Annotated in this window: 118 protein-coding genes, 1 other RNA gene and 14 pseudogenes (2 of these 133 only partly in view); 66 read left to right on the forward strand and 67 right to left on the reverse strand. The window is 44.0% G+C overall.

The window, feature by feature from the left end:
- Nucleotides 1–19, reverse strand: partial view of an IS630 transposase-related protein gene (locus tag PXH59_RS09990; protein WP_285808283.1) — the start only. 305 nt of this gene lie to the left of the window's left edge; the window shows 19 of its 324 coding nt (coding positions 1–19); its start codon is at nt 17–19; its stop codon lies beyond the left edge, outside the window.
- A 190-nt stretch (nt 20–209) separates the two neighbouring features.
- Between PXH59_RS09990 and PXH59_RS09995 the strand changes: the two genes are divergently transcribed.
- Both PXH59_RS09995 and PXH59_RS10000 read left to right on the forward strand, forming a co-directional pair.
- Nucleotides 210–617 carry a DUF2000 domain-containing protein gene (locus PXH59_RS09995; RefSeq protein WP_285811535.1) on the forward strand — a complete coding sequence of 136 codons (408 nt, stop codon included), beginning with the start codon at nt 210–212 and terminating at the stop codon, nt 615–617.
- Between the two features lie 193 nt (nt 618–810).
- Nucleotides 811–1,002: pseudogene (locus PXH59_RS10000) on the forward strand (zinc-binding dehydrogenase); the annotation flags it as partial.
- 87 nt (nt 1,003–1,089) lie between these two features.
- Here PXH59_RS10000 and PXH59_RS10005 read toward each other — a convergent pair.
- Nucleotides 1,090–1,242: pseudogene (locus tag PXH59_RS10005) on the reverse strand (IS630 family transposase); the annotation flags it as partial.
- A gap of 917 nt (nt 1,243–2,159) precedes the next feature.
- Between PXH59_RS10005 and PXH59_RS10010 the strand changes: the two are divergent.
- From PXH59_RS10010 to PXH59_RS20090, 3 genes are all read left to right on the forward strand, one after another.
- Entirely contained in the window at nt 2,160–2,771 is a 612-nt protein-coding gene (locus PXH59_RS10010; RefSeq protein ID WP_285811536.1) for a LysE family translocator, read from the forward strand.
- 12 nt (nt 2,772–2,783) lie between these two features.
- Nucleotides 2,784–2,951, forward strand: coding sequence for a cupin domain-containing protein (locus tag PXH59_RS10015; protein ID WP_285811537.1), 168 nt, complete (start codon nt 2,784–2,786; stop codon nt 2,949–2,951).
- 388 nt (nt 2,952–3,339) lie between these two features.
- Nucleotides 3,340–3,711, forward strand: a complete 372-nt coding sequence (locus PXH59_RS20090; protein ID WP_434223376.1) for a thioesterase II family protein — start codon at nt 3,340–3,342, stop codon at nt 3,709–3,711.
- Between the two features lie 193 nt (nt 3,712–3,904).
- Here the strand turns inward: PXH59_RS20090 and PXH59_RS10020 are convergent, their stop codons facing one another.
- Both PXH59_RS10020 and PXH59_RS10025 read right to left on the reverse strand, forming a co-directional pair.
- Nucleotides 3,905–4,726 (reverse strand): AraC family transcriptional regulator, encoded by an 822-nt coding sequence (locus tag PXH59_RS10020; RefSeq protein ID WP_285811538.1) that lies wholly within the window; start codon nt 4,724–4,726, stop codon nt 3,905–3,907.
- A 266-nt stretch (nt 4,727–4,992) separates the two neighbouring features.
- Nucleotides 4,993–5,881, reverse strand: a pseudogene (locus PXH59_RS10025) (IS982 family transposase).
- Nucleotides 5,882–5,944: 63 nt separating this feature from the next.
- Here PXH59_RS10025 and PXH59_RS10030 point away from each other — a divergent pair.
- Genes PXH59_RS10030 through PXH59_RS10040 form a run of 3 tightly spaced genes read left to right on the forward strand, consistent with a single transcriptional unit; the run spans nt 5,945 to nt 7,306 of the window.
- Nucleotides 5,945–6,250: a hypothetical protein gene (locus PXH59_RS10030; protein WP_285811734.1), complete on the forward strand. Its 306-nt coding sequence runs from the start codon at nt 5,945–5,947 to the stop codon at nt 6,248–6,250.
- Nucleotides 6,247–6,606: a crossover junction endodeoxyribonuclease RusA gene (rusA, locus tag PXH59_RS10035; protein ID WP_285811539.1), complete on the forward strand. Its 360-nt coding sequence runs from the start codon at nt 6,247–6,249 to the stop codon at nt 6,604–6,606. Before PXH59_RS10030 ends, rusA begins: the two co-directional genes overlap by 4 nt.
- Nucleotide 6,607: 1 nt before the next feature.
- Nucleotides 6,608–7,306 (forward strand): hypothetical protein, encoded by a 699-nt coding sequence (locus tag PXH59_RS10040; protein WP_285811540.1) that lies wholly within the window; start codon nt 6,608–6,610, stop codon nt 7,304–7,306.
- Nucleotides 7,307–7,476: 170 nt separating this feature from the next.
- On the opposite strand, the gene PXH59_RS10045 is transcribed toward PXH59_RS10040, so the two are convergent.
- On the reverse strand, nt 7,477–8,418 hold the full coding sequence (locus PXH59_RS10045) for a hypothetical protein (RefSeq protein ID WP_285811542.1): 942 nt from the start codon (nt 8,416–8,418) through the stop codon (nt 7,477–7,479).
- A gap of 190 nt (nt 8,419–8,608) precedes the next feature.
- On the opposite strand from PXH59_RS10045, the pseudogene PXH59_RS10050 reads away from it, so the two are divergent.
- Nucleotides 8,609–9,892 (forward strand): annotated as a pseudogene (locus PXH59_RS10050) (site-specific DNA-methyltransferase); the annotation flags it as partial.
- Between the two features lie 3 nt (nt 9,893–9,895).
- Nucleotides 9,896–10,090: a hypothetical protein gene (locus PXH59_RS10055; RefSeq protein ID WP_285811062.1), complete on the forward strand. Its 195-nt coding sequence runs from the start codon at nt 9,896–9,898 to the stop codon at nt 10,088–10,090.
- Here the strand turns inward: PXH59_RS10055 and PXH59_RS10060 are convergent.
- Nucleotides 10,079–10,294: a hypothetical protein gene (locus tag PXH59_RS10060; RefSeq protein WP_285811545.1), complete on the reverse strand. Its 216-nt coding sequence runs from the start codon at nt 10,292–10,294 to the stop codon at nt 10,079–10,081. The two genes, PXH59_RS10055 and PXH59_RS10060, sit on opposite strands and share 12 nt — an antisense overlap.
- A gap of 167 nt (nt 10,295–10,461) precedes the next feature.
- Between PXH59_RS10060 and PXH59_RS10065 the strand changes: the two genes are divergently transcribed.
- The 15 genes and pseudogenes from PXH59_RS10065 to PXH59_RS10135 form a co-directional block, all read left to right on the forward strand.
- On the forward strand, nt 10,462–10,785 hold the full coding sequence (locus PXH59_RS10065) for a phage holin, lambda family (RefSeq protein ID WP_285811547.1): 324 nt from the start codon (nt 10,462–10,464) through the stop codon (nt 10,783–10,785).
- Entirely contained in the window at nt 10,782–11,186 is a 405-nt protein-coding gene (locus PXH59_RS10070; protein WP_285811549.1) for a structural protein, read from the forward strand. The genes PXH59_RS10065 and PXH59_RS10070 overlap by 4 nt, the downstream gene beginning before the upstream one ends.
- A gap of 169 nt (nt 11,187–11,355) precedes the next feature.
- Nucleotides 11,356–12,045, forward strand: coding sequence for a Rha family transcriptional regulator (locus tag PXH59_RS10075; protein WP_285811550.1), 690 nt, complete (start codon nt 11,356–11,358; stop codon nt 12,043–12,045).
- A gap of 2 nt (nt 12,046–12,047) precedes the next feature.
- Complete coding sequence (locus PXH59_RS10080; protein ID WP_285811552.1) at nt 12,048–12,497, forward strand: lysis system i-spanin subunit Rz; 450 nt, start codon at nt 12,048–12,050, stop codon at nt 12,495–12,497.
- Nucleotides 12,498–12,546: 49 nt separating this feature from the next.
- Complete coding sequence (locus PXH59_RS10085; protein WP_285811553.1) at nt 12,547–12,936, forward strand: hypothetical protein; 390 nt, start codon at nt 12,547–12,549, stop codon at nt 12,934–12,936.
- A gap of 659 nt (nt 12,937–13,595) precedes the next feature.
- Complete coding sequence (locus PXH59_RS10090) at nt 13,596–14,165, forward strand: BRO family protein (RefSeq protein ID WP_285811554.1); 570 nt, start codon at nt 13,596–13,598, stop codon at nt 14,163–14,165.
- 106 nt (nt 14,166–14,271) lie between these two features.
- Nucleotides 14,272–14,463 carry a hypothetical protein gene (locus tag PXH59_RS10095; RefSeq protein WP_285811555.1) on the forward strand — a complete coding sequence of 64 codons (192 nt, stop codon included), beginning with the start codon at nt 14,272–14,274 and terminating at the stop codon, nt 14,461–14,463.
- 29 nt (nt 14,464–14,492) lie between these two features.
- Nucleotides 14,493–14,813 carry a hypothetical protein gene (locus PXH59_RS10100; RefSeq protein WP_285811557.1) on the forward strand — a complete coding sequence of 107 codons (321 nt, stop codon included), beginning with the start codon at nt 14,493–14,495 and terminating at the stop codon, nt 14,811–14,813.
- Between the two features lie 4 nt (nt 14,814–14,817).
- A complete protein-coding gene (locus tag PXH59_RS10105; RefSeq protein ID WP_285811559.1) occupies nt 14,818–15,168 on the forward strand; it encodes an HNH endonuclease in 351 nt (116 codons plus the stop codon).
- 185 nt (nt 15,169–15,353) lie between these two features.
- Complete coding sequence (locus PXH59_RS10110) at nt 15,354–15,815, forward strand: phage terminase small subunit P27 family (protein WP_047771471.1); 462 nt, start codon at nt 15,354–15,356, stop codon at nt 15,813–15,815.
- Nucleotide 15,816: 1 nt separating this feature from the next.
- Nucleotides 15,817–17,556, forward strand: coding sequence for a terminase large subunit (locus PXH59_RS10115; RefSeq protein WP_285811562.1), 1,740 nt, complete (start codon nt 15,817–15,819; stop codon nt 17,554–17,556).
- A 9-nt stretch (nt 17,557–17,565) separates the two neighbouring features.
- Nucleotides 17,566–17,733: a hypothetical protein gene (locus tag PXH59_RS10120; RefSeq protein WP_434223358.1), complete on the forward strand. Its 168-nt coding sequence runs from the start codon at nt 17,566–17,568 to the stop codon at nt 17,731–17,733.
- A gap of 12 nt (nt 17,734–17,745) precedes the next feature.
- Complete coding sequence (locus PXH59_RS10125; RefSeq protein WP_285811564.1) at nt 17,746–18,987, forward strand: phage portal protein; 1,242 nt, start codon at nt 17,746–17,748, stop codon at nt 18,985–18,987.
- Nucleotides 18,965–19,612: an HK97 family phage prohead protease gene (locus PXH59_RS10130; RefSeq protein WP_285811736.1), complete on the forward strand. Its 648-nt coding sequence runs from the start codon at nt 18,965–18,967 to the stop codon at nt 19,610–19,612. The genes PXH59_RS10125 and PXH59_RS10130 overlap by 23 nt, the downstream gene beginning before the upstream one ends.
- A 13-nt stretch (nt 19,613–19,625) precedes the next feature.
- Nucleotides 19,626–20,393 (forward strand): annotated as a pseudogene (locus PXH59_RS10135) (phage major capsid protein); the annotation flags it as partial.
- Here the strand turns inward: PXH59_RS10135 and PXH59_RS10140 are convergent.
- Nucleotides 20,386–21,554 (reverse strand): IS3 family transposase gene (locus PXH59_RS10140; protein WP_285811737.1). Its coding sequence is split into 2 segments (ribosomal slippage): nt 20,386–21,293 and nt 21,293–21,554, totalling 1,170 coding nucleotides; the frame shifts between segments, so codons are not numbered across the junction. The pseudogene PXH59_RS10135 and the gene PXH59_RS10140 sit on opposite strands and share 8 nt — an antisense overlap.
- Nucleotides 21,555–21,632: 78 nt before the next feature.
- Between PXH59_RS10140 and PXH59_RS10145 the strand changes: the two genes are divergently transcribed.
- Nucleotides 21,633–22,331: a phage tail fiber protein gene (locus PXH59_RS10145; RefSeq protein ID WP_285811566.1), complete on the forward strand. Its 699-nt coding sequence runs from the start codon at nt 21,633–21,635 to the stop codon at nt 22,329–22,331.
- 38 nt (nt 22,332–22,369) lie between these two features.
- Here PXH59_RS10145 and PXH59_RS10150 read toward each other — a convergent pair whose 3' ends face one another.
- From PXH59_RS10150 to smpB, 3 genes are all read right to left on the reverse strand, one after another.
- The gene (locus PXH59_RS10150; protein WP_285811568.1) at nt 22,370–22,873 is read right to left on the reverse strand and encodes a phage tail protein; all 504 of its coding nucleotides are present in this window, start codon (nt 22,871–22,873) and stop codon (nt 22,370–22,372) included.
- Between the two features lie 1,406 nt (nt 22,874–24,279).
- Nucleotides 24,280–24,643, reverse strand: a transfer-messenger RNA (tmRNA) gene (gene ssrA / locus PXH59_RS10155).
- A 51-nt stretch (nt 24,644–24,694) separates the two neighbouring features.
- A complete protein-coding gene (gene smpB, locus PXH59_RS10160; protein ID WP_047768254.1) occupies nt 24,695–25,177 on the reverse strand; it encodes an SsrA-binding protein SmpB in 483 nt (160 codons plus the stop codon).
- A 157-nt stretch (nt 25,178–25,334) separates the two neighbouring features.
- Between smpB and PXH59_RS10165 the strand changes: the two genes are divergently transcribed.
- Together PXH59_RS10165 and PXH59_RS10170 are read left to right on the forward strand one after the other, a co-directional pair.
- A complete protein-coding gene (locus tag PXH59_RS10165; protein ID WP_285811570.1) occupies nt 25,335–25,769 on the forward strand; it encodes a type II toxin-antitoxin system RatA family toxin in 435 nt (144 codons plus the stop codon).
- A complete protein-coding gene (locus PXH59_RS10170; protein ID WP_047768258.1) occupies nt 25,762–26,055 on the forward strand; it encodes an RnfH family protein in 294 nt (97 codons plus the stop codon). The genes PXH59_RS10165 and PXH59_RS10170 overlap by 8 nt, the downstream gene beginning before the upstream one ends.
- Nucleotides 26,056–26,106: 51 nt before the next feature.
- On the opposite strand, the gene bamE is transcribed toward PXH59_RS10170, so the two are convergent.
- The 3 genes from bamE to nadK form a co-directional block, all read right to left on the reverse strand.
- The gene (bamE, locus tag PXH59_RS10175; protein ID WP_047768259.1) at nt 26,107–26,451 is read right to left on the reverse strand and encodes an outer membrane protein assembly factor BamE; all 345 of its coding nucleotides are present in this window, start codon (nt 26,449–26,451) and stop codon (nt 26,107–26,109) included.
- A gap of 112 nt (nt 26,452–26,563) precedes the next feature.
- Complete coding sequence (recN, locus tag PXH59_RS10180) at nt 26,564–28,237, reverse strand: DNA repair protein RecN (protein ID WP_285811571.1); 1,674 nt, start codon at nt 28,235–28,237, stop codon at nt 26,564–26,566.
- 132 nt (nt 28,238–28,369) lie between these two features.
- Nucleotides 28,370–29,248, reverse strand: coding sequence for an NAD(+) kinase (gene nadK / locus PXH59_RS10185; protein ID WP_285811574.1), 879 nt, complete (start codon nt 29,246–29,248; stop codon nt 28,370–28,372).
- 124 nt (nt 29,249–29,372) lie between these two features.
- Here nadK and grpE point away from each other — a divergent pair, with 124 nt between their 5' ends.
- Complete coding sequence (gene grpE / locus PXH59_RS10190) at nt 29,373–29,954, forward strand: nucleotide exchange factor GrpE (RefSeq protein WP_285811575.1); 582 nt, start codon at nt 29,373–29,375, stop codon at nt 29,952–29,954.
- A 66-nt stretch (nt 29,955–30,020) separates the two neighbouring features.
- Here the strand turns inward: grpE and ung are convergent, their stop codons facing one another.
- Entirely contained in the window at nt 30,021–30,701 is a 681-nt protein-coding gene (gene ung, locus PXH59_RS10195) for a uracil-DNA glycosylase (protein ID WP_285811577.1), read from the reverse strand.
- 331 nt (nt 30,702–31,032) lie between these two features.
- Here ung and grcA point away from each other — a divergent pair, with 331 nt between their 5' ends.
- Both grcA and PXH59_RS10205 read left to right on the forward strand, forming a co-directional pair.
- A complete protein-coding gene (gene grcA / locus PXH59_RS10200; RefSeq protein WP_285811579.1) occupies nt 31,033–31,416 on the forward strand; it encodes an autonomous glycyl radical cofactor GrcA in 384 nt (127 codons plus the stop codon).
- 187 nt (nt 31,417–31,603) lie between these two features.
- On the forward strand, nt 31,604–32,641 hold the full coding sequence (locus tag PXH59_RS10205; protein WP_285811580.1) for a Tle-like phospholipase domain-containing protein: 1,038 nt from the start codon (nt 31,604–31,606) through the stop codon (nt 32,639–32,641).
- 76 nt (nt 32,642–32,717) lie between these two features.
- Here the strand turns inward: PXH59_RS10205 and srmB are convergent, their stop codons facing one another.
- Nucleotides 32,718–34,058, reverse strand: coding sequence for an ATP-dependent RNA helicase SrmB (gene srmB, locus PXH59_RS10210; RefSeq protein WP_285811582.1), 1,341 nt, complete (start codon nt 34,056–34,058; stop codon nt 32,718–32,720).
- Nucleotides 34,059–34,286: 228 nt separating this feature from the next.
- Between srmB and PXH59_RS10215 the strand changes: the two genes are divergently transcribed.
- Nucleotides 34,287–35,408, forward strand: a complete 1,122-nt coding sequence (locus PXH59_RS10215) for a site-specific integrase (protein WP_285811583.1) — start codon at nt 34,287–34,289, stop codon at nt 35,406–35,408.
- A gap of 1,015 nt (nt 35,409–36,423) precedes the next feature.
- On the opposite strand, the gene PXH59_RS10220 is transcribed toward PXH59_RS10215, so the two are convergent.
- The 4 genes from PXH59_RS10220 to PXH59_RS10235 form a co-directional block, all read right to left on the reverse strand.
- Entirely contained in the window at nt 36,424–36,855 is a 432-nt protein-coding gene (locus PXH59_RS10220; RefSeq protein WP_285811586.1) for a hypothetical protein, read from the reverse strand.
- A gap of 1 nt (nt 36,856) precedes the next feature.
- The gene (locus tag PXH59_RS10225) at nt 36,857–37,300 is read right to left on the reverse strand and encodes a Panacea domain-containing protein (RefSeq protein ID WP_285811588.1); all 444 of its coding nucleotides are present in this window, start codon (nt 37,298–37,300) and stop codon (nt 36,857–36,859) included.
- Between the two features lie 223 nt (nt 37,301–37,523).
- A complete protein-coding gene (locus PXH59_RS10230) occupies nt 37,524–38,816 on the reverse strand; it encodes a phage tail fiber protein (protein WP_285811590.1) in 1,293 nt (430 codons plus the stop codon).
- Between the two features lie 46 nt (nt 38,817–38,862).
- A complete protein-coding gene (locus tag PXH59_RS10235; protein WP_285811591.1) occupies nt 38,863–39,726 on the reverse strand; it encodes a phage tail tip fiber protein in 864 nt (287 codons plus the stop codon).
- Between the two features lie 58 nt (nt 39,727–39,784).
- On the opposite strand from PXH59_RS10235, the gene PXH59_RS10240 reads away from it, so the two are divergent.
- Together PXH59_RS10240 and PXH59_RS10245 are read left to right on the forward strand one after the other, a co-directional pair.
- A protein-coding gene (locus PXH59_RS10240) for an IS3 family transposase (RefSeq protein WP_285811737.1) occupies nt 39,785–40,953 on the forward strand; the annotation gives its coding sequence in 2 pieces (ribosomal slippage) (nt 39,785–40,046 and nt 40,046–40,953; 1,170 coding nt in all).
- A gap of 103 nt (nt 40,954–41,056) precedes the next feature.
- Nucleotides 41,057–42,394: an IS4 family transposase gene (locus tag PXH59_RS10245; RefSeq protein ID WP_285811593.1), complete on the forward strand. Its 1,338-nt coding sequence runs from the start codon at nt 41,057–41,059 to the stop codon at nt 42,392–42,394.
- Here PXH59_RS10245 and PXH59_RS10250 read toward each other — a convergent pair.
- Genes PXH59_RS10250 through PXH59_RS10265 form a run of 4 tightly spaced genes read right to left on the reverse strand, consistent with a single transcriptional unit; the run spans nt 42,377 to nt 43,707 of the window.
- Entirely contained in the window at nt 42,377–42,607 is a 231-nt protein-coding gene (locus tag PXH59_RS10250; protein ID WP_285811595.1) for a phage tail assembly chaperone, read from the reverse strand. The two genes, PXH59_RS10245 and PXH59_RS10250, sit on opposite strands and share 18 nt — an antisense overlap.
- 3 nt (nt 42,608–42,610) lie before the next feature.
- Nucleotides 42,611–43,084 carry a phage tail tube protein gene (locus tag PXH59_RS10255; protein WP_285811597.1) on the reverse strand — a complete coding sequence of 158 codons (474 nt, stop codon included), beginning with the start codon at nt 43,082–43,084 and terminating at the stop codon, nt 42,611–42,613.
- A 58-nt stretch (nt 43,085–43,142) separates the two neighbouring features.
- Nucleotides 43,143–43,415 carry a hypothetical protein gene (locus PXH59_RS10260; RefSeq protein ID WP_434223359.1) on the reverse strand — a complete coding sequence of 91 codons (273 nt, stop codon included), beginning with the start codon at nt 43,413–43,415 and terminating at the stop codon, nt 43,143–43,145.
- Between the two features lie 13 nt (nt 43,416–43,428).
- Entirely contained in the window at nt 43,429–43,707 is a 279-nt protein-coding gene (locus PXH59_RS10265) for a hypothetical protein (RefSeq protein ID WP_285811866.1), read from the reverse strand.
- Between the two features lie 292 nt (nt 43,708–43,999).
- Between PXH59_RS10265 and PXH59_RS10270 the strand changes: the two genes are divergently transcribed.
- A complete protein-coding gene (locus tag PXH59_RS10270; RefSeq protein WP_285811599.1) occupies nt 44,000–45,373 on the forward strand; it encodes an IS4 family transposase in 1,374 nt (457 codons plus the stop codon).
- 433 nt (nt 45,374–45,806) lie between these two features.
- Here the strand turns inward: PXH59_RS10270 and gshB are convergent, their stop codons facing one another.
- Complete coding sequence (gene gshB / locus PXH59_RS10275; RefSeq protein WP_047769719.1) at nt 45,807–46,766, reverse strand: glutathione synthase; 960 nt, start codon at nt 46,764–46,766, stop codon at nt 45,807–45,809.
- Between the two features lie 9 nt (nt 46,767–46,775).
- On the reverse strand, nt 46,776–47,507 hold the full coding sequence (rsmE, locus tag PXH59_RS10280) for a 16S rRNA (uracil(1498)-N(3))-methyltransferase (protein ID WP_047769717.1): 732 nt from the start codon (nt 47,505–47,507) through the stop codon (nt 46,776–46,778).
- Between the two features lie 361 nt (nt 47,508–47,868).
- Between rsmE and PXH59_RS10285 the strand changes: the two genes are divergently transcribed.
- Both PXH59_RS10285 and PXH59_RS10290 read left to right on the forward strand, forming a co-directional pair.
- Nucleotides 47,869–48,081: a prepilin peptidase gene (locus PXH59_RS10285; protein WP_285811739.1), complete on the forward strand. Its 213-nt coding sequence runs from the start codon at nt 47,869–47,871 to the stop codon at nt 48,079–48,081.
- Complete coding sequence (locus PXH59_RS10290; RefSeq protein ID WP_285811601.1) at nt 48,014–48,304, forward strand: prepilin peptidase; 291 nt, start codon at nt 48,014–48,016, stop codon at nt 48,302–48,304. Before PXH59_RS10285 ends, PXH59_RS10290 begins: the two co-directional genes overlap by 68 nt.
- A gap of 715 nt (nt 48,305–49,019) precedes the next feature.
- On the opposite strand, the pseudogene PXH59_RS10295 reads toward PXH59_RS10290, so the two are convergent.
- Nucleotides 49,020–49,903: pseudogene (locus PXH59_RS10295) on the reverse strand (MBL fold metallo-hydrolase).
- Between the two features lie 146 nt (nt 49,904–50,049).
- On the opposite strand from PXH59_RS10295, the gene PXH59_RS10300 reads away from it, so the two are divergent.
- Entirely contained in the window at nt 50,050–50,964 is a 915-nt protein-coding gene (locus tag PXH59_RS10300) for a LysR family transcriptional regulator (protein ID WP_047769714.1), read from the forward strand.
- On the opposite strand, the gene PXH59_RS10305 is transcribed toward PXH59_RS10300, so the two are convergent.
- Nucleotides 50,947–51,876, reverse strand: coding sequence for a LysR family transcriptional regulator (locus PXH59_RS10305; protein ID WP_285811603.1), 930 nt, complete (start codon nt 51,874–51,876; stop codon nt 50,947–50,949). The genes PXH59_RS10300 and PXH59_RS10305 overlap by 18 nt on opposite strands.
- A 131-nt stretch (nt 51,877–52,007) precedes the next feature.
- Here PXH59_RS10305 and lysA point away from each other — a divergent pair, with 131 nt between their 5' ends.
- Nucleotides 52,008–53,270: a diaminopimelate decarboxylase gene (gene lysA, locus PXH59_RS10310; protein ID WP_285811605.1), complete on the forward strand. Its 1,263-nt coding sequence runs from the start codon at nt 52,008–52,010 to the stop codon at nt 53,268–53,270.
- A gap of 34 nt (nt 53,271–53,304) precedes the next feature.
- Here the strand turns inward: lysA and PXH59_RS10315 are convergent, their stop codons facing one another.
- Together PXH59_RS10315 and fadE are read right to left on the reverse strand one after the other, a co-directional pair.
- Complete coding sequence (locus PXH59_RS10315) at nt 53,305–54,627, reverse strand: IS4 family transposase (RefSeq protein ID WP_285810434.1); 1,323 nt, start codon at nt 54,625–54,627, stop codon at nt 53,305–53,307.
- Nucleotides 54,628–54,758: 131 nt separating this feature from the next.
- Nucleotides 54,759–57,206 (reverse strand): acyl-CoA dehydrogenase FadE, encoded by a 2,448-nt coding sequence (gene fadE / locus PXH59_RS10320; RefSeq protein WP_285811607.1) that lies wholly within the window; start codon nt 57,204–57,206, stop codon nt 54,759–54,761.
- A gap of 253 nt (nt 57,207–57,459) precedes the next feature.
- Between fadE and lpcA the strand changes: the two genes are divergently transcribed.
- Together lpcA and PXH59_RS10330 are read left to right on the forward strand one after the other, a co-directional pair.
- Nucleotides 57,460–58,041, forward strand: a complete 582-nt coding sequence (gene lpcA / locus PXH59_RS10325) for a D-sedoheptulose 7-phosphate isomerase (RefSeq protein WP_285808275.1) — start codon at nt 57,460–57,462, stop codon at nt 58,039–58,041.
- Nucleotides 58,042–58,077: 36 nt separating this feature from the next.
- Entirely contained in the window at nt 58,078–58,845 is a 768-nt protein-coding gene (locus PXH59_RS10330; protein ID WP_285808276.1) for a class II glutamine amidotransferase, read from the forward strand.
- A gap of 144 nt (nt 58,846–58,989) precedes the next feature.
- Here PXH59_RS10330 and PXH59_RS10335 read toward each other — a convergent pair whose 3' ends face one another.
- Nucleotides 58,990–59,295: a hypothetical protein gene (locus tag PXH59_RS10335; RefSeq protein WP_285808277.1), complete on the reverse strand. Its 306-nt coding sequence runs from the start codon at nt 59,293–59,295 to the stop codon at nt 58,990–58,992.
- Nucleotides 59,296–59,402: 107 nt separating this feature from the next.
- Here PXH59_RS10335 and PXH59_RS10340 point away from each other — a divergent pair, with 107 nt between their 5' ends.
- From PXH59_RS10340 to nqrM, 8 genes and pseudogenes are all read left to right on the forward strand, one after another.
- Entirely contained in the window at nt 59,403–60,746 is a 1,344-nt protein-coding gene (locus PXH59_RS10340; RefSeq protein WP_047769700.1) for a Na(+)-translocating NADH-quinone reductase subunit A, read from the forward strand.
- Between the two features lie 3 nt (nt 60,747–60,749).
- Nucleotides 60,750–61,988 carry an NADH:ubiquinone reductase (Na(+)-transporting) subunit B gene (locus PXH59_RS10345; protein WP_047769698.1) on the forward strand — a complete coding sequence of 413 codons (1,239 nt, stop codon included), beginning with the start codon at nt 60,750–60,752 and terminating at the stop codon, nt 61,986–61,988.
- Nucleotides 61,981–62,774, forward strand: a pseudogene (locus PXH59_RS10350) (Na(+)-translocating NADH-quinone reductase subunit C). The gene PXH59_RS10345 and the pseudogene PXH59_RS10350 overlap by 8 nt, the downstream one beginning before the upstream one ends.
- A pseudogene (locus tag PXH59_RS10355) lies at nt 62,767–63,397 on the forward strand (NADH:ubiquinone reductase (Na(+)-transporting) subunit D). Before PXH59_RS10350 ends, PXH59_RS10355 begins: the two co-directional pseudogenes overlap by 8 nt.
- A gap of 8 nt (nt 63,398–63,405) precedes the next feature.
- Nucleotides 63,406–64,002: an NADH:ubiquinone reductase (Na(+)-transporting) subunit E gene (gene nqrE, locus PXH59_RS10360; protein WP_038235359.1), complete on the forward strand. Its 597-nt coding sequence runs from the start codon at nt 63,406–63,408 to the stop codon at nt 64,000–64,002.
- A 15-nt stretch (nt 64,003–64,017) separates the two neighbouring features.
- Nucleotides 64,018–65,244, forward strand: coding sequence for an NADH:ubiquinone reductase (Na(+)-transporting) subunit F (gene nqrF, locus PXH59_RS10365; RefSeq protein WP_285808278.1), 1,227 nt, complete (start codon nt 64,018–64,020; stop codon nt 65,242–65,244).
- A 153-nt stretch (nt 65,245–65,397) separates the two neighbouring features.
- A complete protein-coding gene (locus PXH59_RS10370; protein WP_285808279.1) occupies nt 65,398–66,426 on the forward strand; it encodes an FAD:protein FMN transferase in 1,029 nt (342 codons plus the stop codon).
- Between the two features lie 16 nt (nt 66,427–66,442).
- Nucleotides 66,443–66,667, forward strand: coding sequence for a (Na+)-NQR maturation NqrM (gene nqrM / locus PXH59_RS10375; RefSeq protein ID WP_285808280.1), 225 nt, complete (start codon nt 66,443–66,445; stop codon nt 66,665–66,667).
- A gap of 94 nt (nt 66,668–66,761) precedes the next feature.
- On the opposite strand, the gene PXH59_RS10380 is transcribed toward nqrM, so the two are convergent.
- The 5 genes from PXH59_RS10380 to PXH59_RS10400 all read right to left on the reverse strand — a co-directional run bounded on the left by PXH59_RS10380 (nt 66,762) and on the right by PXH59_RS10400 (nt 71,248).
- A complete protein-coding gene (locus tag PXH59_RS10380; protein ID WP_285808281.1) occupies nt 66,762–67,277 on the reverse strand; it encodes a sigma-70 family RNA polymerase sigma factor in 516 nt (171 codons plus the stop codon).
- 131 nt (nt 67,278–67,408) lie between these two features.
- Complete coding sequence (locus PXH59_RS10385; RefSeq protein ID WP_285808282.1) at nt 67,409–69,706, reverse strand: TonB-dependent hemoglobin/transferrin/lactoferrin family receptor; 2,298 nt, start codon at nt 69,704–69,706, stop codon at nt 67,409–67,411.
- Between the two features lie 126 nt (nt 69,707–69,832).
- On the reverse strand, nt 69,833–70,381 hold the full coding sequence (locus PXH59_RS10390; RefSeq protein ID WP_285811610.1) for an IS630 family transposase: 549 nt from the start codon (nt 70,379–70,381) through the stop codon (nt 69,833–69,835).
- Nucleotides 70,350–70,673 (reverse strand): IS630 transposase-related protein, encoded by a 324-nt coding sequence (locus PXH59_RS10395; RefSeq protein ID WP_285808283.1) that lies wholly within the window; start codon nt 70,671–70,673, stop codon nt 70,350–70,352. Before PXH59_RS10395 ends, PXH59_RS10390 begins: the two co-directional genes overlap by 32 nt.
- 152 nt (nt 70,674–70,825) lie before the next feature.
- Nucleotides 70,826–71,248 carry a hypothetical protein gene (locus PXH59_RS10400; RefSeq protein ID WP_285808284.1) on the reverse strand — a complete coding sequence of 141 codons (423 nt, stop codon included), beginning with the start codon at nt 71,246–71,248 and terminating at the stop codon, nt 70,826–70,828.
- 575 nt (nt 71,249–71,823) lie between these two features.
- Between PXH59_RS10400 and PXH59_RS10405 the strand changes: the two genes are divergently transcribed.
- Nucleotides 71,824–72,519 (forward strand): gp53-like domain-containing protein, encoded by a 696-nt coding sequence (locus PXH59_RS10405; protein WP_053014256.1) that lies wholly within the window; start codon nt 71,824–71,826, stop codon nt 72,517–72,519.
- 141 nt (nt 72,520–72,660) lie between these two features.
- Here PXH59_RS10405 and PXH59_RS10410 read toward each other — a convergent pair.
- Nucleotides 72,661–73,050, reverse strand: a pseudogene (locus tag PXH59_RS10410) (DUF1348 family protein); the annotation flags it as partial.
- A 69-nt stretch (nt 73,051–73,119) separates the two neighbouring features.
- Here PXH59_RS10410 and PXH59_RS10415 point away from each other — a divergent pair.
- Nucleotides 73,120–74,288 (forward strand): IS3 family transposase gene (locus tag PXH59_RS10415; protein WP_285811737.1). Its coding sequence is split into 2 segments (ribosomal slippage): nt 73,120–73,381 and nt 73,381–74,288, totalling 1,170 coding nucleotides; the frame shifts between segments, so codons are not numbered across the junction.
- On the opposite strand, the gene PXH59_RS10420 is transcribed toward PXH59_RS10415, so the two are convergent.
- Entirely contained in the window at nt 74,263–74,379 is a 117-nt protein-coding gene (locus tag PXH59_RS10420; RefSeq protein ID WP_352232055.1) for a DUF1348 family protein, read from the reverse strand. The genes PXH59_RS10415 and PXH59_RS10420 overlap by 26 nt on opposite strands.
- Before the next feature lie 102 nt (nt 74,380–74,481).
- Between PXH59_RS10420 and PXH59_RS10425 the strand changes: the two genes are divergently transcribed.
- The 3 genes from PXH59_RS10425 (at nt 74,482) to PXH59_RS10435 (ending at nt 76,580) form a co-directional block, all read left to right on the forward strand.
- On the forward strand, nt 74,482–75,045 hold the full coding sequence (locus tag PXH59_RS10425; protein ID WP_285808285.1) for a TetR/AcrR family transcriptional regulator: 564 nt from the start codon (nt 74,482–74,484) through the stop codon (nt 75,043–75,045).
- 108 nt (nt 75,046–75,153) lie between these two features.
- Nucleotides 75,154–75,501: an SH3 domain-containing protein gene (locus PXH59_RS10430; RefSeq protein WP_285808286.1), complete on the forward strand. Its 348-nt coding sequence runs from the start codon at nt 75,154–75,156 to the stop codon at nt 75,499–75,501.
- 110 nt (nt 75,502–75,611) lie between these two features.
- Nucleotides 75,612–76,580: a threo-3-hydroxy-L-aspartate ammonia-lyase gene (locus tag PXH59_RS10435; RefSeq protein WP_047769677.1), complete on the forward strand. Its 969-nt coding sequence runs from the start codon at nt 75,612–75,614 to the stop codon at nt 76,578–76,580.
- Nucleotides 76,581–76,643: 63 nt separating this feature from the next.
- Here PXH59_RS10435 and prpR read toward each other — a convergent pair whose 3' ends face one another.
- Nucleotides 76,644–78,314, reverse strand: coding sequence for a propionate catabolism operon regulatory protein PrpR (gene prpR / locus PXH59_RS10440; protein WP_285808287.1), 1,671 nt, complete (start codon nt 78,312–78,314; stop codon nt 76,644–76,646).
- Between the two features lie 293 nt (nt 78,315–78,607).
- Between prpR and prpB the strand changes: the two genes are divergently transcribed.
- From prpB to PXH59_RS10460, 4 genes are all read left to right on the forward strand, one after another.
- Nucleotides 78,608–79,513, forward strand: a complete 906-nt coding sequence (gene prpB / locus PXH59_RS10445; RefSeq protein WP_047769673.1) for a methylisocitrate lyase — start codon at nt 78,608–78,610, stop codon at nt 79,511–79,513.
- Nucleotides 79,506–80,678 carry a bifunctional 2-methylcitrate synthase/citrate synthase gene (gene prpC / locus PXH59_RS10450; protein WP_047769671.1) on the forward strand — a complete coding sequence of 391 codons (1,173 nt, stop codon included), beginning with the start codon at nt 79,506–79,508 and terminating at the stop codon, nt 80,676–80,678. Before prpB ends, prpC begins: the two co-directional genes overlap by 8 nt.
- A 22-nt stretch (nt 80,679–80,700) precedes the next feature.
- Nucleotides 80,701–82,152, forward strand: coding sequence for a bifunctional 2-methylcitrate dehydratase/aconitate hydratase (locus tag PXH59_RS10455; RefSeq protein ID WP_285808288.1), 1,452 nt, complete (start codon nt 80,701–80,703; stop codon nt 82,150–82,152).
- A 142-nt stretch (nt 82,153–82,294) separates the two neighbouring features.
- Nucleotides 82,295–84,187, forward strand: a complete 1,893-nt coding sequence (locus tag PXH59_RS10460) for a propionate--CoA ligase (protein WP_285808289.1) — start codon at nt 82,295–82,297, stop codon at nt 84,185–84,187.
- Nucleotides 84,188–84,439: 252 nt separating this feature from the next.
- On the opposite strand, the pseudogene PXH59_RS10465 reads toward PXH59_RS10460, so the two are convergent.
- Nucleotides 84,440–84,929 (reverse strand): annotated as a pseudogene (locus PXH59_RS10465) (glutathione S-transferase N-terminal domain-containing protein).
- A gap of 321 nt (nt 84,930–85,250) precedes the next feature.
- Between PXH59_RS10465 and PXH59_RS10470 the strand changes: the two are divergent.
- Nucleotides 85,251–85,805 carry a cytochrome b gene (locus PXH59_RS10470; protein ID WP_285808290.1) on the forward strand — a complete coding sequence of 185 codons (555 nt, stop codon included), beginning with the start codon at nt 85,251–85,253 and terminating at the stop codon, nt 85,803–85,805.
- Between the two features lie 21 nt (nt 85,806–85,826).
- The gene (locus PXH59_RS10475; RefSeq protein WP_285808291.1) at nt 85,827–86,408 is read left to right on the forward strand and encodes a YceI family protein; all 582 of its coding nucleotides are present in this window, start codon (nt 85,827–85,829) and stop codon (nt 86,406–86,408) included.
- A gap of 66 nt (nt 86,409–86,474) precedes the next feature.
- On the opposite strand, the gene PXH59_RS10480 is transcribed toward PXH59_RS10475, so the two are convergent.
- Genes PXH59_RS10480 through pvcA form a run of 3 tightly spaced genes read right to left on the reverse strand, consistent with a single transcriptional unit; the run spans nt 86,475 to nt 89,712 of the window.
- Entirely contained in the window at nt 86,475–87,755 is a 1,281-nt protein-coding gene (locus PXH59_RS10480; RefSeq protein WP_285808292.1) for a glycosyltransferase, read from the reverse strand.
- A 30-nt stretch (nt 87,756–87,785) separates the two neighbouring features.
- A complete protein-coding gene (pvcB, locus tag PXH59_RS10485; RefSeq protein WP_285808293.1) occupies nt 87,786–88,670 on the reverse strand; it encodes a tyrosine isonitrile desaturase/decarboxylase in 885 nt (294 codons plus the stop codon).
- 43 nt (nt 88,671–88,713) lie between these two features.
- A complete protein-coding gene (pvcA, locus tag PXH59_RS10490) occupies nt 88,714–89,712 on the reverse strand; it encodes an L-tyrosine isonitrile synthase (RefSeq protein WP_047769654.1) in 999 nt (332 codons plus the stop codon).
- Nucleotides 89,713–90,260: 548 nt separating this feature from the next.
- Here pvcA and PXH59_RS20260 point away from each other — a divergent pair.
- On the forward strand, nt 90,261–90,482 hold the full coding sequence (locus PXH59_RS20260) for an ATP-dependent Clp protease proteolytic subunit (protein WP_369813280.1): 222 nt from the start codon (nt 90,261–90,263) through the stop codon (nt 90,480–90,482).
- On the opposite strand, the gene PXH59_RS10500 is transcribed toward PXH59_RS20260, so the two are convergent.
- The gene (locus PXH59_RS10500) at nt 90,426–91,070 is read right to left on the reverse strand and encodes a TetR/AcrR family transcriptional regulator (RefSeq protein WP_285808294.1); all 645 of its coding nucleotides are present in this window, start codon (nt 91,068–91,070) and stop codon (nt 90,426–90,428) included. The genes PXH59_RS20260 and PXH59_RS10500 overlap by 57 nt on opposite strands.
- Nucleotides 91,071–91,132: 62 nt before the next feature.
- Here PXH59_RS10500 and PXH59_RS10505 point away from each other — a divergent pair, with 62 nt between their 5' ends.
- A complete protein-coding gene (locus tag PXH59_RS10505; protein WP_235428338.1) occupies nt 91,133–92,353 on the forward strand; it encodes an MFS transporter in 1,221 nt (406 codons plus the stop codon).
- A gap of 103 nt (nt 92,354–92,456) precedes the next feature.
- Here PXH59_RS10505 and PXH59_RS10510 read toward each other — a convergent pair whose 3' ends face one another.
- The 3 genes from PXH59_RS10510 to eco all read right to left on the reverse strand — a co-directional run bounded on the left by PXH59_RS10510 (nt 92,457) and on the right by eco (nt 94,520).
- The gene (locus tag PXH59_RS10510) at nt 92,457–92,912 is read right to left on the reverse strand and encodes a GNAT family N-acetyltransferase (RefSeq protein ID WP_352232056.1); all 456 of its coding nucleotides are present in this window, start codon (nt 92,910–92,912) and stop codon (nt 92,457–92,459) included.
- Between the two features lie 99 nt (nt 92,913–93,011).
- The gene (gene aqpZ / locus PXH59_RS10515; RefSeq protein ID WP_285808295.1) at nt 93,012–93,719 is read right to left on the reverse strand and encodes an aquaporin Z; all 708 of its coding nucleotides are present in this window, start codon (nt 93,717–93,719) and stop codon (nt 93,012–93,014) included.
- 324 nt (nt 93,720–94,043) lie between these two features.
- Nucleotides 94,044–94,520, reverse strand: a complete 477-nt coding sequence (gene eco / locus PXH59_RS10520) for a serine protease inhibitor ecotin (RefSeq protein WP_047769646.1) — start codon at nt 94,518–94,520, stop codon at nt 94,044–94,046.
- Nucleotides 94,521–94,789: 269 nt separating this feature from the next.
- Here eco and PXH59_RS10525 point away from each other — a divergent pair.
- A pseudogene (locus PXH59_RS10525) lies at nt 94,790–95,015 on the forward strand (HP1242/YdcH family protein).
- 143 nt (nt 95,016–95,158) lie between these two features.
- Here the strand turns inward: PXH59_RS10525 and PXH59_RS10530 are convergent.
- The 8 genes and pseudogenes from PXH59_RS10530 to PXH59_RS10565 all read right to left on the reverse strand — a co-directional run bounded on the left by PXH59_RS10530 (nt 95,159) and on the right by PXH59_RS10565 (nt 102,948).
- On the reverse strand, nt 95,159–95,395 hold the full coding sequence (locus PXH59_RS10530; protein ID WP_285808296.1) for an ogr/Delta-like zinc finger family protein: 237 nt from the start codon (nt 95,393–95,395) through the stop codon (nt 95,159–95,161).
- Between the two features lie 114 nt (nt 95,396–95,509).
- The gene (locus tag PXH59_RS10535) at nt 95,510–96,973 is read right to left on the reverse strand and encodes a phage late control D family protein (protein WP_285808297.1); all 1,464 of its coding nucleotides are present in this window, start codon (nt 96,971–96,973) and stop codon (nt 95,510–95,512) included.
- Nucleotides 96,970–97,476, reverse strand: coding sequence for a phage tail protein (locus tag PXH59_RS10540; protein ID WP_047769640.1), 507 nt, complete (start codon nt 97,474–97,476; stop codon nt 96,970–96,972). The genes PXH59_RS10535 and PXH59_RS10540 overlap by 4 nt, the downstream gene beginning before the upstream one ends.
- Nucleotides 97,473–100,694, reverse strand: a complete 3,222-nt coding sequence (locus PXH59_RS10545; protein WP_285808298.1) for a phage tail protein — start codon at nt 100,692–100,694, stop codon at nt 97,473–97,475. The genes PXH59_RS10540 and PXH59_RS10545 overlap by 4 nt, the downstream gene beginning before the upstream one ends.
- The gene (locus tag PXH59_RS10550; RefSeq protein ID WP_071827277.1) at nt 100,687–100,806 is read right to left on the reverse strand and encodes a GpE family phage tail protein; all 120 of its coding nucleotides are present in this window, start codon (nt 100,804–100,806) and stop codon (nt 100,687–100,689) included. The genes PXH59_RS10545 and PXH59_RS10550 overlap by 8 nt, the downstream gene beginning before the upstream one ends.
- Before the next feature lie 14 nt (nt 100,807–100,820).
- Nucleotides 100,821–101,138 carry a phage tail assembly protein gene (locus PXH59_RS10555; protein ID WP_047767823.1) on the reverse strand — a complete coding sequence of 106 codons (318 nt, stop codon included), beginning with the start codon at nt 101,136–101,138 and terminating at the stop codon, nt 100,821–100,823.
- Nucleotides 101,139–101,244: 106 nt separating this feature from the next.
- Nucleotides 101,245–101,763, reverse strand: a complete 519-nt coding sequence (locus PXH59_RS10560) for a phage major tail tube protein (protein WP_047767821.1) — start codon at nt 101,761–101,763, stop codon at nt 101,245–101,247.
- 11 nt (nt 101,764–101,774) lie between these two features.
- Nucleotides 101,775–102,948 (reverse strand): annotated as a pseudogene (locus PXH59_RS10565) (phage tail sheath protein).
- Nucleotides 102,949–103,307: 359 nt separating this feature from the next.
- On the opposite strand from PXH59_RS10565, the gene PXH59_RS10570 reads away from it, so the two are divergent.
- Together PXH59_RS10570 and PXH59_RS20305 are read left to right on the forward strand one after the other, a co-directional pair.
- The gene (locus tag PXH59_RS10570) at nt 103,308–104,396 is read left to right on the forward strand and encodes a phage tail fiber protein (protein WP_285808299.1); all 1,089 of its coding nucleotides are present in this window, start codon (nt 103,308–103,310) and stop codon (nt 104,394–104,396) included.
- Nucleotides 104,397–104,421: 25 nt separating this feature from the next.
- Nucleotides 104,422–104,589 (forward strand): phage tail fiber protein, encoded by a 168-nt coding sequence (locus PXH59_RS20305; protein ID WP_491630986.1) that lies wholly within the window; start codon nt 104,422–104,424, stop codon nt 104,587–104,589.
- Between the two features lie 1,259 nt (nt 104,590–105,848).
- Here PXH59_RS20305 and PXH59_RS10580 read toward each other — a convergent pair.
- The 11 genes and pseudogenes from PXH59_RS10580 to PXH59_RS10630 all read right to left on the reverse strand — a co-directional run.
- A pseudogene (locus PXH59_RS10580) lies at nt 105,849–106,461 on the reverse strand (phage tail protein); the annotation flags it as partial.
- Entirely contained in the window at nt 106,458–107,066 is a 609-nt protein-coding gene (locus tag PXH59_RS10585; protein ID WP_047767817.1) for a phage tail protein I, read from the reverse strand. The pseudogene PXH59_RS10580 and the gene PXH59_RS10585, both read right to left, overlap by 4 nt.
- On the reverse strand, nt 107,059–107,967 hold the full coding sequence (locus PXH59_RS10590; RefSeq protein ID WP_285808301.1) for a baseplate assembly protein: 909 nt from the start codon (nt 107,965–107,967) through the stop codon (nt 107,059–107,061). The genes PXH59_RS10585 and PXH59_RS10590 overlap by 8 nt, the downstream gene beginning before the upstream one ends.
- A gap of 11 nt (nt 107,968–107,978) precedes the next feature.
- Nucleotides 107,979–108,329 carry a GPW/gp25 family protein gene (locus tag PXH59_RS10595; protein WP_047767813.1) on the reverse strand — a complete coding sequence of 117 codons (351 nt, stop codon included), beginning with the start codon at nt 108,327–108,329 and terminating at the stop codon, nt 107,979–107,981.
- Nucleotides 108,326–108,961 carry a phage baseplate assembly protein V gene (locus tag PXH59_RS10600; protein ID WP_047767811.1) on the reverse strand — a complete coding sequence of 212 codons (636 nt, stop codon included), beginning with the start codon at nt 108,959–108,961 and terminating at the stop codon, nt 108,326–108,328. The genes PXH59_RS10595 and PXH59_RS10600 overlap by 4 nt, the downstream gene beginning before the upstream one ends.
- Nucleotides 108,962–109,118: 157 nt before the next feature.
- Nucleotides 109,119–109,604, reverse strand: coding sequence for a lysis system i-spanin subunit Rz (locus PXH59_RS10605; protein WP_285808302.1), 486 nt, complete (start codon nt 109,602–109,604; stop codon nt 109,119–109,121).
- Nucleotides 109,605–109,657: 53 nt separating this feature from the next.
- Nucleotides 109,658–109,861 carry a tail protein X gene (locus tag PXH59_RS10610; protein ID WP_047767809.1) on the reverse strand — a complete coding sequence of 68 codons (204 nt, stop codon included), beginning with the start codon at nt 109,859–109,861 and terminating at the stop codon, nt 109,658–109,660.
- 243 nt (nt 109,862–110,104) lie between these two features.
- A complete protein-coding gene (locus PXH59_RS10615) occupies nt 110,105–110,341 on the reverse strand; it encodes a DinI-like family protein (RefSeq protein WP_285808303.1) in 237 nt (78 codons plus the stop codon).
- Nucleotides 110,342–110,361: 20 nt separating this feature from the next.
- Nucleotides 110,362–110,574, reverse strand: a complete 213-nt coding sequence (locus PXH59_RS10620) for a hypothetical protein (protein ID WP_285808304.1) — start codon at nt 110,572–110,574, stop codon at nt 110,362–110,364.
- Between the two features lie 103 nt (nt 110,575–110,677).
- Nucleotides 110,678–112,618: a replication endonuclease gene (locus PXH59_RS10625; protein WP_285808305.1), complete on the reverse strand. Its 1,941-nt coding sequence runs from the start codon at nt 112,616–112,618 to the stop codon at nt 110,678–110,680.
- 192 nt (nt 112,619–112,810) lie between these two features.
- Nucleotides 112,811–113,149 carry a DUF5347 family protein gene (locus PXH59_RS10630; protein WP_047767849.1) on the reverse strand — a complete coding sequence of 113 codons (339 nt, stop codon included), beginning with the start codon at nt 113,147–113,149 and terminating at the stop codon, nt 112,811–112,813.
- A 248-nt stretch (nt 113,150–113,397) separates the two neighbouring features.
- On the opposite strand from PXH59_RS10630, the pseudogene PXH59_RS10635 reads away from it, so the two are divergent.
- Nucleotides 113,398–114,019: pseudogene (locus PXH59_RS10635) on the forward strand (phage repressor protein CI).
- A gap of 65 nt (nt 114,020–114,084) precedes the next feature.
- Here the strand turns inward: PXH59_RS10635 and PXH59_RS10640 are convergent.
- The gene (locus PXH59_RS10640) at nt 114,085–114,633 is read right to left on the reverse strand and encodes a GNAT family N-acetyltransferase (protein ID WP_285808306.1); all 549 of its coding nucleotides are present in this window, start codon (nt 114,631–114,633) and stop codon (nt 114,085–114,087) included.
- A 16-nt stretch (nt 114,634–114,649) separates the two neighbouring features.
- Nucleotides 114,650–114,681 carry the end of a bactofilin family protein gene (locus PXH59_RS10645; protein ID WP_285808307.1) on the reverse strand. 409 nt of this gene lie beyond the right edge of the window, so the window shows 32 of its 441 coding nt (coding positions 410–441); its start codon lies beyond the right edge, outside the window; the stop codon is at nt 114,650–114,652.

The raw sequence follows: 114,681 nt of genomic DNA on the forward strand, positions 1-114,681 counted from the left end.
AATCTAGACTGTAACCCATTTCACTTTATGCCTTGTCATTTTGGATTTGGATATTATGACATATTAGTATGATTTTGCTATACATACGCGTCTGGTGCCGTTGTTTTAACATGTCACTACACCTGCATCGATGCACAAACGTACAAGACAAGTATTCTATCGTTAATTAAATATACTGTCACATAACAACACGTAGAGAGATGTTTAAGATGTTTGATACGAAAATTGCTTTTATAGTGCGAGATGACTTACAAACGTGGCAAAAACTTAATGTCGTTGCATTCCTCGCAACGGGTGTTTCCTCATCTGCATCTGAGATTATAGGTACCCCATATATCGACTCTTCTGGTCATAAATATGGTTGTATGTCTGGGCAGCCTATGCTTATTTTTGGTGCTGATCTTAAGGCACTTCAAAGTGTTCACAGGAAAGGCTTGGAGCGGGATTTACTTCTAGTTCCTTACGTCTACACAATGTTTTCAACAGGTCATGATGAAGCGAATCGAGCGGTTTTTTTAGCAGAAGATGCTGATAATATGAATTTAGTTGGCCTCGCTGTGCATGGCCCAAAGAAATCTGTAGATAAAGCAATAAAAGGCTTATCTCTTCATAAGTGACTATCATGCTTCTGTCGCATTAATCCCTGTCTGGATAATATGGTATTTTTTATTGGGGGAACTGGAAATGTCCCTGACTCAAAATATGGTCAAACTTCAGCATTAGCCTGTTGATATCATGGCCCGGTGTATTTGCGGGGAGCTGACCTATATGTTGAGGTGTAATCTGGAAGTAATGATATCTAAGCGGGAGATTTATTACCTTTTCCGACAAACCCATAAAATTCAGGCTGGGGAAATGTTCCTGTTCCATGCCGCCGCAGGAGGCGTAGGTTTGATTGCCTGCCAGTGAGCAAAAGCATTAGGGGCTAAATTGATTGGTACAATTAGTTCAGATGAGAAAGCGGCTCTTGCCAAGAGGAACACAGTTATGGTTATTATCTCCTGATCCGGCGTAGCCGGGATGATAAGCAAGAACGGGCTTACTATGTGGTTTATGCACACAAAGACCAGGCAGATCTCAATGTACGGTACAAAGAGTTTTGGCGACTTGAGCAACAGATTCCCCCTGATGTAATAGGAGTATCGCCATGATCCGGCGGGCATAGTTTTTATCCGGCGTTTTTTGGACGATTTTTCTCATCTGTCGCCGTTCATTTCGGGGAATGAGGGGTACGATAGGCATAACTCAGTCCTTCCTTTTTGTGGTTTTTGGGTTTTGTGATTAAAAAGTTCGCAAAAATAGGACTGAGTTTCTTTGATTCGCTTACCATTTTTAAAAGCTATTTAGATGATAATACTATCAATTTATATTAAGGGACACAGCCTAATGCAGGGATTTGAACGCATTTCGGATCAGAGATATCTCCAATTCACTCAAGAAAAAATGATAGACTACCCGAGCATGGCCTAATGCGACAAAACCTCTTGTAATCTGGCAAAAGCTCTATTTATTCAAAAAATTTTATTGAAATAAAATCAATGTATTAAATTAAAATTTTTCTTATTTAAAGGAATAATAAAATCAGCCACTCGTTACATTGGAATAATAATTGATCAATCAACTTTGCACAAACATACAATACACATACAATACATATAAAAAAAAGAGTTTTATCATTATAAAAAATGAACCACTCCACTGTAAATAGTTTGTCCCGGTAGTATTGGACTGAACCTAATGTATAAAATAAAAAAATAACAAATTTGAAATTACATTCGTTGTTGGGAAGGAATAAAAATAGCTCGAAACGAAGGTGTTGAGGTTTCATATGACGGAATAACATATTGGTTACTTGGATTTGGTATTTGATGCAACATCAGCTATTTTGAACGTATTTATTGATTTAACGGTTTGGATTGCATTTACTCCATACTCCAGCAAGAATCGAAACTGCTTGCATGTGATTTTTGCCAGGTTCCCATTAGATAGTTTATTCAGATGTTTAACAGTGGAAAGTTTATATAACCACATAAAATAATGCATGGAAGTTGCGGCTTGTCATGCTAATCATATATGCAAATTCAATTTTTAATAAGTAGAATTCTATTTCTAAATTAAATGATTTTTATTTATTCAAATTATTAACGTAGAGAAATTTTATGGAAATATTACTTTATACTCTTGGTGTGGTGTATAGCCCTGGCCCTGTTAACTTTATGGGAATGAATGCAGGTATAACAGGTCAGTTTAAAAAAACAATTGGCTTTTTTATTGGTGTAGGTTGTGCAATGTTAACGTTATTTATATTATTTGGATATGCAGGAGAAGCTATTATATCTCATAAGTATCTGCCTTACATTTCATTGCTTGGGGCTTTATATACATTTTATCTTTCATTTAAAATGGTGACATCTAATATACAGTTGAATAAAGGAGATGGAAGAACTGTATCTGATGAAATCCTCACGTTTTGGGATGGTTTTTTAATTCAAGCATTAAATCCCAAAGGCGTACTTGTAGTCTTACCTGTCACTACGGTTATGTATCCTGCTGCTCATGTTACAGGGCCAATGATATTTTTGGTATCGGTATTGATTTCAATTGGTGGGGCAGGCGCACCTGGACTTTACTCATTCTTTGGAGCAGTTATTGGTAAACAGATAAGGAATGACTCCTGGATTAATCTTCTAAATAAAGTAATGGGCGTTCTGCTGGCTGTTGTTGCCATTTTTATGACATATGATTTTTTTGTCGGTGTTAACTTAATATAAGGTGTGTACATCATGTCCTCCATTTTTAAACGTTGCTTAGTTAATTGGGATGAGATACCAAGAGAAAATATTTCAGAATCTATAGAAAGACAAGTTATTCATGGTGACGAATTAACTATTGTTAAATTTTATATGAAATCTGGTGCTTGTGTTCAAACACATTCACATCCAAATGGATAAGTTACTTGGATATTAACCGGTCATATTAGATTTCAGTATGGTGAAAATTTAGAGCATATGATTGATTTAAAATCGGGGGATGTTTTAAATTTACCTGCTAATATTCCACATAATGAAATATCTATTGAAGACACAATTGATTTCGATATTTTTACTCCTATTTCCGATAAACTTCAAGTTGCAATCCGCAAGACGACGCGAGGCCTTATATTTCCCTGCTGTGAGGGGAAATATAACACGCATCTTGAAGTTGGATTGGTATACACGTGAAGATTGGAAAATTCCAACAGAGAATTATTATTTTTCATCAACAAAGAATGGTTCCAAATAATGATGCAGAAAAAATGGATTTCACATTTCGAGATGTTAAAAAAATCGACTTCGAATTATTTGTTTTCCATTTGGAAGTGGAGGTACTTCATCATATCGTTTGTGGTACGAACTCTTTGATTCCGATGTTGAAATTTGCCCAGTTCACTTACCTGGTCGAGAAAGTAGATATGGTGAAGAACCATGCTTAGATGCAAATATCTTAATCAATGATTTATTACCAGAATTGTTACCATTACTTAATTGCCCTTCTATCTTTTTTGGATATAGCTTAGGTACAGCATTAGCATATAAAACTATAGTAGAATGTTCAAAGGTTATCAGGAAAACGCAACAACCACCGACTAAAGTCGGTGGTTGTTGCGTTATACCGAAATATTCATTTGATAGTATAAATGAATTCGTTTTTTTATATTGCTATTTATCATAATTGTGATTCCTATCGGTTTCTTATGGATTTCATTAGTCGGGATAATAAGGAAGCAATCATCTCAATACTTATTGTTCATAATATATAAGATAGCTTCTATTATTCTTATGACGTTCGATTGCATTTTGTTTTTATCTTTATTAGTATAATGGTTCTAAAGCACCCTGTCAAAAAAGGGCGCAAATTAATTTATTTAAATATACTTTTCTTTATTTATATTTTTCCAATGTGCTGGTGTTACTCCGAATGTTTTTGTGAAATGTCTTGCCATATGACTTTGATCGAAGAAGCCCGCGATCAATGCAGCATCAGTAATGGACTCTCCAACAATTAGACTGGATTTTACTACATCTAACCTTCGCATTGTCATATATCTATGAGGACTGGTTCCGAATAGTAACCTGAAATCTCTCGAAAGACTCCAGCGATCACGATTTGCGCTGCGCTCAAGTTCATCTAATGTTATATTTTTATCTAAATTTGAATGAATATACTCTCTTGCTCTTTCTGCAGCGAAATAATCAAAATTTCTCCTTCTATTTAAAGGAGTTCCACTTGCTTCAACTAATGAGATAACCAAATCATAAAGAGCATCCTCCTCCTCCATAGGGTCTATTCTGCAATCCATATTTTGTAATAATGCGTTTATTGCCTTGAAAATATTAGGATCTTTGGTTATCCCATTTTTTATAAATGGTAATGGCTTTCCCTTTATTATTTCTTGTATCATTGATGGTTCGATATATATCATTTGATAACGGAAGCCAGAACTCGTCCCAGCCTCGCCATCATGAACTTCGTCAGGATGTAATACAATAGTATTACCAGGAAGACTGTGTTGCATGTGACCACGATAGTGAAAACTTTGGACTCCAAACAAGGTTTTTCCAATTGCATAGGTGTCGTGTCTGTGAGGGGAATAGGCATGATTTAAAAAATAAGCCTCTATTCTTTCGACTTTGCTAGTCTCGGGTGCCCTGTATACCCAATCCCGCGATGTAGCTAATCCATGCATCTTAACTCCATATGACAGTTATATTGTAAAATAATTAAAATAATCACTATTTTTTAATAAATCCCCATTCTATACTCGATAAACTTCAAGTTGCAATCCGCCTGACAATGCGAGGCCTTATATTTCCTCGCTGTGCGGGGAAATATAACACGCATCTTGAAGTTGGATTGGTATAATTACAATACCCTACATGGAGTAATGAACGGGTAGCTATGAGGTCATGACTCCAAAGCGTTAATTTGATATTATTAACGCGATGCTCGACTTTAACATCCTATAACGTTGGCTTGTTGAAGCCAGTCGCGTTGACTTTTACCTTGTTTAAAATTGGCAAAAATACCCAATGTGTGAGAAAGCAGTTTTCTGGCAATTCGATTACTCAAATGCCACAAATCCCGTGCCCAGCACTTCTCGATAGCAAATTGTCCGGCGAGTTGACCAATCACGGTTTCAATTAAACGGCGTTTGGCGTTAATGACCCTTCTCGTTTTTCTGGGGATGGGATCATCCCTATTGGCACGCACTGGGGTAATCATTTCAATCCCCTCTGCCTTCATTTCCTGTTTAAATTCAACGCCTAAATACCCTTTATCACCCAGCAAATAGCCTTTTATCGAACCGATCACATCCCAGGTTGCTTCACGCTCACTGACATTGGCGGGAGTCATCGTAAACCCGGTTACCACGCCGATTTCGTCTATCATGAGATGTCCTTTGAAGCCGTAGTAAGTTTCGTTTTTGGCGGCACAGTACCCATAATTGGCTGTTGGCACTACCTTTTGCTCTTTTGAATCCACAGACGGGCAGCGGAAATCCGTCGATAATATGTACCGGCCTGTCGGGCGCGCCCAATAACCTCGCCAGCTTTTCTTGCAGTTGTTGTTTAACAACCCAAAGATTCGAAATCTGTTTAGCGAAATTGGCGCGTGAACCCAGTCCCGGAAACCACTCGCGCCAGTGGTCACGAAAGTACGTCCAAATGCCTTTATCCGTTGAAAATTCTAAAAATTCGCCCACCACTTCCATCGTGATGGCTTCCGCATCGCTCAGCTTAGGTGGATATCCCCGGCTTCTGAACCGTGTGCCTTGCTGTAACACCGTTAGATTTTCATCTACCCAACAAAATACCCAAATGATAAAATCTTGCTGTGACATAGCCTTTTGTTCCTTTATTTCTCTATTTTTGACGACTTAAAGTTATAAAGGAGCGGCTATGTCATTTCAACTCACCATAAAAGTCGAGCATCGCGTTACCGTAGTAAAAAATGGCTGGCCGCAGTCGGTCAGATTGAATGCTGTGTTCGATGTGGCAAATATGGCATTCAGGTCGCACACCGGAACGAAGGGAAAGGCATGGGGCTAAAGGTTGATGACAGCCTGACAGCGGCCCTGTGTTCTGAATGTCATTATGCTATCGATAATGGGCTGGATATGAGCAGAGATGAACGCCGGCACGAGATGGACAGATCGATTGTGTTGACCATCAAAGAACTGACGCGGAGGGGATTAGTTGGCGCACTATGAAAACCTACAATTTAAAATTGCCGTGGCCGCCATCGAATAATACCTATTGGCGACATACCGCACGCAGCCATTACATTTCAGAAAAAGGCACCAAATACCGACAAAAAATCATAGAACTCATCAAGCAGCAGAACCTCAATATCAACACCACATCCCGCATCAAAATCTCAATTACAGCCAATCCTCCAGACAGACGACGAAGAGATATCGATAACCTGCCTAAAGCGGTTTTCGATTCGCTGACTCATGCCAATTTCTGGGCCGATGACGAACAGATTGATGATATGCGGATCATACGGGGTGAACGGGTTGCAGGTGGCTGTTTGGATGTCCAGATATGGGAATTGGGAGAGTGAGATGGGGGAGATATTAAGGATACCGGGCACAAGAGATAAGAGTGCAACATGGATTACAGCATCATCCAGTAAAATTAATAGCTACCAGTACGTAGCCAACGCTCCGAGAAAATCTTACCTCGGTAAGTCCCGAAGATTAACGCCAACACAAGAGCGTTGGGTTAAGGCTATATTGTCACTATGGGCTGATGAGGTAGGTGGTTCAGCCTATTCTGGCGGATATGGAAGCGGCGGCGATGGTATATGGCGATTTGTTAGTGGATGGTCAGGAGAGCAGCAAGAGAAATTTATGACTGTATTCGAATGGCTGAGAAATGGCGGATACAGAGGAGAGGAACTACTGAAAAAAGCTCACATGATTTTATTTCCCAAACAATCACTCAGCGACATGTTTCAACGCGCCAACGATGTAGATGAAGCTGATTTTGTAGAGAAAGCGATCCTGAAAGCCTTTAGCAAGTCCAACCCCGTATATGTTCTCGCTACTGACTATTATCTTCGCAGAAACACTGTGCAAACTCTCGCAAATTATATGCAGAGTGATATTGCGCCGTGGCTGACCATTAAGCAGTGCATTGATCGGGTGAAATGGTGCATTAGTTTATTTCATGCAAAAGTTTATATGGTGCTACAGGATGAAATGGCTAAGGAGCGCATAAAAAAAGGAATAGAAGTAAAAAATATTTCTGAAATAACTTGAAAATAAGTTATGGAAGTGTATATTTTAGGTATGCTCGGAGCAAGAAGCGAAAGAGCGGGTAATAAGAGAACTGGGGCGGCGCTTATTACTGAACCGCCCAGTTGGTCACTTCGACTTAGGTCTGGGACTCCAACCACTCCGGCTGAGAGGTCGGAATAAATTCATAAGCCTCAATTCGTCGGGGCTTGGCTATTTTCTAATGATGATAAAAATTCGCTATATCTTTCTATGTCGATATTGCTGACATTAGGGTTCTTTTCCAGATCTTTTAATAATTCCCCTAGATTTTTCTTAGTGAAGAATTGTCTGGCGATTGATAGTTTTTCCTGAGCGAGTGCGATATTGGTATCAATAGCATTTACCATTTTAACGATGGATTTCAGTTTAGTTACTGACAGGTTGTCAGGATCACAGTCTTGGAGTTTTTGAGCTGCACCTCTTAAGTTTTCATTGAAGATCTTATCGAGGGTTTCTTCGGGTGAAAGAAAGTCAATATGTTTGATTTGACCAATTGCTTCCCTTTTTGTTTCTTCTATAGTGCGGCCAGTTGCTTCATAAAATTCAATTTCTTTTTTTGTTAAAGCTTTAATCTTATAAATAACACCATCGTTATTTGCATGCATTCTTCTCAGAGTAGTATAAGCAGAACGACCTATTACTTCTGGGTTATTTATTTTTTCAAATAATGAAATCGCCCAATAAATACTTTTCTTGCCGACTGTAAGTGAATTTACTTTCTTCCAGATTGGAAAGATTTGTGATTTATGATTACGGATAGCGATTTTTAATTCTTCTAGAACAACTTTATTTTTGAAGATAGCAGCCATTTCACTAAAAATAACGTGAAAATATTTAGTGCCGCATTGGTGACCTATATTTGCTTCTGTTCCATCTGTGGTCTTAACGATGTAACCAGTGCGGTGATGTGTATGACAGTTCTTTAATCCACACTGAATCATTGGATGGAGTTCATAATAACCAATGATATCATCTAAAGTTTTGTCTTTAATATCTAAATCATGAACATAATTACCTCTATTGATTATTTCACTCCAATCATGGATTTGAATTATTTTTTCATTATCATCTTGTAGGAATATTTTTATATTCATCACGTAACCTTTTTTAATTATTAACATCTTATTATAACACCAAGATGATCAACAAACACTCGCATTGGTCTTTAAGTGGCCTAATGGCGAGCGAAATATAGCCTTTTTTATTTATGCCACCGCAATCACTTTCATAATCAGGTCGCTCCGGTGGCCTTTTTTGTTACCGGGTATTCCACTGATGACCATTGAAGAACGCTACCGCTTTACATGGCAGGGTAAGGCCCGTGCGCGTCAACTTGCTCAAACGCCATCGACAGGAACCTTGTGCCCCTGTAAAGAAGAAAGTGTTAACTGGGATACCACAGAGAACCTGTTTATTGAAGGTGATAATCTTGAAGTTTTAAAGTTGCTGCAAAAATCTTATCACAAGAAAGTGAAGATGATTTATATCGACCCGCCCTATAACACAGGTAAGGATTTTATCTATAAAGACAGATTCCATGATAATTGGCTAAACATGATGTACCCAAGATTGAAATTAGCCCGGAATTTATTATCTGATGATGGAATTATCTTTATATCGATAGATGACCATGAAGTTATTAATTTATCCAATGTGTGCAATGAAATATTCGGTGAAGCTAATTTTGTTGAAAGACTTATCTGGAAGAGTGGAAGAACCTCAGCATCAATTTTTACCCGAGAGCATGAATATATCCTGGCCTATGCAAAAGACAGGTCTCAGTTACCCCGTATTGTTTATCAGGGTGATGAGAGCTTGATTTCTGATCGGGCAATAAAACGGGTGAGCGTTAAAAACCCGGCGTCAGAAATAACCTTCCCCGCCGGAGTTAAGTTCTTGGGTGAAAATAAAACGTTTCCATCGGTATTTGGCGATAAAGAAGTCGTTGAAGTGACCTCGGGTGTGCTTGAATGCAAGGATGGAGCCTTAGCCAGCGAAGTCACGCTAAAAGCGGGCTGGACAATGAAGCACCAAATCAAAAACTGGCTGTCAGGAAAGGAGACTGTTGACTCTAAGGGACAGCAGGTTATTGAATTTTTCTTTAAACCTAATGGTGTTCTTCAATATGTTAAGAAGAGGGGCACTGAACATCCCAAAACCATCATAACCGGTTTTACCACGAAGCAGGGAAGTCAAGAGGTTGAAGCCCTGCTCGGTTCACCTGTTTTTGATTATCCCAAGCCGACAGGATTAATTGAACACCTAATGAAGGTCACGGATAGTGACGATATCATTCTTGATTTTTTTGCCGGAAGCGGCTCTACCGGTCATGCGGTATTAAAACAAAACAAGAAAGATGGCGGCAGAAGAAAGTTTATCCTGGTTCAATGGCCTGAGCCTTTCTCAAAAAATGCGGGCGCAACAAGGTATTGTACTCAGGAGTCAATACCTGAATTGATTTCCAGAATTGCCCTCAAAAGAATAAAAAAAGCCATTTTAGAAGAAGATAAAACGCAAGGTGTCAGGTTTTTCAAATTAGATCCAACAAATAACTCACTAGCGAGGTGAATGATGGAAAAGCGTATTGAAGAACTGGAGAAAAAAGTTGAAGGGTTGGAAAAACAGCTCGCAATAAATGAGTCTAGTGCGAGCTGTAGCCTGACTAGTGCCTTGGTGAAAATAGAGGCTCTAGAAAACTATCTTTATAATGTGAATGAAGATTTTAAGATAGCCATAGAAAATATCCATGCTCAGTTAAATGGATAATTTCTCCTTGTAGATACTGTATGCCAAGTCTGTTATTTCCCGCAGAGTCATGTCCACTAGGTTATGGTTATTGCCGTCAATATTAATAATGGTAGTAGTTCCATTCACTCTTAAAGCAACACTGACATTTTTATCGGGGAAGTCTACGTCCGTGGCTGTGATGTGGTAAATGCCATGGATTGCACCAATGAAGTAGTCATCCATATTATTTTATTCCTCACACCGAAGTTAATCAGCCATCACTTCGGTTATTAATTGATTTTTGGCTGACCCAACAGCTTACCTTAACTATTAACCTATTACTTTTAACCTACTCACAGGGGTAACCATCGTTCACCCCACGGACGCCCATTGTTCAAATGGGGTGGAATATGAAGATGAAAGAAAATCCTGATTTATGGGCTGACATGTTAAATGGCCTGAAAAACTCGTGGCCACAGATATCCGGCTCTGCTTTAGCTATCGTAATTTGTTACGGACGCCTGATTTACGACGGCGTGGAACGAAAGAACCGCTGGGTAGAGGCGCTGCTCTGTGGTGCTTTGTCATGGAGCGTATCCAGTGGGCTAGAGATGTTTGGCATTCCTATCAGTTTTGCACCGGCTATCGGTGGCGCTGTTGGATTTATTGGCGTTGAGAAAATACGCGAGTTTGCTATTCGTGCCATCAATAAACGGTTGGGGGGTAAACAGTGAGCAGAGGCATTCGCAATAACAACCCGGGCAATATTGACCACAATCCCGCTAATAAGTGGCAGGGTCAAATTGGAATCGAAACAGGGGTAAAAAATCCTCGGTTCTGTCTGTTTGAATCACCGGAATATGGTATCCGGGCACTCATGAAGTTGCTGACCAATTACCACAAGAACGGTTATCAGAGTGTGGCCAGGATGATTAATCGCTATGCTCCAAATAGCGAGAATAACACCTCAGCCTATATCAAGGGTGTTGCCAAGGCGCTGAATGTAGACCCGAATCAGGTTCTGGACATCAATAAACCCACGCTGATTGCGCTGGCTAAGTCCATTATCTGGCACGAGAACGGCAAGCAGCCTTATTCCGATGATGTATTTGAAAAAGCCTACAGCTTAATCTGAATTCCATAGCCTCGCATTTGCGGGGCTTCTTTTTTATCTGCGTACTGACGTGCGCGAACCCCAATCATGAGCTTATAGAAATAGAGCCTGAGAATTATCGCCAGGTGGCGACCTCTCATGGGCGATATTTCTACGTCAGCAGGCTCTTATTTCTATAGGAATACGCAAGATGAGACTTTTAGTTAAAAAATCCAATGGTCAGCCTGTAGTCACAACAGATGTTATTGCCAGTGAGTTTGGTAGAGATCATAAGAACGTCTTGCAGAACGTAAGAGAATTAATAGAAAGCAGTCATTTAGGAGGGCTTGATTTCAAGCCCTCCTCATATATCAGCAAACAAAACAAAGAATTACCTTGTTATGAATTAACTGAACGGGGATTCCTGATTGCCATGCCGTTTATTGGTGGTGAGAAAGCCCGTGATGGACAAGTACGCTTGGTTGACAGTTTCATTAAGTTTCGTGAAAAGGCAACAAAAGAATCTCAAATTCAACTGGAGCGGGAAAGAGCCAGAGTTGAATACCGACCTATGACTGATGCTATTAAAAATAGCCGGGAACAGGACGGGAAAGAAACGGAGCATTTTCATTACAGCAATGAAGCCGACCTGATTAATGATGTCGTCCTCGGAATGAAGTCGGCCAAGTTTAAGAAGCACAATGATATTGGCAAAAGCGAAGCAGTCAGGGATTACTTGACTGAGTGGCAGATTAAAGCCATTACCGAATTACAGCGGGCAAATACGGTTCTTATTTCAATGGGCTGGGATCGTGAACAAAGAAAACAGGCGTTAAACGGGATTTTTGATAAAAACTATCGTACCCCTCTGATAGAAGAGCAAGCAAGGTTAAATTCATAGCGATGAAACTCAATAGTCAATACTTCACGCTCGGTGCTTTTGCTGTCGTCGCTGGCCTGCTCTGGTTCTATTACAGTGAGTATCAGGACAAGGCCAAAGAATACCGTAGCTTAAAGCTACAGTATGACGAACAGGTCGCCATCAACACCACCCAGCAAGCGCGCATCCAGCAACTCCACGAACGGGATGCAAAAAGCTTACAGAAACTCGCCAATGCCAAATCTAAACTTGATGAGCTTAACGATACTCTCCGCACTAACGTTAAGCGCGTGTACGTCAAAGCCGAGTGCCCCGTGTCTGAAACCGCTTCCCCCTCCGGCATGGACGGTTCAAGACCCGCCAGACTGGCGAAAGACGCTGAACAGGATTATGTACGTCTCCTCGGAGAACTTGAAACCCTTGAAGCCCAGTTCCTCGGACTGAGGGATTGGGCGAAGATTGAATGTCAGTAGCCTCTGAATAATCAGGGGCTTTTTATTATCAGAAACAGGAAAAGAAACCATGTTTACAGTTAAGCAGATTATCGAGAACGCCACATCATTGTATGAAACCAAAGAGATCACCATTGCTCGTATTGGTTCACCTCAATGGAAACAGGCATTTGATTTGGCTAACGAGTTGGGTATTGAAACCCCAGATGTCATTGAATTTATTCCACCGTCCTATTCAGATGAAGAAATGACACAGGTTATTGAAGAAGAACATTCACTCAGTGTAACCCGTGAAGGTGTGAGCGCTAATGATTGTATTGCCATTGTCTGTTCAAATATTTCCAGCCCTACATTTCCGGAAATTCCAGAGCTGGGTGGAGGTGGGTATCAGTTTCTCTACAAAGGGGATCAGCTGTATATCACCAATGAAAGCGGTGCTACGGTAGAAGTGGTTAAGTAAGACCCGTCCTCACCCCCTCAGAGCAAATGATACTGGGGTGGTGAGAGTAAATACCGTGTCATGACGAGAGGACGGCAGGAATGCTACCGTCCTTGCTTGATTTATTAGTCTGTTCACGTTGGTGAATTTGACGGGGTTATTGAAATATTAGAGGCGCACTGTGGCAACATTGGTAATAACACGCAAATAGGATCAAGATCTATACAATTACCTGAATCATCTGGGCAATTGCTGGAAATATTGGCGTAAGTTTGCAGTGGTAGCATAGCCGAACCCGCCAACAGACTAAGAAGAAGATATTTTTTCATTTTATTCACCTTATTTCGCTGACTACAACAAAGACCAGTAAACCCATTTCCACACAATAACAAGCGAATAATGCTTAACCATTAGTTACTCTATGAAACTAAAGTAAATATTTCTGTGTCCATTCCCTGAGTGGCTACAGGAATAACCCATGCTGCCACTCCGTTCCTACCGCGTACCCAACGCACACGGGCTGGTGGCATTTTTATTTTCACCGCGCACCGCAGCGCCAATCTAAACATCGAGCCTTTATTTAGGAATGAGCCTTTGAGGAATCAGCTAAAACTGATGCTACTCGATGGGCTGATCTCCTATTGCGGCAAAGGTTCATTACCTAAGTAAGGATAAGCATCGTGAGTACAGCATTAACTTTCAAAGAAAAAGAAGTGATCCCTTTTGACAATGGCGATGGGAAAATTTGGTTTACTGGTGAGCAGTTAGCCAAATTACTTGGCTATGCCGATATGAAGCAAGTGAACAAGATTTACCAGCGTCACAAAGATGAGTTTACCGACACGATGACTACCGTGGTCAAAGTGACGGCCTCGGACAAATCAATGGCTTACGGTGAATTATCCTCAGATGTCAGACTTTTTTCTTCCAGAGGTGCTCATCTGATTGGGATGGTATCAAGAACCAAGGTTGCCAAAGAATTGCGAAAGTGGTTACTGGATCTAGCAGAGAAAGAAAGCAATACAGGTACTCCATCCATTGAATATACGATTCAACAGATGCAGGACATTGTCACAAAAGCACAAAAGGCGTCTGATGAAGATTCCTCTGATGCAGGCCGCAGATTGAGAAAACGGCAAGATGACTTGGTTACCCTCGACAAGGCTAAACGCTTGATCGATGACCTTAGTCAGATGGCTCTTGACTTGGTTGGAGGTGGTAAACAAGAGATTGCGAATATTGGACGATAAGTTACTTCCTGAATGTTTTTTCAGCATTTTATATAACCACCGTGCAAAAACTGTCGGGGTTATATCAACCAGACCAGTTAATTATTCTGATTTATGGAGAGCAAACATGTCACAAGGTACAGCAACATCCACATTCACTGTCGGTATCCAATACGACACTGAAACATTAAGCCAGCTTGAATCACAGCTAGAACACATTGCTGAACTGTTGGAGCGCATTGATGGACAAGCCCGTGGCGGGTTTATCGAAAAGCGTGTTAATGCCATGCTGAGTGGTGTTAAGGTGTTAAGGGGTTAAGTCAGGATGCCAAGACCTATCCCGCAGGTATGACGCTGGCAGTAGATGAAGGAATCAAGGCTGGGGTTACTGCTGATAGCTTCAAGGTATGTGGTTCAGAAGGGAAAGTAAGAGTAGCTGTTACTCCATTGGAACTGGCAGTAGATATAAACGCCAATGCCATAATCAATGAAATAGAGAAAGCATATAGAGGGACTGCTAAGCAAGCACGCCTGAGTTCGGCCGTCATTAACTCAGCGAAAATACCCAGCATCCCTGATGATGATCATATCCGCCAGATAATCCGTGAAGAGATACTACTGTTTGTTGCACACGAGAGTGAACGCGGCGGGCTGTTCTCGAAGTGGTGATGCCATGCCGCCTCGTATCCCCCGAGCCTGCCGCAAACGTGGCTGCCCCAAGACCACTACCGACCGCAGCGGCTACTGTCCTGACCATATCCATACAGGCTGGCAGACTCACCAGCAAGGCAAGAACCGACACGCCCGCGGCTACGGCAGCAAGTGGGACAAGCTACGAGCCAGCGTTAAGCAACGGGATAAACATTTATGCCAGCAATGCTTACGTGGGGGACGAGCAGTAACAGGCGTGACGGTTGACCATATCACACCCAAGGCACACGGTGGCACGGATGAGCTATCCAATCTGCAACTATTATGTTGGGCTTGCCATAAACGTAAGACCGCCACGGAGCGATTACGATAAAGATTGAATGAATATTAATTTCTCATTGCAATCATTGCATATGTCATCGCTATAGAGGGAGGGGCGGGTTAAATTTCTGCCACTCTCGCCCTTAAGGACCGCCGCCTTACCTCTTTTCACATCGCCGCGAAATGCAAACCTTTTTTTGGGGTGCCCCAACTGCACCATTTTACAGGAGACATCACATGGCAGGACGACCGCCAACCCCGACTCACCTGCGTCTGGTGAGGGGTAACCCATCAAAACGCCCGATTAACGCCCATGAACCGAAGCCGGAAAAAGGGGTTCCCCTGGTCCCCAAACATTTTGGGAAAATGGGCCGGTACTGGCACGAACGGATCGCCGGGGAGCTGAATAAAGTCGGCGTGCTGACTCAGCTTGACGCCAAAGCCCTTGAATTGCTGATTGAAGCCTACGTCGAATACCGGACGCACTGTGAAACACTGGAAAGCGAAGGTTACACCTACCGGACCGATCAGGGATTAATCAAAGCGCATCCGGCGGCAGGCATGAAAGCCGATGCGTGGAAACGTATTCATGCCATGCTCAGCGCCTTCGGCATGTCGCCATCCAGCCGGTCTAAGGTCAACATGGCCGGGGAAGACAAAGCTGATCCCCTGGCTGAGTTCTTACAAATGAGGGATTAACATGGCAAAAGTCGCGGAGGGTATTCGCTACGCCGAGCGGGTCGTGGCGGGTGAGGTTGTATCCGGTGAGCTGGTGAAACTGGCCTGTCAGCGGTTCCTGAATGACCTGAAAACGGGGGAAGCGCGGGGAATTTATTTCAGTGAACCCCGTGCCCAGCATATCCTGAACTTTTACAAATTTGTGCCCCACGTCAAGGGCGCACTGGCAGGCAAGCCCATTGAACTGATGGACTGGCATATCTTTATTCTGATTAACCTGTTTGGTTTTGTGCATCCGTTGGTGAATGAAGCCACGGGGGAAGTGGTGCTGCGCAATGACGGCAGCGGGCGGCCGGTGATGGTGCGCCGTTTTCGGACGGCCTACAACGAAGTGGCTCGTAAGAACGCCAAGTCCACCCTGTCCTCCGGTATTGGTTTATACATGACCGGGGCTGATAGCGAGGGCGGGGCGGAAGTTTATTCGGCCGCGACCACCCGTGATCAGGCCCGCATTGTGTTTGAAGATGCGAAAAACATGATCAAGCAGGCCAGATCCACGTTAGGTCGCCTGTTTGAGTTTAATAAGCTGACCATTTATCAGGAGCAATCCGCGTCCAAGTTTGAGCCACTGTCCAGTGATGCTAACAATCTGGATGGTCTCAATATCCATTGCGGTATTGTTGATGAGCTGCACGCCCATAAAACCCGTGATGTGTGGGATGTACTGGAAACGGCCACGGGGGCGCGTTTGCAGTCATTGCTGTTTGGCATTACCACCGCAGGATTTAATAAAGAAGGGATTTGTTACGAACTGCGTGATTATGCCGTTAAGGTCCTGCGTGGTCAGGTGCCCCCTGATGATACTTTTTTCGCCCTGATCTACACGCTGGATAAAGACGATGATCCGTTTGATGAGACGGTCTGGCAGAAAGCGAACCCCGGATTAGGTATCTGCAAGCGCTGGGATGACCTGCGGCGGCTGGCGAAAAAGGCCAAAGAGCAAGTGTCAGCGCGGCACAATTTTTTCACCAAGCACATGAATCTGTGGGTCACAGCCGAATCGGCGTGGATGGATATGCTCAAGTGGGATGACTGCGAACCGCTGGCACCTCCGCATGAGCTGAAAACCTACCCGATGTGGGTCGGCGTGGACCTGGCGAACAAGATTGATATCTGTGCGGCGGTGAAAGTGTGGCAGGCAAACAACGGTCATGTCCATGCTGACTTTAAATTCTGGCTGCCGGAAGGTCGACTGGAACGCTGTTCACGACAGATGGCGGAACTTTACCGCAAGTGGGATGAGCTGGGCGTATTGACCCTGACGGATGGCGAAGTGGTGGATCATGCGCAAATAAAAGAAGAGCTGCTGATTTGGATTACCGGTGACAACCTGAAAGAACTGGGTTTTGACCCGTGGAGTGCAGTCCAGTTCAGTCTGGCACTGGCGGAAGACGGCGTGCCACTGGTGGAAGTGGCGCAAACCGTGCGTAATCTGTCCGAAGCCATGAAATCACTGGAAGCGGCGGTATACAGCGGCAAATTCCACCATAACCGCCATCCGGTGATGGACTGGATGATGAGTAACGTCACCGTCAAACCGGACAAAAACGACAATATCTTCCCCAATAAATCCACACCGGAAGCCAAAATTGACGGTCCCGTTGCCCTGTTTACCGCCCTGAGCCGGTTACTGGTGAACGGGGGTGAGCAACAGGAAAGTCTGTCCGATGTGTTAATGAGCCGGGGTCTGCGCTCACTCTGAGGTGATTTTATGAAACTGTTAATGATTGCTGCCCCGCTGGTCGGGCTGGCAGGGGGCGGCCTGTTGTCTTACGGGGCGTGGCTGCTGCTGCCCGCCGCGGGGTTTATTGTCGCGGGGGGGGCTGTGTCTTGGCTGGTCGTATCTGGTTTCCCGCCTGCTCAGCCACAAACCCGGTAAGGAGGCCTCCTGATGTTCTTTCCCGGCCTGTTTCGAAAATCCGCTGAACCGATGACTTCCCGTGACCTGAGTGAATTAATCGGCCTGTCATATGACACCTACACCGGCCGGCGGGTCAGCCCGCAGTTAGCCATGCAGCTCACCGCGGTCTTTAGCTGTGTGCGGGTACTGGCGGAGTCGGTCGGCATGCTGCCCTGTTCGCTGTATGAGCAACTGGGGCGGGGTAATCAGCGTGCCGTTGAAGAGCGGCTGCATAAACTGCTGTCGGTCAAACCCAACAACTACATGACTCCACAGGAGTTTTGGGAGTTACTGATTGCCTGCCTGTGCCTGCGGGGTAACTTCTACGCCTACAAAGTCAAGGCCCTCGGGGAAGTGGTGGAGTTACTGCCCCTCGATCCGGGCAGTGTCAGCAGCAAATTAACCCGTGACTGGCAGCCAGAATATCAGGTCACCTTCCCGAACGGTGACGTCGCCACCCTGACCCAGAATGAAATCTGGCATGTGCGCATTTTCACCCTGGACGGCCTGACTGGGTTAAGTCCGGTGGCCTACGCGCGGCAGGCGATCGGGTTAGGACTGGCGACCGAAGAGCACGGTTCCCGGTTATTCGGTAACGGGGCCGTCACCAGCGGGGTACTGCAAACCGATGAGTCCCTGACCGACGAGGCCTTTAGCCGGTTGAAAACCGATTTTGAAGCGCAGCATCAAGGGCTGGCAAATGCGCACAAGCCGCTCATTCTGGAAATGGGGCTGAAATGGCAGCAAATCAGCCTGTCGGCCGAAGATGCGCAGTTTCTGGAAACCCGCAAATTTCAGCTGGAGGAAATTTGCCGCATCTTCCGGGTACCGTTGCATATGGTGCAGAACACCGACCGCGCCACCTTTAACAACATTGAGAATTTAGGGATTGGATTTATTAACTATTCCCTCGTCCCGTACCTCACCCGCATTGAACAGCGGATTAATGCCGGGTTAGTCAGAAGCCACAAGCAAGGGCGGTTTTACGCCAAATTCAACACCGGGGCATTGCTGCGCGGGGACATGAAATCCCGTTTCGAGGCCTACGCCACGGGCATCAACTGGGGGATCTACTCCCCCAATGAGTGCCGGGAACTGGAAGAACTCAACCCACGAGAGGGCGGAGATATTTACCTGACCCCCATGAACATGACGACCAAGCCGGAAAATACCGGCCAAAAACCCCCAACGGAGGACAAACCGCATGCCGATGATGACCAGACAACGGCTTGATGTGCCCCTGAAAATCAAATCGGTCAGCGACTCCGGCGAGTTCGAGGGCTACGGTTCGGTGTTCGGGGTAAAAGACAGCTATGACGATATTGTCGTATCCGGCGCTTTTGCGAACACCTTAAAGCAATGGAATGAGAAAGGCAGCCTGCCCGCGTTGCTCTGGCAACACCGGATGGATGAACCCATCGGTATTTATACCGAGATGAAAGAAGACGAGGTGGGGCTGTACCTCAGGGGGCGGCTGCTGATTGAGGATGATCCGCTGGCAAAACGGGCGCATGCCCATATGAAAGCCGGTTCCCTGTCGGGATTGTCCATCGGTTATATCCTGAAAGACTGGGAATATGACCGGACAAAAGAGGCGTTTTTACTGAAAGATCTCGATTTATGGGAAGTCAGTCTGGTGACCTTTCCGGCTAACGATGAAGCGCGGGTCAGTGAGGTGAAATCCGCCTTTGCCCGCGGTGAAATACCCTCGCAAAAAAGTATTGAGCGAGTCCTGCGCGATGTCGGGCTTTCGCTAACTCAGGCCCGGGCCTTGATGGCCAGCGGCTACCGTGCACTTTCTCTGCGTGACGCTGAGCAGGCCGCACTGGAAACATTGAAATCCATTAAATTTAATTAAATAAGAGGCTGTTATGGCGATTGATCAAAAAGATGTCAGCGAAGTTGCGCAGGAACTGAAAGGCGCTTTCGAGGCGTTCCAGCAGAAGAACGACAAACGTATCGAGGCGATTGAGGCGGAAAAAGGCAAACTGTCTGAGCAGGTTGACACCCTGAACGGCAAGCTCGGTGAGCTGGATACCCTGAAAACCGCACTGGAAGACGAACTGGCGGGGCTGAAACGTCCGGCAGGCAGCGGCAATAATCCCGCCGTCAGCGAGCACAAAACGGCATTCGCCCAGTTTATCCGCAAGGGCAAGGAAGACGGGCTGGCCGAACTGGAACAAAAGGCCATGCAGACCACGACCGATCCCGACGGCGGCTATGCCGTGCCGGAAGAGTTGGATCGCAACATCATTAGCAGCCTGAAAGATGCGGTGGTGATGCGTCAGGAATGCAGTGTGATAACACTGGGGACACCGGACTATAAGAAGCTGGTCAATCGGGGCGGAACAACCAGTGGCTGGGTGGGGGAAACCGATAAGCGCGAGGAAACCTCAACCTCACAGCTCGGCGTGATTGAGCCGGTCTGGGGGGAGATTTACGGCAACCCGGCGGCAACCCAGCGGATGCTGGATGATGCCTACTTTGATGTGGAAGCCTTTATCACCGCGGAGTTGGCGCAGGAGTTCGCAGAGAAGGAAGAGGCGGCGTTTACCCACGGTGACGGCAACAAGAAACCCAAGGGGTTACTGGCGTTTGGCTCGGATGACAAGACGGACAAAGATGAAGTGGTCAATAAAAATTGGTCACTGACTTAGAGGCTTCCCAAAATAATCTTTCTGATTCATTGGGGGTTAATCCGTTGTTATACCAGTGAGGGCGAAGCTGACTGTAATAACCTGTTATATACTGGGTGATTGAATATCTGGCTGCCATAAAATTTGCATATCCCTCTAAAGGCACCCATTCGCTTTTCAAGCTCCTGAAAAACCGCTCCATTGGGCTGTTATCCCAACAGTTTCCCCGTCGGCTCAGGCTTTGTTTGATACCATATTGCTGTAATAATCGCCTAAATGCTTTGCTGGTATACTGGCATCCCTGATCGCTGTGAAACATCACACCTTGTGGCTTTCCTCTTGATTCAAATGCCATTGTTAAGGCTTTCTTCGTTAACTCAGCGTCGGGCGAAAATGACATCGCACAACTGACGGGTTTACGCGCAAATAAGTCGAGAACCACCGCTAAATACGCCCAACGTTGACCTGTCCAGATGTAAGTGATGTCACCACACCAAACCTGATTAGGTTCCGTAACAGCAAATTGGCGATCAAGATGGTTTGGAATATCAACATGTTCCTGCTCCTTTCGTGAATACCGATGTTTGGGTTGTTGACGACTGACCAGCCCGAGTTCAGCCATGAGTTTTCCGGCCCGCCATCGGCCTAATGGGATCCCCTCACGGGTAACTATCGAGGCAATCGTTCGTGCTCCGGCAGAACCGTGACTTTTGTTAAAGGCTTCACGAACCCGGCTTTTTAGCGTTACGCGAGCAGAGTCTGGCCGCTTGATTCGCTTGTGCCAGGCCTGATAACTACTGCGATGAACCCCGAACAGTTGGCAAAGAGAAGCCACCGGATAATGCACTCTGAATTGCTCGATTAACGAGAACTGTTCATGTAGTCCGACATCAAGAGTGCTGAGGCTTTTTTTAATACATCGTTTTCCATTTCAAGGCGTTGCAGTTTCTTCTTCAGTTCGCGTATTTCAATTTGCTCCGGCGTGATGGGTGAGGCTTTGGGTGATTGGCCTTGTCGCTCCTGTTTTAACTGGCGAACCCAAGATTCCATTGCCGATTTACTCACATTCATCGCCTTCGCCGCTTCTCTTATGCTGTAATGCTGGTCAAGGACTAGCGGGGCAGATTCCAGTTTAAATTCGGGGCTGAAACGTCTTTTCATCATGTCACCTATTTTGCGTGTTGAAGTGAGAATATCACCTCTATAACGGTGACCAAAATCATTGGACCACATCAAAATGCAGTGGCACGGGATTTATCTAACGGGGGAGTACAAACCATTCAGAGCAACATGGTGATAGAAAACCCGTTGAATGCTGCACATGAAATTTCCTGTTTTACTGATGGTACCCGTATTAACCTAAAAACCTATGGTAATGACCCACATATTGTTTACAAATGGAATGACTCTCAATGGTATGAAATGCGGCTCCCCAGAGGAAACGGCCATGTATTATCGTTGGGCGCTAATTGCTGGCGTGATAACAATGGCTACATACGACAGGGTTCCCCCATCATCCAAATCTACCCCGATGGTACATTCATCACCAACGACGAATCCGAAGGGGCCACCGTCACTAAACTCGGCACCGGTCATTATCAAATCTCCGGCGTATTGGGTTATAACGCTGACGGAGCATGGGGTGTCCACGGCGGTATCTCCTCCCCGAAGAACAACAACGGGCTGGAACTCATTTACATTGATGACACAGTGAAAAAATGCGGCGGCATTATCATTCGTACTTTCCACCGTCAGCATACCCATTTACCTGAACGGTTCCAGAACAGGCGGATAAAAGACATCGTGGATGGTGAAAAAGTCTACTATGCCGATGCCGAACCCTGCGACATTCCCGAAGGTTGTCGCTTAGATGTCCGCGTTCAGATGCCGGAAGATTCGGTGTGGAATGTGGGGCAGGGGGAGGTGAATTCGGAGCCTTGACGATATGAAAAAGCCCTCGTGGGGAGGGCTGATAGCTACTAAGCTGCTCTTACTATATAATTGAATGCTATGTTGCGGGGGCGTGTTTCGTTATCACCAGTCATACCAATAGATTTACCTTCGCCAGTACTACCCAAGCTATTGACTGATCCGGGTATCTCACCACGAGCCGGATCAGCGTTATCTTTATGAGTTATCTCACTTTCTGTAGTTTTGAGGCTATGGTTATGCCTTGCGAATGTATCAGCTTGCCACGATAAAACTTGGCGATTCGAGTCTACTCCGCGCTCATCATCCCAACCACGAATAAATTCCCCCCTTAAATCAGGCAATCTGCCTGATGGATAGGCAAGGGCAAGTTTCGGATATCTTACTGTATCAAATACTTCACCATTACATTTAAGCCAACCGTCCGGTGGAATTTCTGACGGCCAAGGAATAGGAACCCCAACGGGTAAGGCAGTATAACCAAAGTCTTCATAGGATTGTTGTGTTGGTACTGTGTCTTTTAAATTTGATACGTCAGGTTTTTTATCTTGCATAGCTATTCCCTCATTTAATCAACAATATACATTGCTAAGTAACATGAAGGCGGGATGCTTCTCCGCCGGTGAACATCAATAAAATCGGTTCATCAATACTGGAGAGTACGGCTTGATTAACTTTAATGGGTGAGATACATGTTTTGATGACAGGATGACATAAAATGACAGATGGTGAATTAATGAAATTTATCAAATGGCTGATAAAACTTAGCATACTAAAAGCGGGATTCCCCGTCTTTATAACCCCTTGATTTCCTTAATCTCTGGCACAGTGACAGAATTGTGTTAAATCAATACGTTACGTTAAATGGAATAATTACTCCCTTTTAACCCCTTGATTTAATTGAATTCTCGCTCAATGCAGGAAATAAGTAAAATCAACGACTTAGCTAAAGGTGGGATTTCTCACCTTTAATTCAGCATTCTTCCGTCACAAACGGAGCAGTGAAATTAACTCTAGGGACTCCTTGAGTTTAAGGGGTCCTGTTGTCGAGGTCATTAGCTCAGTGACCTCGAAGAATACCGTGGTCCTCACTTTGGAAACTGGAAATATTGAGATGTCTTGGGTGGTCAAAATGACCACTTCGGAAAAATCAACGGGTTACAGTGATAGCTTGAAAAGTAAGCAGACGGCATATTTGCAGTCTGGTGATCATTGGTTCCGACGAAATTCGTCGTAGCCTCTCACAAGGTCGGAACGTTTAGCGTACTGACCTCTCACTACCGACGAAATTCGTCGTTAGTCACTGAGTTACATTAAGCAACCCTGTGAGGGTAAAAGGTATAGAGGAAATCACCATACCCAAGGTGTGATATCACATCTTGAAGATGGTTGGAATTTCAACCATGAATCAGGTTTGAGCCATCTACGGCAACTATAGGGATTTCCTCTATAGTTGATTACTATGAAAGTCAAAGGGTAGATTGCTGTGCTATGGTGATCAATCTTCCTTTTCATTCTCACCTTGGAACTGGCTTTATCTTCTTTTGCAAAAAAAAAATTGCATCCGCCAAATAACATCAAAAAATTTGAATATTTAAAATCACTGTTTATATGTACAGAAAGGCATTATTTCAGAGAGGAATTTTGACAGTGAATTTTTCGGATAAAATAATGATGTCCGTTCTTCAATATTTGTTTTGGAGGGAATGATCTGAGGGGTAAGCCAGACTCAAGACAGGCAAAAACAGCGTGTATTTTTGTTACACTTTCTTACAAATAGAAATACATTTTTTACAAATAAAAACACCTCAGAGGGGGTGGGATTCTGAGGTGTTTCAAATTTGACTTCACGTGCATTTTACGTGCACTTTTAAGTCCCTTTACTGTCATGACAGTGACCTACCAACTTTGCTAAGTTCTTGTTTTTCAAGTTGTTGTCCTTACACTGTCCTGCCAAATTTGGTGGAGCTGGCGGGAGTTGAACCCGCGTCCGAAATTCCTACATCCTTGGTACTACATGCTTAGTCTGGTCTTTACATTCGCTTGCCAGCTGCGGACAGACACGCCACTAACAAACTAGCCTGATTGGATTTAACGCTTCAACCCCAGGCAGGGCATCCACGCGATCTCTTTTGGGTTTGACCTCTCTTGATCCCCGTCCTAAGAGCGAAGGCTAGGGAGAGAGGGCTCTGCGCAGGTTATTAAGCTGCCAGTGCGTAGTTTTCGTCGTTTGCGACTATTGTTTTGCGGCTTTTTACGAGGCCAACCGCCCCTCGGCATGCACCTTGGGTTTCGCAAATCCCGTCGAATCCAGAATCAGCCCCAAGTATAATAAGCGTTAAGTATATCAGAATATTGGATGACAATGCCAGCGATTAACGCCCAGAATTCTTCATAATTCTCGCTTTGTCTAATTTCCACTCACGTTCTTTGATATCTGAACGCTTATCGTGCGCCTTTTTACCTTTTGCAACGCCAATTTTGATTTTGCACCAAGCATTTTTCCAATACATGGAAAGTGCGACGATGGTATAACCTTCTCGATTGATTCGACCATACAGTGAATCAAGCTCGCGTTTGTTAAGTAGTAGCTTGCGTGACCGTGTCGGATCACAAACTACGTGGGAAGAAGCAACGTTTAATGGCGTAATCGTGGCACCAAAAAGATAAGCATCACCATCTTTGAGTAAAACATAACTTTCACTGATGTTAGCTTTGCCAGCACGCAGTGATTTAACTTCCCAACCTTGTAGGGATAAGCCTGCTTCGAATTCTTCCTCAATGAAGTATTCGTGGCGGGCTCGCTTATTCATGGCAATTGTTGCCGAACCGGGTTTGTATGCTTTTTTCTTTGTCATAATGCGTTGTATTATACTGCATGCGTTAGTGAAAGAAATCTCTTCTGTATGATATTTAGCGATAAGTGCGCATTTATTGTTCTAAATGTCGTCAGGTTTTTATTTAACCATGTTTAAGTGATACTATTCAGCGCTGTTATGTTTTACAGGAAATGATATGCCACAGATTAATCGCTCTGCGCTAGTACCTTACAGCGTGGAACAAATGTATAAATTGGTCAACGATGTGACTTCTTATCCTGATTTTTTACCGGGATGTGTAGGTAGTTGTGTAATAAGTAGTAGCAATAATGAAATGACGGCTTCTGTTGAGGTTTCTAAGGCAGGGATCAGTAAGACGTTCGTAACGCGCAATACGTTATTTGATAATCAACGCATCAGTATGCAGCTTGTTGACGGGCCTTTCCGTAAATTGATGGGAGGGTGGCATTTTATTCCGTTAAGTGAAGATGCTTGTAAGGTTGAGTTGCATCTCGATTTTGAATTTACCAACAAGTTGATCGAACTGGCCTTTGGCAAAGTATTTAAGGAGCTGGCTGGGAATATGGTTCAGGCTTTTACCCAGCGTGCACGTGAGGTCTATAGTGTCTGAGATTAATATCGAAGTCGTTTATGCTCTGCCTGAACGGCAATATCTGCGTAATGTGAAAGTACCCCAAGGAGCTACCGTCGAACAGGCGATTGTAACGTCTGGTCTTTTGACATTACGTAATGATATCGATTTGACTAAAAATAAAGTTGGTATTTATAGCCGTCCTGCCAAACTGACTGAAACGCTGGAAGAGGGAGATCGTGTGGAGATTTATCGCCCTCTGGTTGCGGATCCAAAAGAAATGCGCCGTAAACGAGCAGAGCGTGCGAAAAACAATGCACAATAATGTCTGTTTATTCGCCAGATTTTCTACTGGCGAATAAATAAAACACACATCTTACTGATTCTCTGGCAGTGATTTTTCATCCTTGATATCAGTTAGCACACCATTGCTATCAAAGGTAAGTGTCAGGGTTTCCTGAGTTGTTTTCCCATGGCCTGGTTGTTGGCGGAATACGTAATACCAAGTTTGACTCCCAAACGGATCGGTCAGCATTGGTGTTCCCAAAGTGTAAGAAACTTGCTGTTGAGTCATTCCCTGATGGATTTTTGATACCGCAGCCGGCGTAAGGTAGTTCCCTTGATTAATATCAGGACGATAAACAATTCGCTCAAACATGGAGCAACCCGCAGTCAGCATAACAAGTGAGACAGTAGCGGCAGTCAACAATTTACAGCGCATAGTAATTACATTCCTTTAGGCGTTAGGCCGTCGATAATAATAAACATTGAAGAGGTTGAAAACCTCTACGCATTTACCTATGACTGCAATTATACAAGAAAGTTGTCTCAATTTATGCCGCTAACAACTCTTTTGCGTTAGCCAGAGTATTTTTTGTAACCTCACTCCCCGCCAAAAGCCGCGCCAGTTCTTGAAGTCGTGCTTTTTTATCCAATAGTTGCATTTGGGTTTCTGTTTCTTCGCCGTCTGTTTGCTTGCTGACATAAAAATGCTGATGCCCGCATCCTGCGACTTGAGGTAAGTGGGTGACACACATCACTTGGGTGGATTCCCCCAATTCACGCAGCAAACGCCCAACAATGGCCGCTGTTGGACCGCTGATACCTACATCAACTTCATCGAAAATCAGCGCGGGGGTTTCCATTTTTTTCGCCGTAATGACCTGGATTGCCAGTGCAATACGGGAAAGCTCACCACCTGATGCCACTTTTGCCAATGGTTGATGGGGTTGGCCAGGGTTGGTTGTGACATTGAATTCAACTTTGCTGGCTCCATCAATATTTAAATGCTCTGCTTCAAAGGTAACATCGATGGTAAAGCGGCCATGAGGCATAGAAAGTTGGTGCATACTGTTTGTTATCAGTTGGCCCAATTCTGCGGCATATTTTTGGCGAATATGGTGCAATTTTTCTGCCACAGTCAAGGCTTGTTGATAATGCAAGCTGACAAGTTCACTGAGATGGGCACAATCATTTTCCTGCTGGGATAGTTGATATTGCTCTTCCAACAACTGTTGATGTAATGCAGGTAACTCTTCTGGCGCAACATGGTGTTTACGGGCCATGCTGATTTGTTGGGAAATTTTCTGTTCCAGTTCAAATAAACGATTGGGGTCCAGTTCCAGTTGGTTGCTGTAATGACGTAACTCATCACTCACTTCATTGATTTGGATAGCAGCCTCTTCCAGCATGTTAAGCAGGCCACTGAGTTTGTGATCCATGCTGGCAAGCTCTGTCAGTTCACTGCGGGCATAACTAAGAAAACTGACAATGTTCTGTTCATCATTATCACTTAAAATTTGGAGGATATTTTGACTGACGGACAAAAATTGCCCGCAATTTGCCAGTCGTTTGTATTCACTATCTTGTTCTTGATAATGACCTGGCTGTGGTGACAGTTCGTCCAGTTCTTTCAGGTGATATTCCAGCAATTGCTGACGTGAGCGACGCTCAAGAGCTTGTTGTTGGAATTGGGAGAGAGCCTGACAGCTTTGGCGCCATTGCTGGTAAGCCTGTTTCATTTCTTGCTGAAGTTCGAAATCGCCCGTGTAAATATCCAGTAAGCGCCTTTGGTGACGATTTTCTAACAATAATTGGTGAGCATGTTGTCCGTGAATTTGAATGAGATGGGAACCTAATTCACGTAATTGAGAAAGGGGTACAGCAGTACCATTGATAAAACCGCGAGAGCGCCCATCAGCGGTAATGGTACGACGCAGCAGGCACTCATTGCCCTCCTCAAAACTTTCATCGAGCTGGTGGTCTATCAGCCACTTGCGGGCAGAAGGCGCATCAGTGAGTGAAAAACGGGCGCAAAGGTCGGTACGCGGAGCACCCGGGCGAACCATATTGGCTTCGCCACGGTTGCCAAGACATAAACCTAATGCATCAATCGCGATGGATTTACCGGCTCCGGTTTCCCCTGTGATTGCCGTCATTCCTGGGCGGAAATCAATTTCAAGTTCGCGGACGATAGCAAAGTTACTGATGGTCAATTGAGTCAGCATCGTGCTCCTCCTTCTTTTTACTGTATATAAACACGTTACTGTATAAGAACATGTTCCTGTGCATAAAAACATGTCTGTGCTTCCATACAGTATAAACTGGTTTTTTATACAGTAAAGTAGGAAGGCTCGTTTTTAGAACATTTTTTTCGACCAGCCCAGTTTTGTGCTCAGTGTATTAAAGTAGTTGTAATCTTTTGGATGAATTAAGTGCAGATTATAGTCACTGCGTTTGATGATCACATCTTCACCATCTTGGATTGGCAGGACGATCTGGCTGTCACAACTGACTTCGTAGTCACTGCTGTTTTGGGCGAATTTCAGGCGAATGCTGCTTTCGCTGCTGATAACGAGAGGGCGTGACGAGAGCGTATGTGGAAACATCGGCACTAGCACGATAGCCTCTAAGTTTGGGGTTAATATAGGTCCTCCAGCAGACAGTGAATAGGCCGTAGAGCCAGTGGGCGTTGCTATGATTAAGCCATCTGAACGTTGAGAAAAAGCAAAACGTTCATCAATATAGACTTCAAATTCAATCATATGAGCAACTTTGCCTGGATGGAGTACGACTTCATTTAATGCAGTGCTGCGCCGGGATTTATGCCCAGTTTTTGTCACTTGTGCCTCAAGCAGAAAACGTTTTTCGTCTCGATATTTGCCATCCAAAACTTCGGAGAGCTGCTGTAAAGCATTATCGGGATCCAAATCCGTTAAAAAGCCCAAATTGCCTCGGTTGATACCAATGACTTTAATGTCATAACGTGATAATACTCTGGTTGCACCGAGCATATTGCCATCACCACCGACAACAATCACAAGATCGGCAATTTTACCAATTTCTGTTAATCCTCCCGTCTGAGCGTCTTTTAAACTAATGTCTTTAGCGACTTGTCTATCCACAATGACACAATAACCTTTAGATACCAGCCAGTGATACAGCATTTCGTGGGTGGCCAGTGCTTCAGGGTGACGTGGACGACCGACAATACCGATGCATTTGAATTCATTATTCATTGCTGTTATTTCCTTCAGCATATGGTTTTGCCCTCACAATAATGATTGTTCCCTTGAATCCCGCGTTTTGATCCCCATAATAAGCTCAAATGGCGAAGATAATACAAAATACGCGGAGATATTCATGAGTAGTAAAGACCAAAAAGTACCTGACGAGCAAGTCGCAGAAAATACAGAAAATGTATTAGAGCAACAAACAAATGCGGAACAGGCAGATGCGCCAGAGACTGAAAACGTTGTTGATCCGCGTGTTGCTGAGTTGGAAGAACAACTGAAACAGGCTCAGGCTAATGAACGTGATGCTTTGCTGCGTGCACGTGCTGAAATCGAAAACATTCGCCGTCGTACTGAGCAGGATGTAGAAAAGGCACATAAATTTGCATTGGAAAAATTTGTCAATGAACTTCTGCCTGTTATCGATAATCTGGAACGTGCATTAGATGCGGCTGATCGTACCAATGAAGCGTTACTGCCAATGGTTGAAGGTATTGAACTGACGCTGAAATCTTTTATTGATTCAGTGGGTAAATTTGGCGTTGAAGTGGTCGGTGACACCAATGTCCCTTTCAATCCAGAAGTGCATCAGGCGGTGACCATGATGGAATCAGAACAGCATGAACCTAATCAGGTTATGTTGGTGATGCAGAAAGGTTATACCTTGAATGGTCGTCTATTGCGTCCTGCAATGGTTGCTGTTTCTAAATAAAGATTACGGTCTCTCGTGATGCAATGCCGCCATGAGAAAGGCGGCATTTTTGTAGGCATAAATCGACTATTGGGGTAATTGAGGCTCCCAATCTATAGGCGATAATCCTTGTGATCCCAATAAGTTGTTGGCCTGTGAAAAATGTTTACAGCCTAAGAAACCACGATGGGCAGACAAAGGTGAAGGATGGGGAGCTTTTAATACATGATGGCGTTGGATATCAATAAAATGGCCTTTTTTCTGGGCATGCGATCCCCAAAGCAAGAAAATAACTCCGTTACGATGTTCATTGATTGCGGCAATGACTTTGTCAGTGAACGTTTCCCAGCCTAAATGCGCATGAGAATGCGCGTTACCGCGCTCAACGGTGAGCACGGTATTAAGCAATAATACGCCCTGTTTTGCCCAGCTGATCAGGCAACCGTGATTTGGTCGAGTGAATCCGGCAATGTCCGATTCCAGTTCTTTGTACATATTGACAAGAGAAGGCGGCGCAGGAATACCAGGCTGTACAGAGAAAGCCAAACCGTGGGCTTGATTCGGGCCGTGGTAAGGATCTTGTCCTAAAATCACGACTTTTACATCAGCCAATTCAGTATAGCGAAATGCATTAAAAACATCTGTTTGAGGCGGATAAATGGTTTTTCCAGCCTGACGTTCATTGGCAACATAAGCCAATGTATCAACAAAATAAGTCTGTTTCTTTTCATTGCCGATGACATCGTGCCATGTGAGAGGTGCGGACATAGCCAATCCCTTTCTAGATGATTATCAGATAGCTTAAGCTTACCGATTCCCTTGGGATAGGGAAACCCTGAGATCTCAATCTAAGCTTAATTCCCAGGATGAAAATCTATTTTTATAAATTTTTTGAAAAAACATGAAAATAATTTCATTCCATTCTGTCGGAAAAGATGATTTAAAACATGACATTATGAATTCACTATCAATAACCGTATGAAACCCGTTGATTACAATCAAAGAATCTTCTCATTTGTACTGGTATACAGGAAATTAAGAACGATGATGGGTTAAGCTAGGATTTGACCGAATAACTAAGATGATGTTGGAGGTATAAATGATTACTGGGATTCAGATTACCCAATCTAACAACGCTGCATTGATGAACTCTTTTTGGCTGTTGGATGATGAAAAAAATGAAGCGCGTTGCATCTGTGCTAAAGCAGATTATGATGAAGGCCAGATTGTTGCCAAAGAGGTGTTGGGGCAATTTGAATATAGTGAGATCCCGCTGGAAGTTAAGCCGGCTGTACGTGTAGAAGGCGGGCAACATCTGAATGTTAATGTTCTGCGCCGTGAAATGCTGGAAGATGCAGTAAAACACCCCGAAAAGTATCCTCAACTCACTATTCGTGTATCTGGTTATGCTGTACGTTTTAACTCACTGACGCCAGAACAGCAACGTGATGTTATTGCACGTACTTTTACCGAAAGTTTGTAATTCTTGTATCAAGCAAAAAATTTAAAGGGAGAATCGTTACTCCCTTTTTTTATTTACATACTTTAATTATGGAAATTAAATTTGTTAATTAAAAATTAAATTTGTTTTAATTTTGTTAAAAATTCTGCCGATAGAGAGTTTGGGCTTTTAAACCACACCAAACTTGAATAATCTGTAGGAGAATTTTATGACCTTATCAATTAATACCAGTTCTTTTAGTAACTTAGGGGTTTATTCTTTACAAGGAAATACCTTACAACCTCAATCTAATGCTACTGCACAGTCACCACCTGACAAAGTTGATCACATTTCTTCCGCAAATATTTCGTTTTCAGAAAACACTCAGCAGGTTAATGCGCTCTATCAATCATTGGTTAATAACTTAAATGCCAGCACTATGGCAGCACCTGAATTGAAAGCCAATGATATTGCGGGAAAACACTCTCAACGGGTCGATTATGCCCTGACGCTGGTTACCCGTGATGTTTATCGACAAACGAGTTTAGGAATTGGCGATTATGTGCGTCTGTCTGACGAGGATTTATCAAGAGCAGGCATTGATCCTGACACTCTGAATGATTATTCAACAGGGTTTCAGGCCGGTGTATACCAAAATAAGGGGTTATATATTGTCTCTTTCACAGGTTCGAATGAATTACAGGATTTTATGGTAAGTATTCGTCAAAAGCTTGGTTACAATGAAAAACAGTATAACCAAGCCGTGGAATTGGCACATAAGGCGTTAGAAGTATTTGGTGAAAACGTCATTTTCACCGGGCATTCATTGGGGGGCGGATTAGCAACTGTGGCCGCATTGGCAACAGGAAAACCAGCAGTTATTTACAATTCTGTTAGTGTTTCTGACGCGACATTGAAACATATGGGCGTATCACCCGAAGTTGCCCATGAATTGGCTGACAGTGGTTTAGTACGCCATTATACCGTTGAACACGATTGGCTGGGTAACTTGCAAAAAACATTGCCAATCCGTCAACCGATGGGGCACAAAATAGAGCTTAAGTATGAATATGAATTAGAGAACATATGGGATCTCATACTGCCTAATCGATATGGCTTACATGCCTTTAAGGCCCATTTTTTGGAAGCTGTCCTCGAATTAATGGCGGAACAAAAGCCTTGGCTGAACAATGGCAATACCATGTTGGCGTCAACGGATGTTACAGATATCACACCGCAGCAAAGTGAACAGCATTATGCTGCGTAATATTTAGCGCTCAGTCTGCCGGAACTTGGGCGAATTCACTGTATGGCTTCGCCCATGTTCTACACTCGGTTATGAATTAATCGTTGCTAGATTCAGTTAATTTTGGGCTGGGATTGCCAGAAGAAGCGCGGCGTTTACCGATATTTTTGCTATCGCGATGACGAACTTTTACGCGGTTTTTCTTTGTCTCTTCTGTTTTCTTCTTCTCTTTACGTTTTGCCAGTACTTTTTTGGATGGCTTATTACCCTTTTTCTCACTTGGCGTTTTGGTCTGTGGGCGAAGCTCATCAACCACTCGTATTTTCAAAGGTTCTTTGAGGTAACGGCTGATTTTACCCAAAAGTAGGTGATCATGTGCTTCAACCAAAGCAATAGCCGTTCCTTTACGGCCTGCACGAGCAGTACGACCGATCCGGTGCAAGTAAACATCTGCGGTACGAGGCAAATCGAAGTTAAAGACGTGGCTGACATCTTCGATATCCAATCCACGGGAAGCAACGTCGGTGGCGACCAGGACTTTGACTTTACCATCATTCAAGCGTTTTACGGCATCTGTACGCTTGGCCTGCACCATTTCTCCTTCGAGAAAACCCGCCTGAATGCCTGCCTGGTTCAGCCAATCGACAAGTTCGCGAACACGCTCTCGTTTACGTACGAAAACAATGGATTTAGTCACTTCAGATTGCTGGAGAAGGTGACACAGCAGAGCTGTTTTATGCTCTAACGAATCAGCCCGATAGTAAAATTGCTGAATTTTCTTGCGTTCACGGCGAGAAGGTTCGGCATCAATCTCAACAGGATCAGTTAACAGGCGCTCGGCAAAATCACGGATGGATTCCCCTTCCAGAGTTGCGGAGAATAACAAGGTCTGTTTACGCCAGCGGGTTTCGCCTGCAATCGTTTCGACATCATTGGCGAATCCCATATCCAACATGCGATCCGCTTCATCAAGGATCAGCGTTTCCACTGCACGGCAATCGAAATTTTCTTCTTTGATGTATTGCAGCAGACGCCCTGTCGTTGCGACAACAATATCCTGATTCTCACTGAATACTTCCGCATGATTCATGTAGGCAACACCACCCGTGATTGTCGCAATGTCCAAATGTGTATGGGCCGCCAATTCTTTTGCCTGTTCTGCTACCTGCATTGCCAGTTCACGGGTTGGCGTCAAAATCAGGATGCGTGGCGGCCCTGATTTTTTGCGAGGAAAATCCAGTAAATGCTGTAGAGTTGGTAGCAGGTAAGCGGCGGTCTTACCTGTACCGGTCGGCGCTGAGCCTAATACATCACGTCCGTCCATCGCCGGAGGAATAGCTGCCGCCTGAATGGCGGTCGGGAGTTCGTAGCCTTTGTTGTTCAGTGCTTCAAGCAAGGATTCATCAAGGTCGAATTCGGAAAAGTTTGTCGCAGTCATTATATACCTCTGTTTGGGCCGCCGATTATAAATCGGTAAAACATAAAAAGAAAATACCCAAATAACACGCCAGACTCCCGCCATAGCTCGCTATTATGCTGAATTTCCTGAATTGTTGTTTTTGCTAATTTTCGTGCATTTAAGGGTTTTTTAGGCTATTTTGAGATTATCAGCACCCCTAATAGCACCCCTTTATGTCGTAAAAATTTGAACTGGAGAGCATCGCAGATGGCCTACTATAGCATAGAAAAACGTCCTCGCGCAGATGGCACTGTCCGCTACCGCTGCACTGTTGGTGTTAAGTCTGGAGGTAAATATATCTACAGGGAGAACCGTACATTCGGAAAGCAGTCTCACGCTAAAACATGGGGTGCTCAACGGGTGGTCGATTTAGAGCAAAACGGGGTGCCCACACAGAATGATGCCGAAGATTTTACGGTTGGTGCTCTACTGTACAAATATATCAATGATCCAGATCTGGGTGGAAAGGCAGGAAGAGACAAGAAAAATGTATTGAATGCATTATTAAATAGTGAATTGGCAAAATTCACGCTAGTTGAGTTTTCGGTGAGTCATATTATTGAGCATTGCAAGCAGCGATATTCTACAGGAACTACTCCCGCCACCATTAATCATGATGTCGTCTATTTGTCATCAGTCCTAAAATCAGCCAAGCCTGTCTATGGCATAGACTACACCTCGAATCCTGCACATGAAGCTCGTTCAGTTTTAACCCAAATGGGGTTAATCAGTAAAAGCCAACGACGCAGCAGAAGACCAGAGCGCGAGGAGTTAGATAGATTAATGGAAGTGCTACGCAGACGAGGTAGTCATTGGACAAGTAATATTCCTTACGAGGATATATTGAATTTCTCAATACTTTCCTGTATGCGCATTGGAGAGGTATGTAAAATCAGGTGGGATGACATTGATGAGAAGCAAAAGTCTGTGCTCGTAAGAGACAGAAAAGACCCCAGAAAAAAAACAGGTAATCATATGTTTGTTCCCTTGCTTGGGGATGCGTGGGATATTGTTCAAAGACAACCAAAATCTGATAGTGAACTGATATTCCCCTATAATACGAGAAGCATATCTAAGGGTTTTCACAAGGCATGCGTCGAACTAGGCATTGAAGACCTCCGCTATCATGATCTACGCCGGGAAGGGGCAAGTCGCTTGTTTGAGGCTGGGTTCTCAATTGAAGAAGTCGCGCAAGTCACAGGTCATCGTTCGCTGAATGTATTATGGCAGGTATACACCGAGCTGTACCCGCAATCACTGCATGAAAAATTCAACAAACTTATGCAGCAGAAAGAAGAAGAATTCCAAGGGAAGGAGTCCACCCTTTGACTCTCAAGGCAATCAACTATAGAAGAAATCCCTATAGTTGCCGTAGATGGCTCAAACCTGAATCATGGTTGAAATTCCAACCATCTTCAAAGTGTAATATCCCACTTTGGGTATGGTGATTTCCACCATACCTTTTACCCTCACAGGGTTGCTTAATGTAACTGAGTGACTCACGACGAATTTCGTCGGTAGTGAGTACAAATAAATATAACGTATTGATTTTTACCATGACGCAAATTTGCGTCATCTTTAAAGTGGACTATCCCACTTTGGCTATTTCGATTTCCGAAGCACCTTTTCTTTTTGCGCTCCACCAAATGATGACCGCAAATGAACCGAGTCGCTAAATGATACGCGCAAAGTTTGTGTACCTCTCCATGAATTATCACCTTAATGGGCTTTTAAATCCCATTAGCGGAAAGTTTCGCTGAGTGACAGGCCAAAGTGACGGCCTCGAATAAATCAATGAGTTATTGAGGTGTGAGAAATTTTTCGCATACACATCAGCTAAAATTTCAGCCGATGACTGAGCGAAAAGTTTCGCTGAGTAACCGGACGAAAGTTCGGCTGATTGGAACAACCCGAAATTATCGGGTAGGCCAAAGTGAGGACCACGGTATTCTTCGAGGTCACTGAGCTAATGACCTCGACAACAGGACCCCTTAAACTCAAGGAGTCCCTAGAGTTAATTTCACTGCTCCGTTTGTGACGGAAGAATGCTGAATTAAAGGTGAGAAATCCCACCTTTAGCTAAGCTGTTGATTTTTCTCAATTCCCGCTCAGGACAGGAATTCAATTAAATCAACGGGTTAAAAGGGGATAATTATCCTATTTACGTAAGTGATTGATTTTAATTATTTCTGTCACAGGGGCAGAGATTAATAGAATCAAGGCATTAAACGCGTGCGGAGAGTTGAATGAATTGATGGGGGTTGTGTGGGGGATGGTACAAGTGGGAAGGAAGAGTATTAAGGGATGTTGCCTACATGAAGACTCGCCCGGGGCGGACTTGGTATTATCCGTGATCATATAAAGTGTAAGCTCTATCTAACCATACAATGAAAAAAGTGGAATCACGTCTATAGCCAACCATGGGCTTCTTACCACTGAACCTAAAAGCGATAAGGTTAACATCTTCTGTTATGTGCGCAGGGATGGGGGGTTTTATTGCCGTTCTGTGGATTTTTTCAAATCCAAGCGCATGTCGGTGTTGTTGCTTTATTTGACCCCATGTTAATTTACTAAGCCGGAATAATTTGTCAGATAAAGCCGCCTTATCATCCCTTTCACAACTGCTTACACAGTAATTATCTTGCAGATATCTTAAAGAAAATTCTGGCGGCCTGTTTTCTGAATTATCGTTAAATTCAGGGCCAATCTTAAGCCTGACAGATTTTTCCTGAACTTCCTGAGGCGCTTTTATTCTTTTAGGTTTTTTCTGTGCCATATTAATTTATACGAGTAAGAAAGTAATCCTTAAGCTCATTATGGGAAATAACCTGATAGCCTACCCCTTCGATATAATTATCTTTCCATAGCGCTTCTTCATGAGTCATATTGCGCAGCTTCCAGGCAGAGAACTGACCAAATACACTATAAACTTCATCAAGAAGTTCTCTTTCATCATTGGAAAATTTATTTAAATCAAGGCGGGCAGGGATAGGCAGCGCTTGATTACCATGCTTTTTATATTTCCTATAAATCGCCGGAACCACAGGGCCATGCATCCACGCTTCTATCTGCTCCTCAAATAACGGCTTTTCCAGCAACGCCAAAGAAAAACCTTGCGCGTAATAAACCAGCTTCTGTAATTTTAAATTGGAAATAGTGTCGCCGCTTTCCTCATTACAGCAAGCCAAAAAATAATCAGCCACATCAAAGCAAGTAGGCATAACACTCTCCATTGATAATTTAATAAAATACTACACGCCAAGTTTATCAAATTGATATATAGCTATGGTTATATTAGTGTCATTGAATCTTAAGCTCAACCACGTAGGCTGTATTTATTTTGTTTCATTGATGATTAAAATGCATCACCTGTTTCGGGTTTTAGCCATCCATAACTTGGGTTCAGGCGCTAACTTTATAGCGCCCTATAGCTTTTTCATATCATCAAGGCTCTGAATTCACCTCCCCCTGCCCCACATTCCACACCGAATCTTCCGGCATCTGAACGCGGACATCTAAGCGACAACCTTCGGGAATGTCGCAGGGTTCGGCATCGGCATAGTAGACTTTTTCACCATCCACGATGTCTTTTATCCGCCTGTTCTGGAACCGTTCAGGTAAATGGGGATGCTGACGGTGGAAAGTACGAATGATGATGCCGCCGCATTTTTTCACTGTGTCATCAATGTAGATGAGTTCCAGCCCGTTGTTATTTTTCGGGGAGGAGATACCGCCGTGGACACCCCATGCTCCGTCAGCGTTATAACCCAATACGCCGGATATCTGATAATGGCCAATGCCGAGTTTAGTGACAGTCGCGCCTTCGGATTCGTCGTTGGTGATGAATGTGCCATCGGGGTAGATTTGGATGATGGGGGAGGCTTTTTTTAGGAAGCCGTTGTTGTCTATGGTGGTATTGGTTGTACCCCATAATGTGCATCCCCGAATTGTATTACCTATTTGCATAATAAATTGTAATTCAGTACGTTGCGCGCTAAGCCAAAGATGAAATACATTATTTTCATCATAGCGCAGCAAGATACCTGCTCCCCATCCGACCCACCAGTTATCACCATCACCCCCACCCATACGATAAATTGATGTTGGTAACCGTTTAGCATTTAAATCACTATCGCTAGCTAAACGAGCAATACCTCCAAATCCATAATCCCCGACTTTCATCGCCCCTGATAAACCCAGATTATTTACAAATTCAACCTTATTTGGAATATCTGCGCCATTTCGGGATTTATCCAGCTTCCCCTCCATCGTCGCCTGCAACGCCCGTACCGACTGTTGAAACTCTGTTTTATCTGCTTTTCCTTCTAATGCCTCCTGTAACGCCCGTATCGATTGCAGTGACACCGTCTGACCGTTCGGCAATGTCACGTCAACCACGCCATTCTGTGACATCCATTTGTCCATGTTCTGGAGAAACTGGGTGATGTAGCTGGTGTTGGCCACAATATGTCGGACGCCATCCGAGACGGAATCGGGGAGGGTGGTCTGAATCTGGTATTTCGCGTTATTCAGGGTGACCGTGGCGTTATCCGCCAGTACCAGTTCGGTATCGGAGTTCACCGTCTGAATCAGGTGGATTAAGTTGTTGCTGCCAGACCGGATTAACATCAACTGCCCGGGTGCAACACCGTTGATATTGGAGATAAATTTCGTGCCCGTACCGCGGACAATAGCCGAGCCGGACACAGTTGAGGCTGTGCCTTGTGAATAGTACATAGTGTGTTCCTGAGAAAATCTAAGATAAGCCCGTAGGGTTTGGTGATTACGCCTTGAACGCCAGAATAGTTATCATAAACCCTTCACCTTCCTGATAATATGTAACGTCCCCTGGTACATTTTTTGGCAATGTTCCATAGCCCGTGATGATCGATGGGACATATCCTGTTCTGAGGTTACCTGTAGAAATTGCATATGTCCTCGCCCGGCATATTGTATTTCCATTTAGCGATACCCACGCCTGTTTGCTGGAGGTTGCTGTAATTTGCAATGCAGGGATAACAATAACGCGGTCGAATGGTGACGGAGGAATGGTTAAATTTCCAGCGTTCATTGTGTAAACCTTCACAATGTCGCCAACGATATTATTCACTGACAACGTCCCTTTTATTTTGCAGTCCTCTTCGATAGTGACGTTTCTCAGGGAGCCTGACGTCGCATTAATCTCACCTCTCGCCTTGATATCACCAAACTCAGCAAAACCGGATTTATCAATTTTCCACCCCGCCCGACCTGCGACATAATTTCTGGACTGAATGAAGTTGCCGATTTTGGCGTTAGTAATGCTGCCGTCCTCTATGAAGGTATCTCTGGCAAACAGCTGTCCATTCTTAATCACGAACACCGGCTCCATTTTCCCATTGGACGGATTCACCACGGTAAACTGGTTCGCCCTGACGCCGAAATGCGTTTCGACCCTGCCATTCTTTACCTCAGCCCCAATGACCATTCCCGCGCCATAATATTGTCCCCTGTAGTTCACGCCTGCCCCGATATCCTTGATGGCATAGCCGTTGCCGTCGATATTGAAAACTGCCGTCGCTTTCTCGCTGATAATGGCGGATTGTTTACCCAGTTGAACCTGAGTGCGTCGTTCATTGTCAGCCACGACCTGATTGATGTGGTCCAATGATTTTGGTCACCGTTATAGAGGTGATATTCTCACTTCAACACGCAAAATAGGTGACATGATGAAAAGACGTTTCAGCCCCGAATTTAAACTGGAATCTGCCCCGCTAGTCCTTGACCAGCATTACAGCATAAGAGAAGCGGCGAAGGCGATGAATGTGAGTAAATCGGCAATGGAATCTTGGGTTCGCCAGTTAAAACAGGAGCGACAAGGCCAATCACCCAAAGCCTCACCCATCACGCCGGAGCAAATTGAAATACGCGAACTGAAGAAGAAACTGCAACGCCTTGAAATGGAAAACGATGTATTAAAAAAAGCCTCAGCACTCTTGATGTCGGACTACATGAACAGTTCTCGTTAATCGAGCAATTCAGAGTGCATTATCCGGTGGCTTCTCTTTGCCAACTGTTCGGGGTTCATCGCAGTAGTTATCAGGCCTGGCACAAGCGAATCAAGCGGCCAGACTCTGCTCGCGTAACGCTAAAAAGCCGGGTTCGTGAAGCCTTTAACAAAAGTCACGGTTCTGCCGGAGCACGAACGATTGCCTCGATAGTTACCCGTGAGGGGATCCCATTAGGCCGATGGCGGGCCGGAAAACTCATGGCTGAACTCGGGCTGGTCAGTCGTCAACAACCCAAACATCGGTATTCACGAAAGGAGCAGGAACATGTTGATATTCCAAACCATCTTGATCGCCAATTTGCTGTTACGGAACCTAATCAGGTTTGGTGTGGTGACATCACTTACATCTGGACAGGTCAACGTTGGGCGTATTTAGCGGTGGTTCTCGACTTATTTGCGCGTAAACCCGTCAGTTGTGCGATGTCATTTTCGCCCGACGCTGAGTTAACGAAGAAAGCCTTAACAATGGCATTTGAATCAAGAGGAAAGCCACAAGGTGTGATGTTTCACAGCGATCAGGGATGCCAGTATACCAGCAAAGCATTTAGGCGATTATTACAGCAATATGGTATCAAACAAAGCCTGAGCCGACGGGGAAACTGTTGGGATAACAGCCCAATGGAGCGGTTTTTCAGGAGCTTGAAAAGCGAATGGGTGCCTTTAGAGGGATATGCAAATTTTATGGCAGCCAGATATTCAATCACCCAGTATATAACAGGTTATTACAGTCAGCTTCGCCCTCACTGGTATAACAACGGATTAACCCCCAATGAATCAGAAAGATTATTTTGGGAAGCCTCTAAGTCAGTGACCAATTTTTATTGACCACTTCAAACATCACCCCGGATATTGCGGTAATACCGCTCGCTTAAGAAAACTAAGATAAGTCATAATTGGTCTTAGACAAGCATCTGAGGCCAATTTTTTTATGTCTGAATTTTCTCGTGAACTCCAAGCCACTGCGGCCTTAAATTACCCGGGATCCATGGATGCCTTTAGTCAACACATTCCGATGGCATGGGTGACTGAAGCGGTTAAAGAAACGGGGCGAGCCACTGTGCGAAAACGTCGATTTCCCGCCGAACAAGCCGTCTGGTTAGTGCTGGGTATTGGGCTCATGAGAAATCGTTCGATCAATGATGTTTGTGACAAATTAGATCTGGCGTTTCCTGACGCGAAAGGGAAACTGCCGCCATTAGCGTCAAGCAGTCTTTCAAAAGCCAGACATCGTCTTGGTATTGAACCCTTGCGACACCTTTTTCATACCACGGCCACCGAATGGGAAAAAGAAGATACGGCTTATTCTGCCTGTGGACTGAAAATCTTCTGCGTGGATGGCACCCAGTTTAAGGTGCCCGAAACGGCTGATAATCAACAGCTGGGTTATGCCTCAGGCAAAGCCCCCTTTCCCTCTGTGCTGGCGGTGACCCTGATGTCCGCCCGGACACATCTTATCTCCGATGTGGCGTTTGGCCCCATCACCCAAAGTGAGATTAGCTACGCTCAGCGACTGGTGGGCTCTGCCCCCGAAAATACCCTGACGTTGTTTGATCGGGGCTTTCTCTCTGCGGAGTTATTTCAGGCCTGGCAAGGCACCGGCAAAAATACCCATTGGCTCACTCCGATAAAAAGCAAAATGCGTTATGACGTCATTCAGGAATACAGTCCTTATGACAAACTTATCGATATGCCGGTTTCTCCCCAAGCCCGGCAACTGCATCCTCACCTTGAAAAAACCTGGCGGGCGCGCCTCGTTCTGATCCCGGAACCGAAGGGAGAAATTAAAGGGTTTATTACCTCTATGGAATGTCCCGTGACGTATCCCCTCAAAGAGATCCTCACTGTGTACTGGGAACGATGGGAAACCGAAGAAGGCTATGGTGAGCTGAAACAAAGACAGCTCAATAATACCGCCCTCCTGAGAAGCCAGACACGGGCAGGTATCTATCAGGAGTTATGGGGCATCCTGATCGCCTACAATCTGGTTCGGCTGGAGATGAGCCGGATGGCAAAGGACTATCGTGTTGAACCGCTTCGGATCAGCTTTATCAATGCGTTACGACTGATACAGGATGAATTTTTATGGTGTTCAGGACGCAGCCCCGGCACGATCCCGCAAAAATTAAAAGCCCTCAGAGAAAGTGGCAAACGGCTTATTTTACCTCAAAAGCGAAAACGCCCATCGGTTCCAAGGCAAGTGCTCTGCAAAGCACCCTGTTACCCTTATAAAAAAAAGAACCGCTCGTGCTTAAGCGAGCGGTATTAGGATATTGCGGTGGGTTTTCTCTGCGATGGACAGGGTGTCTTCCTCGCCCTCTTTCGGTAACGTCATTGCCTGCCAGTGTCCCCATGCCCCGGCGGAGGGTTCGCGTAAGGTGACGGTGACATCGCCCCATTCCGGTACGGTCACGGTTTTACTGCGAAAGCCGGCATTCGGGGCCAGTGCCAATGCGCGCAGGTCGGGTTTTTTCTTCGCCATGATTTATTCTCCTTGTGTTGTGCTCTTGGTTAACGGGACGGGTTTCAGGGGAAGCTGCTTGCCTTTGAGTCGCAAAGTAAAGGAGGCAGTAACAACACCACTGGTGGCAACACTCCATGAGTTTTGGCGTACCTCAGCAAGAAAGGCGTAACCATTACCTGTCGGAAATTCCACCTTAAATGCATGAAGCTCATCGGTATCGTAGGCATTACGCAAAGTATTTTGCCCTGCTTCGTTAGCTGACCAGTTGCCGGACAGGGTGATCTCCCCCGGTGCGGCGAGGCCATTCGTCATTTCCTGCTCAGTGGAGCACAGCGTGGTGACTTCAATGTCAGATTTTTGCCCACCAGTGTAACTGATCTCCTTGGTGGTACAGTCAATCGCCTGCCAGACGGCATTCGTGGGGTTGACTTCGGTGGCGGGATTGGCCGAAATGCTCACTTTCGTGCCCTGGGTTTTTTCGTATTTACTTGACATGGACAATTCTCCAGAAACAAAACCGCCCATTACGGACGGTGAGGTAAAAATGTGGGGGTTATTGCCAGAGTTGGCATTCCAGTGTGGCGCGGTACAGTGCCGTATCAGACTCGTAGCCGTTGGTTTCGCTGAGTTCCGTGGGATGCAGTCCAGCCAGCGATAACCTCGCCCTATCCCGTACCCCCCGCGCCTCGTCAATGGTCAGGGCATAGACATCAACTTGCAGGGTGGTGAGGCTTTCCGCCTGTCCGCTCAGGACATCCCGATCAATGCTGTAGAGAGAAAAGACACACCACGGCGGAGCCACGGGCGGCTCTGACTGCGGTGCCACGTAAGGGAAAACCTTACACCTTGCGCAGGTAGGCTGAATTGAATGCCTCGTCTGGCAGGGTTGCCAATACGTCATACGCATCCGGCGTGGCGCCGCCCGAGAGTAAACCGCTAATCACGGCGCTTTCTAAGTCATACTCGTTCATGCTATCGCCCTCCTGTATAGCGGCGGCATGACAGATATAGTCTGCGCTTACACTCCCCACGCGCATTAATAATTGATTTTTCGCTATCACTTCAAAACGATAGCGGCGACAGGTGCGGCCATACTGGCAGATGATATTCATCAGCAAATCGGGGTTAGCCGCAGGGGTTACGCATGAAAATATTGAGTGGATAATTCCTTCATTTTTAGAGGGGGGCAGATGAAAGAATTAGTGGAGGTCTTTTCTGATTTTCCAGATCCACGTTGTCAGGGAAACCCGACGCAAAGGTGTAGAGATATCTCTACAGTTGAAAGTAAAAAGCCACCTTCATAGAAGGCTGTCTCTTATACAGAAGTTCCTCACTTAATGTGAGATTTTTTGAACTAAATATTTTTCTCACGATCAGATCTTCAAGGTATTCAATTTGAGGATTTCTGAGATGATTAAAAGCAATCATGAATGGGCTAAAGAGCAATTTGGTCATGCTAAACTGGGTGACCCAAGAAGAACGGCCAGGCTAGTAAACATGGCTTCAGATTTAGCCCAATATCCCGGTAAATCCGTTGTTAAATCCTCATCATCTCCAGCCAGTATGGAAGGGGCTTACCGATTCATTCGTAATGATAACATTTCATCGGAAGATATTGCTGAAGCGGGGTTTACTGCAACTGCAAATCAGATTGAGCGATACCCACTACTACTTGCTTTGGAAGATACAACCACGTTGAGTTATCAACATCGTTCGATACGAAATGAATTAGGACATGTCAACCAAGGCAACCGTTGGCGAGGACTTCTCGCTCACAGTATTTTGTTGTTTACGCCAGATACGAATGAAGTTATCGGGCTCATTGAACAACAAAGATGGACAAGAGATATAAAAACTCGAGGTATTCGTCGTCACGATCTTAAACGGCCTTATGAAGATAAAGAAGGATATAAATGGGAAAGAGCCTCTCGAAATATGGCGTTGCGTTTAGGCGATGCAATGACAAACGTCATCTCTGTCTGTGACCGAGAGGCGGATATTTATGACTATTTGATTTATAAGGTATTAAATAAGAAACGTTTTGTGGTGCGTTCAATGATGAGCCGACATATTGAAGAAGGATCCGATAAATTGTATCAATTTGCCTCAGAACTGAAGAGTGTTGGACAACGCCAGATACAAGTAGCTCAAAGAGGAGGACGGAAAGCAAAAGCAGTCACGCTTGATGTGAAATATGCTCCTGTGACGCTAAAAACTCCCTCGAACAAAACGGGAGATGCTATTCCTCTCTATTATGTTGGGTGTTCAGAGATAGGCAATGAGGATAACAAGCTCAATTGGCATATCCTGACTAATGAGCCGATAAATAATAAAGAGGATGCCCTTACCATTATCGGTTATTACGAAAAACGCTGGCTTGTAGAGGAATACCATAAAATTTGGAAGAGTGAAGGAACAGGCGTAGAAGAACTGAGAGTTCAAAGCAAAAATAATCTAGAGAGGTTAGCCACCATTTATGCCTTCTTAGCTGTCAGGATATTTCAATTAAAATTTGCCAGTGAGCAACTTGAAGATATTAGCTGTGAAAAAATTTTGTCGCCAAAAGCATGGAAGTTACTCTGGCTTAAGAGCATAAAAACAGCCCTCCCTGAAACGCCTCCCACTGCTAAATGGGCATACGAACATCTAGCAAAACTCGGTGGTTGGAAAGATAGCAAACGAAATGGCAGAGCATCAGTAAAAACCTTGTGGGAAGGATGGCTAAAATTGCAGGCCATCCTTGAAGGCTATGAACTCGCACTGTCTCTTGAACAAGACTTATGATCAAGAGACAGCCTTCATAGAAGGTGGCTTTGATTTTGCCCCAGAGGGGCATACTAAAATCTCTAAAAACAAGTCCCTGCCACTTCTATTACTTTAAAATCTAAAAACCAATAAGGCAGAGCCAAAACCTGTTGCTGACCACCTCCGCAGGAGGTGGTATTCAGTTATGACTAAACGCGCATACGTCAAAATATTTAAGTTCAAGGTCACCGTCTAAAGACGGTGGTTTTAACCTTTCATATGGAAAAATAAAAAAGCCCCTCGAAAATCAAAGGGCTTTTGCTAGCGGTTTCAGTTATAAAGTGGATGAGATGTGGATGACGTTATATAAACCCTTTTATAATCAATGTGCAACATCTCTAAAATCCCCACAGTATGTGGACTCTTATTATAAATGGCAAATATTGTCAGGAAACGAATGTTGTTTGACCTGTTAAGCTATCTGTTTTTCCAATCGTTTTTCGATAGCATCCATCAACATGCCAGTAATGGCGATGTCCGGGAAAGCGGCTTCAATTTCACGTACACAGGTTGGGCTGGTTACGTTGATTTCAGTTAAGCGGTCACCAATGATATCCAGCCCAACAAAAATTAACCCTTTCTCTTTTAATACCGGAGCAACTGCACGGGCAATTGCCCAATCGCTTTCTGACAATGGGCGAGCTTCTCCACGACCACCTGCCGCCAGGTTACCACGGGTTTCTCCTTGAGCAGGGATACGGGCAAGGCAATAAGGCACAGGTTCACCATCAACAACCAGTACGCGTTTATCGCCATCTTTAATGGCAGGCAGAAAATTTTGGGCCATACAATAACAATTGCCATGTTCAGTCAGGGTTTCAATAATAACGCCGACATTCGTGTCATCTTGTTTCAGACGGAAGATGGAAGCGCCTCCCATACCATCTAAAGGTTTAAAAATAACATCGCCATGTTTTTGGTGGAATTCGCGTAGTTTTTTGGCACTGCGGGTCACTAGCGTATCGGGTGTCCATTCTGGGAACCAGGCAGTAAACAGTTTTTCGTTACAATCGCGCAAGCTTTGGGGCTTATTAACGATCAGGCTGCCTTTGGTTTCTGCTCTTTCCAGAATATAGGTCGCATAAATGTACTCAGTATCAAAAGGTGGATCTTTGCGCATCAAAATAACGTGCAAAGTATCGAGAGCGATTTCTTGCTCACTGCCAAACTGATACCACTGTTGTGGATTTTCTTCCACCGTGAGCAAACGTGTGCGGGCGCGAGCCTCTCCCTGATGCAGGTAGAGATCATGCATTTCCATATAATGGATTTCCCATCCGCGTTTTTGTGCTTCCAGCAGCATGGCAAAACTAGTGTCTTTCTTGATGTTGATGGATGAAATAGGATCCATCACAATACCGAGCTTGATCATTTTTTCTCCTTAACCCAGGTCACCAAAACGTACTTGCAATGCGGTAATTGCAGTGAGTGCTGTCGTTTCTGTCCTCAGGACTCGAGGCCCTAACAGGATATCAGTAAATTGATATTTTGCTGTCATTTCTATCTCTTCGGCAGACAATCCCCCTTCAGGCCCAATCAGCAGGCGTACTTTTTCCACGGGGAGTGGGAGGGTATTGATGCTATGGCTGGCACGGGGGTGCAAATTTAATTTTAGGCTGCCGTCATTTTCTGCGCACCAGGTTTCAAGTGGCATAATGGGGCGGATTTCAGGGATCTGGTTACGTCCGCACTGCTCACAGGCAGAAATGGCAATTTTTTTCCATTGTTGTAATTTCTTCTCCAACCTTTCTGTATCCAGTTTTATGCCACAACGTTCAGACAGAAGTGGGGTAATCGTGTTGACACCCAATTCAACCGATTTTTGGATTGTAAATTCCATTTTTTCACCACGGGACATGACCTGCCCCAGATGCAGGTTCAGTGGTGATTCATGATCAGATAATTTGCCATCAAGGATAAACACCTTAACTGTTTTTTTACTGGCTTCCGTGATTATTGCATCAAAAACCTGATTACTGCCATCAAAGAGTTGTAATGCTTGCCCATTACTCATTCTAAGCACGCGACCCACGTGATTGGCAGCGTCATCACTCAAATAAACTTCCACGCCTGTTGAGAGCAGTTCAGGGTGATAGATGCGGGGTATTCGCATATTCTTCTTTCCTTCTTTTTCCGGGTTCTTCCGGTATGGCGCAAACAGCCATATGACAAAATTGATTCATTGCCATGATAAATGAGCGCTGTTTGCGTGATCAAGTTATCTCTTGGCTTAAGGAATACAAGATATCTCCATGCGAGCTGGTTCGCATATTTATTTTATAATTGCTTTTTTAGCTAAATTTTTATTGCCAATACCCGGAATAAAAAATTAATATTCATCTTGTCCTGATTGATGTCAGGAAATTAAGGAAAGAAGACGGTAACAAGGATGTTATTTATAAATGGATTTTAATTTCTTACAGGTGAGAAAAAGGAAGGGTTTTATTTTAATTAACGTAGATTATATAATAGTTATGTTTTTCTGTAGTACCTTATTGTTATTGGCCGTTATCGATATTAAAACATATTGCTTGCCGGATATTATCACTCTTCCTTTATTATGGTTTGGGCTTTTGGTTAATATTGATGGTAATTTGGTTTCAATAAAGAGTGCAATATATGGCGCCATATCAGGGTATCTTTTTTTTGTGGTTTTTGTATTGGTTATGTCGATATACCTTAAATAAGGAGGGAATAGGTTATGGTGATCTTAAATTAACCGCAGCGATCGGTGCTTGGTTGGGTGTGGAAATAATACCAATATTGATGCTGATGGCTTCATTATTTGGCGTGTTCGGGTTTGTAATAATTGGCGTGAAAAGAAAATCGTTTCCTAAATTTATCGCATTTGGGCCTTATTTATGTTTATCCGCGATAGTATTACTGGGGTGTGGTATTGGCAGAGTATAGTATTCATCTGCAAAGTGAGACAATAAATAAAAAGTGGCGGAGAGAACAGGAACCTAACCTACGGTACGCATTCTGTAAATACTAGATGTTAAAAGCATCTAGTTGTTTTAAGCTGCTTTTCTGCACATGCCAGACGTTGGAAGCATCTGGTTAGCTTGAGCAGCGCATCCTGCGTACATTAGACGTTAAAAGCATCTGGTTGGTTTAGGCTATTATTCTGTATGCGCTAGATGTTAGAAGCATCTAGTTGGCTTAAGCTGCTTGCCCTGCATATTCTAGACGTTGGAAGTATCTAGTTAGCTTTAGGTTGCTGGCTTATCTCTCCGCTGACTGCAAATTTAAAAAAAGTGAGATTTTTATTCAAGCTGATTTATTGGATTATGGACTATTGATCACAACTTAAGGTGATTAGTTATTTCAAAGTATAAAAAGGCGCTAAATATCACATTAATCAAAAAGGAATTATGTTTATTTGATAAGTTTTTTTCATTTTTAAAATGAATGCATTATTTATTTTTATATGGGGGTTAATATAAAGTATTAAAATAAATTTTGATACTAATTTTATTAAAGATGGGTAATGAGGTTTTGTTTTTTATTTGGCGTTTTTTATTTGGCGTTTTTGATTCGTTGAAATTAAACGGGGCATTAAGGTAATATTTAAAATATTGTTATACGGGCGCTACTATCCGCAACGCCCGTGATGATTTTTAACTTACTGAGGCCACTTCATTTCGCCTTTTAATACTTTGGCACTTAGCTCAAGACTCGATTCATCAGCCAGATCTGGATAGTGTTTCTTCATGGCTGCAACCAGAGCATTGGAATCTTTTACTTTCGGTAACTCTTTTTCCAATGTCGCCAGGTAATTTTGGGTAAAAGTCACTGAATCCAACGTCATTGATGAATTCCCCAGATAGTGGCCTGGTACAACAGTTTTAGGTTGCAGGCTTTTGATGCGATCCAATGTTTGTTGCCAATGCTGGCGTGACGCTTTGGTCTGGGTATCCGCAATCCATACATGGATATTGTCAGAAACAGTCACACCACCAACAACGGCTTTTAATTTAGGAACCCAGACAAAAGTACGATCTGCGGCTGGGCCATCTAAACCTTCAATAATCAGTTTTTCACCATCAACAGTGAAGGCGTTTCCTTTTAGTGGCTCTGGTACGACGATCTTTTTGGGGGCCTGGTCTGCAAGAATCCCCCCCAATAAGCCAGCTTGCCATCTTTGGTTTCATTGATTGCTTTGATGGTTTCTGGTGATGCGATCACTTTGGCGTCAGGGAAAGCTTCGGTAATCACATCAAGGCCAAAATAAAAATCAGGATCGGATTGGCTGATATAGATCGTTGTCAATTTTTTACCTGTTTGCCGGATCATTTTAACCAGCTCTTGTGCATCATTTTTCTTAAATTGGGCATCGATCAGGACAACTTCATGATCACCGCTGATAATTTCAGAAGAAACAGGGAAAACACCTCTTTCACCTGGATTATAGATATCCAATTTCAGATCGGTTGCTTGAGCCAGTGAGGTTATCCCCAAGGAGAGTGTCGCTGCCAGAGCGATGTTTAATGTTGTTTTGCGAGCCATCGTCGAATTGAATTCCTGTAGCAAAAAGCTTGTGTGCTTGAATGACATGTATGATAAGTTGCATATTCCGATTTAAAAACCCCATAACCAGCAACTATTTGTTGCACAAATCGAGCGAATCAGGACGAAAAATAGGTTGGCTGAAAATGGATAGGATCACCGCAGCACAAGTGTTTGTTACGATTGTTGAACAGGGAAGCCTCATCGCGGCAGCAGAACGGTTGGATATGTCGAGGGCAATGGTATCGCGATATTTGGCTGAAATGGAAAAATGGGCAGGTGTTCGCTTATTGCATCGTACAACACGTAAAATTAGCCTGACTTCGGCGGGTGAAAGTGCTTATCAACGCAGCCTTAAGTTAATGGAATTAGCAGAAGGTATGCCGGCGCAACAGTCTTTGGAAGCACAAACCTTGAAGGGATTGTTGCGAGTGAGTTGTTCCCAATCATTGGGCGTGAGTGCGCTGGCAGTTGCCATGCCTGAATTTATGCGGATATATCCGTACATTGCCGTCAATTTGCAAATGGATAATAAGGCTGTCAATTTGATAGAAGAACGCATTGATTTGGCAATCCGTATTACCAATAATCTGGAGCCAAATCTAATTGCTCGCCCATTATCAACTTGCCATTCCATCGTTTGTGCTGCGCCGTCTTATTTAGCGGAAAAATCTATTCCCAACAATCCTATGGAGTTAACATCACATAATTGCCTGACCTATAACTTTTTCGGCAAAAGTTTGTGGGTATTTAAAAAACAGTATGAGCACTATTCAGTTCCTGTCAGTGGTACGTTAAGTGCCAATGAATCGACCGTATTGATGGAAGCTGCTTTGCAGGGAGCAGGAATTGCAATGCAGCCTTACTATTCAGTTTCTTCTTATTTGATGTCAGGGCAGTTAGTTGAGCTGCTGCCTGATTACCAACCTCAGGCAATGGGGATCTATGGCATTTATGCCAGCCGCCAGAATATGCCAGCAACTTTGCGTGCACTGTTGGATTTTCTGGTGGATTGGTTTGCGACATCACCTCATTGGCAACAATTAATGTTGAAACGCTAATGTCAATTTGTCGGCAAATAGAGCAACCTGTTGTTTTAAATGTGTAATGAAGGTCTCTACGGACTCTGAGGAGGGGCGATGGATGGGTTTGATTAAACTGACTGTGAATGGAATGTCGATACTGAATGGCCGAATGCAGATTTTGGCGCTGTCATCTAAATAATCCAATGCAGTTAGCGGATTTACGATAGACACGCCAATGCTTTCGTTAATCATGGCGCAAACTGAGGCTGCGCTATGGGTTTCCATCACCATCTTACGATTGATTTGGTGCTCAGTAAAAATGGTATCAATCAGTTGCCTGTAACTGTCTGTGATCGAAAGACTGATAAATTTTTGATTGTGAAAATCTGCTGGCGTCAGTTGTGATTTTTGACCGAGCGGATGATTAATGGGTAAAACACAAACTTCATTTAAGGTTATCAACGTTTCTCGTTCAGTACCTGCTGGCGTCTGTAAATGTTCGGTTAAGCCAATATCATGGCGCTGTGCTGCAAGCCATTCTTCCAAAAGGGGAGATTCTTGTGGAATGATGGTCAGCCTGGCTTCGGGATAGTGTTCAATAAAACTGCAACAGGCTTTTGGCAGCAGAGATTGGGAGAACATTGGCAGGCAGGCGATGGATAACTGCGCCTGTTCAAATTGTCGGATACTGTCAGCCGCATTGATTATTCTTTCCAGCCCATAATAAGAGCGCTGCACTTCTTCGAATAACCGTAATCCTTGCGCGGTTGGAAACAAGCGCCCTTTGATTCGATCAAACAATTTAAGTTTCAGTAATTGTTCAAGGCGTGCAAGTTCACGGCTGACCGTGGGTTGGGATGTTTTCAGTAATAATGCTGCATCAGTCAGGTTTTTGGTGGTCATTACAGCATGAAAAATTTCAATGTGTCGCCATGAGCAGGAGTGCATACATTGTTCTCTTTGATTGGAAAATAGCCATAAGGATATCAAAAATGAATAGACTATAGCTAAATGGATATTTTTTTCCTGTCCTATTATTGTCAATAATGAGGGAACCGCTGATTTTGTGAGACACTTCCATGACTATATCGAGCTTACCTCATGACTTAAGGAAACATTTTACCCCTGAAAATCTGCTTCGTTTACCTGCTCAGTATGGAACACCATTGTGGGTTTATGATGGCGATAGCATCATCAAACAAATTAAAAAATTAAAACAGTTTGATGTCATTCGGTTTGCACAGAAAGCGTGTTCCAATATCCATATTTTACGCTTGATGAGAGAGCAGAGCGTGAAAGTTGATGCCGTGTCATTGGGTGAAATCGAGCGGGCGCTTTATGCAGGGTTTCAACCTGGGCGTGAGAAAGCAGAAATTGTGTTCACTGCGGATGTGATCGATGAGGCAACATTGTCGCGTGTCATTGAGCTGGATATTCCGGTCAATGCCGGTTCTATTGATATGTTGGCACAAATTGGTGAACGTCAGTCTGGTCATCCGGTTTGGCTGCGCATCAACCCCGGATTTGGGCATGGGCATAGCCAAAAGACTAATACTGGCGGCGAAAACAGCAAACATGGGATCTGGTTTCAGGATCTCCCTCTGGCAATTGAAAAAATTCATCAATATGGTTTGCAGTTAGTCGGGTTGCACATGCACATTGGTTCAGGAGTAGATTATCAGCATCTTTCCAATGTCTGTAATGCTATGGTGGAGCAGGTCAGGTTGTGCGGGGAAGATATTCAAGCCATTTCCGCAGGCGGTGGTTTATCAATTCCTTATAAGGACGGTGAAGAGTCAGTCGACACCGAACATTATTACAGCTTGTGGCATGAAGCTCGCCAACGTATTGAGCAGCATCTGGGGCATCACGTTGAGTTAGAAATCGAACCCGGTCGTTTTCTGGTTGCTGAGGCAGGGATCTTGCTGGCGGAAGTACGGGCGGTTAAATCTATGGGCAATCGGCATTATGTGCTGGTGGATGCGGGGTTCAATGACTTAATGCGTCCGGCGATGTATGGCAGTTATCACCCTATTTCGGTATTACCGATAAACGCGCTGCCGGAAACCACATTGACAGAAACCATTGTCGCGGGGCCGTTATGTGAGTCTGGTGATGTGTTCACTCAGTTGGAAGGCGGAGAAGTTATATCACGTATGTTGCCTCGTGTTAGTGTCGGAGATTATCTGATTTTTCACCATACCGGCGCTTACGGTGCTTCTATGTCTTCAAATTATAATAGTCGTCCTTTGATCCCGGAAATTTTGTTTACCGGGGGAGAGGCGCATTTGATCCGTCGTCGCCAGACCATCGAAGAGTTGTTATTGCTGGAAGCCATTTAAATAAAAACGGGGCATTGGTGCTAATACCGCTCGCTTAAGCACGAGCGGTTCTTTTTTTATAAGGGTAACAGGGTGCTTTGCAGAGCACTTGCCTTGGAACCGATGGGCGTTTTCGCTTTTGAGGTAAAATAAGCCGTTTGCCACTTTCTCTGAGGGCTTTTAATTTTTGCGGGATCGTGCCGGGGCTGCGTCCTGAACACCATAAAAATTCATCCTGTATCAGTCGTAACGCATTGATAAAGCTGATCCGAAGCGGTTCAACACGATAGTCCTTTGCCATCCGGCTCATCTCCAGCCGAACCAGATTGTAGGCGATCAGGATGCCCCATAACTCCTGATAGATACCTGCCCGTGTCTGGCTTCTCAGGAGGGCGGTATTATTGAGCTGTCTTTGTTTCAGCTCACCATAGCCTTCTTCGGTTTCCCATCGTTCCCAGTACACAGTGAGGATCTCTTTGAGGGGATACGTCACGGGACATTCCATAGAGGTAATAAACCCTTTAATTTCTCCCTTCGGTTCCGGGATCAGAACGAGGCGCGCCCGCCAGGTTTTTTCAAGGTGAGGATGCAGTTGCCGGGCTTGGGGAGAAACCGGCATATCGATAAGTTTGTCATAAGGACTGTATTCCTGAATGACGTCATAACGCATTTTGCTTTTTATCGGAGTGAGCCAATGGGTATTTTTGCCGGTGCCTTGCCAGGCCTGAAATAACTCCGCAGAGAGAAAGCCCCGATCAAACAACGTCAGGGTATTTTCGGGGGCAGAGCCCACCAGTCGCTGAGCGTAGCTAATCTCACTTTGGGTGATGGGGCCAAACGCCACATCGGAGATAAGATGTGTCCGGGCGGACATCAGGGTCACCGCCAGCACAGAGGGAAAGGGGGCTTTGCCTGAGGCATAACCCAGCTGTTGATTATCAGCCGTTTCGGGCACCTTAAACTGGGTGCCATCCACGCAGAAGATTTTCAGTCCACAGGCAGAATAAGCCGTATCTTCTTTTTCCCATTCGGTGGCCGTGGTATGAAAAAGGTGTCGCAAGGGTTCAATACCAAGACGATGTCTGGCTTTTGAAAGACTGCTTGACGCTAATGGCGGCAGTTTCCCTTTCGCGTCAGGAAACGCCAGATCTAATTTGTCACAAACATCATTGATCGAACGATTTCTCATGAGCCCAATACCCAGCACTAACCAGACGGCTTGTTCGGCGGGAAATCGACGTTTTCGCACAGTGGCTCGCCCCGTTTCTTTAACCGCTTCAGTCACCCATGCCATCGGAATGTGTTGACTAAAGGCATCCATGGATCCCGGGTAATTTAAGGCCGCAGTGGCTTGGAGTTCACGAGAAAATTCAGACATAAAAAAATTGGCCTCAGATGCTTGTCTAAGACCAATTATGACTTATCTTAGTTTTCTTAAGCGAGCGGTATTAGCATTGGTGCCCCGTTTCTTAGTCCCATATTTGCATTAATCAGGTTTTCTGGTCAGCATCATGCGGCTTTATCTTGACGCTGACTTTCAGGCTTTTTTGCTGGATTGGGTACAGCGAATGCATTTGGCTCAAATTCATCGACATTGATTGAACGCAGCCGACTGCTTTCAGCACGTTTCAGGATCTCTGCTTCTTCCTGGGTGATTCTGTTCTCAGCCAGTGCCTGTTCAGCTAATTTATCCAAACGGGTGAAGCTTAGATGTTTGCCTGCTTCGCGGCTCAAGCGAGCATGGATAGGCTCTGCGGCGATGATATCGTGCAATGCTTCTTCCAGTAACCCGTGGGGATTATGTTCGCTGGGAGTCAGATATTGCCCACGTCCAATCCGGCTACGGGTTGCAGAAGGAGTCTGTAATATCTGGGCCAGTTTGTGATCCAATTTATCAGATGGAGCGGTATGTACACGTCCCAATGGGAAGACGATTACACGCATTAAACCTGCAACCAAACGGTTTGGGAAGTTGCGCAGTAACTCATTCATGGCCTGTTCAGCTTGATTCAGGCTATCTTCTACTGCCCATTGTACCAATGGTAAATCTTCTTTTTGGCGCCCTTCGTCTTCATAGCGTTTCAACGCGGCCGAAGCCAGGAAGATTTGGCTCAGAATGTCCCCCAGACGAGCTGAAATGCGTTCACGGCGTTTCAGACTGCCGCCCAATACGCCCATTGAAACATCAGAGAGCAGGGCAAGGTTGGCGCTTAAGCGGTTGATCTTCTGGTAGTAACGGCGAGTAGAATCATTGACTGGCGAATGACTGCTTCTGCCTTTGGTAATACCAAGCCACAGGCTGCGCAAAGTGTTGCTGGCAACATGGCCTAAGTGACCAAACAGAGCCTTGTCAAAGTGTTTCACATTGTTGCTTTCTGCTGCGGCGATTTCAGCCAGTATATAAGGATGGCAGCGGATTGCCCCCTGACCAAAGATGATCATGCTACGGGTCAGAATATTCGCACCTTCAACGGTAATAGCAATGGGTGAACCCTGATAACCGCGGGCAAGGAAGTTAGATGGCCCAAGGCAGATGCCTTTGCCGCCGGCGATATCCATGGCATCAATGATGGAACGTTGGCCTCTGTGCGTACAATGGTATTTCACGATAGCAGACAGAACGGAAGGTTTTTCGTCCAACATGATACCGCCGGTGATCATGGTTGCAGCCGCGTCCATCAGGTAAGCGTTACCTGCGATACGTGCCAGTGGCTCTTCAATCCCTTCCATTTTACCGATAGGTAACTTGAATTGACGGCGAATATAGGAATAGGCCCCGATTGCCATCGTTGCACTTTTTAATCCTCCGGTTGCGTTGGATGGCAGAGTAATACCACGACCAACAGACAGACATTCGACCAGCATACGCCAGCCCTGACCTGCCATTTTTGGCCCGCCGATGATGTAATCGATAGGAACAAAAATATCTTTACCACGCGTTGGGCCATTCTGGAATGGGATATTCAGCGGGAAATGGCGGTGACCAATTTCAACGCCCGGTGTATTGATTGGGATTAAGGCACAGGTAATGCCCAATGATTCGGTATCACCCAGCAGATGATCGGGATCATACAGTTTAAATGCTAATCCCAGTACGGTCGCAATAGGGGCAAGAGTAATGTAACGCTTATTCCAGTTCAGACGCATACCAAGCACTTGCTCGCCTTGCCATTCTCCCATACAGACAACACCAGTATCAGGAATAGCTCCGGCATCTGAACCGGCTTCTGGGCTGGTCAAAGCAAAGCAAGGAATTTCTTCACCGCGAGCCAGACCGGGCAAGTAATGTTTTTTCTGTTCGTCTGTGCCGTAGTGTTGCAGCAATTCACCTGGCCCCAGGGAGTTGGGTACGCCAACAGTAATTGCCAGAATACCCGATACGCCGGCCAGTTTTTGTAGTACCTGAGACTGAGCGTAAGCGGAAAATTCCAGCCCCCCGTATTCTTTCTTGATGATCATGGCAAAGAAACGGTGTTCTTTCAGATAGGCCCAAAGCGCTGGTGGTAAGTCAGCCAGTTCATGGGTGATTTGGAAATCATTTGCCATGCGGCAGGCTTCTTCTACCGGACCATCAATAAATGCTCTTTCTTCAGCAGTTAACTGTGGTTTTGGGTAGTTATGCAATTTTTGCCAGTCAGGGTTACCACGGAATAGATCGCCTTCCCACCATGTGGTTCCTGCATCAATGGCTTCTTTCTCTGTTTTGGACATGCTTGGCATAACTTTACGGAAAGCTTTTAGGCCGGGCGCAGAGAATAAAGAGATACGTACTGGTGTAAAGACCAGCGGGAACAGGACGATAGCGAGTGGTAACAGCAGCCAGTAACTCCAAAGGCCGGTTATGCCCATAACGAATGTATAGGCAACAAGCAGTAAACTACTGAGCGTTAGGCTGACTTTGTGGTAACAAAGCCCGCCAATCAAGACTAAAAATAAGATAATGCTGAAAGCGGTCATAGTAAAACTCCTGTAAATCTCAGGTTGAGTTGTCAGAGGTCTGACCTGTTGTGATGTCCTTCTTTTTTAGATGAGGAAAATGTATTTATCAATACATTTACATCTTAATTACAATCTAGCTCACAAAGTCGTTTTAGTTTTGCAAACAATAATTCTTTCAAGATGTGATGATATCTTCTTTCAGATGGGGGAATCCGTTACACTGGTTAGCTGATATTATTAATCCCGAAGACTTTTCAGGAGTATGAATTCCATGTATCAAGAACTGATCCGCAGTGAGTTATCCGAAGCCGCAGATACGTTGGTTAACTTCCTCAATGATGATGCCAATATCGACGCCATTCAAAAAGCCGCCGTTTTGCTGGCTGATTCATTCAAAACAGGAGGAAAAGTGCTTTCCTGTGGTAATGGTGGTTCGCATTGTGATGCTATGCATTTTGCGGAAGAATTGACTGGCCGCTACCGTGAGAATCGTCCGGGATATCCGGCCATTGCGATTTCTGACCCCAGCCACTTATCTTGTGTGAGTAATGACTTTGGTTATGACTATGTATTTTCCCGTTATGTTGAAGCTGTCGGTCAAAAAGGTGATGTACTGCTGGGCATTTCAACTTCTGGAAACTCTGGCAACATCATTAAAGCGCTTGAAGCAGCCCACGCCAAGGGTATGAAAGTCATTACGCTGACTGGCAAAGATGGCGGCAAAATGGCAGGAACGGCAGATGTTGAAATTCGGGTGCCCCATTTTGGTTATGCAGATCGTATTCAGGAAATTCACATCAAAGTCATTCACATCATGATTCAATTGATTGAAAAAGAAATGGTAAAAGCCTGATTGCTTTTCATTAAGAGTCGGCATTAGGGGTAGGTGATGTGTGAATTACTTGGCATGAGTGCCAACGTGCCAACAGATATTGTTTTCAGTCTGAGTGGCTTAATTCAGCGTGGTGGGCATACCGGCCCACATAAAGACGGTTGGGGAGTTACCTTTTATGAGGGATTGGGATACCGGACATTTAAAGATCATCAATCCAGTTGTCATTCACCAGTAGCTCGATTTGTACAAGGCTATCCAATCAAATCGGAAGTGATTGTTGCCCATATTCGTCAGGCAAACCGTGGTCATGTCTCCCTGGTCAATACTCATCCATTTACCCGTGAACTGTGGGGAAGATATTGGACTTATGCCCACAATGGTCAGCTTAAGGGATACAGTAAGCTGAAAACGGGTAGTTACCGTCCGGTAGGTGAGACAGACAGTGAATGGGCATTTTGCTGGATATTACATCAGTTATCGTTGAAATATCCCAAGCGACCTTCCAATTGGCCTGCGGTATTTAAATTTATTGCTTCCCTGGCGGATCACCTGAGAAAGAAAGGTGTTTTCAATATGCTGTTGTCAGACGGGCAGTTTGTCATGGCTTACTGTTCGACTCAATTGCATTGGATTACTCGTCGTGCCCCTTTCGGCAGGGCTAAATTACTTGATCAGGATGTTGAAATCGATTTCCAGCAGCACACCCAGCCAGGGGATGTCGTATCTGTGATTGCCACCCAACCTTTAACCGGAAATGAAGTTTGGCACCGTATTGAATCAAGTGACTATGTGTTATTTCATCTTGGAGAGAGGATAATTTGATTCGCTGTTCCGAAAGGGTGATTGGTTTTCTGGTTTTACATTAATGACATATTGCCCGTCTATTACGTTAACTGTGGCAGGAATGCTATTTTGGACAAAATACACATAGGCGGCTGTCATTGTTTCCAAAACAACTCATTGTCGTTATTTTACTGCCGCTTCCATTAAATTCCTGCCGGAATCTCTTTTTGATTTATCGAACCCGTTGGGAAGACTCAAATTAACAGCGCAATAATTAATTTTTGATTGAAAATCGCCCTGATGTAGAGAAAAGTGATAGAAACATTCGTCTTTATCGAATGGTTGACGGTTTAGCAGAGAAATTATTTTTATTTGCTTGAACTGTGTCACTTGATTAATCAGACAGTCAGTGGGGGAGGTGTTAGAATTACCCCGGCGAAAATTAAGAGAAACTTTGTAACGATTATCGGAGTGAATAACTTGAGACATATATTGCTCAAGGTTTTTTGTATTACTAGAGTCGCTGCATTACCTCACGGGAATACCGCAAGGTAATCTGTAGTATATGATTTAACTGATAAACTTGTGCAAATCTTATGATTAAAATTAAAAAAGGACTCGACCTCCCGATAGCAGGAGCGCCTGCCCAAGTTATAGAAGATGGTCCGACAATTCGCCATGTGGCTTTACTGGGTGAAGAATATGTCGGAATGCGTCCTTCTATGCTGGTTAAGGAAGGTGAGCATGTCAAAAAAGGGCAAATTCTTTTTGCAGATAAGAAGAATCCAGGGGTTGTTTTCACGAGTCCCGCAAGCGGGAAAGTTGTCACTATTGGACGTGGTGAACGTCGTGTCTTGCAATCTGTTGTTATTGAAGTAAGTGGCGATGAGAAAGTCACATTCGATCGCTATGAGCGTGCTGAACTTGCTGGTCTGAGCCGTGAACAAGTAGAGAAAAATCTGCTTGCGTCAGGATTGTGGACAGCGTTGCGTACACGTCCTTTCAGCCGTACCCCTGTCTCCGGTTCCACACCAAAGGCCATCTTCGTTACGGCAACGGACACCCAGCCACTGGCTGCTGATCCACTCGTCGTTATCGCAACTCAGGAAGAGGCTTTTGTTGATGGCCTGAATATTCTGTCAAGATTGACGGAGGGGAAAATCCACGTTTGTTACGGCGCTGGCAATATTCCAACGGTGGGAAATAACGCTCAAATCACCTATAGCCAGTTTACTGGCCCACACCCAGCCGGTTTGGTGGGCACTCATATTCATTTCATTGAACCTGTTAGTGCCCAAAAAATGGTTTGGCATCTGGGTTATCAGGATGTTATTGCTATCGGTAAACTGTTTACCACGGGGGAGCTTTACACTGATCGTGTGGTGTCTCTGGCAGGGCCACAGGTGAAATCGCCACGCTTGGTACGTACTCGGTTAGGCGCTGATTTGCGGGAATTGACGCAAAATCAGTTGCAAGAGGGTGAAAACCGTATTGTTTCTGGTTCCGTACTGTGTGGTACAAAATCAGATGACATTCGTCATTATCTTGGCCGCTTCCATACGCTGGTTTCTGTCCTTGCGGAAGGTCGGGAAAAAGAGCTGTTTGGTTGGATCGCGCCCGGCGCTAATAAGTTCTCGGTTACCCGCACCACAATCGGCCATTTCCTGAAAAAGAAACGTTTTGCTTTCTCAACCACAACAAACGGTGGGGAACGTTCTATGGTGCCCATTGGCAACTATGAGCGTGTCATGCCGCTGGATATCATGGCAACTCACCTATTGCGTGACTTGCTTGCAGGTGATTCTGATAGCGCTCAGGCGCTGGGTTGTCTGGAGCTGGATGAAGAAGATTTGGCCTTGTGTACCTATGTTTGCCCCGGCAAATATGAGTACGGCCCGGTACTGCGTGAAGTGCTGACTAAGATTGAGCTGGAAGGGTAATTCATGGGCCTGAAAAATTTATTTGAAAAAGTAGAGCCTCACTTTGAGTCCGGTGGCAAACTGGAAAAGTATTATCCTCTTTATGAGGCAGTGAGCACCATTTTCTATACGCCGGGCACAGTGACAAAAGGAAGTGCCCATGTCCGTGATGCCATCGATCTCAAGCGCATGATGATCCTGGTGTGGCTATCTGTTTTCCCTGCGATGTTTTGGGGCATGTATAACGTCGGAAATCAGGCACTACCTGCGCTGACTCATTTATATAACGGAGATGCCTTACAACAGATTCTGGCTTCTGACTGGCATTATATGCTTGCTCAGTATCTTGGAGCATCATTAACACCAGATGCCGGATGGGGCAGTAAGATGCTGTTGGGAGCGACCTACTTCCTGCCAATTTATGCGGTTGTGTTTGTCGTGGGTGGCTTCTGGGAAGTTTTGTTTGCCATTATCCGCAAACATGAAATTAACGAAGGCTTCTTTGTTAGCTCCATTCTGTTCGCATTGATTGTTCCACCCACACTGCCATTGTGGCAGGCGGCTTTGGGGATTACTTTCGGCGTGGTGATTGCGAAAGAGATCTTTGGTGGTACGGGTCGTAACTTCCTGAACCCAGCTTTGGCGGGTCGTGCTTTCCTGTTCTTTGCTTATCCGGCCCAGATTTCTGGTGATTTGGTTTGGACTGCGGCTGACGGTTTTTCGGGTGCAACGCCTTTGTCCCAATGGGCAGCAGCGGGTAGCCACGGTCTGATAAATACCATTACCGGTCAGCCAATCACCTGGATGGACGCTTTTATTGGTAACATTCCAGGCTCAGTTGGTGAAGTCTCCACTTTGATGATTTTCATCGGTGGTGCCATCATTCTGTTTGCCCGCATTGCGTCATGGCGCATCGTTGCTGGTGTGATGATCGGTATGATTGCTGTGTCTTACCTGTTTAATGCCATTGGTTCCAGCACTAACCCCATGTTCGCTATGCCGTGGTACTGGCATATGGTTCTGGGAGGCTTCGCTTTCGGTATGATCTTTATGGCGACTGATCCTGTATCCGCAGCGTTTACGGATAAAGGGAAATGGGCATACGGTATCCTGATCGGGGCTATGTGCATTTTGATCCGGGTGGTAAACCCCGCGTACCCAGAAGGAATGATGTTGGCGATTTTGTTCGCTAACCTGTTCGCGCCACTGTTCGATTATCTGGTCGTACAGGCCAATATTAAGCGGAGAAAAGCCCGTGGCTAATGATAAACCAAGAAATAATGATAGCATCGGCAGAACATTCCTCGTTGTTTTTGTGCTGTGCCTTGTTTGCTCTATAGTGGTTGCCGGTTCAGCCGTCGGTTTGAAAGCACAGCAGCAGGAACAGAAGTTGCTGGATAAGCAGCGTAATATTCTGGATGTGGCGGGTTTACTAAAACCTGCCATGACAACGGCGGAAATCAACGAAATTTATAACAGCCGTATTCAGCCTGAATTGCTTGATTTGAAAACAGCAACGTTGAAAAAAAGCAAGGGTAATTTTGACCTGAATAATGCCCTGCGCAGTGACGAAACCAGTATTGCTTTGTTACCAGAGCTGGATCTGGCGAAAATTCGCCGTCGTGCGAATATGGCTGAAATCTATCTGGTCAAGGATGAAAGCGGTAAAACGACTGAGCTGGTTCTGCCAATATATGGCTCTGGCCTGTGGTCAATGATGTATGCCTTTATTTCCATTGACATAGATGGTGTCACATCTCACGGCATCACTTATTACTCTCATGGTGAAACTCCGGGTTTGGGGGGGAGGTTGATAACCCGCAATGGCGTAAACAGTGGGTTGGTAAAAAACTCTATAACCCGCAAGGTGTTCCGGCACTTAAGATTGTTCGTGGCGGCGCCGGTGATAACCCTTACGGTGTAGATGGGCTGTCTGGCGCAACCCTGACTTCTAACGGTGTTCAGCATATGTTTGATTTCTGGCTGGGTGATAACGGTTTTGGCCCATTCCTGAAAAAAGTACGTGAGGGAGCCTTGAAAGATGGCTGATAGTAAAGAGATAAAACGCGTCCTTCTTGGGCCGCTGTTTGATAATAACCCAATTGCATTGCAGGTTTTGGGGGTGTGTTCAGCGCTGGCTGTGACCACTAAATTGGAAACTGCGTTAGTCATGACCATTGCAGTTACCTTGGTCACCGCGTTTTCCAGCTTTTTCATTTCATTAATTCGTAACTATATTCCTGGCAGTGTGCGAATCATCGTACAGATGGCGATCATTGCATCTCTGGTTATCGTCGTAGACCAGATCTTGCGGGCTTATGCCTACGAAATTTCCAAACAGCTATCAGTGTTTGTTGGCCTTATCATCACGAACTGTATTGTCATGGGACGTGCTGAAGCTTATGCCATGAAAGCGCCACCCGTTGAAAGTTTTATGGATGGTATCGGCAATGGTTTGGGCTATGGCGTTATTCTGTTGCTGGTTGGTTTCTTGCGTGAACTGTTTGGTTCAGGAAAATTGTTCGGTGTTACGGTGCTGGAATCTGTCAAAAATGGCGGTTGGTATCAACCTAATGGTTTTATTCTTGCTGGCACCGAGCGCATTTTTCATTATTGGTATGCTGATTTGGGGTTTGCGGACTCTGAAACCTGCGCAGGTTGAGAAGGAGTAACAAACAAAATGGAACATTATATTAGTTTGTTTGTCCGCGCAGTCTTTATCGAGAATATGGCATTGTCTTTCTTTCTCGGTATGTGTACGTTTTTGGCGGTATCAAAGAATGTTAAGACGGCCTTTGGCCTGGGTGTGGCGGTCACCGTCGTATTGGGAATTTCCGTTCCTGCCAATAACCTTGTCTACAATCTGGTGCTCCGTGATGGAGCACTGATGGATGGGGTGGATTTGAGTTTCCTGAACTTCATTACCTTTATCGGGGTCATTGCAGCATTGGTACAGATCCTGGAAATGATCTTAGACCGTTATGTTCCGGCACTTTACAACGCATTGGGAATTTTCTTGCCGTTGATTACAGTGAACTGTGCAATTTTCGGTGGCGTTTCATTTATGGCACAGCGTGACTATAACTTCAGTGAATCCATCGTATACGGTTTTGGTTCAGGTATGGGCTGGATGCTGGCAATTGTTCTGATGGCTGCTATCCGTGAAAAAATGAAATATGCGGATGTTCCGGCAGGTCTGAAAGGATTGGGGATCACCTTTGTCACCACCGGTTTGATGGCATTGGGCTTTATGTCCTTCTCCGGTGTGCAGCTCTAAAGGCGAGAGGAATTCATGGATATAATCATTTTAGGCGTAGTCATGTTTACCCTGATTGTGTTGGTACTAACGGCAATGATTTTGTTCGCAAAATCTAAGTTAGTGAACACCGGGAATATTAACGTTGAAATCAATGGCGATGAGGATAAGGGTTTCTCTGCTCCCGCTGGTGATAAGTTGTTGAATATGCTTTCCAATCAGGGGATTTTCGTTTCCTCTGCTTGTGGTGGTGGTGGCTCTTGTGGTCAGTGCCGCGTGAAAATTAAGGAAGGTGGTGGCGATATTCTGCCAACGGAGCTTTCCCATATCAACAAGCGTGAAGCAAAAGAGGGTTGTCGCCTGGCATGTCAGGTCAATGTGAAACAAGACCTGAAAATCGAACTGCCGGAGGAAATTTTCGGGGTTAAGAAATGGGAATGCGAAGTTATCTCCAACGATAACAAAGCCACTTTCATTAAAGAATTGAAGCTGAAAATTCCAGATGGGGAAGTGGTGCCATTCCGTGCCGGTGGTTACATTCAGATTGAATGTCCTCCCCATGTTGCCCGTTATGCTGATTATGATGTTCCACAGGAATATCGTGAAGATTGGGATAAATTCAATCTGTTCCGTTATGTCTCCGAAGTCAAAGAGCCGACGGTTCGTGCATATTCAATGGCGAACTATCCAGAAGAGCATGGCATTATCATGCTGAACGTGCGTATTGCCACGCCACCACCAAGAAACCCAGATGTTGTTCCGGGTATCATGTCTTCTTATATTTGGTCACTGAAAGCGGGTGATAAAGTCACGATCTCCGGCCCATTTGGTGAATTCTTTGCGAAAGACACGGATGCAGAAATGATCTTCATCGGTGGGGGCGCAGGGATGGCACCAATGCGTTCTCACATTTTCGATCAGCTTAACCGTTTAAACTCCAGGCGTAAAATCTCTTTCTGGTATGGTGCGCGCTCTAAGCGTGAAATGTTCTATACCGAAGATTTTGATCAGTTGGCCGCAGAAAATGAGAACTTCACATGGCATGTGGCTCTGTCAGATGCTCTGCCGGAAGATAACTGGGATGGCTATACGGGCTTTATCCACAATGTCCTGTATGAGAATTATTTAAAAGATCATCCAGCGCCAGAAGACTGTGAATTCTATATGTGTGGGCCTCCAGTCATGAACGCTGCGGTCATTAAGATGTTGAAAGATCTTGGCGTAGAAGATGAAAACATCATGCTGGATGATTTCGGTGGCTGATAATATACCCACGATAGTTTCAGGTTACAGATAAGACAACTGTGATTTGAAAAATAAAGGGTATATTTAATACAATGCGTTAACGACCAGCGCCCACATCTTTGTGGGCGCTGTGATTTAGAAACAGCCAAAATAAGCCAGAAAGAGTAAGTTATGTTGAGTAAAAAATTGATCAACTGGGTGGCATTGCTGTTTGCAATGATGATGCTGGCGGCATGCGATGGCACCAAACAGCAAAACCTGAATGGACAGACGATGGGGACTTATTATTCCATCAAATATGTTGCTGATTCATCTGCCCCTGCCCCGGAAAACCTGCAAAAAGAGATTGATCGTCTGCTGGAAGAAGTGAACGATCAGATGTCCACCTATCGGCCAAATTCTGAACTGAGTCGTTTTAATCAAAGCCGTGAAGTGCATAAACCGTTTCCGGTCTCTGCCGCTACAGCGAAAGTGGTCAAAGAAGCTATTCGAATCAATAAGCTGACAGAAGGCGCACTGGATGTGACTGTTGGCCCACTGGTGAATCTGTGGGGATTTGGGCCGGAGGGTCGGATTACCAAAGCGCCGACGGATGAAGAATTGGAGATGCGTCGTGTCTGGACGGGGATCGATAATTTGTCTGTTAAAGGCAATAATTTGATTAAATCCATCCCTGAACTGTATGTTGACCTCTCTTCCATCGCCAAAGGCTATGGGGTTGATGTTGTTGGTGAGTATCTGGAATCCCGGCATATCAAAAATTACATGGTTGATATTGGGGGAGAAGTTCGCACCTCGGGCAACAACGGCAAAGGAAATCCGTGGCGGATAGCGATTGAAAAACCATCGGATAGTGGCATGGAACAGAGCGCCCAGGAGATTATTGAACCGGGTAATATGTCTGTGGCAACGTCGGGTGATTACCGCAACTATTTTGAACAGAATGGCGTGCGCTACTCTCACACCATTAATCCGAAAACCGGCAGGCCGATAACGCATAATTTGGTCTCAATTACCGTAATAGCGCCGACATGTATGAATGCAGACGGCTTTTCTACCGCTTTGGATGTATTAGGGCCTGAGAAGGGTATAGAAGTGGCTGAGAAGCTGAATATTCCGGTTTTTATGATCGTTAAAACCAAAACAGGTTTTGAAGAACGCTATAATACGGCCTTTAAGGCATATTTACAGAAGAAATAAGAAAGGGGGAAAGGCGATGGAAGTCTTTATTGCCACTTTTATCTTTTTCTTGCTGGCTTTTGCTGGCATGGCACTGGGCTATATTTTTAAGCGCAAAAGCATTCAGGGAAGCTGTGGTGGCTTGGGAAGCATCGGCGTAGAAAAAGTGTGTGATTGTCCATCACCATGTGATGCCCGCAAGAAACGCATGGCAAGGGAAACTGCCCGTCAAGCACAGTTGGAGAAGGATCGTATTCTTTGATACGGTTTTTCCGTCAAGTAAATTTTCAGTTAAAACAAGTGCCCTGCTGCCAGATAAACAGCGGGGTTTTTGTCGTTTGTTCAGGGATGGCTGTTCAATGTGCATCAAAAAGGTGACATTCCCTGTGGGCTTGATGCAAATAATTTTTCACTGAGCTTATTGAGATCTCCAAATGTTCCGCAACCTCTTTATAACGCAGGCCCTGGAGTTGAATGAGCAGAAATGTTTGTCGAACTTTTGTCGGAAGTTCATCCAGTGTCTTATCTACCTTTTCTAACTGCTCTAACAGCAGAAGTTGATTCTCCGAAGAATTGGCTGAGATTTGAGGCTGTTCACTGACATATTCCAGATAATGGTCTTCCAGTTTTTTCCTGCGCCAGTAATTGGAGAGCGTTCGGCGCGCTATCGTCATTAAAAAGGCTTTGGGCTGGCGGATATTTTCAAGATCCGAAGATTGCATCAATTTGATGAAAACTTCATGGACGAGATCTTCAGCTTGATTAGGACAAGCACTGTTGTGTCTGATCCAGTTGCGTAACCAGTGATGGTAATCGGTATAGAGTTCCTGGGTGATTTGATTGTGCTTAAATGTGCTTTTTTGCACCGCCATAATGATATTGCCTGATAGGATACAACTGATAATAGTTATTATTTGTATTTGATGGACGGAAGTCAATGCAGTGTTTGGAAACCTAACCCTCTTTAGGTAAGAGGGTTAGGGATTGGGTGACCCAGTGTCAGTTAGAATTGTTGTGAAATACTGAATTTGTAATTCCGGCCGATACCTGAAACCTTATTTCCTAAGTACGGATAGTAATCACGGTTGAACAGGTTATCGATAGTAACTCGTGCTTCAAACCCTTTTATAAAATCAGGACGCCAGCTTGCAAACAGGCCGTGCAGGGCGTAGCCCTTACTTTTAGGTAGTGACCAATAGCTTGCCTCTGGATCTCCATCTACGGGGGATCGATCTTGTTTGCGGATAAAATCACCTTTCCATCCCATTGTCATCTGCCACTGTGGAATTTTAAACCCTAACATGGCATGTGCAGACGTTGGCGGTATTTCTGCAATCCAGGTTTTATGTCTTAACCACGGATTACGTGGAGAAGTATCACGCTGTCCACGCAGAGTAGAGAACGAGAATTTTCCAAAGAGTGTGCGGCTGTCGTAGAAGGTTTCTATTTCTAAGCCTTCAATGGTATATCCCGGTAAGTTGCGATAATTTCCCAATGATTTTCTACATGAATTGGTTGATCCACTATCAAGTTGGGCTTCACAGTAAATACCACGCCTTCTAAAGATTTCATCTTTGCCACGGTTACGGAATAAGGTGGTACGGATTTGCAGGCTATCCTCTTCAAGTATTAAGTTATCGAAATTGAGAATTGCACCGAGGCGTATTCCTGCCATTCTTTCGACGGCAAGATCGCGGCTGGAGCCTCTAAGGCTACTAATGTTCCCTTGTACCTCATATTGTTCATCAACGATTGGTGCACGCCATGTACGACTAATATCTGCAAATAATGAAAGGTTTTTATTTGTTTGCCACAGAATGCCTAAGTGGGGGGACCAGCCGGTATAGGTGACACTGCTATAGTCATGATTAGATTCTGGCGATGTATCGTTATACAGGAGTGCGTTATTTTCTTTACCCCTATTTTTGACATGATCATAGCGAACACCCGGTGTGACGGTGACGCTCCCTATTTTCAGGGAATCTTGGATATAGAAACTGTAAGCTAATTGATCTCCAGCAGGCATATAGCCTGGTTTATAATAACCATAGTTATAGTCTTTATTTTTTATTTTGTCCTTATTGAACATCAGTACATTGCGTTCATTTTTATGCCAACGGGTTCCCACCAGTAATTTATGTTCAATCATACCGGTTGAAAATACGCTTTTGTTATTGATATCAAACAGATTATCGGTGTAATCAACCCAGCTTTTATTACCCATTGATGTACTAAAATAGCGGGAAGCATTTTCTGGGCGAGTATCGTCTTGCTTGGTTTTGGAATAAGCATGGAGCATCGTCAGGTTTAACCACGGGCTATTTTCTGGTGCGATATTCCATTTGGCAGTAAAGTTCTGATCAAGTTGATCACGAAAGACCAATTTTCTTTTCCAGGCGTCATCCAAACCATATTTCTTTATATCAACAGCTGATGGAACGGGCATCTCATCACTTTTAGTCGACCAAGGCTGCCAGCCATCCGATTTAGATCGCATAGCGGACAGGCTAATCGTATGAGCGTCACTGGGATAAAAGTTGGTTTTCAATAAATAAGATATTTGGTTATTTTGTGAAAACTCAAAACGTGTGCCATCAGGGCGTTTAATATTGTGCCCATTTCGCTTGCTTACATAAAGCAAGCCATCGGCAAAGCCATTGGGATCCCTGCCGTATATTGCGCCACTATTGATCCACTGCCTGTCATTGGTGTGGTAGCTTTGTTTGACAAAACCACCCCAATCTTCATCGGGGCGCAGTAAATCGTTCGCCTCTTTTGTCACCAGTTTGACCGAACCACCAAATCCACCATTACCGTTGAATAAATTGTGTGGCCCTTTATCAACCTCTACCCGTTTGATTAATTCAGGCTCAATAAAGACGGAACCCTGCATATATTTCTCAAATCCTTTTGGCGCATCGTCCAATGTGACTTTGATATCTTCCTGATCGCCCATTCCCCAGATATTCAGTGTTTGCCCACCAGGACGCGGAGAGCCTGACATTGAAACACCGGGAAGCTGGTCGAGTAACTGAGCAATATTATCGGCCTGAGTGCGGTCAATATCTGCCTTTTTAAGTACTGAACTTCCCGCGCTGGTGCTGTTATGTAAACTTTCGACAACGGAAAGGGTGGGTAATTTCATTACCTCATTTTGCTTTTCCGGCTTTTGCTCTTTGGGGTCTTCGGTCGCGTAAACCGCGCTAGAGAACGCCGCTCCCAATACTAATGTCCCTGTTAAAATTTGCTGAATCATGGTAGCGATTGGGCGTTTTTCTAATTTTTGACTATTATTTGCCATAAATTTCCTGAAATATGATCAAGTGAAATATTTTCAAAGTAATAAGTCACCTGAGAAATCAAAAAAGGCAAATAAAAATGAGAATTATTTTTGTTTATCTGTGGTTTTGGGAAGCATATAGCAGAATCAACATAACCTGACACACTCGATGTGCTCGGTGAACACCTCATCAACTGAACATCTTTTTTGTCTTCTTATCGCTTTTGCCCCACCCCATTTGTGTTCTATGGGATTCAAGTCCGGACTATAAGCGGGCAGCCACTCTAATTGATATTGACTCTCTGCTATCGCTTGTATCGTATCAAGTCGTTTATGAAAACGCGCATTATCCATGACTATCACGGCACCGTGTGGGAGTTTGGGCAATAAATCCTGCGTCACCCACGCATGAAAGACATCGGCGTTAATGTTGCCAGTAAATAAGCTTAAGGTGATGAACGTATTTTCGAGAATGGCTCCAATCACGTTAATACGGCCTTTCGCGTGCCAATCCTGTGTACCAAAACAACGCTGCCCTTTCTCTGAATACCCGTATATCCGTGGCATTGACTGCGCGAAACCACTTTCATCCAAATACACAATCGGTTTGCCTTCCTGTTTATAGCCGCTGATGCGCTCGACAAACGCCTGACGAAGCTGAGGATCAGCGCGAGGATGTTTTAAGGTTTTTTTTATGAGTGAGGCGAAGCCGTTTCAACGCGTAATGAATCGCCGATTGTGAGACCCCTAAGCGCTTTGCTCTTTCCCATTGATAGTCATCAGGAAAATTTTGGACATCCGCGATGAGCACCTCATCAGGAATTTTCATGGGAGGCTTATCACGCGTCATGCAAGGTTCTATTTTATGACTCCACCGGAACAGGGTACGAATAGAAATCTCAAAATGGGCACTCGTTTGTTCGAAAGTCAACGAATGCTTATCTTTGTATGCCAGTACTCTTTTTCGAAAATCTAGACTGTAACCCATTTCACTTTATGCCTTGTCATTTTGGATTTGGATATTATGACATATTAGTATGATTTTGCTATACCATACGATGATAAGGTTTAACCCATAGATAGATAGTGTGATTTTGGCATTGAAATTTAAGTTCAATTTCCTTACGTACAAGGGGGTCGTCAATGAAGAAAAAGATTCTTGGTTCTCTGATCTTGGCTGCTATCGCAATAGTAAGTGACACTCCATTGCACAAAACAAGCGCCAAAGTCTAGGCTGGCAGGATATTTTTTCGTGCTCACCGCCCAAATTATCTTTTTTTGCCTCCCTACACACGTCGTACCGGAGTTAATATCCTGAACACGCACACGATGTTCTGGAGTTGATTCATCAAACTTGAAATTTAGTGGGTTAGGAATAGCTGCTATACACGAGTCATTTATTTTAGACAAATAATAAACGTCAACAGAACCTGGTTTAAAAGGCACGTTAAGACTTTTAGATAACCATTCATTCACAAATCTTATGTCATAATCTTGCCAAGCCAAAGCTGGCTGTATGATTAAAGATAACGCTATCAAAATTATATTAAATAATACTTTCATATCGCCCCCTTTTGATGAAATCACTCAAAAATAAAATTATTATTACTTCATCATTAATGGAGTACTGAAATGATAACTTCTATATCATCTAAGTTATTCATCTATCCGATTTCAGTATAAATAATCCTCTCTAATCAACGTAACTCAAAACTCAGCAAGCGACTAAAGAGATTTAATATGCCCCCCAACTGCACTATGTTATAAATACTATCTATCAATAGGTTAAAGGATGTGAAATATCGACTTTATCACATAAAAAAACCACTCATCGAAATAGATTAATACGTGATAATAGTTGAATAAATTGATTATATGCGAGGGATTTTTTACAAATGTGCAATCAAAATACCTTATTTATATAATTTTGTCAGAATAAAAATAAACTTTATTAATTATTCACTGACTTTTTTATGCCATCCTACCATCAAAACATATGCAATTTTCTAACGGAGCTGAGTCAAAACTGACTCTCCAATATTGATTAACTTATTTTATTGATATTCACAGGTGAAGAAATAATCCACTGCATTCATGTTACCTAGCACTAAACTTATTAATTAAACAAGGGAGTAAATATGAAAACTAAATATAACCAACCTAATACACCAACCTTAGAAGAAGATGAATTTGTCATAGTACCAACTCGAAAGTATGTAAAAGATTTAATTCAAAATCATGCTCAAAGCCGGAATCATCCTTATGCAACACTGCAAGATAAAGGACTTGTTACCCTAAGCAATGACATTAGTAGTGATAGCGAAACTAATGCCGCAACACCAAAAGCAGTAAAAATAGCATACGATTTAGCAAATACAGCTAATCAAAATGCCAGTAATGCAAATGAGAATGCCAATACTCGCTTGTCTAAGGATCAGAACGGTGCGGATATTCCTGATAAAGCAGAATTTGTGAAGAATCTTGGCTTATCAGAATTGGTTTATAGAACTGTAGGAAATGGATCAGACCAGATACCGGATATGAACAGTTTTGAATCAAAACTTAGTGAATCGGGTTATCAAACGCTCCCTGGTGGACTAATTATTCAATGGGGAGTTGTGAACGGTGGAATAAGAAATACGGACTTACGAAAATTTCCAATTCCATTTAAAAATAAGTGTTTTGTTGTAACTGGTAGTTATGTTAGAGGAGATCAGTGGGGGCAAGGCATATCTGCTGAAATTAGATCAAAAGAAGAATTCTTAATTGTTGTTCACGACTCACTTGGAAACTGGTCAAGTTCACAAGTACAATATATAGCTATCGGATATTAATTGTATTAGTCACAACTCAATCTGAAACATCCTACTCTGGATATCAGGGGCAATCTGATCCGCCCCTGTCTTTCTCGCTCAATGCCCATTGAGGAACGTCATTCTGATAATTTCTTACCTTGCAAAACAATTTTTATTAGTTCATAAGCCATATTCACTTAGTCCCTTATGTTCATCAGGACGACGCCCTAATGGCCAGTAAAAAAGCCTTTCCGTCTCCTTAATTGGCATATCATTGATACATGCGAAACGACGTGTCATTAAACCTTGTCCAGTAAACTCCCAGTTTTCATTGCCAAAACTACGGAACCAATTATCTGAGTCATCATGCCATTCATAAGCAAAGCGTACAGCAATACGATTTTTATCAAATGCCCATAACTCTTTGATAAGACGGTAATCAATCTCCCTATTCCATTTGTGTGTCAAAAAATTGACAACGGCTTCACGTCCTTCCACAAATTCAGTACGGTTACGCCAGAATGTATCTTTCGTATACACTTGTGCGACCTTTTCTGGATTCCGGGTGTGATGTGGTCCAATGATTTTGGTCACCGTTATAGAGGTGATATTCTCACTTCAACACGCAAAATAGGTGACATGATGAAAAGACGTTTCAGCCCCGAATTTAAACTGGAATCTGCCCCGCTAGTCCTTGACCAGCATTACAGCATAAGAGAAGCGGCGAAGGCGATGAATGTGAGTAAATCGGCAATGGAATCTTGGGTTCGCCAGTTAAAACAGGAGCGACAAGGCCAATCACCCAAAGCCTCACCCATCACGCCGGAGCAAATTGAAATACGCGAACTGAAGAAGAAACTGCAACGCCTTGAAATGGAAAACGATGTATTAAAAAAAGCCTCAGCACTCTTGATGTCGGACTACATGAACAGTTCTCGTTAATCGAGCAATTCAGAGTGCATTATCCGGTGGCTTCTCTTTGCCAACTGTTCGGGGTTCATCGCAGTAGTTATCAGGCCTGGCACAAGCGAATCAAGCGGCCAGACTCTGCTCGCGTAACGCTAAAAAGCCGGGTTCGTGAAGCCTTTAACAAAAGTCACGGTTCTGCCGGAGCACGAACGATTGCCTCGATAGTTACCCGTGAGGGGATCCCATTAGGCCGATGGCGGGCCGGAAAACTCATGGCTGAACTCGGGCTGGTCAGTCGTCAACAACCCAAACATCGGTATTCACGAAAGGAGCAGGAACATGTTGATATTCCAAACCATCTTGATCGCCAATTTGCTGTTACGGAACCTAATCAGGTTTGGTGTGGTGACATCACTTACATCTGGACAGGTCAACGTTGGGCGTATTTAGCGGTGGTTCTCGACTTATTTGCGCGTAAACCCGTCAGTTGTGCGATGTCATTTTCGCCCGACGCTGAGTTAACGAAGAAAGCCTTAACAATGGCATTTGAATCAAGAGGAAAGCCACAAGGTGTGATGTTTCACAGCGATCAGGGATGCCAGTATACCAGCAAAGCATTTAGGCGATTATTACAGCAATATGGTATCAAACAAAGCCTGAGCCGACGGGGAAACTGTTGGGATAACAGCCCAATGGAGCGGTTTTTCAGGAGCTTGAAAAGCGAATGGGTGCCTTTAGAGGGATATGCAAATTTTATGGCAGCCAGATATTCAATCACCCAGTATATAACAGGTTATTACAGTCAGCTTCGCCCTCACTGGTATAACAACGGATTAACCCCCAATGAATCAGAAAGATTATTTTGGGAAGCCTCTAAGTCAGTGACCAATTTTTATTGACCACTTCAGTGTTCCAAGCGTCTTCTGCCAGACGGACCTTCAATTCAGCAGTTTCAAATGTGAATGGAGGTACAGGTTGCCTTATTTCCATAATAGTTTCCTTATTGCATGTAGACAGATCTGTCTACACACAGTAAATTAAGCGGGCGGGTCTGTCCACATAAATAATAATTGTATGAGGAGATAAGGGATTATGAGTAAAAAAGTATCCAAAGCTCGTGAGCGCATACTAAAAGCAGCCCACATGTTGTTTTACCGCGATGGTATACGAGCTACAGGCATTGACCGCATCATTAAGGAATCTGAGGTAACGAAAGTCACGTTCTATCGCCACTTTCCATCCAAAAATGACCTGATACTGGCCTTTCTTGATTATCGCCATGAACAGTGGATTCAGTGGTTTAGAGGATCTCTCCAGGCTAACATAAATCGTTCTAGCTCACCGACTGAAGCTCTGACAAAAACATTAGCTGAATGGTTCAACTCTAATGAATTCAGAGGGTGTGCATTCATCAATACAGTCATCGAAATAGGAAAGGAACAACCACAAGTTATTCCTCTTATTCAGGCGCATAAAAAGCAAATGGAACAGGTAATTGCGTCTTCTCTACCCCCAGAACTTAACGGAAAACGTCTGGCGCAGAAATTTGCTTTACTTGTCGAAGGGGCGATCATTATGATGCAACGCACTGGGCACAGTGATGAAGTATTGTCACTGTTGCAAGAGTGCCTATTGGATATTGCTATGTCTGAATAACTACGAATTAACGGTCATGTATCCAACCCGTTGGTATAGCACATAATTATTTCTGTATCTTTGTGTTGTAATATCCTAATCATAATTATCAGTGAGGAGTAAAAAATAATGAGAAAAGGTATTGTTATACACGATTATGTTAGCGCTTATCCAAATCCGATCAACTTACAAGCTGGAGATATTGTTTCGATCAGCCATAGCGATATTGAGTACCCTTACTGGATTTGGACTACAAACTCTTTAAATGTCAGTGGCTGGGTTCCTCAACAAATTCTGGATCTCATTTATCCTGATAACGCAATATGTAAGGAAGATTACACCGCTCACGAGTTAACAGTAAAAGCGGGAGAATATCTGTATCTGGACCGAGTATTAAATGGTTGGTATTGGGCATATAAAGACTCAGGGGAAGCAGGCTGGATGCCTCAGGAATATATAGATTCTAAGATGCCATAATGATACAGCCATCCCAGTATTAACCACAATATTGTGATTGTATTCTCTTCTTATTATCAAGGTATTCAATAATATTTGAGATACGTTACTGGGCAAAGGAGACTAAAATAATGAAGTTTATTCCCGATTATAATCATATCCATGCAGCACATTCTCGTATTAAACCCTATATCAATAAGACGCCTGTATTCACATCAACAACTGTCAATAAACTCTTTGACGCTACAGTCTATTTCAAGTGTGAAAACTATCAAAAAATGGGAGCATTCAAATTCCGCGGAGCCATGAATGCGCTATCCCAGTTTAATGATGAACAGAAAAAAGCAGGGGTTATTGCTTTTTCATCCGGCAATCATGCACAGGCAATTGCGCTGGCAGCTAAATTACTGAATATTTCAGCCACCATTGTCATGCCACACGATGCTCCTCAGGCTAAGATAACAGCAACAAAAGGTTATGGTGGTAAAGTCGTTTTTTATGACAGATATACTGAAAATCGTGAAGAAATCGGCCGGCAACTGGCGGAAAAACACGGTATGACACTCATTCCACCTTTCGATCATCCCCATATCATTGCAGGTCAAGGCACCGCAGCTAAGGAGCTATTTGAAGAAATCGGCGAGTTGGATGCTCTGTTTATACCCCTTGGCGGTGGGGGATTATTATCTGGCTCTGCGCTTGCCGCTGCTCACTTATCCCCTACATGTCAGGTTTTTGGTGTCGAGCCGGCAGCCGGTAATGACGGTCAGCAATCTTTTAAAAAAGGTGAAATAATTCATATAGACACCCCAAAAACCATTGCAGATGGTGCCCAAACACAGCACTTAGGGCAACACACGTTTGCCATCATTCGCCACCTTGTCCAAGATATTCTTACTGCGTCAGATGATCAATTAATTGATGCCATGTATTTTTTGGCAGAGCGAATGAAAACCCTTGTCGAGCCTACCGGTTGTTTGGGATTTGCTGCGGCAAAAGCAATGCGGGAACAATTGCAAGGGCAACGTATCGGAATTATCTTGAGTGGCGGAAATATTGATATAAAACGATATGCACATTTGTTAGCAAACAAGATCTAATGAGCATTCATTGTCTAACAATTAAAATAGCCGATTAGCATGATAAAAACGGGGAAACTGTTTCTACTTAACTTTTTCCTGCTCCTTCTTTAACTTCCGCCATAGCGTCGTGCGGCTAATGCCCAGATATTCCGCTGCCGCACGCCGATTACCTGAGAATCTCGCCACAATATCATGTAATGAAATACCGTGTAATGAAGACGTGTTTTCAATAAAAGAAGGGGTCGCAATTTGAGCAGATTTCATACTGCTAATGGTATTGATGCCAATCTGGCGCTCAGGTGACAGTGATAATATCAATGCAGAGGTTAACGCCTGTTCTGGATGTGCACTTAAATAGAGCGCTATCCGTTCCATTAAGTTACGTAGTTCACGCACATTGCCCGGCCAATGATAGACGTGCAACACGTCATGACACCCAGCAAGCTCTTGTATTCTCAATGCAGAAACGGGTAAGTTAAGTACCGCAAAAGCCCGTTGTAAGTACGCTATCGCCAACAAACTAATATCATCTCCCCTCTCCCTTAGTGCGGGTATGTTGATCCGCAATACACTCAAACGGTAGAACAAATCTGCCCGAAAACGTCCTTCCCTGACCCAGGTATCCAAATCACAATGCGTCGCACAGATGATCCGCACCTCGACAGCAATCGGGCGATATCCCCCCACCCTGACAACCGATTTTTCCTCCAATACCCTTAATAACCGCGTTTGCAAAGGCAACGGCATTTCACCGATTTCATCCAGAAATAACGTCCCCCTATGTGCAATTTCAAATAACCCCGCACGCCCACCACGTCGTGAACCGGTGAAAGCGCCTTCTTCATAGCCAAACAGTTCAGCCTCCAGCAAAGACTCAGTAATCGCGCCACAGTTAACCGCCACAAACGGCCGTGGATGCTTACCCGCGAGTTGCCCATACCGCAAGCTATATTCATGATGAATAGCCTGTGCCACCAACTCTTTTCCCGTACCGCTTTCTCCCTGAATTAACACTGTTGCCGTTGAACGGGAGTACAGCATAATTGTATTGCGCACCTGTTCTACCGCAACAGAATTACCCCTGATATCGTTGATTGTATGCCGTGTGCGTAGTTTATCTTCTGTAGGATAAGGCGAAATCACGGCCTGATTCAGTTTGCTCATCCGAGCCATCTCCAAAGCATCCCGAAATGCCTGCCGAATCGAATCCGCTGAATAGACAAAAACCCCCACTAACCCAGCTTCATAAGCAAGATCGGTAATCAATCCTGCTCCGACAATCACTTTGATTCCCATCGCTTTCAAAGCATTAACCTGCGCCCTGGCATCTTCCTCTGTGACATAACTGCGTTGTTCAATGCGCAAATTGAAACGCTGCTGAAATTCTTCTAATGCAGGCAACGTATTCTGGTAGGTAATAACACCCATTCGGGAACTGATTTGTCGGGCACGCGCCAATGCCTGCATAACATCAAATCCGCTGGCTTTAGCAATAATCATCGGCACGGATAAACGGCTTTTTAAATAGGCTCCATTAGACCCAGCGCAAATCACAGCATCACAATGCTCGGTTTCTAGCCGTTTGCGAATATGTTGAACCGCCCGTTCAAAACCCAACTGAATCGGTGTGATATCAGCTTGATGATCAAATTCCGGTGTAATATCACGAAAAAGATCAAACAGCCTGGAAACAGAGACTGTCCAAATCACGGGTTTGTTGTTATCACGTTCCCCTGCGTGTGCTGATGCCATATCTCCTCCCCCATTTCTTGTATACTGTTTCACCGCCAAAACATGAAACAAAAATGAAACATATTTGATTCAAGATGAAACAAATATACATTATAGCCAATAGCTAAACAGTAACCACCCATCAACCAAAACCTATTCACCCAATTAATTTAGATAATAAAAACAATACGATTGTTATATCCCTGTGGGTTCACTTTCCCGCTTTTAAAGTATTGGCATAAACCTTGCTATAAACATTTCCATAGTAACAATCAAACACAAATCGTTTCATTTTAGTAACAATGGGGTTGTATATGGCATTTTCTTCCGCTGGTTTAGCTTTTCGTCAGGCAATAAAGGACGAATCTCCGCTACAAGTCGTCGGAACCATCAATGCAAACCATGCATTGATGGCAAAACAGGCAGGTTACAAGGCGATTTACCTTTCAGGCGGTGGGGTTTCCGCAGGTTCACTGGGGCTACCCGATTTGGGGATCTCTACGCTGGATGATGTGTTGATTGATGTCCGCCGCATTACTGATGTCTGTGACTTACCGCTGCTTGTCGATGCCGATATTGGATTCGGTTCCTCAGCGTTTAATGTCGCCCGCACAATTCGTTCTATTATTAAAGCAGGGGCCGCAGGTGTCCATATTGAAGATCAGGTCGGTGCTAAACGTTGTGGCCATCGTCCAAATAAAGAAATTGTCTCCAGACAGGAGATGGTAGACCGTATCAAGGCTGCCGTTGATGCCCGCACTGATGAGAATTTTGTCATTATGGCCCGCACAGATGCACTGGCCGTAGAAGGGTTAGATGCCGCACTGGACAGGGCCGCAGCTTATATCGCAGCGGGTGCTGATATGCTGTTCCCTGAAGCAATCACAGAGCTGCCTATGTATCAGGAATTCGCGTCCAGAACGCAGGTTCCCGTTTTAGCGAATATTACCGAGTTCGGTGCTACGCCGCTCTTTACAATCGAAGAATTAAGGCGCGTCAACGTCGCCATTGCCCTTTACCCTCTATCGGCATTTCGGGCGATGAATAAGGCGGCCGAACAGGTCTATACCACTTTGCGTCGGGATGGCACCCAGAAAAATGTCATCAATATGATGCAAACCCGTAATGAACTTTATGAAAGCATCAACTACTACGATTTTGAACGAAAACTGGATGCCCTGTTTTCCCAGAAAAATAGCAGAGGTGATACTTATGAGTAAGCAGAATACGACAGCGGGAGTCTCTGAATCTACACCCATCAAACCCAAAAAATCAGTTGCACTGTCCGGTGTTACGGCAGGCAATACGGCGCTCTGTACCGTTGGCAAAAATGGCAATGAGTTACATTACCGTGGCTATGATATTCTCGATTTGGCCGCCCATTGTGAATTTGAAGAGGTCGCTTATCTTCTCATCCACGACAAGCTTCCCTCCCGCGCAGAATTAACTGCCTACAAAAACAAATTGCAATACTTGCGGGGCCTGCCCGGCAGCGTTAAAGCCGCCTTGGAAGCACTGCCTGCGATGGCGCATCCTATGGATGTCATGCGTACTGGTGTTTCTGTACTGGGTTGTACTTTGCCAGAAAAAGAAGATCACAACCTGGCGGGTGCCCGCGATATTGCTGATCGCTTACTCGCCTCGCTCAGTTCAATACTGCTTTATTGGTATCACTACAGCCATCATGGCCGCCGCATTGAAGTTGAAACCGATGATGATTCCATTGGCGGACACTTTCTCCATCTCTTGCATGGTCAAAAACCACAGAGATCATGGGAAAAAGCCATGCAGACTTCCCTTATCCTGTACGCCGAGCATGAATTTAATGCTTCTACCTTTACCAGCCGGGTCATTGCGGGTACTGGATCAGATATTTACTCTGCCATTATCGGGGGGATTGGTGCCCTGCGGGGACCAAAACATGGCGGGGCCAATGAAGTTTCATTTGAAATCCAGCAACGTTATGACACTCCCGCGCAAGCCGAGGCCGATATTCTGGCCCGTTTGGAGAGAAAAGAAGTCATCATGGGTTTTGGTCATCCGGTTTATACTGTTTCCGATCCCCGCCATAAAGTGATTAAAGAAATTTCCCGGCAACTGTCTCAGGAAGCAGGGGCGCCCCAGATGTATGACATTGCGGATCGGATTGAATCCATAATGTGGGATAACAAGAAAATGTTCCCGAATCTCGATTGGTTCTCTGCGGTTTCCTATCACATGATGAGAGTACCTACTGCCATGTTTACCCCGCTGTTTGTGATTGCCCGTACTTCCGGTTGGGCCGCTCACATTATTGAACAACGTATTGATAACAAAATCATCCGTCCATCCGCTAACTATATTGGCCCTGAAAATTTGGCATTTATACCGATTGAACAACGTTAATAATTCGATTTAAGGATTAATTATGTCTACCTCTGTTGTTAACAACCGTCCTGATTACGATCAGGTGATTGTAGATATTGTGGATTATGTCATGGACTACACCATTACATCCCCAATTGCTTACGCCACAGCCCACCACTGCCTGATAGATACGTTGGGTTGTGGACTGGAAGCGCTGGAATATCCCGCCTGTACAAAGTTATTAGGGCCAATTGCGCCGGGCACAACGGTGCTTAATGGCGCGCGTGTACCCGGAACTCAATTTCAGCTCGATCCTGTTCAGGCTGCATTCAACATTGGAGCCATGATCCGCTGGCTTGATTTCAATGACACCTGGCTGGCGGCCGAATGGGGACATCCTTCTGATAATCTTGGCGGAATACTTGCCACCGCCGACTGGTTGTCCAGAAATGCGCTTGCCCACGGAGAAAAACCACTCACCATGTGGGATATTCTGACAGCGATGATTAAGGCGCATGAAATTCAAGGCTGTCTGGCATTAGAAAATGCTTTCAATAAAGTCGGATTGGATCATGTCGTTTTAGTCAAAGTGGCATCTACGGCGGTTGTTGCCCAACTATTAGGGTTGAAACGGGAAGAAATATTAAGTGCGGTTTCATTAGCCTGGGTTGACGGACAATCCTTGAGAACTTACCGCCATGCCCCCAATACCGGCTCTCGCAAATCCTGGGCGGCGGGAGATGCAACTTCCCGTGCCGTACGTCTGGCGTTGATAGCCCAAACAGGCGAAATGGGCTATCCCTCCGTATTGACGACCAAAACCTGGGGGTTTTATGACGTCCTGTTCAATGGTCAGCCCTTCAAATTCCAGCGCCCTTATGGCGCTTATGTGATGGAAAATGTGCTGTTCAAAATCGCTTTCCCGGCAGAATTCCATTCACAAACTGCGGTAGAAGCGGCTATGATCTTACATCAGCAACTGAAAGAGCGCGGCAAGGGCATTGAAGATATTGCTCACATCACAATACGCACCCACGAAGCCTGTATCAGGATCATTGATAAACGAGGACCATTGAATAATCCCGCCGACAGGGATCACTGCATTCAATATATGGTTGCTATTGCACTGATTTTTGGTCGTCTGACGGCGGCGGATTATGAAGATGATATCGCGGCCGATCCACGCATTGACGCCTTGCGGGAAAAAATAGTCTGCGTCGAAGACCCCGATTTTACCCGTGATTATCACGATCCCGAAAAACGCGCCATCGCCAATGCGCTGACGTTGACATTCACCGATGACACCCAACCGGACGAAGTTAAAATCGAATTCCCGCTTGGACACGCCCGTCGCCGCAAAGAGGGCATTCCGCTATTAGAGGAGAAATTCAAAACCAATCTGGCGCGTCGCTTCCCGCAAGAGCAGCAACAAAAAATTTTAGCGGTATCTCTTGACCTGATGTCATTGAGAGACATTCCGGTAAACGAATACCTTGATTTGTATGTCATATAATGTGTATACCCATCCAACTTCAAGATGCGTGTTATATTTCCCCACGTAGCGGGGAAATATAAGGCCTCGCGTCGTCTTGCGGATTGCAGCTTGAAGTTTATCGGGTATATACCCCTGAGCGATGGATGTAGGAGGAGAGATTATGTCATTCCAAGATTTCTATCAGCATTCAATTGATGATCCCGATACTTTCTGGGCAGAACAGGCTGAACGAATACACTGGCAACAGCCTTTTGAACAAGCGCTGGATCATAGTCATCCCCCGTTTGCCCGTTGGTTTTGTGAGGGAAAAACTAATCTCTGCTACAACGCACTCGACCGCTGGTTGGAAAGCCAACCCGATGCCAGAGCACTGATTGCCATTTCAACGGAAACTAAAACCAATAGCGAACGAGTTTTCACCTATAAAGAATTACATCGGGAAGTGAATCGAGCCGCCGCCATCATGTTGTCGCTCGACGTAAAAAAAGGCGATCGTGTCGTTGTTTATATGCCAATGGTGGCCGAAGCCCTGTTTATTTTACTGGCCTGTGCCCGTATTGGGGCAATCCATTCAGTCGTATTTGGCGGTTTTGCTTCCCACAGTCTCGCTACCCGATTAGATAACGCCGAACCGGTTTTAGTCGTCTCAGCGGATGCGGGTTCACGTGGGGGAAAAATCATTCCTTATAAACCTCTGCTTGATGAAGCTATTGCGTTAGCCAAGCACACGCCCCGTCATGTTTTGATGGTAGATCGCGGGCTATCCGATATTCATTGGGTGAACGGCAGGGATATAGATTTTGCCACACTACGGCAGCAGCATCTTGATGCGGAAGTTCCTGTCACCTGGCTCGGTTCCAATGAAACGTCTTGTGTGCTCTATACATCAGGTACAACCGGAACCCCGAAAGGGGTTCAACGTGATGTCGGCGGTTATGCCGTAGCGCTGGCAACATCAATGGACCTTATTTTTGGTGGTAAGGCAGGCGGCGTTTTTTTCTGCACATCGGATATTGGCTGGGTTGTCGGGCACTCTTATATTGTCTATGCCCCCTTGATCGCCGGCATGGCGACTATCATGTATGAAGGTCTCCCGATACGCCCGGATGCGGGCATCTGGTGGCAAATTGTCGAAAAACATCGTGTCACCCGAATGTTTTCTGCCCCTACAGCAATCCGCGTTCTGAAAAAATACCCGACGAATTGTATCGCCAAATATGATATCTCATCGCTTGAAACACTCTATTTAGCGGGAGAACCCCTTGATGAACATACCGCCCGTTGGATTGCCGAAACTATTAATGTGCCTGTCATTGATAACTACTGGCAAACTGAAACAGGCTGGCCCATTATGGCAATTGCCCGCAGTCTGGATGACAGGCCAGGCTGTTTTGGCAGCACCGGCTTTCCCATGTACGGTTTTAACGTCAAACTGCTCAACGAACTGACGGGGCAGGAATGTGGGGATAATGAAAAGGGAATGCTGGTCATCAAAGGCCCTTTGCCTCCGGGTTGCATCCAGACCATCTATGGCGACGATCCCCGTTTCATTAATACTTACTGGAGTCACTTTGACCAGCAAGTTTATTCGACATTTGACTGGGGGATACGTGACAGCGAGGGGTATTATTTTATTCTGGGACGTTCGGATGATGTGATTAACGTTTCCGGCCATCGTTTGGGAACACGAGAGATTGAAGAGTGCATTGCCAGCCACGAAGATGTTGCCGAAGTTGCCGTCATTGGTGTCAAGGATGAAATAAAGGGACAAGCTGCCGTGGCGTTTGCTGTCCTCAAAGAAGGACGAGAAATCCAGAGTGCTGACCATTTTGCCACATTGGAGAAAGCATTAATGGAATTGGTTGATAAGAAAATCGGCAGCGTCGGACGTCCGGTTCGGGTCTATTTTGTGACGCAATTACCGAAAACCCGTTCAGGAAAAATGTTGCGCCGTACCATGCAGGCTATTTGTGAAGGACGTGAGCCAAGCGATATTGCCCTGATTGAGAACCCCGCAGCCTTGGAAGCCATTCGGGATGCGATTTCCCATTAAGCAAGTATCAGCCATACCAAGTATTCGTACTCAGGAACATATACTCATCTCTTTTTTGTTTAGTTTTCATTTAATGCCGCTGAGTTATTATAACTCGGTACTACATTTCTCTCAGCTACTTTTACCTATTTCTCGCTCCGTTCCTACACGGAGCTTTTTTTATCCAGATAAATAGATTAGCTTTTTCGTTCGTTAATTTTTAAAGTGAAATATTAAATCAGGGTACACAAATTCCTATTCATAAGACGTGAATTAATGCGCTATCTTAGGCTCTTTTCGTGCAGCTTCTGCCCATTCCACCATTGCAGGATGTTTTGACATACGATCAACCCATCTCTGACTGATTGCAGAAAATTTCAATCCGTAGGTTTGGGCGCGGAAAACCACAGGGGCATAAAATGCATCAACAGCCGTAAATTTATCTCCCGCCAGCCATTCACCCCCAAATCTAGTTAGCACTTCTCGCCCATGCCCTGGCTATTTTATCTGATGGCCAAACTTGTATATGTTCTTCAGCAAGATATTCCACAATTGCCAGAGAATCCCAGACAGTAATCTCTCCATCAATCAGACAAGGAACCAAACCAGTAGGTGAAAATGCCTGGAATTTCTCACGGCTGCTTTTAGCATCTTCAAAATAGCTCAACTTTTCATTAAAAGGTATATCCAACACTTTGAGCAAAATCCACGGACGCAGTGACCAGGAAGAGTAATTTTTATTGGCTATCCACAATGTATACATCGTCTTTCTCTCTATACTCGATAAACTTCAAGTTGCAATCCGCAAGACGACGTGAGGCCTTATATTTCCCCGTTGCGCGGGGAAATATAACACGCATCTTGAAGTTGGATTGGTATATAATAATGAAACAGTGTAATTAAATTTAATATTTTCCTATTAAAATAGTGAATTATTTAATCCATTATAAAATACCATATTATTAGAATAACACCCCATAAAAAATAAAATAACACATAAAATAAAGAAATTAATTCACTACGCAATTTAAAAACTCTCGGCTATATTGTAGAAACATATTTATATTAAAAATAAGGATATAATATGTCTCTCAAAAACACTTCCACCAGCTTTGGCCAAATTTCTATTCTAATTCATTGGCTAGTCGCGCTCGCTGTTTATGGAATGTTTGTACTTGGATTATGGATGGTCACATTAAGTTATTACGATAACTGGTATCATCGTGCTCCTGAGCTGCATAAAAGTATAGGTAGTTTATTATTTATTGTCATGATTATTCGGGTAGTATGGCGATTTATTTCGCCACCACCAAAACCTTTGGCAAGCTACAGTCTTTTTATTCGCCTCAGTTCACAATTGATGCAACTCACTCTCTACATCACCTTATTTGGTATTCTATTTAGTGGATATCTTATTTCTACCGCCGATGGGCAACCTATCAACATTTTCGGCTGGTTTGAAATTCCTGCAACCTTAACAGGTCAAGGCGTACAGGCTGATACGGCGGGCGTTATTCATCTTTATCTTGTCTGGATTGTTGTCGTGCTCTCCCTATTACATGGGCTTGCGGCACTGAAACATCACTTTATTGAAAGTGATACCACCCTAAAAAGAATGTTTGGTTACAAACCAAATTAAAATGACTTTTGGAGAATTATTATGCTGAAAAAGACGCTAGTAGCCCTGACCGTAGGGGGATGGCTTATGAGTACAGGAAGCGCACTCGCTGCTGATTATAAGTTCGATAAAATAGGCCAACATGCCTTTATTGAATTTCGTATTCAGCATTTAGGATTTAGCTGGCTTTATGGGGGTTTTAAGGATTTCGATGGTAACTTTACTTTTGATCCGCAAAATCCGGCAAACGATAAAGTGAATGTGGTTATCAAAACCGACAGTGTAGATACCAAACATGTCGAACGAGATAAGCATTTACGTGGATCTGACTTTTTGAACAGTAATAAATATCCTGAAGCTAAATTCACATCAACGAATATTAAGAAAGAAGGTGAACATTACTTTATTACCGGCGATCTCACATTAAATGGTGTAACCAAGCCTGTCACACTGGACGCAAAATTGATCAATGCCGGAAACGACCCGTGGGGAGGATATCGCGCGGGTTTTGAGGCGACAGGCAAACTCAAACTAAAAGACTTTAATATTAAAGAAGATCTGGGACCAAAATCTCAGGAAGTCGAACTGATCATTTCCGTTGAAGGCGTGCGGGAAAAAGCCTAATCATAAAAGAACGCGGTAAGAAAAACGTACCGCGTTCTATTTTATCCCCTTCGGCTTTCAAAATACCTATTGGGTCATCAGTTCATTAATATGACGCGTTATTGATGCCAACGCATTATGGGCATCATAATCTGCCTTAATGATCTGTGACTGCTGGTGCCATATCGGGGAAGATAATATCCTTGTCACCGCCTGATATAATTGCTGCTCACTGGGTGTATCAGTATGCAAACTGATACCACAACGTGACCAGATAACGCGGGCGACGGCCTCCAGCTTACCATCTCCTGTTCCCGCGACCACCAAAGGGACACCGTGACGAATGGCTGAATTCAGTGAACCATATCCACCATTGGTAATAAAAATTGATGATTTCGGAAGCCAGTGTTCAAAATTGAGATACTCTACCACTCTGGCATTTGCTGGCAGATCGTTGCCCAGGACATCAATAGAACGGCCACCGGTAATCGCTAATACCCGAACTGGCAACGTAGCCAATGCGTGCAATGCCGGTAATATCAATTGGCTAAAATCAATATTAGCCAGTGTTCCCTGAGTCACCAGAATCAAGGGCTGGCTCTCATCCGGCCAACTGATTTGCGTTTTATCCTCTTCCACTTTCACCGGTAATGAGCCGATAAATTCCACCGTTTCAGGTAAATCATCACGAGAAAATTCAAATGACTGCGTTGCCAGTTGTAAGAAACGATCAACTCCGCTCATCAAAACATCATTATGATCTCCTGTCAGTGGGAGACAATCTACGGCAGCAAGCGACTGATTGAATGCGGCCCTGACCTGTTCAATTAATTGGTGCGTTTCCTCATCGACCAATTGCTCGCGTGTTAAATCAGCAGGTAATAATTCAGGTGGGATCCTGGCCCCCCAGAATATGGCATCTTTTGCTGACCACGGCAGCGGAGAAACACCAATAGCAATGACAGGAATACGTTTTTCAGCCGGTTTCTGCAATAACGGCAGCACCGAATAAAAGGTATTATCGATAATGAGCAGGTCAGCTTGTTCTTCTTCGATCACTTGCATCAATTGTTTCGATAACACAGGAATAGGTTCGGCAAAAAATCGCCTTAGCGATAGTGCCATCTGGGTATTTCCCGGTGGATGTTCTGCCCGTTCGGGAACATGTTTTTCCAGATAGCGGTAATCCACATCGACTTGCTTATCGAAAGGAATAAAAGTGGCGCCTAACGCTTCTCCCTTCGGTTGGAACAAGGAACCACTGAATATTGTGACATCGTGTCCCTGTCCTATTAAATGCTCCGCAATAGTGAATATTGGCAAAACATGACCAGGCGTTGCAACCGCAGCTAAGACAATACGCGACATTAATCAAACCTCCTTCAAGGTAACGTCTACTTAATCGGCATTGGAAACAGAACCGGAAACAGAAATAGTACGGAAGCTGTGATTTTTACACACGGGCACGCCGTGGATATGCACCCGTTGAATATGACGAGGAGAACGGGAAATAAAAGCTTCACGTCCATGTAATAAAGTGAAGTTATCGCAAATCGCAATGTCACCAGACTGCCATTGGTGGGCGTAGAAATAACGCGGATCATACAATCGGTTATATAATGTTTCCTCAAGAGCTTGTTGCTCTTCGTGTGACATTCCATCTATCTTCAAAGCGTGATGATCAGCATACTTCACATCTTCTTTGCCCATCGGCTCATTATAACGCATCACCCATTTTTTACCGTCGGGATGAAGACAAACCAACGGTGAAATCACTTCGCCGCCATAATGTGTCACTCGTCTTGTACGGTAAGTAATAGTCGTATTTTTCCATGCATTACGCTCATCATCACTGGTCTCAGTAATCAATTGTTCCGTGTTGACAAACGTGGTGCGCCCTCCTTGAGCCGCTTCGGGGGCAGATACACAGTGAAATATCTGAAATTCAGGGATCGTTTCCCTATACATTCCATCCCAATGCAACGGTACACTACTGCTATCCAGAACATGGTCAGAGGGTTTCGGAGACTCCATAACATCCAATACAGCACCAAATGGCCACATCATGATTTCACCCCAACGGCCAGAATATTCCGCTAATTTCTCTTTATCCGTAAAACCGGATTGAAAGCCACGCAATACAACCAGCAGATGAGTTCGGGCTAATTCACGCAAAGCATCAACCGACAGTACGGTAATATTCTGACCAGGGTAATTGGGCGTAATCAATACGCCAAAAGGTTTCATCGCCTCAATATGACAATCAAGTTCATAGGTATTCATGATTTCTCTCTCTAAAATATGGTATACCACGTGGTTGTTCTGCTTATGCTGTCGCTGTTTGGAATTCTGTTTGCGGGTTTTCTTCTGATGACATTTCAATCACGTAATGGCTTGGAACACCTCGAATTTCGATCAGCTTTCCATTCATCTTTTTCACTTCATCGCTTTTCATCAGTACAAACTGACCGTTAATGTTGGCCGCCACACCGTGCCACGGCGTCAACCAATCATCGCGGGTTGGCATCATATGAATACCAATTTTGATACTGTCCACGGGCTGCGGGTGAATAGAAAGACGGATCGCCAAAGGGAACTGTTCTGCCAACAAATTACCCCACGCCCAGCTACGTTGAATAACCCCAGCCGAGCGCTGGCGTGCATCTTTTTGCAACGCATTTTTTGAACCTGTATATTCCGGCAATAAGCTATCTTCATAAAGAAAACGAGTAATCGCCCGATATAATTGAACACCTTCTTCCGTTTTTTTAAGTTCTTCTTTGATCTCCTCGATTGAAGAGGCGTAACGACTAACCAATAATTCACGCAGTTGATCGTAATCATTAGTATATTGCGTTAGTGATTCAACGTTACCAAGATTAAAAACTGAAAGATGAGTCGCGCCCAGTTCATGCAACAATTTTTCAATTTCTAATTGATAATGGGTAATTGTGTCATCATCGACAAGAATAAGATCACTAAAAACATGACCATCAGAACAAATAACAATATTTGCCCCAGGTGGATAATAAAGCTGAATACGCTGACAAAGGGAATTCAGAAAAATCAGTGATAATTTTTCTGCCATATCCGGCATTTTACCCAATACTTTTCTAGGATTGGGGGATTTTGTCGGAAAGGCAGGTAAAATACATTCGATAGGTTTCCCTTGCTCCACAAATGCACGGATACGTGGTAGCTGAACCTCGGAAACCTTTTTTTCTTCATCTTGAAGTGTATATTCAGACTCAGGAAAACGACGTCGATACTGCAATAATTCGTGTAAAATTTTGTCAGACACTTCTTCTATGTCAAGATGTTCCATAATTCATTCCTAATTTATTACATTTACATCACGGCTAATTAATGCAATTGACGATATTGCTGGGTATAAAACATCAGCTCACATGCTTTCAAATATATAAAAAAACACAAAAATAAAACTTACAGCATGGAAGTTACAATATACAACCAAATTCAACCATAAATACACTGAGTTTTTTTATTGTATCTTTTTTTATTACATGTGTTATACAACCATAAAAATCATGAGCATAAATATATATCATTATAATTTCATAAAAAAATTAAAATTTTTAAAAATTTAATTCAATTTTTTTGATGATGTTACAAAACAAAAATAAAGTTCAAAGTTCTTAAGAAATATTTTTTTAAAAGCTATATTATTTATATATCTAACATCATTTGTTACGGAATAAAAAATAATGCATAACGAATTTACCAATAAATCCGAAAACGAGGGGGCAACAACCCCATATACTCAAAATCAACTCATTAAATCGCGCTGCGTTATTATCGCGGGAGAAATTAATCAACAACTCGCTGAAAAAAGTAATAACGCAGCTAATAATTTTGCAGGAAATCAGTAGTGATCCAATAAAAATATTTATCAATAGTCAAGGTGGGCACGTTGAAGCAAGTGATACCCTGCATGACATGATTAAATTTATCAAACCCAGAGTCGTGATGATTGGTACTGGTTGGGTAGCACGTGCTGGCTTTCTGGTATCAATTAATTTAAGAAGGTATTGCAGCCATTGCCGGCTCAATCAAACTCATCAGTTCTTCTTTTGACACGCCATCACGTGACTGCAATGAAATGGCCTGCATAATCCCCAAAAAATATGATGCCAATTTTCCAACATTGGTATCATCGGGTAACTCACCATCTTTTACCCCTTTTTCTATCCGACTATGAATCAATGCGAGTGTGTTTTTACGCACAGTTTTAAGATAAGCATGAACATCCTCATTTTCTTGAGAATGGTTAATCACTCCTAAAATCAGCAAACAGCCGCCGGATCGGTTCGAAGTCGCCACCTCGACAGAGCACTCTAACATTGCTCGCACACCTTCCCTTACACTAACAGCTTCATTAAGACTGTCCATTGCTTTAGCCCCGACTGTTTTAATATAGAGTTCAACCGCTGCATAAAAGGCTTTTTTCTTACTGCCAAATGCCGAATAGAAACTCGGTGGGTTGATATTCATCGCAACCGTGAGATCAACAAGTTGTGTACCTTCATAACCTTTATTCCAAAACAGCTCCATTGCTTGTTGAAGCGCAGTATCACGATTAAAACTTAAAGGACGTCCTCGTTGTGCCATCATATGTACCATTGTTATTTTTGTAGTAACTATAACATAAATATATTGACCCATTTTCGCAAGTCATATAATTTTGTAATCCATACTACATAAATGATCAACAAAAGACGCTAATTATGGAAAACTTAAGCCCTAGTAATATGAATAATTGCCATACTACGACAAAGCATAAATCGATTCCTCTGGCCATTTACATCCTAACCATCGGTATCTTCACTATAGTGACTAGTGAATTTCAAGTGACGGGAATGGTACCAATTATGGCTTACGATTTAGGCGTATCCATTTCTCAAATTGGTTATCTTGTTTCCTTATATGCTTTAGCCATGGCGTTTGGTGGCCCACTTCTCGCTACGGGATTATTAAAAACATCCCCCAAAACAGCATTAATTAGCCTATACGTGACTTTCATTATCGGTGAAATCCTTGGTGCACTTGCAAATTCCTATCCCATGCTAATGGTCGCAAGGATTATCACTGGTGCCGCTTCGGGAGCCTTCTTTGGTGTTGCACTGGCAATCTGTGTGGAAATCGTAAGGGAACAGCAACGAGCATGGGCAATTTCTATTGTACTTTCCGGCATTATGTTGGGAACGATCTTAGGGCTACCCATGGCTAACTTAATAGGCACATATGTCGGTTGGAGAGAAAGTTTTTGGACAACCAGTGTATTAGCCACAATAGCAAGTGTTATCAGCATATTTTACCTTCCCTCTATCCCCAAAATCCCTGCTATTAGTTTACGTGCGGAACTAAGAGAACTAAAAAATCTGAAATTATGGTGTGTTTTTTCCACCAGCTTGCTGATTATCGGGGCAACTTTTGCGGCATTTACTTACTTTATACCAATATTAAAAGAGGTAACGGGTTTCAGTGATGATATGATCGCCAGTTTGCTGATTCTCTATGGTATCGCCACAATAGTGGGCAATATCGTGGTAGGTAAATTCGCAGATCGCCATATAATCACAGTCTTAACCATCGGCTTAATTTCTCTTACCCTATTTCTCCTGCTCTTTGGTTTGTTTGCTGATAACAAATCACTTGCAGCCTTATCCCTAATTGGTATCGGATTAGTCGGAGTAACGATGAACCCAGCTATGGTCATTCGGGTGATGCGAACAGCTAATAGTCGCCCACTGGTTAATACAATTCACTCCTCCGTGATAACGCTGGGTGTGGTCATCGGCTCTTTTCTTGGTGGATTGTGTATTGATTTAGGCTGGGGATTGCAGGCTCCACTATGGGTTGGTGCATTGATGGCTTTCATTGGCTTAACAACTTTATTACCTGATATTTTCACCTTATATAAAGAAAATAATACGGCTAATAGATGATGATATTTATTTTCAGCGTGAATTTTTATTTCTAATGAGTGGATATAAACAGCGCAGGCGGTATTATCCAAACACTAATAATAACCGCCTGCTTTCTTAACACTTATTGAGGTACTCCAGGGATTTTCGTTTTGTCTAATGTCCATACAAAATCCTGCTCTACGACAGGCGAAAATCCCAGTTTCTTATAAAGCCAACCTGCATGAGAAGTCACCAACATCACATGTTTTACATGGGGAATAATCGGATGCTGTAAAACACATTCTACCAACCAACGCCCTAATCCTTTCTTCTGATAGTCATCGATAATAAACACATCAGAAAGATAAGAAAACATTGAATAATCAGTTACTAATCTTGCAAAACCAATTGCTTTATCACGATGAAATAATGCAAAGCATAAACTATTTTCTATTGCAGTTTTGACTTTATCCAACTCAACACCCCGCGCCCAAAATAATTGCGTTAATTCACTATGAACGAAATGCATATCGATCTTACTCTTATCCGTTGTGATCCAATATTCACCCCGTTCCCATGTTATATTTTGTTCCATCATTTTTCCTTTTAAGAAGAGCTTGAAATGTGAATAAATCTACCATAAAAAGGAATAAAAAAAGCCATGCTATAACATGGCTTAATCAAAATGAGGGAAATATCAATTAACGGATGAATCATCTTTCTGTAAGAGTGTCCGGTATATCAATCCACCGATAGCACCGCCAATTAATGGAATCAACCAAAATACCCAAAGCTGCTCCAAGGCCCAGGTCCCCTGAAAAATAGCAACCGCAGTACTTCTTGCCGGGTTAACCGATGTATTTGTGACTGGAATACTGATTAAGTGAATAAGTGTCAATGCTAAACCGATAGCCAATGGTGCAAAACCTGCTGGTGCATTTTTATCTGTTGCTCCAAGAATGACAATCAAGAAAAAACCGGTTAATACTAACTCAATAATAATTGCAGCTTGTAATGAAAAACCACCAGGAGAGTGTTCACCATAGCCATTAGATGCAAAACCACTTGCCGTTGCATCAAAACCACTTTTACCGCTGGCGATAAGGTACAGTACTGCGGCTGCCGCAATCCCTCCAATGACCTGGGCAATAATATAAGGAATAACATCTTTAGCTGAAATACGCCCGCCAGCGAACAATCCCAATGTTACCGCCGGATTAAAATGCCCTCCTGAAATATGCCCTACGGCATAGGCCATCGTTACCACCGTTAAACCAAAAGCCAGAGATACGCCGACAAAACCAATCCCCAGCTGTGGAAATGCCGCAGCTAAAACAGCACTACCACATCCACCAAACACCAACCAAAAAGTCCCCAAAAACTCTGCCGATAACTTTTTAAACATTCGATGATTCCTCAATGATATTTGCATGAATGCAAAAGAATCCACAAACAGTTTAGTTAGTGTTTTTAATTATGGGCAAGGAACCACAGACAGAAAAATAAAGAAAAAATCAATATAAATTGATTTATACTCGATAAACTTCAAGTTGCAATCCGCCAGACAACGAGAGGCCTTATATTTCCCCGCGCAGCAGGGAAATATAACACGCATCCTGAAATTGAATTGGTATATTGTTACATTAACAATAAGCAACGAAGAAATGCATTTTTAAACAACCTGAGTTTAATATAACAACCCAGGTTGTTTATTTATTTAATCAAAAATTTATTTGATAACTGCTTTCTTTACCTCATCTGAGGCTTGCCAAATACGATATTTAACGGTCAACGATTTTGGCGTATATACTACGATAGGTAATTTGCTGTTATAACGGATAAAAGCATCCTTACCTAACTGAACCTGAACAAAACGCACTGTTTCTTCTTCATTTGGACAAGCCATTTTTGTGGAAGCGGGACCCGTCACATTATTTAGCACATAATAGTCATATCCCCAACCCTCCAGCGTTTTAGTCTCCAACTGACCGCCAAACCAGTGATGATTACAATCCACTTTCATATCTTTGCCAATCACCAACTCAACTATATAGCCGTTTTCATGTTCTTTCTGAGGCAATTCAATCACGCTACGAGCCATTTTCTCAGAAGGCGCAGGATAAGGGGCGATGTCTTCCAGTTTTTTGTCGGCAAAAACCGAAGTTGATACCATCAATGCAGCTAAAGGAAATAGATATTTTTTCATATATTACCTCTGAATATGTTTAAAAAGGAGACTAGATAATAACAACAAAAAAATTGGGGTAAATTATGTTTTTTGGCAAGGCACTGATTCTTAAAGGCATCAAATAAGAGAAAATCTATTACTCATAATCAATGTTAATTTTTATTAATCACCAATCTGATGAACAGGTTCTACCAGTTCTTTTTTATGTGATATTTCTCAAATCTGATATTAAAATGACCTGCTACACTCTCATTGAGTGTGGTAGTGAATTTCGTATAGGAGGTTTTATGTTTCCAGAATATCGTGATTTAGTATCCAACCTGAAAGAGTCTCATCCCCGCTTCCAATCCCTGTTTGAAAAACATAACCGACTTGACCACGAGATAGCCCAACTTGAAGGCCCAAATGGTGCAGGTTACAACGATAAAGTTGTGCGCCTGAAAAAAAGAAAAACTACACATCAAAGATGAAATGCAAAGGATTTTGCAGGAACAATATCAGAACCAGAAATAAACAGCTAAATGGTTTTGACGCCTACTTTGTTGACGAGTGGGCGTCACAAAAAGTTCTCGAATAGAGAACCTCTTCAATCCAGCATCAAAAAAAAGCCACCATAACGGTGGCAAAAAAAACTGGAGCAATAATTTTTTCGTTATTTATTGTACGGCAGCTGCTTTCTGGCGAGGTTGTCTCTTGGTTTTTGCCCTTGGATGTGGCATCACATTCTGGACTTCACCTGGCTTAGAAATGAAACGGACAAAGGTTTCATGGCTGACGAACGTTGCCCCACAATTGATATTCTGACATTGGTTATAGCGCTCCTTTGTTTGGCTCGAATGCTCAAAGCTGCTACGTGTATGCGCTGATTGATCACACAGAGGACACTTAATCATATTGTTCACCTTTCTGAAATCGTTATCTTGAAATAACTGTCTTGAAATAACACCGTCTCGTCTGGTGAACAATATACCAAAGATCTCATATAGAGATCAAGTACTCATTTCAAATTAGTCGCTTTTTATTTCGAGATCTAATGATGTCGTAAAACCACTGTCATTGAGCGTATGAGTGACTTTGACCAAGGTCCAGTCAGTTCCATCAATTTCTGGCTTAAACCCTTCTAACTGGATGGGCATTTCAGGATAAATATCAGCACGCCCCAATGCTAATGTGATAGAGAACTGCGCAGCACCTCGTTGTATTTTTTTCCAAGCAGCGATAGCGGCACGCTCTGCACTTTCTTTGTCAGAATAAATACGTGAAAGCGCCAGAGTATTCTCCTGAGTTCCCACCAAATAGCTTGCAGATTCTTGCTGTACCGTCGTCGTTTGATGGTGTTCAACCGTTGATTCACGCTGTTCTTCATAAGATGAGCTTGCTGCAATATCGTAATTTGCTTCTATCTCGATACTGCCGTTACCTTTGTTTTTGCTTTTCTTTTTACTCCCCTTTTTAATATAAGCTGGCTTACCACGACCTTTCGTTTTTGGTTTTTTCTTCGCCAAATTAACTTTGCCAGGTGCAGGTGGTTTAGGTTTAAGATCTTTGTCTTTTTTAGAGGATTGTGGTTGCTTTTTCCCGGAAGAAGCCTCCTCTTTTCTAGTGGTTTTTTTGTCTGTTTGAGAAGAACTTTTGCCTGATGATTGGCGACTACTTTCATATTCAACGACAAGTTCAGCTTTTCCTTCCTCTGATTCCTTTCGCCTCAGTTTAACCGTCTGTTTAGTTGCTGTACGTGTATCCATCCATTGGGCAACAACACCAGTATAGGCCTCACGATCGGACAGAGAAAATCTGTGACTATCCCCTGACTGACGCGTGATCAGCACAGTCTGAATATTCTGACCACTCACTGTTTTATTCTGCCCTTGCTGAACAAACAATAATTCGCCATTTTTGACTGAAGCGATTGCACCTTCTTGTTTTGCCAGTCGAGTCAAAAAGCTCATGTCAGATTCATTGGTTTGATCGATATGCACAGAGATATTTTCCAACTCTGAACTTATCTTAAATGCCAATTTATTTCGGGCAGCAATGGTACTGACAATACTGCCTAGCGTGCATTTATGGTAAGAAATTTCCTTTTTCGTATTCAGATCACCACGAAAATCTGCACTGCGGGCACGAATGGTTAATCGATCGGGCGCACCACTATGTTCAATTTCATCAACAACAAATTTTCCTTTCGGTGTTAAGGAGTGGCCATGCCACCCCAGTTCTAAGATAAGAATATCGCCACGACGAGGCAGCTTCAGCATTCCGTCCGCATCATCCAACTCAATATCGAGCTGGTCTGATTCCAAACCACGATTATCCGTCAATGTTAATGACATCAGGCGTGATTGAATCTTTCCACTGATATCCTGGTTGTTGATTTCCAGCCGAAAAGCAGGCTTACTGGTTTTTCCAGTGACCAAATCAAATTGAGGAACCCAATCCGTGTCGGGTATCCACTTTTCAGAATCAATCATGAGAACACTTCCTTGACTTTACCCACAACATCATCTTTGGATGCAGAAAGTTTCTTTGGCAAATTAGGTAAATCTTTCTTGATATCAGAAAGCTGATCCTGCAAATCGCCCAACATTTCAAACAAATTATTGTCAACACGTCGCAAAGTCAGCGTAAAACTGATTTTTCTGGCCGCACCGCCTGACATAAATTCTGTTTTTGTCTCATCAATGCTTTCGATAACGAACATACCGTAAATGGCTCCACTGCCATCAATAAAAGACCACGCCTTGCCACTATCAGCCATCAATTTCAATGCGGTTAATGAAAGTGAACCCCCTGTCAGTTCAGGATAAAGCTCCCCTGATAGCGTGATCGTATCATTGTCTGAACCGACAAACTGCCATGCAGGCCGCGCTCCCACGCGGCTGTTAAAGGCATGTCGCCAACTCTGTTTATATTGAAAAGTCTGATAGGGCGTTGTTTTCAGCATAAAAACAAATAAACCAAGTGCAGCCATCATGAGAAATCTTCTCCTCTGTCTGAAAATGAGCTACGCGTACGAGCCTGTTGTATGCGTTCCCTTTGTTCCAATTCCTGCCTGACCATACGGGCAATATCCTGCGCGGATTGTCCCTGGGAGCCATAGACATAGATGTTATATTGCGGTGCCGCGCCACTGTATTGCTGTGGCTGGTTCTGCTGCCGCTTCGCCTGCACTTCTTCATAAGCGTGAGCAGGTAAACTCTGCGCGTGGAATGGTGCATCCTGCGCCGCAATCGGTAGTGACATTGTGCTAAGAGCAACACCAGCGGCAGCATATTTCGCTGTATTTCTCCGACTGATCACACTTGCCGGCCCTCTGATAATTTCAGGGCCACGCTCACCTGCGATGCCGAATTCTCCAGCCGGAATATTCCCGCCTGTATCGTATTGAGCAATCTGCTTCGCCTGTTTAGCTGTTTCGCTCTTGGTAACTTCCTCTGATTTTTTTAACGTGACCTCTTTTTTCTCATCATCAGACCACCACGATTTAAACCAATCAGTAATAGAGGCAAATTTATTTTTCAGGTTCTCCCATTTTTCTTGAATACCAGATAACAAACTGTCGATCATATTCGAACCAGCTTGTTTTAATTTTTCAGGAATAGCCTGAACATCAGCAACAATTTCATTCCATCTATCTGAAATTGATTTTTTGACGCTCTCCCAAATTTCCAATGTATTCTGTTTAACGGATTCCCACACTCCACCTATTTTAGCTTTAACGGATTCCCAAGCTTCTGAGGTACTTTGTTTAATAGTGTCCCAATTTTGGTAGATAAGGCCAATTAATCCACCATTCATGAAATAACTCTTAATACCTTCCCAAGCAGCATTGACTCTGTCTTTAATTCCCTGCCATGCATTGCTACAAACATTTTTGATGTTTTCCCACAATGCAGTGAATTTCGGCCCTAATGTTTCCCAATTCTGCCAAATATAAATAGCAGCCATTGCGATAACGCCAATAATAGCAAGAATTGGGTTTGCCATCATAACTCGGCCAACAACCATTATTGCACGACCAAGCATACTGAAAGCAGTACCTAAAAAGCCTAAACCTTTCGCACCAATACTTCCTAGAATGCTTATACTATTGCCCAAAAAGCCAAATACTTTTTGTCCAATACTTCCTAGTTTTCCTATACCTTTTTTTAACCCTACAAAAATACCGCCTCTGTTACCGCCACTGGATAGTGTACTTAATGAATTTCTGAGAAAACCAAAAACTTTCCCCCCAACACTACCCAATATATTGAGGCTACTTCCCAAGTAACTAAATACTCTTACACCTAATTGACCAAAAATACTTAGGCTAATTCTCAGGGAACCAAAAACGCGTATCCCCAACTGCGCAAAAATATTCAAACTTATTCGCAGTGAGCCAAATATTCGGATACCTAATTGTCCAAAGATATTTAGCCTAATACGCAGCGAACCAAATATTCTAATACCCAACTGGCCAAAGATATTCAGGCCTATACGCAATGAACCAAAAATTCGGATACCCAATTGCCCAAAAATATTCAGGCCTATACGCAGTGAACCAAAAATCCGGACGCCTAATTGCCCAAAGATATTCAGGCCTATACGCAATGAACCAAAAATTCGGACACCTAATTGCCCAAAGATATTTAGCCTAATACGCAATGAACCAAAGATCCGGACGCCTAATTGCCCAAAGATATTCAGGCCTATACGCAGTGAACCAAAAATTCGGATACCCAATTGTCCAAAGATATTCAGGCCTATACGCAACGAACCAAAAGTTCGGACGCCCGACTGCCCAAAGATATTCAGGCCTATACGCAGTGAACCAAAAATTCGGACACCCAATTGTCCAAAGATATTCAGGCCTATACGCAACGAACCAAAGATCCGGACACCTGACTGTCCAAAGATATTCAGGCCTATACGCAGTGAACCAAAAATTCGGACACCCAATTGCCCAAAGATATTCAGGCCTATACGCAGTGAACCAAAAATTCGGACACCTGACTGTCCAAAGATATTCAGGCCTATACGCAGTGAACCAAAAATTCGGACACCCAATTGCCCAAAGATATTCAGGCCTATACGCAGTGAACCAAAAATTCGGACACCCAATTGTCCAAAGATATTCAGGCCTATACGCAGTGAACCAAAAATTCGGACACCTAACTGCCCAAAGATATTCAGGCTAATACGCAGTGAACCAAAGATCCGGACGCCTAACTGCCCAAAGATATTCAGGCCTATACGCAGTGAACCAAAAATTCGGACACCCAATTGCCCAAAGATATTCAGGCCTATACGCAATGAACCAAAGATCCGGACACCCAATTGCCCAAAGATATTTAGGCTAATACGCAATGAACCAAAGATCCGGACGCCTAACTGCCCAAAGATATTCAGGCTTATACGCAACGAACCAAAAATTCGGACACCTAATTGTCCAAAGATATTCAGGCCTATACGCAATGAACCAAAAATTCGGACACCTAATTGCCCAAAGATATTCAGGCCTATACGCAGAGAGCCAAATATTCGGATGCCTATCTTTCCAAAAATATTTAGCCTAACTTTCAATGTTCCAAAAATCTGGATAGACAAAATACCAAAGATACGGAGACTAACTCTCAGAGAACCAAAAACTCTTATACCAACACTGCCAAAAATTTTTATAGAATTAATCAGAATTTGAAACGATGCTTTCACTGAATTAGTAGGAAATTTCAAAACTGTTTTAATTTTTTTCAGCGTGCCAAATAAAATTGTTATCTTTGGATTAATATTAATAACCAATTTATCTAACAATTTAAAATTGTTAGTCATATTACCCGTCACACCCAGATTAAATTCACTCTTTTTACTGGATGAATTCTCTTGTCTAATATTCTGTGTAATTTGGGTGATATTGGCTGATTGGCTAGCAGCGCTGACTTGCACCACTCCAGTGGCGTTTTTCTGCGCAGAGAAAGATTGTTTAATGGTTTGATTATAGGTTTTAAGCTCGGCACGCAGACGCGCAGTTTCCTGCGCATAACCTACAATGGGTTTTAATCCTTCAACAGTCTTATTAAGTTTTTTAAACTGGTTATAAATTTTATCAACTGAACCTACCAGTTTTTTCTGATGCTGTTGAAAAGATTTAAAGGAACTGGTCAGCTTTCCAACGGTACTCAGTACCTTGTTGAGCTGTGACTGTATATTACTCATTTTCTGCACCACTTCTTAAAATGGCCCGATGCCGCCAGTCCAATAGTTCCGAGAGTGACATTTCATCTGTGACTGTCGGTGACCAGTGAAAAACGGTGGCAATATCTGCCACCAATTCATCAACGGTTAATCGTTCTGGGAATCGGACTTGACCGACTTCGGCAACAAAAAATTGACCACCTCCACACTGAGATTAATCAGATCACCAGGTGACATCATCATCAGGTCATTTTTGGTCAATGCAGGGGTGGTCACACGCGGCAGGACAAGCAGCATAGAATCCACATCCATTTCCAGCAGTGCCTGTAAACGTGCACCGCGCAACGCACCGCTGTTAGGTTTGCGTACCACCACTTCCGTGATTTCGCCGTTGCCTCGTGCCAGTGGTGCTTCCAGTTCAATGGTGCGCAGATCGTCATTTTGAGTATTCAGTGTTTCTGTCATGGTTCAACCTTGTTTATCCGATTAGAAACCTGTCTCAACAGGTATGATTCACGCCTTGAAGAGACAGGAAATAAGTTTTAAAAAAGTTAATTGCTAAAAGAAGCGATTAAAAAAGACCGATAGCGCGGCGATGTTGCTCCAGACGATCTTCCCCACCGACTTTTTCAACCATGTTGATGGTGTCGATTTCAATCAGTTCTTCACCACCCCATGTCAGTTTGAAATAAGTGTTTTTGGCGGTGATTTTGGTCTGAGTGTTATCACCCTGTTTATACGTGCCGTGATCAAACTCCTGGAAGCGACCACGCATCACAACTTCAACTGCAACTACGTCACCCGTATCTTCGCGCTCAAAAGAGCCGGCAAAGCGCAGCATGACGCCATCCGCTTTCGCTATGCCCCACTGTTTGTACAGTTGAGATTCAACACCGCCCAGAGTGAATTCAGCATCCAGTGCGCCTTCATCCAGGCCCAGATCCACCATTGCACTGCCGTTCATGCCGGCGCCACGGTAGGCTTCCAGCTTGCGGCTCAATTTAGGAAGAGTCAGTTCTTCCACAATGCCCTGATAGTTGTTGCCATCGTTGAACAAATTCAGGTATTTAAGTTTGCGAGGTAAAGCCATCAGTCAGCCCCTTATTTATTGATACTTTTAGCGAAATCCATCAGGTAACTATCTGTAATGCGCTGGCGTAACATCATGTTTTCCAGTGGCGGTACAGGGGTATAGTCATAATCGATGGTCAATTTTCCTGCTTTCAGGGTGTCTTTATCGTTGATTTTGTCGTCATACCAGCAACGACCATCAATGATGTAACCACCGGCTTTCAGCTCGCGGAACTTGGCATTGATACCTTCGATAATGTCGCGTACCAACGATGGGGTCAGCGGTTTGTCAATCGCCCACATGTGTGATTCAGCCATAGTGTCAGCCAAAATCTGAGCGGTACGGGTATAGCTTTCAAACTGGAACAGTGCGTCATCAGAACAGGTGCGTGAACCCCAGAAACGGAAACCGTTTTTGCGGATCAGCGTCGTGATGCCAGCTTTGTTCAGCAAATCAGCGTCAGTCGCGGTATCTTGCAGATCCCAGAACACATCAGCGGACAGACCAGTCACACCGTTGACACCCACATTGGACAAGGTTTTATGCCAGCCGGTTTCCTGGTCGATCTTAGCGCGCAGACCCAGAGCACGAGCGGTTGCAAAAGCAGTCGCTTCGCTGTTGGTGACAGTATCCCAGCTCAGGAAGTCAGGCCAAATCAGCATCAGCTCACGATGCTTGAAATTTTCACGATATTTGATGACTTCTTCGATTTTTTTTGCAGCCATAAGCGCTCACATATGCCATTGCTTTCAGTTTCTCGGCAATAGAAGCCAGTTCAATAGCCACAGCTTTTGAGTCCAGACCCGGAACCCCCAGAATACGGGGCTTAACACCGAGCTGGCTTTGCGCCGCCAACAGCGCCTGCATACCGGTTTTCTTACCTTCATTAGTGACACCACCGATGATGTTAGAAGCGGTTATTTCTTCAGTTTCACCCTCTTCTACACGAACAACCACAGTCACAGGCTGAGCCTGCGCAGCGATAGCTTTCAGTGAAGCGAACAAAGTGCCTTTTTTCCCTGCTTTGCCACTGGCGCTCATAACGTCAGTAATCAGAACTGGGGTGTTTAATGGAAATGTTTTTTCGTCTGCGTCAGGGGCAGTACAAACCATACCTACGATAGCGGTGCTAACGGTAGTGATGGTACGAGTACCTTCGTTAATTTCCTGTACACGGACGCCGTGGTGATAATCTTGTGCCATGTTAGCGTTCTCTCCTGTTAAGGTGTGCTGATATATTGGCGGATTAGGCGGGGGAAATCATTCGATTGGCGGTGTGTGGGGGATGGTACAAGTGTGGGTTTATATTTTTGTTTATAATCAATTTGTTGAGTTAGTTTTTAATTGATTTCGATTGAGTTTGGGGGAATTAGGTGGTTTGGTTGGGGGAGAGCCTTAAATTGGTTGAATAACAACCTTGATTTAATCATTTATTGAGCTTTATTTGGTTTAAAATTTATCCTTTTCAGGATTATTCAGTGTGATTCTGGCTTTTGGTTATTTTTTGACAGGCAAAAATGGCTCTTTTTTGTCGCTGGGTTTTGGTTTTCAGGGATTAGGGAGTGGGATCTTGGCTGGATCGTAAGGATCTGTGGATTTCGGAAAACCTCGGTTTGATGGAAACCCAAAAATTGGCGGCCGATGCCTTGCCACGTAGTGGGGGCGAGGTGACAGGGAATATCACTATTTCGACTGACACTGAGATAGCTTGGCGCAGAAACACGGACATGGCCGCTATCGGTTTTAAAAATACCGGAGATGCTGATACCGACTCCTATATGTGGTTTAAAACCGCAGATAATGGTAACGAATATTTTAAATGGCAGCATAGCCTCTCTGGAGGAGGAACCACGGAATGGATGAGTCTTAAATCGGATAATCTCCGAGTTAAAGGACATCAGGTCTATCATGAAGGGTATAAGCCATCTGCTGCTGATATCGGTGCATTTTCAAGCTCAGGTGGAAAAGTAGCAGGAATCATTCATGCCGATAATTGGATTATGGGTAAAGAATTATGGGAACGTGATCCTAAAAATGGTAAAGAAGAGCGAATCTATAGCCCATTTAATAAACCATCCGCTAGTGATATCGGAGCGGCATCAGTTAATGATGCAATGCGCATCACATATTTGGATGGCTGGAACAATATTTACAATGGTTATTCTGGGTTCGGTCCTGAAGCTTCATTTCTCAAAAAATATAATATACCAACTGATTTCGGTGTTCAGCTAAGATTTAGCAATGTAAATGGAGCCTCAAATGAGGGGGAAGATCAAATATGGAGTCATAGATTGATTTTCATGCATAGAGGAAATACATATCGTACAGATCATATCAATAAAAATGAAATATTTACTCGTAAATTTTGGGATGATAATAATGCCAAACCAGATAATAATGGTTTTCTCAGGATATCTTCTCCAATAATAGAAGTTTATTCTGATGGTACATGCATAACTAATAATGAATCAGAAGGTGCAACTGTTACTAAGATTAATATCGGCCATTATAAAATATCAGGGATATTGGGTTATACCTCTGATAAGGCATGGGGGGTATATGGAGGTATATCGTCCCCGAAAAATAACAACGGGCTGGAACTCATCTACATTGATGATAAGGTAAAAAAAAGATGGAAGCATTATACTTGAAACTTTCCATCGCCAACATTCACATCTGCCTGAAAAATTCCAAAACTGGAGAGTAAAAGAAATCGTGGAAGGTAAAGAAATATTTTATCTTGATGGGGAACCTTGCGATATTCCTGTGGGTTGTCGATTAGATGTTCGTGTACAGATGCCTGAAGATTCTGTTTGGAATAAAAAACAGAGAGAATTTTCTTAACCGCTATAATAAGCAAGGGGCATAACGCCCCTATAATTATTTTTCTTTTTTTTTGTACATCCATAAATATATTTGAAATATTGTTTGATAAATTTTTAATATCATAAAAAGATTTAGAAATCCCATCGGATTTAACCATGTAAGGGAAAATAAATGAACCATCATTAATAGTTTTATAAATCATGTTAAAAATTTCTGCTGTTGGTAAAGATATAGATTTTATGTCTTCTAATGTTTTTACCTTTTTCAGCTCTATTACTAAATTAGAAAAATTAACTAATAATATCCCTAATATATCGAACAAGATGCCCTCACGAGTACCAGAATCAGATAAACCATCAATCTTATTTCGAATAAAATTCCTAACTAGAACAACTTCTGTAGGTTCAATGCCTCTTGATGTAACAATATAACCAGAATCAAATCTATTGTTTTTTTTAATGTCATCTAAAATATTCATTTATTATTCCTATATTAAGATCCAAGTCCAGAACCAATGTTAAAAAGCTGCGGGCATAAACACTCTGAATTCCATTTTCCCGTAACAACTTGTGGTAAAGCAATGTAAAGCGTATCGCCTATAGATAATTTATTATTTACATTAAAATCAATATGTGAATAATCACCTGGAGAGGAATTACTAAATAAATGACTTGTATTCTGATGCCATGTCTCTTTAACTGAATTATTACACCACCACCAGTCTGCATTGCCAACTATTTTATGATAAACAACAAAACTCATAAAACAACCAGTTTGAACATGCTGATTAGGAATATAAAAAATATAATGCTCAAACTTATCAACTGCTTCCTTAGCTGTCAGTTTCATTATATTAAAATCCCCATGAAAATAGAGCCTATCCATTTTCATGTACTGTAAAAGCTCACGAACCAATGGAGGGCGATTCTCTGGTTCAATACCTGTTATCACTCTCGTGAACTCAACATCAAATATATTCCAAAATCTATTGTTAGCGTGTATTCCCATCCCCACTGGAAGCAAACGATCTTCAGAACCTGCAAGATCTGTCAGAGATGCATTTTTATTAACGGCTAGCGCTGTACGTTCGTTAATGTAGTTATTGTACATATATACAACTCGTGCATCATCACCCTCCATTAAGGTATTGGAAGTAGTACCAATAGGCATTTTAGCCGTTCCCGCTAAACCGAGGTTTTCTACAAACGCCTTTTTGTCGGGAATATCTGCACCATTCTTGTTTTTCTCCAAACGCGTATTGGCATTATTCTCCGCCGCCTTCGCCAAATCATACGCCGCCTTTACCGCTTTCGGGGTTGCCGCATGCGTTTCGCTATTGCTGTCCACTGCGCTGCTCAGGATCACAAAACCCTTCTCATTCAGCGTCGCGTCAGGGTGGTTACGGCTGTTGGCATGTTTATTAATGGAATCATCCACATACTCACGCGTAGCCAGAATCACAGACGGGTCAACTTTCAATGTCACCGAATCCGCGCTGCTGACAATCAGAATCATGCGAATAGTCTGGGTGCGGCCGGAACCTTCCTGCAACTGGGGTTTGTAGGTTTCCGCACAGTTACCTACGGCAATCAGAATACCGTCTTTGTCAAACAGGCCAATCTCACGGATCCACCAGCCACCTTCGTTTTCAGGAATAACCTGTTCTGCAACAATTTGGTTGGTGTTTTTGGGATCAATGCTCAGCGTGTTAATCGCTGCACGACGCTTTTCATTAATCAATTTGGTTTGTTTAGTGTCCGGCGTCGGCAGGCTGCCGCCGCCATCACCAACGGCCATATGGGTAATTTCAATTTTAGTACCCAATGCCGCCGCATTTGCTAACTTATCTGCGCCTAACTGCGTCAATAGCGCAAAATATTTGGTACTCATGATCTAATCCTCATGTCATCAATAATATGTATGCCCGCGCCCACAACTTCTGAGCCGGAGATTGTTACTTGTTCCGGGAAATAAGGATAAACCGTCAGTTCGTCACCACTGTAAGTCGCCGCCGAATAGTGATATCCACCGCGGGTATCCAGGTTGATGTCCAACCCAATCAAATGTCGGCTCACTGGCTTGGCATCAAAAATCAGGTTTTCCAGCTCCTCGAACATTTCATGGGTGATACCGCTTTCCAGTACACCGATATCCAACCGGAAGGTGCCCGGAGCATCGTTGGTCTGCCACCACTCTTTTACGCGGATGAGATAACCCAATGGCTCGACAACCCGCCGGATCGCACCAATCGTTCCTTTATGTTTATGCAGGAATAGCGAGCTTTTGATCACTTCCCTTTTGGTACTCTCAGACCAACGTTCGTCCCAGCGATCAACTGACCATGCCCAGGCCAGATAAGGCAGTAGTGATGCCGGACACGTGTCTGGGTCCCACAGCTCACGTAACGGAACCTTGACCTTCTGCAATTCAGCGCAGGCTTTGGCCGCCGCAAGTTCTAGCTGAGTCGAACCCATCGGCAGGAGGCGATCACTCATCCGAGCCTCCCATCGTCAGGGTAGTTTTGGTGCAGTAAGACGCCTGAGTTTTATCCAGCACGACGTCTTTCACCGGCGCTTTCAATTCCACGCGCTGGACACCTTCCACATGCAGTGCGGCATAAATCGCTGACAAACGAATGTCACGCCCCAGACGGTGCTGGGCTTCAACATAGTATTTCAGTCGCTGTTCTGCCGCCTTGCGGATCGGTTCTGATTCTGGTGTAGGGAAGATGTACAACACCGCATCAATTTCATATTCCACAATGTTCGCAGACTGGATTTTCAGGCGATCCGCCACTGGTCGCACGTTTTCGTCGTTCAGCGCTTTTTCGACTATTTCCAGCAGCGCTTTGGAAGCAACCCCCTTGTCTTCCCGCGACATAATGGTCACGGTGACGTTAGCGGGCGACGGGCTGATTGCCGAAGCGTCAGCGACACGACCATCCGCACTGCGTGCATGGTATTCATACGCACCAACCGGACCGGCAACACTCAAACCTTCAAAAGCCTGTGGGATGCGCACGCGGTAATCGTTGTCAGATTCCATCACCGCCGGTGTCGGTGGCACGGTAGAATTATCCGCAGGATGCAGAACCATACGGGAAACGTTGTTGTTCGTTCCCAACTGATCCAAATCACTGCCTGTTGAATAGGCCACCATCACCGCCCGCGCCGCTTCGTTAACCCGTTGACGCAAGAGCAGCTCACGATAAACGTTCTCTTCCAACAACTTGACCAAAGGTTCAGATTCCAGCTGCAAAGTACGTGCAATGGCATCTTGCTGATCTTCTGGATAGAGCGAGATCAAGCCTTTTTTACGCTCTTCCAGCAGTTGTTCGTAATCCAGTGGCTCAACCACATCCGGTGGTGGCAACTGGCTTAAATCGATTGTTGGCATGACTTATTACCTCACCGGGAATGGCTCACCGGAATAGAAAGTGAAAATTCCTTGGCGGATTGATGATAAGTACCCGTAATATCCACCACCATTTTGCCGTCCTGCCGGGTTTCCATCGTGATGGAGGTCAGCATCACGCGTGGCTCCCAACGGCTGATTGCGGTATAGCTGGCCGCCATAACCTGAAGCCGAAGCGCTGCGTTTTGTGGCCAGTCAATCAGTTCTGGCAGCAAAGAACCGTAGGGACGGCGCGCAATACGGCTGCCCACAGGGGTTAATAAAATATCGCTGACGGATTGCCGGATATGGGCCAAATCTGTCAGCTCTCGGCCCGTCTGCCGATTCATTCCCAGGTACATCATACGGGGCCTCCTGATGTGTCACCGCCTGACCGGATGCCGGTGTGTTTATGGGAATCCACGACCACGCCGTTGGAACTGAATGTGCCTCCGGTGTGTTCAATATTGCCCGTCATTTTGCCGCCGTTGCGCACGATCAAGTTGCCTGTGCTCATTAGCTGCGTGCAGATGACTTCCGGTGTATCCAGCGTAATTCGGGTGCTGGCGACACAGGTGATTTCCGGCGCGGTAATATGGACGGAATCCGAAGCAGTTACTGTCGCGGTTTTAATACCAGTCACAGTCAATGCGCCAGATTGCGGTTCATATTCCATCACGGCACCATCGGGAAACTTGATATGCGTCGCTTCAGGTGATGTTGATGGTGCCGGAAACTCATCTGAAAAAATCGCAGGCAATACAAAGGCGGTGGTCAGTTCTCCGCCTATGGACAGTAATAAAACCTGCTCACCGACACTGGGTGCCCACCATGTGCGGGAGTTTCCCGCTCTGGATGTCAACCAGTGCAGCCAGTTGGTTTCAAGATTGCCTGTCGCTACTCGGCACATTCCCTTTGTGGTATCCACTTGGGTAATAACGCCGGTTCGGATCAGGTTGCGCAATAAGCGCGTCAGTTCAGTGAGTTGTGTGTTCATGACGTAAGAATGCCATGAAACAGCAGGCCGGACATTAAACTGGGTTTGTAAGAAACAGCATACAAATCCAGAATAAAAATCTTTTTAAATCAATAAAATAAAAGGCCTTCTTTGGAATGAAAGAAGGCCTTGAAAACCGCATTGCAATAAGATGCGCTCATTCCGATTGACACTGCCGAACAACATCCCGTACATACTGTTGTAAATAATCTAATTTGGCCTGATCTTTGATGATGCCGGTTCGGATATCGTAAATAGCGTGTCCAGCGTTTGCAGTGAGTTCGACTTGGGTTCCATCGCCCATGCGGCGGGTGCCGGTATCTCGGTTTTGGGTGAGCTGACAGGTAGCAAGGTTGGCGGCGGCGATTTGCACCCGCCGATGACCAGCCATAATGTCAGCACGCAAAGCCGCATTTTTTTCGGTGACATGAGCTAATTTTCCTGAATAGTATTCATCCAATTGTGCAGCCCGGTTTTGCGCATCTTTCATTTGCCCAATAGCTGCCAACGTTTCTGAATAGGCTTTTTGGTTGATGGCAGCAAGCTGCGCAGCCTGTTGCTGTTTCAAACCCGCCACTTCGCTGAGAAACAGGGAGCGATGCCCCCACCAGCCAAGGCTTCCGCCAATGACCAGGCTCATCATTAAGGGCATCGTTTTTAGTGTATTAATTCCCAACAAACCCGTTCAACCTCCCCTTAATCCCAAAGCTGGATAATAGGTTTACTGGCGACCGGCATAAATTCTGGCATTTCAACTTTCGTTCCATGCGGCAGTACCGCGCCAAAATCAGCCAATCCCGGGTTTGCCAGCAACACACGCTCAGTCATTCCCAATGTACGACCATAATGACGCCAGCAAATGGCATCAACTGTCTCATTTTGTTGTGCGATAACTTGCATACACTCTCTTTCCTCTTTGCAAAAGTCAGTTAGTAAATCGGAGAGTTATGATCAAATAATTAGCAAAATGCCTCAATGCGGTGGGATTGTCAGGTGAGTGGTACATAAACCAAGGGGCAGGAAATCATTTCCTGCCCCTTGGCGATTATCTCTTATTACAATGACTACTATTCATTGGAGGATATTCATTGGAGGCTATTCATTGGAGGCTATTCATTGGAGGATATTGCCCCTTTGTCAGCGTTAATCAGATAGCCAACTATCATCCTCCCAAACCTCTTGAATGAGTTCCATTATGTGGTCGTGTTCACTACTTTTTTTAGTCCCTGTCACCCTCACGGAGGTGCTGCTGCTAATTTCAACTCTAAAATTCGTATCAGGATAGTGTGGTAATATTCTTTTTTTTAGTTCACTTTCTAATGAAGATATGACTGATTCAGAAACATTAGCTCGTTTATCGAAAAGTATCTCTACTCGCATGATTTCCCCCGCTGCCAAATCTATTCTTCTATTATTGCACCCGAATTCCCTAACAGATCGCTTTCCTGTTTACTCTGGTAACTGTTAAACCTTTTTTCATAAGGTGCAGATAGCTCTGCTATCCAAACCAGTGCCAGCTCTTTGTCTTCCGCATGATTGCATTCGCAACTTGTTGCCATTCTAGCAATGAAATTGATACGTTGCGCTACCAATGATTCTATAAGAGATTCCACTGATCTATCTGCCTCTATATAAGAAACTGTATGTATATACAGTACACGTAATAAGACTAAAATTAAAGTATTTTTTGCCTGTTTTAGTCATTAAATTTAATAGTTAGTGACTATTGTTTGTTGTTTTAGCAGAAATATTTGCCAATTTGATTGATTTTTCTGCTACGACAATTCTATGGTCTGGATAACCCGCTCTCTTTCTATTTGCCTGTTCATCCGTACAGTTATTGACAGAACTCCAAGAGGAAAATTTTATGCGTCTTTTATAGACAATTCGTTCAGAGGTAGCCGTCGATTCTGATTTTGGCACGAGGGTCCATTGGTGGATCCGCGTACAAATAAATTCGGCGTGGGACAAAAATGGTGAGGTCACACCTTGTATGGATTGAACATCCTCACCGTAAGGACTGCCAAAAGGGATATTTTTGTAAGATAAACGAATAATTAAATCACGACGTGAAACCCAAGGTCCGCCCTGTGCTTGGGTATAAGCAGCCCAATTTCCTTCATCTGCCGCTTGTAACACTGCATTTATCTTGTGGTCAGACAGGCGTACTTCCCTGAGCCGACGCAATTCGCGCCAAACCGAAACGGGAGCGCCACCGATTTGTTGAAATTGGCGAATACGCCAGCGACTCGCCCAGGCAGTCACTGATTTTGCCATATCGCGCAGGGGTTCGCCGGTTTCATGGTCTTTTTCTTCTTCCAACGCATAACCGTCAATGTTTTTGGAAATGTACTTGGCAATATAGCCTGTTGCGCTGCCTTTACTGGGATCGATCGCCCGATAATTAAAACGCGCTTTTTTGGCTTCATCGTCCTGTAATTCGCCCTGTTCTTCCTGACAGGCGTAATGCTCAAGGAGCCTTCTGACTTGCTGCAAATGCTCCGGCAACATAAACAGCACCATATGCCAATGAGGAGTACCATCATGATGTGGTTCCACCACACGGAAACCAAATAGGTTAATACCTGCCCGTGCCAACGCAGCCCGAGCTTTTGCCCAGACACCGCATAAATAACGTTGAGTATCACGTGGTGTTGCGCCATTCCAGGATTTGACAAACCCGCCCTTATGCTGGACAGCATGATATTTTGCAGGTGCCGTGATGGTATAAAATTCCCCAACACATTGCATCTTGTCGGCAATATCTTCGAAACCGCGCATTCTGACCATCAATTCACAACGTCGGATTGCCGGATTTGCGTTGCTATGAACAACGGTCTCTGCCAGTGAAATTCGTTCCCCTTTTTCATTTTCCAAATCAAAATGCTTGAAAAATTCACGATTGTGCCGTTTTTGTTCCAGCCATTCCCGTAACGCCTGGCGTGAAACATAAGGAGAAGCGACTTGCTGTACCTGCCCAACGGCAATGGCCATATGTTCAGATCGGATATCACGCAGGCGTTTTAACCGAAAATACCACCAGCGGGCAGACATCATGCGCAACATGCCAGAACAGAGTTGATCAACTGATGGCTGTTTGCGGCCATGATTGAAACGCTGCCAATAAGGTGGATGAGTACCACATTGCAAAGTCAGTTTTGCCAGTAATTGATACAACTTAGCGACACGGGAAAATGACTCATCTTTGCCACCAACAGAAGTTGATGAGTGTTTTTGGGAAACACGCAAAGAATAGTGCTCATAATTATCCGCAATAAAAACGGAGATATCGTGAGCCAGTTTCAGGAGCTGTTTGCGACCATACGTTGCTACATTTTCCAATTGTTCAATAAAAGGAAAAGGTGCCATACCAGCAATAGGGTGGTTAAACTGGTATCTTTCTTTTACTAACTGCAATCTTGGCAAGACCTTCTGTCCAACCGCTTTTCTCAGGAAAGAATTTGCATCACGGCGCCCTGAACGATGAAAAATATCGATATAACGGTGACTAAAATATTTCGCCAGAAAATCCGGCATTTGTCCTATATATTGGTGACGCCATTGATGATCTTCCGCGTTAACGTCCCATAACAGGCGCTCCGCCATTGAAACACCCAGCGGTATGTTTTGTTCATAAGTGATAATGTTACTATTCATCAATTTCACCATATTCAGGACGAGTAAGAGCCTGGCGTATCCATGCCATTGGTTCAAAAAAGAGAGAGAACATATTTATACCCATCCAACTTCAAGATGCGTGTTATATTTCCTCACGCAGCAGGGAAATATAAGGCCTCGCGTCGTCTTGCGGATTGCAACCTGAAATTTATCGAGTATAGAAAGCTGTCATTAATTAGGTAATGTCAGGTACTTCGGAAATTGACTGACAACAACCTTAATATGATTCATTGCCTTGATCAGCGCCTGCTTTTCCTCTTGGGTAAAATGGTTAAATTCACTATCGTGGCGGGAGTGCGGAATATTCGCCAGATAGAAAATGGCAGATAACGCCCGTTTATTCTGTTCGTAGTAACCGTCTCTTTTGTCACGCATATCAGCCAAAAACCGCGCCAACTCCTTTTCATTGTCACCCCAATATGTCGCCCTAATCCTCGACAAATGATTCAATCCTTCCAGCCGCTGGCCGAGGTTAATCTGGGCAAATTTTTCCTTCTCAGTATTCGCCATATTTTCCCTCAACATTTTCCTACCAAACGATCCCTCTGCTATTTCCTACGGTTCCCCCTATTTCAAGCTCTCTGACTATTCTCTGAATGGCCTTCCCGAAATATTTTGATATCAGGTATAAAGATTGAAATCTGGGCGTTCATGATGCAATATCTCTCAATGGTTTTCAGCTTAACCAATCCGGGCTTATCATGGGTCTCATATCGAGAACCTTGATGGGATACTAATAGCTATTATCTGTACTGTCAATGAAAAATACCAATATTGAGATCAAAATGGGGGCCGATAGTGGGGGAAGACCTGCTATTGAACGTCTTGTCCGCGCATATGGATTTAAATCACGTCAGGCCCTAAGTGACCATTTGGGCGTTTCCAAAAGCACGATGGCAAACCGCTACCTTCGTGATAGCTTTCCGGCGGATTGGATCATCCAGTGCACTCTCGAAACTGGCGCTTCACTGCTGTGGCTGAGCACGGGTCAGGGGGAAATGTTCCCAGATGGAGAAAGCGGCAAAAAAAGCGGAACGATTGGAAGATATCATTGCCCCATCCATTTCTCGTGTAAAATTATCGGGCGGTAAACTCAATGACGTTAGCCCTGTGATTTTGGACAGCGAATTGATTACCAGGGAACTCAAAAATCCACTGATTGTCGATGATGGTGCCTCATGGTATCTGCTGGATACGCAGGAAGATAATATTCAAGATGGTTTATGGCTGGTGGACATTGAAGGTATGCACAGTATCAAAAAGATTGCCAAAATCCCAATCAGCAAGATTCGGGTCAGCGATAGCGACGTCACTTTTGATTGTGCAATCAGCGATATCAAATTCATTGGCCGCGTCGCTCTGGTCATATCCAGACAATAACATAAGGCAATTTTCATCAAGGTTATCCCTGTCCATGAGGATAACCTTGATGACATGCAGCATTCTCATACAAAATCTGAACGTCGGAGGCGATACAGAACATGCTCCCTCAATGGGTGGTTTTCTTCCAAGCCCGGATGGAGAAAGGTTTTTTCATCCCTGACCATGCCCAATTTTTTCATGACATTTTCCGAGCGGTAATTAGAAACTGTGGTAAAAGCGACAACCTCTTCCAGCCCGATTTCGGTAAATGCAAAGTAAAAAATTCTGCGGGCGGCTTCACACGTATAACCTTGTCCCCAAAATGGCTTGTCCAGACGCCAGCCTATCTCAACAAAAGGCGAGAATGGAAATTTGAGGTTCGGGATATTCAGCCCCACAGAGCCAATAAATTCACCATTCTGTTTTAATTCAACCGCCCATAATCCCCAACCCCCCTGCGTTTCAAACTTGCGGATACAATTATCGATAAAAGTATCGCTCTGCGCTTTAGTCAGTATGTCAGGGAAAAATGTCATTACGTCAGGGTTGCTATTTAAGCGAAAGAAAGGTTCTCTGTCTGAGGCTTTCCAGGCACGGAGTCGTAACCGTTCTGTTTCCAATTCAACAATCACAACGTCTCCTTGATTATCACGCGTTGCTTTTCACTTTTGGTTTATCAC

Source organism: Xenorhabdus bakwenae, from assembly GCF_030272115.1.
Taxonomy (GTDB): domain Bacteria; phylum Pseudomonadota; class Gammaproteobacteria; order Enterobacterales; family Enterobacteriaceae; genus Xenorhabdus; species Xenorhabdus bakwenae.

Bases quoted from the DNA above. Each gene is read 5' to 3' on its own strand.
- PXH59_RS10010 (WP_285811536.1), top strand. From the start codon at position 2,160: ATGGAAATATTACTTTATACTCTTGGTGTGGTGTATAGCCCTGGCCCT.
- PXH59_RS10345 (WP_047769698.1), top strand. From the start codon at position 60,750: ATGGGCCTGAAAAATTTATTTGAAAAAGTAGAGCCTCACTTTGAGTCC.
- PXH59_RS10400 (WP_285808284.1), bottom strand. From the start codon at position 71,248: ATGAAAGTATTATTTAATATAATTTTGATAGCGTTATCTTTAATCATA.
- PXH59_RS10330 (WP_285808276.1), top strand. From the start codon at position 58,078: ATGTGTGAATTACTTGGCATGAGTGCCAACGTGCCAACAGATATTGTT.
- nqrF (WP_285808278.1), top strand. From the start codon at position 64,018: ATGGATATAATCATTTTAGGCGTAGTCATGTTTACCCTGATTGTGTTG.
- PXH59_RS10530 (WP_285808296.1), bottom strand. From the start codon at position 95,395: ATGATTAAGTGTCCTCTGTGTGATCAATCAGCGCATACACGTAGCAGC.
- PXH59_RS10405 (WP_053014256.1), top strand. From the start codon at position 71,824: ATGAAAACTAAATATAACCAACCTAATACACCAACCTTAGAAGAAGAT.
- nadK (WP_285811574.1), bottom strand. From the start codon at position 29,248: ATGAATAATGAATTCAAATGCATCGGTATTGTCGGTCGTCCACGTCAC.
- PXH59_RS10045 (WP_285811542.1), bottom strand. From the start codon at position 8,418: ATGAATATAAAAATATTCCTACAAGATGATAATGAAAAAATAATTCAA.
- PXH59_RS10305 (WP_285811603.1), bottom strand. From the start codon at position 51,876: ATGCACTCCTGCTCATGGCGACACATTGAAATTTTTCATGCTGTAATG.
- grpE (WP_285811575.1), top strand. From the start codon at position 29,373: ATGAGTAGTAAAGACCAAAAAGTACCTGACGAGCAAGTCGCAGAAAAT.
- PXH59_RS10225 (WP_285811588.1), bottom strand. From the start codon at position 37,300: ATGCCTACTTGCTTTGATGTGGCTGATTATTTTTTGGCTTGCTGTAAT.
- PXH59_RS10540 (WP_047769640.1), bottom strand. From the start codon at position 97,476: ATGATGGCTGCACTTGGTTTATTTGTTTTTATGCTGAAAACAACGCCC.
- PXH59_RS10100 (WP_285811557.1), top strand. From the start codon at position 14,493: ATGACGCTGGCAGTAGATGAAGGAATCAAGGCTGGGGTTACTGCTGAT.
- PXH59_RS10475 (WP_285808291.1), top strand. From the start codon at position 85,827: ATGCTGAAAAAGACGCTAGTAGCCCTGACCGTAGGGGGATGGCTTATG.
- PXH59_RS10065 (WP_285811547.1), top strand. From the start codon at position 10,462: ATGAAGATGAAAGAAAATCCTGATTTATGGGCTGACATGTTAAATGGC.
- PXH59_RS10535 (WP_285808297.1), bottom strand. From the start codon at position 96,973: ATGATTGATTCTGAAAAGTGGATACCCGACACGGATTGGGTTCCTCAA.
- prpC (WP_047769671.1), top strand. From the start codon at position 79,506: ATGAGTAAGCAGAATACGACAGCGGGAGTCTCTGAATCTACACCCATC.
- eco (WP_047769646.1), bottom strand. From the start codon at position 94,520: ATGAAAAAATATCTATTTCCTTTAGCTGCATTGATGGTATCAACTTCG.
- PXH59_RS10600 (WP_047767811.1), bottom strand. From the start codon at position 108,961: ATGAACACACAACTCACTGAACTGACGCGCTTATTGCGCAACCTGATC.
- PXH59_RS10340 (WP_047769700.1), top strand. From the start codon at position 59,403: ATGATTAAAATTAAAAAAGGACTCGACCTCCCGATAGCAGGAGCGCCT.
- PXH59_RS10125 (WP_285811564.1), top strand. From the start codon at position 17,746: ATGTTCTTTCCCGGCCTGTTTCGAAAATCCGCTGAACCGATGACTTCC.
- nqrM (WP_285808280.1), top strand. From the start codon at position 66,443: ATGGAAGTCTTTATTGCCACTTTTATCTTTTTCTTGCTGGCTTTTGCT.
- PXH59_RS10315 (WP_285810434.1), bottom strand. From the start codon at position 54,627: ATGTCTGAATTTTCTCGTGAACTCCAAGCCACTGCGGCCTTAAATTAC.
- PXH59_RS10425 (WP_285808285.1), top strand. From the start codon at position 74,482: ATGAGTAAAAAAGTATCCAAAGCTCGTGAGCGCATACTAAAAGCAGCC.
- PXH59_RS10500 (WP_285808294.1), bottom strand. From the start codon at position 91,070: ATGGGTCAATATATTTATGTTATAGTTACTACAAAAATAACAATGGTA.
- PXH59_RS10130 (WP_285811736.1), top strand. From the start codon at position 18,965: ATGATGACCAGACAACGGCTTGATGTGCCCCTGAAAATCAAATCGGTC.
- PXH59_RS10630 (WP_047767849.1), bottom strand. From the start codon at position 113,149: ATGGCGAATACTGAGAAGGAAAAATTTGCCCAGATTAACCTCGGCCAG.
- PXH59_RS10285 (WP_285811739.1), top strand. From the start codon at position 47,869: ATGTTTTTCTGTAGTACCTTATTGTTATTGGCCGTTATCGATATTAAA.
- rusA (WP_285811539.1), top strand. From the start codon at position 6,247: ATGAAAACCTACAATTTAAAATTGCCGTGGCCGCCATCGAATAATACC.
- PXH59_RS10150 (WP_285811568.1), bottom strand. From the start codon at position 22,873: ATGCAAGATAAAAAACCTGACGTATCAAATTTAAAAGACACAGTACCA.
- PXH59_RS10420 (WP_352232055.1), bottom strand. From the start codon at position 74,379: ATGGAAATAAGGCAACCTGTACCTCCATTCACATTTGAAACTGCTGAA.
- PXH59_RS10395 (WP_285808283.1), bottom strand. From the start codon at position 70,673: ATGGGTTACAGTCTAGATTTTCGAAAAAGAGTACTGGCATACAAAGAT.
- PXH59_RS10290 (WP_285811601.1), top strand. From the start codon at position 48,014: ATGGCGCCATATCAGGGTATCTTTTTTTTGTGGTTTTTGTATTGGTTA.
- PXH59_RS10460 (WP_285808289.1), top strand. From the start codon at position 82,295: ATGTCATTCCAAGATTTCTATCAGCATTCAATTGATGATCCCGATACT.
- PXH59_RS10300 (WP_047769714.1), top strand. From the start codon at position 50,050: ATGGATAGGATCACCGCAGCACAAGTGTTTGTTACGATTGTTGAACAG.
- PXH59_RS10245 (WP_285811593.1), top strand. From the start codon at position 41,057: ATGTCTGAATTTTCTCGTGAACTCCAAGCCACTGCGGCCTTAAATTAC.
- PXH59_RS10455 (WP_285808288.1), top strand. From the start codon at position 80,701: ATGTCTACCTCTGTTGTTAACAACCGTCCTGATTACGATCAGGTGATT.
- PXH59_RS10115 (WP_285811562.1), top strand. From the start codon at position 15,817: ATGGCAAAAGTCGCGGAGGGTATTCGCTACGCCGAGCGGGTCGTGGCG.
- PXH59_RS10380 (WP_285808281.1), bottom strand. From the start codon at position 67,277: ATGGCGGTGCAAAAAAGCACATTTAAGCACAATCAAATCACCCAGGAA.
- PXH59_RS10110 (WP_047771471.1), top strand. From the start codon at position 15,354: ATGGCAGGACGACCGCCAACCCCGACTCACCTGCGTCTGGTGAGGGGT.
- grcA (WP_285811579.1), top strand. From the start codon at position 31,033: ATGATTACTGGGATTCAGATTACCCAATCTAACAACGCTGCATTGATG.
- PXH59_RS10435 (WP_047769677.1), top strand. From the start codon at position 75,612: ATGAAGTTTATTCCCGATTATAATCATATCCATGCAGCACATTCTCGT.
- PXH59_RS10590 (WP_285808301.1), bottom strand. From the start codon at position 107,967: ATGCCAACAATCGATTTAAGCCAGTTGCCACCACCGGATGTGGTTGAG.
- rsmE (WP_047769717.1), bottom strand. From the start codon at position 47,507: ATGCGAATACCCCGCATCTATCACCCTGAACTGCTCTCAACAGGCGTG.
- PXH59_RS10250 (WP_285811595.1), bottom strand. From the start codon at position 42,607: ATGGCGAAGAAAAAACCCGACCTGCGCGCATTGGCACTGGCCCCGAAT.
- PXH59_RS10165 (WP_285811570.1), top strand. From the start codon at position 25,335: ATGCCACAGATTAATCGCTCTGCGCTAGTACCTTACAGCGTGGAACAA.
- PXH59_RS10625 (WP_285808305.1), bottom strand. From the start codon at position 112,618: ATGAATAGTAACATTATCACTTATGAACAAAACATACCGCTGGGTGTT.
- PXH59_RS10560 (WP_047767821.1), bottom strand. From the start codon at position 101,763: ATGGCTTTACCTCGCAAACTTAAATACCTGAATTTGTTCAACGATGGC.
- PXH59_RS10095 (WP_285811555.1), top strand. From the start codon at position 14,272: ATGTCACAAGGTACAGCAACATCCACATTCACTGTCGGTATCCAATAC.
- lysA (WP_285811605.1), top strand. From the start codon at position 52,008: ATGACTATATCGAGCTTACCTCATGACTTAAGGAAACATTTTACCCCT.
- PXH59_RS10105 (WP_285811559.1), top strand. From the start codon at position 14,818: ATGCCGCCTCGTATCCCCCGAGCCTGCCGCAAACGTGGCTGCCCCAAG.
- srmB (WP_285811582.1), bottom strand. From the start codon at position 34,058: ATGACTGCGACAAACTTTTCCGAATTCGACCTTGATGAATCCTTGCTT.
- PXH59_RS10605 (WP_285808302.1), bottom strand. From the start codon at position 109,604: ATGATGAGCCTGGTCATTGGCGGAAGCCTTGGCTGGTGGGGGCATCGC.
- PXH59_RS10555 (WP_047767823.1), bottom strand. From the start codon at position 101,138: ATGACAGAAACACTGAATACTCAAAATGACGATCTGCGCACCATTGAA.
- PXH59_RS10060 (WP_285811545.1), bottom strand. From the start codon at position 10,294: ATGGATGACTACTTCATTGGTGCAATCCATGGCATTTACCACATCACA.
- fadE (WP_285811607.1), bottom strand. From the start codon at position 57,206: ATGACCGCTTTCAGCATTATCTTATTTTTAGTCTTGATTGGCGGGCTT.
- PXH59_RS10510 (WP_352232056.1), bottom strand. From the start codon at position 92,912: ATGATGGAACAAAATATAACATGGGAACGGGGTGAATATTGGATCACA.
- PXH59_RS10470 (WP_285808290.1), top strand. From the start codon at position 85,251: ATGTCTCTCAAAAACACTTCCACCAGCTTTGGCCAAATTTCTATTCTA.
- PXH59_RS10545 (WP_285808298.1), bottom strand. From the start codon at position 100,694: ATGAGTAATATACAGTCACAGCTCAACAAGGTACTGAGTACCGTTGGA.
- prpB (WP_047769673.1), top strand. From the start codon at position 78,608: ATGGCATTTTCTTCCGCTGGTTTAGCTTTTCGTCAGGCAATAAAGGAC.
- PXH59_RS10020 (WP_285811538.1), bottom strand. From the start codon at position 4,726: ATGCATGGATTAGCTACATCGCGGGATTGGGTATACAGGGCACCCGAG.
- PXH59_RS10385 (WP_285808282.1), bottom strand. From the start codon at position 69,706: ATGGCAAATAATAGTCAAAAATTAGAAAAACGCCCAATCGCTACCATG.
- PXH59_RS10120 (WP_434223358.1), top strand. From the start codon at position 17,566: ATGAAACTGTTAATGATTGCTGCCCCGCTGGTCGGGCTGGCAGGGGGC.
- PXH59_RS10615 (WP_285808303.1), bottom strand. From the start codon at position 110,341: ATGCGAGTAGAGATACTTTTCGATAAACGAGCTAATGTTTCTGAATCA.
- PXH59_RS10595 (WP_047767813.1), bottom strand. From the start codon at position 108,329: ATGATGTACCTGGGAATGAATCGGCAGACGGGCCGAGAGCTGACAGAT.
- PXH59_RS10085 (WP_285811553.1), top strand. From the start codon at position 12,547: ATGTTTACAGTTAAGCAGATTATCGAGAACGCCACATCATTGTATGAA.
- PXH59_RS10015 (WP_285811537.1), top strand. From the start codon at position 2,784: ATGTCCTCCATTTTTAAACGTTGCTTAGTTAATTGGGATGAGATACCA.
- pvcA (WP_047769654.1), bottom strand. From the start codon at position 89,712: ATGGAACATCTTGACATAGAAGAAGTGTCTGACAAAATTTTACACGAA.
- PXH59_RS10040 (WP_285811540.1), top strand. From the start codon at position 6,608: ATGGGGGAGATATTAAGGATACCGGGCACAAGAGATAAGAGTGCAACA.
- PXH59_RS10270 (WP_285811599.1), top strand. From the start codon at position 44,000: ATGATTAAAAGCAATCATGAATGGGCTAAAGAGCAATTTGGTCATGCT.
- lpcA (WP_285808275.1), top strand. From the start codon at position 57,460: ATGTATCAAGAACTGATCCGCAGTGAGTTATCCGAAGCCGCAGATACG.
- PXH59_RS10230 (WP_285811590.1), bottom strand. From the start codon at position 38,816: ATGTACTATTCACAAGGCACAGCCTCAACTGTGTCCGGCTCGGCTATT.
- PXH59_RS10255 (WP_285811597.1), bottom strand. From the start codon at position 43,084: ATGTCAAGTAAATACGAAAAAACCCAGGGCACGAAAGTGAGCATTTCG.
- PXH59_RS10370 (WP_285808279.1), top strand. From the start codon at position 65,398: ATGTTGAGTAAAAAATTGATCAACTGGGTGGCATTGCTGTTTGCAATG.
- PXH59_RS10610 (WP_047767809.1), bottom strand. From the start codon at position 109,861: ATGCAAGTTATCGCACAACAAAATGAGACAGTTGATGCCATTTGCTGG.
- aqpZ (WP_285808295.1), bottom strand. From the start codon at position 93,719: ATGTTTAAAAAGTTATCGGCAGAGTTTTTGGGGACTTTTTGGTTGGTG.
- bamE (WP_047768259.1), bottom strand. From the start codon at position 26,451: ATGCGCTGTAAATTGTTGACTGCCGCTACTGTCTCACTTGTTATGCTG.
- PXH59_RS10480 (WP_285808292.1), bottom strand. From the start codon at position 87,755: ATGTCGCGTATTGTCTTAGCTGCGGTTGCAACGCCTGGTCATGTTTTG.
- nqrE (WP_038235359.1), top strand. From the start codon at position 63,406: ATGGAACATTATATTAGTTTGTTTGTCCGCGCAGTCTTTATCGAGAAT.
- PXH59_RS10205 (WP_285811580.1), top strand. From the start codon at position 31,604: ATGACCTTATCAATTAATACCAGTTCTTTTAGTAACTTAGGGGTTTAT.
- prpR (WP_285808287.1), bottom strand. From the start codon at position 78,314: ATGGCATCAGCACACGCAGGGGAACGTGATAACAACAAACCCGTGATT.
- recN (WP_285811571.1), bottom strand. From the start codon at position 28,237: ATGCTGACTCAATTGACCATCAGTAACTTTGCTATCGTCCGCGAACTT.
- PXH59_RS10215 (WP_285811583.1), top strand. From the start codon at position 34,287: ATGGCCTACTATAGCATAGAAAAACGTCCTCGCGCAGATGGCACTGTC.
- ung (WP_285811577.1), bottom strand. From the start codon at position 30,701: ATGTCCGCACCTCTCACATGGCACGATGTCATCGGCAATGAAAAGAAA.
- PXH59_RS10055 (WP_285811062.1), top strand. From the start codon at position 9,896: ATGGAAAAGCGTATTGAAGAACTGGAGAAAAAAGTTGAAGGGTTGGAA.
- PXH59_RS10505 (WP_235428338.1), top strand. From the start codon at position 91,133: ATGGAAAACTTAAGCCCTAGTAATATGAATAATTGCCATACTACGACA.
- pvcB (WP_285808293.1), bottom strand. From the start codon at position 88,670: ATGAATACCTATGAACTTGATTGTCATATTGAGGCGATGAAACCTTTT.
- PXH59_RS10220 (WP_285811586.1), bottom strand. From the start codon at position 36,855: ATGGCACAGAAAAAACCTAAAAGAATAAAAGCGCCTCAGGAAGTTCAG.
- PXH59_RS10080 (WP_285811552.1), top strand. From the start codon at position 12,048: ATGAAACTCAATAGTCAATACTTCACGCTCGGTGCTTTTGCTGTCGTC.
- smpB (WP_047768254.1), bottom strand. From the start codon at position 25,177: ATGACAAAGAAAAAAGCATACAAACCCGGTTCGGCAACAATTGCCATG.
- PXH59_RS10335 (WP_285808277.1), bottom strand. From the start codon at position 59,295: ATGTCTCAAGTTATTCACTCCGATAATCGTTACAAAGTTTCTCTTAAT.
- gshB (WP_047769719.1), bottom strand. From the start codon at position 46,766: ATGATCAAGCTCGGTATTGTGATGGATCCTATTTCATCCATCAACATC.
- PXH59_RS10075 (WP_285811550.1), top strand. From the start codon at position 11,356: ATGAGACTTTTAGTTAAAAAATCCAATGGTCAGCCTGTAGTCACAACA.
- PXH59_RS10430 (WP_285808286.1), top strand. From the start codon at position 75,154: ATGAGAAAAGGTATTGTTATACACGATTATGTTAGCGCTTATCCAAAT.
- PXH59_RS10585 (WP_047767817.1), bottom strand. From the start codon at position 107,066: ATGAGTGATCGCCTCCTGCCGATGGGTTCGACTCAGCTAGAACTTGCG.
- PXH59_RS09995 (WP_285811535.1), top strand. From the start codon at position 210: ATGTTTGATACGAAAATTGCTTTTATAGTGCGAGATGACTTACAAACG.